This is a genomic window from Nocardia sp. NPDC055050, assembly GCF_053608345.1.
Genome location: NZ_JBSGVG010000008.1, coordinates 1 through 115,343 on the forward strand (window position 1 = coordinate 1; position 115,343 = coordinate 115,343).

Below are 115,343 nucleotides of genomic sequence, written 5' to 3' on the forward strand. Positions count from 1 at the left end.
CGGTTACCCACCGCGAAGCCGGGGCCGTCTCGAATTGGCTTCGCAGACTTGTTCAGAGTGCGTTGATCCGGGCCAGTGCTTCGAAAGCCAGATCGGCGGCCTGCCACAACGCCGTGATCTCGGTGCGGATGGCGGGCGCGAGAGCGGGGTCTTGCAGGGCGAGGCCGTTGGTGAAGATCACCGTGTTCGCGCCGAGGTCCGCGGCGATGAGCATCTGTTCGGTGGCGACGCCCGCGCCGAACAGCTGGTCCAATCCCTCACCGACGAAATAGAACCGCCACAGCGGGCCGAGGTCGGCGCCGTAGGCCGCTTTGGTGCGGTCGATGATCACGTCGCCGACCGAGGCGATGCCGGCCACGATCTTGAAGTAGTCCGGCGCGTTCTCCGGCCTGCTGCCCACGGCTGCCACCGAGTAGGTCAGGTCGACGGTGAGGTGTGCGTTGTAGCCGGCCATAGCGGTGCGGGCGCGCGACGCCCCGCAGTCGCGGGCGAGTGCGAAATAGTGTGCCCAGTGTGGTTCCGCGATGCCACCGGTGAATTCGGCATGCAGATTGTCGAGAAATCGGCGCAGCAGTTCCGAGCTGATCGCGTGCGCGTACTCGCGGTTCGCGAACGCGGCCGGGTCGCGCTGCATCGGCATCACCGCGGCGTATTCGACGCCGTCGAGCCCGATCGCGAACAGTCCGCGGAGGTCGCGATGCTCGACGAGAATCTCGGTGATCCGATGATGGCGGGCCACCGCGTCCTCGAGCCGGCCCAGGCTGTCGGCGCCGGAGATCGCCGACGTGTCCGACAACCGCGCGATCTCGTCGATGTCGTTTTGGGACAGGGTGGACCCACAGGCCGTGTCCCCGGCCGCGCCTGCGGCCGGGTTTGCGGGCAGAATCAGTGCCGCGACGGCGACACAGGCGGCTATTGCACTCGATACGCGCACGCCGCCGATTCCACCATCTCTCGGCGCGATTCGCGCATCGACGCGCGCGTCGTCGCACCCGATGGGCGTGTCGGCCCACCGTGCCGCGAGGGGCCCCTAGCCTGGACCGATGCCGGAGACGATTGCGATTTCAGGGGCCAGCGGACAAATCGGCGGCCGCGTTGCCCGTCTGCTCGCCCCCTCGGGCGCTCGCCTGCGACTGCTGGGACGCCACGTCGAGCACATCGCGCCGATCGACGGTGCCACCACGGCCACCATCGACTTCGGCGATCCGACCACCGTGGCGGCCGCGCTCGACGGCGTGCAGACCTTCTTCTTCGTCTCGGCCACCGAGAGCGCCGACCGCGCGGCTCAGCAGACGGCGGTGGTGAACGCCGCGAAAGACGTGGGCGTGCAACGGATCGTGTATCTGTCGTTCGTCGGGGCCGCGCCCGATGCCACGTTCACGTTCGGCCGTGACCACTGGTACACCGAACAGGCCATCCGCGCCTCCGGCCTCGCGTTCACTTTCCTGCGCGACAACCAGTACCAGGACATCATCCCGCATTTCGCCGACGGGGACGGGGTGATCGAAGGTCCGGCCGGAGACGGCGAAGTCGCTGCGGTCACCCGCGCCGATGTGGCGGATTGCGCTGTGGCGGTGCTCGGTTCGGACGCGCACGACGGCGCGACCTTCGACCTCACCGGCCCGCGAGCTTTCAGCCTGACCACCGCCACCGCCGACATGACCGAAGTCCTCGGCCGACGGTTCCGCTACGTCGAGCAGACCGTCGACGAGGCTTACGCCTCCCGCGCGAAGTACAACGCGCCGCAATGGGAGGTCGACGGCTGGGTCAGCACCTACACCGCGATCGCCCAGGGCGACCTCGCGCAGGTCACCGACGCGGTCCCGCACCTGACGGGCCACCCGGCCATCGACTTCCGCGATTTCCTCGCGACAGTGCCGAAGAACTCCTGAACTCTGGTGAGTCGCGCCGACCGGCTTACCCCGTGGTCTCCTCAGCAGCGGGCTCTGTCGCCGGCAACAGCGAGTACGCCAGGCAGACGAGCGCGAAGAACACGTAACCGAGTGCCACGCCGGGCGCGGCGGCCCATTCGACCGCGTGTGCGTGAATCAGTCCGATCCAGCTCAATCCAGCGCCGATGACCGCCGCCACTCCCGCCGCACGGAAACGTTTGTCGAGGATGAACGTCACGATTGCGCCGAGCACGAGACCGGCCAGTACCGCACCGGACCCGAACACCTTCAGCCCGTCATAGACCACGCCCGCTTGACCGAGCGCGTCCGAGCCGACCTTCGCCGCCGACGTCCCCGCCGCGGACAGCGCGTTGTCGATCTGCGTGACGGCCCACTCCGCCAGGTTGGGCAGCAGCGCGGCCACGACCGCCACCGCGTGGATCCGCGGCACCGCCTGGAATGCTTGCGCGCCGATCAGCAGGCCGATGTAGAGCAGGATCGGGACGATCGCCGGGATGGGCAGCAGGGTCGCGAGGATGCCGAAAAGCCCCAGCAGGCACATGATGCCGATGGTCAGGCCGCTGGCGAGGGAGTAGCCGGTGCGCCCGCCCGCGTCCTTCCATCCCGGGTGACCGATGTAGACGGCGGGCGGGAAGGGTGAGCCGAAGCCCGCGCCGATCACCGCGCCGAAACCGTCGGCCAGCAGCACGCTGCGCAGGTTGTAGTTGTCGCCCGCGGCGGCGGCGCTTTCCACGTTGCTCATGGCTTCGGTGAAGTTGTAGATGCCCAGCGGGATGGCGGTGGCCAGCAGCGGAGCGAGGTTGCCGAGTCCGTCGAAGAGCAGGCCCAAGCGCAGGTCGGGCAGCCCGAGGGCGATGTCGTGCGCGGCCTGGGCGACATCGGGTGCCGACATGTACCCGCCGATCCAGCCGATCGCCGTGCCGGCCAGCAGCGCGACCAGTCCGACCGGGATATTGCCCGGCAGCTTGATGTCGGTGAAGAAGCCGATCAGGATGATGGCCAGCACCGGCAGTCCGATCCAGGCCACCTCCCACATCTGCGCGGCGGGGCGCATGGCGATGAAGGTGATCGAGATGCCGGCCAGGGTGCCGAGCATCGCGGCACGCGGAGTGACCTTGCGGATGTAGGGGCCGACGAAGGCGCCGATCATCACGATCACGCCGATCATGAACGCCCAGGCCAGACCGGCCGCCCACGCCTGCAAGGGATCTCCGGTGGCCAGGTAGATCGGCAGCATCACCACGAACACGACGATGAACATGTGCGGAACACTCGGCCCGTACGGCAGTGCGGTGACGTCGGCGCGTCCTTCGCGGCGGGCCAGGCGCCGCGCCAGCACCATGTAGTACAGGTTGCCCAGCACGAGCGCGACGCCGAGGGCGGGCAGCACCGTCCCGAGGACATCGGTGCTGGGAATCTTCACCACCGCGATGGTGAGTGTGGTCAGGGTGAGGACGTTGACCAGGATGTTGAACGCCAGCCCGAAGAAGGCGTTCGTGTCTCCCCTGGTCCACCACGGAAGTGCCGGTGGCGCAGGCTGTTCCGGTGTGACTGTTGTTTTCGAGGTGTCGACGGACATGGTGGATCCTGTTCGCTAGGCCGTGACGGGGGCGGTGGTGCCGAGTGCGGCGATGACATCCGCGGAGCCGGCAACCCAGCCGAAGATCGCGCCCTGAGCCGCGATCATCGCCAGTCCGACGCGCTGGAATTCCGGGAAATAGGAGCCGACGCAGTCCTCGACCACGAGGCATTCGTAGCCGCGGTCATTGGCCTCGCGGACGGTCGTGTGGACGCAGACCTCGGTGGTGACCCCGGCGACGAGCAGGGTGGTGATCGAATGCTGTTGCAGCACAGAGGCCAGTTCGGTCGCGTAGAACGCGCCCTTGCCCGGCTTGTCGATGACGGTCTCGCCGTCGAGCGGCGCCAGTTCGTCGATGATGTCGTGGCCGTACTCACCGCGGATCAGGATGCGCCCGAATCGCCCCGGATCACCGATGCGCTGCGAGGGGTTGCCGCGCCGAAGTTTCGACGGTGGGCAATCGGACAGGTCCGGCAGGTGGCCCTCGCGGGTGTGGATCACCGTGATCCCCGCGGCCCTGGCCGAGGCGAGCACACCGGAGAGGGGTTCGATGACGGTGCGCAACAGCGTCACGTCGTTGCCGAGGCTTTCGCCGAAGCCACCGGGGAGCAGGAAGTCTCGCTGCATGTCGATGATGACGAGCGCGGTCGTGGTGGGATCGAAGGTGAACGGGCTCGGGGTGGCGGGGATTTCGGTCATCGTCGCTCCTGGAGGGGTACCGGGCCGAGGTGGTGGGGCAGTGCGGTGGTGCGCGGTTCGTCCAGCAGCCGTGCGGCGGCGGCGAGAACGAGGTCGTCGGCGAGTGCCGGGCCGAACACCATGAGCGAGACCGGCCTGCCGTCGCGGGTGGTGCCGGCCGGAACCGCGATCGCGGTCAGGTCGAGGAGATTGCCGAAATGGGTGTAGTGGCCGAGCACGGTGTTGGTCGCGATGGGGTCGGCCAGCACCTCGGGGACAGTGAAAGTGGTGCCGATGGTCGGCACCACTACCGCGTCGACCTCGTCCCATATCCGGGCGACCTCGGCGCGCAGTTCCTGCAACCGCTGCTGTGCGCGGAACACGTCCACGGCGCTGAATCGGCGTCCGCTGTCGAGGATTTCCCGGATCACGGGCAGGATCGAGTCGGGCCGATCGGTCAGGAACTCCTCGAATTCGACCAGACGTTCCGCGACCCACGGACCTTGGTAGAGCAGCGTGCCCGCGGCGAGGAACGGCGCGAGTGTCGTGTCGACACAGCTGAACCCCATACCCGGCAACCTGTCTCGCGCACCGAGGTGTGCCGCGCGCATGGCGTCGTCGCCGAAGAACTCGAGCTCCTGCGGCGCCGGTAGACCGAGCCGGATCGGGCCACCGGGGAATCGCCCTCCCCTGGCGCGGGTCCACGGATCGTCGTGATCGACCGCCATGATCACCTCGGCGACCAGGTCCAGGTCCTCGACAGTGGTCGCCATGAGGGTGAGGCAGTCCAGCGACTTACACGCGGGCACCAGCCCGACGGTGCTGATCAGGCCGCGCGACGGCTTCCAGCCGACGATGCCGTTGAGTGCGGCGGGCACGCGGCCCGAACCCGCCGTATCGGTGGCCACACAGAACGGCACCTGGCCGAGTGCCACCGCGAGCGCCGATCCAGAACTGGAACCACCGGAGATCAGATCGCCGCCGAAGACGCTGCGCGGCACCGGGTACGGGGTTCGGGTGCCGTTGAGGCCGGTGGCGAACTGGTCGAGATTGGTTTTGCCGACGAACAGCGCGCCCGCGTCGAGCAGGCGCTGCACGGCGGGTGCGGTGCGGGTGGCGAGGTAGGCGTAGTCGGGGCAGGCCAGCGTTGTCGGATAGCCGGCGACGTCGATACTGTCCTTCACCCCGAAGGGAACGCCGTACAGCGGCAGCGTGCGTGCGCCGGGAATGCGTTCGACAGCCGCTGCGGCAGCGAGCAATTCGTCACGGGGTACCGGGGTGATCCAGGTGCCGTCGTCGCCGCGCGCGGCGATCGCGTCGGCCACTCGCGCCGCGGTTCTGGTCGGGGAGCCGTTGCCGCCCTGGTGGTGGGCGAGGATTTCCGTGACCGTAGAGCCTGTCATGTTGTCGATTGTCGACAGAAAGTGTGACGACGGAAGGCTCGGTCTGTATCGGATGTGTTAGCAGATACCGAGTTTCAGGTATGTTTGCTCGCCGTGCCTGCGGAGCGCGGTCTCCGCCCGCAGCGGGTCGTTGGTCTCCAGCGCGGCGAGCAGTTCCTCATGTCGGCGCACACCTTCGCGACGGGCGCCCACCTCGGTTTCCTCACGGAGATTGCGCGCCATCGCGAGCTGTAGCTTCACCAGGATCTGCTCGTACACGAGGTCCAGTTGCCGATTGCCCGCCAGCGCGACGATTTCGGCGTGGAAGCGGCGGTGGGCGTCGTCGCGGGCGACCCAGTCCTTGCGCCGGTCCGCCGCGGTCAGTTCCGCGAGCGCCGCGCGCACCCGCCCCAGCCGCAGGTCCGCGCTCGGCAGGGCGACGGTCACCGCGTGCTGTTCCAGCGCTCGCCGCACCTCGAACAACTCGACGATGTCGCGCGCCGACCACACCACGACCCGATACCCACGCCGCGGCAGATGCTCGACGAGGCCCTGCTCCGCCAGGCGCCGCAGCGCCTCCCGCACCGGCGCCCGACTGATCCCGAGCCGCGCGCACAGGGCTTCCTCGCCTACTCGCTCCCCCGGCGCCAACGCGCCGCTGAGAACCTGCGCGCGCACGTGCTCAGCGGTCATCTCCACCAGACTCGCCGGGAGATCGGTCGAATTCGATGCGGCTGCCGTCATGAGTCGAGTCTACGAACAGCGACCGGGGTGGTGCCGACGCTGCTAGACCAGGCGCAGGCTGTCGATCATCTTCTTGGCCTGTTCGGCGGTGAGTTCGCCGGTGGTGCCGCGGTCGACGAGGATGGTCAGGACGAGGGTTGTATTCGCGGCGTTGCGAAAGCCGAAGGTGTAGACGGAGTAGGCATTCGCGGTGCAGCCCGGGATCTGCGGGGTCCACGGGCCCGAGGTCTCGACGAATTGGCCGCTGATTCCGCTCTGGGTCTTCAACGACGTCGGCGCGCTGATCCTTCCGCCGGTCGGGTCCGAATATCCCCCTGCCGCGGCTATTTTCGCGACACTCCTCGCCGCGGCCGCCACATCGGTCTCGGTGGTCGAGGTCACCGCCGCCATGGCGCGATACACCGAGCCGGGGCAATAGTTGGCGCCCTCGGTCGCCTGACCGCGACCGTCGATCGCGCCCGTCGCATTGGAGAACGACATGGTGTCGCTCTCGGAGTGGAGGGTCCACGCCGACGGCACGTCGTAGGCGACGTGATAGGAGGCGATGAGCACGCCCTTCGAGCCCGGCGCGAGCGGTGCGGTACTGGTGCCCGACAGTGGTCCTGATTTCGTCGTGGTGGTGGACGTGCTCGCCGAGGTGGTGGACTCGTCCGAGGAGCTGGCAGCGAACCCGACGGCGACGGCGACCCCGATCACCAGCACGACGACCACCGCGATCGCCGCGATGATCGCGCCCGAACCGCCATTGCGCCGCGGTGGAGGCGAATACTGCTGTGGCGCATAGCCATACGGCGGCTGCTGGGCGAACTGACCCGGTCCGAACTGGGACCCGTACGGCTGCTGACCGATTCCGGGCTGAGACGCATAAGACTGTCCGCCACCGGACTGCGCCGCATACGGGTTGTGACCCGCCCCGGGTTGCTGCCCATACGCCTGCTGTCCGCTCCCCGGCTGGGCCGCATACGGATCGTGGCCCGCCCCGGGTTGCTGTCCGTAGGCCTGCTGACCGCTCCCCGGATGGGCCGCATACGGATCGTGGCCCGCCCCGGGTTGCTGCCCGTAGGCCTGCTGCCCGGTCCACGGTTGTCCGACCACTGTCGGCGGCGCGAACGGGTGCTGCCCGCTCCCCGGCTGTCCCACTCCGGGCTGCTGCCACTGCTGCCCGGTCCCGTGTTGCTGCCCGTACGGCTGTTCGCCCGTCCCCGGTGGTGCGAATTGCTGTCCGAACACGGTGGGGGGCGCTATCGGATGCTGCCCGCTTCCAGGGTGATTCGCTCCCGGCTGCGGGGTGGCGGTGGGTTGCGGGCCGTCTTGCGGTCGGGGGGTCGACTGCTCGGCCGGGCTGCCGGGCGAGCGCAGGATGGTGGGGTCGGCGGGGGGTTGTGCGGCCGGGTCAGGGGTGGGGCCTGACATTCCGGGCGCCTCCCACCACCGATCACTGTCGTTTGCCACGGCCCGTCCTTCCTCGCCATCTGCCTCCACGACCATCGAGCGGGTCGCGTTCGGTCAGATCCCCTCTCAGAGTAATGGCGAACCATCGTCGCCGAGAACTCGAAATGGTGCGTTCGCGGGCAGCCCGGGTGCCACTGGAAGCCGAACGCGGAGTCAGTCCCCGAGGCCGCTGGAGGTGATTCGATCGGCGGCGTTCACCGTCGCCGCGCCGAGCTCACTCAAGGCAAGGGCGGACAACCGACTGTCAGGGCAGCTCACGACCGCGGCGACGACCGCACCGGCGCGGTCGCGGATCGGGGCGGACAGCGTGACGACGGCGTTCTCGGGGCCGAGTTCGTCGGGCAGGTAATCGATGGTGATCAGTTCGGTGATGACGGAACCGAGCTGGGCGCGCAGTGCGGCCGTGATCGGTGAATCACGCAGGCCCGCCAGCACTTCCAGCATCGGTGTCGAATCGTCGACCAGCCGTTCGACCGAGTAGCCGCGGGTGCGGATCTCGGCGAGCACGCGCGCGAGGCGGTCGCGGTGGTCCGGGTCGGCGGTGGCCAGCCAGGCCTGCTGGACGGGTTCGGGCGCCCAGGCGATGAATTCGCGGCAGACGGGGGGCGCGAGCGGCAGGCGCCTGCCCGGACGGATCCAACCGGCCGAGGGATGCCCGACGACCTCGGTGACCACAATGCTGTCCCCGGCGCGCTCGGCGAGGAACACCGGTACACCCACCTTCTCGGACAGGTCTCGCAGGTGCGGCACCGCGGTACGACGCAGCGGAAACGCCGCTTCGGCACGCCGGGCGACGGTCAGCAGCCGCAGCCCGATGCCGTAGCAGCCGTCGTCGTCGCGCACGGTCCAGCCATCGGCGGTGAGCTGGGTGAGTACGGCATGCGCGGTGGCGCGCGAGAGCCCCGCTTCGCGCACTATCCGAGCCAACGACAAACGGTCGGTGGCATGTCGTGACAGCAGCTCGAGCACCTTCACCACGCGCTGTGTCGGCGGCGACGCGGCGCCAGGAATCTCGGCATCACCCATCGAATCCGGGGTCACCTCTTGACCGGCGCGCTCGGCCCGGCTTATCGTCGGTGTCACAATACCGAACAATAGCGTCGAATATTCGACATCGCAACCCGTCGGGGAAAGTTCCCCGGCGAACCGCGCGAACGAAGTGGGTGAACAGTGCAGGCGGGGTACGAGTTATCGCATCTGGCGGCCTTGGAGGCCGAGTCGGTGCACATCTTCCGGGAGGTCGCGGCCACACTCGCGCGACCGGCCCTGCTTTTTTCCGGCGGCAAGGATTCCGCCGTGCTGCTGCACCTGGCGCGACGCGCGTTCTGGCCCGCGCCGCTGCCGTTTCCGCTGCTGCACGTGGACACCGGCCACAACTTCGACGAGGTGATCGAGTTCCGCGACCGCACCGGCGCGCGCCTCGAGATCGCCCGGGTCCAGGACGACATCGACGCGGGTCGCGCGGTGGAACGCCCCGGCGGCACCCGCAACCCGCTGCAGACCACCACGTTGCTGCGCGCGATCGGTGAGCACCGATTCGACGCGGCATTCGGCGGCGCACGCCGTGACGAGGAGAAGGCGCGCGCCAAGGAGCGAGTGTTCAGCTTCCGCAACAGCTTCGGCGAATGGGACCCGCGAGCACAGCGACCCGAGGTGTGGAACCTCTACAACGGCCGCCATCAGCCCGGCGAGCACATCCGGGTGTTCCCGCTGTCGAACTGGACCGAGCTCGACATCTGGGAGTACATCGACCGCGAGGCCGTCGAGCTGCCGTCGCTGTACTACGCGCACCGGCGTCAGGTCATCGAACGCGACGGCATGCTGTTGTCGGCCGGCCGATTCATCACACCGAAGGCCGGTGAGCGCACGTTCGAGGCGACCGTCCGATTCCGCACGGTCGGCGACGCCACCTGTACCGGTTGCGTCGAGAGCAGCGCCGACACCGCGGCGAAGGTGATCGCCGAGACCGCCGCCACCCGACTCACCGAACGCGGCGCCACCCGTGCCGACGACCGGATCTCCGAGACCGGCATGGAAGACCGCAAGCGAGAGGGCTATTTCTGATGCGTCGCAACCTGTTACGACTGGCGACCGCGGGCAGCGTCGACGACGGCAAATCCACCCTCATCGGTCGGCTGCTCTACGACTCCAAGTCCCTGTTCGACGATCAACTCGCCGCCATCGAACGAGTCAGCACCGAACGCGGCAGCGCGGCGGCCGATCTCGCGCTGGTCACCGATGGCCTGCGCGCCGAACGCGAGCAGGGCATCACCATCGACGTCGCCTATCGCTACGTGACGACACCACGCCGTAAGTTCGTCATCGCCGATACCCCCGGGCACGTGCAGTACACCCGCAACATGGTGACCGGCGCGTCCACCGCGGACCTCGCGCTGATCCTGGTCGACGCCCGCACCGGCGTTTCCGAACAGACCCGCAGACACGCGTTCCTCGCGACGCTGCTCGGCGTGCCGCACCTGGTGGTGTGCGTGAACAAGATGGACCTGGTCGACTGGTCGCAGGAGCGTTTCGAGGAGATCCGCACCGAGTTCGCCGCGTTCGCCGCCAAGTTGACGGTGGGCGATCTGAGCTTCGTGCCGGTGTCGGCGCTGCTCGGCGACAACGTGGTCGACGGCTCGGAGCACATGGACTGGTATCCGGGACCGCCGTTGCTGCGCCACCTCGAGGACGTGCACATCGCCTCGGACCGCAACCTCATCGATGCCCGGCTGCCGATCCAGTACGTCATCCGGGCGCAGGAAGGACTCGACCACCGCAGCTACGCGGGTACCATCGCGGGCGGCATCTTCAAACCCGGCGACGAAGTGGTGGTGCTGCCCGGCGGGCGGTCCTCCCACGTCAAGGAGATCTGGGGCCCGGGCGGCACGAAGGTCGACGAGGCGTTCACCGGCATGGCGGTCTCGCTGACGCTGGACGACGACATCGATGTCGGGCGCGGGGACCTGCTCGCCCGGCCGGGTAACCGTCCACACATCGGCACCGACCTGGACGCGATGGTGTGCTGGTTCTCCGAGAGTGCTCAGTTGCGCGAGGGTGCCCAGTACTTGGTGCGTACCGCGGCGCAGACCTCGTCCGCCGAGGTCACGGCCATCGACTACCGACTCGATGTGAACACCCTGCACCGGGTCGAGGACATCACCACGTTGTCGCTCAACGACATCGCGCGCATCCGGTTGCGCAGCCGTCGTCCGCTGCTGTCGGACCCGTATCGGGAGAATCGGCGCACGGGCAGCTTCATCCTGATCGATCCGGTGACCGATCAAACGGTCGCCGCGGGAATGGTGACCGGCCGCGAATCCGGGGCCGATTCCGCGAACGTCGGCACCGAACGCTCGGCCCCGGCCGTGGTCTGGCATCGGTCGGCAGTCAGTCGCGCCGAGCGCGGCCATGCGGGCGCGACGGTGTGGTTGACCGGCCTGTCCGGGTCGGGGAAGTCCACCCTGGCGGTCGAGCTCGAGCGACTGTTGGTCGCGGCAGGCCGGCCCGCCTACCTGCTCGACGGTGACAATCTGCGGCACGGTCTCAACGCCGGCCTCGGCTTCTCCCCCGCCGACCGGGACGAGAACGTCCGCCGGGTCGCCGAAGTCGCCGCGCTGTTCGCCGATTCGGGTGCAGTAGCGATCGTGTCGGTGATCAGCCCGTTCGCCGCACAGCGCACCGCTGCACGGACCGTCCACTCCGACCGCGAACTGCCGTTCCACGAAGTCTTCGTCGACACCCCGCTCGCGGAATGCGAGCGCCGCGACTCCAAGGGCCTCTACGCGAAGGCCCGTGCGGGCGAACTGCCCGGCTTCACCGGAATCGGCTCCCCCTACGAACGACCCGACCATGCTGACCTGGTCATCACTCCCGAGCTCGGCTCACCTGCCGAGATCGCCGCCCACATCCTCCGAGAGCTAGGAATCACAGACCGTTGACCCACTCCAGTACCGCCACCGAATCCGGTAGCAGCGCGCCACCGGAACCACTCACCGCGCCGTTCCTCGCCGCGGTGGCCCAGGCCGAAACACTCATCGCCGGGGCGGAATTCGTCCGCAGCGATCAGGACCTCGCCGAGGGCTACGACTATCTCGCCGCCAGCGTCGCTGCCTGCCTGCGCCTTTCGGGCGCCCACGGCACTTCGCATCCCTATTTCGTGTCCTCGACCGGCCCGTACGCCAAGATGGGCCTGGACAACCCGGACACCCTCTACTACCACGCGACCATCGAGCCGACCGCCGAGTACCTCGTGAGCGGGGTGCGCGGCAGCACCGTCGATCTGAGTTTCCAGGTACTCAAAGGCGACTACACCGCGACCGACGTCCCCGGTGGCGCCGACGCCTTCGACGACCGGCGCATTCCGATCGCCGCCGACGGCAGCTTCTCGCTGCGCTTCGGACCGCCGAAGGCCGACGCCGGGCCGGACTACTTCCCACTCGGGGAAGGCGCGTCCATGCTGGCCGTGCGCGAGGTCTACAGCGACTGGACCGAGCGCAAGGGCTCGATCCGGATCGAGCGGGTCGACACCATCGGCACCGCACCGGTCGAACCGGATCTGGCCCGTCTGCGCAAACGGTACGGCGCGGCGGCGAAGATGCTGCTCACCCGCGTGCACACCTGGTTCAACTTCCCGAAGTGGTTCTACCTCGATCTGCCGGTGAACACCCTCACCGCGCCCCGGCTGACGCCCGGTGGACTGAGCACCCAGTACTCCTCGGTGGGGCATTTCGATCTCGCCGACGATCAGGCGCTGGTGATCACCGTCCCGAAATCCGATGCGCCGTATCAGGGATTCCAGCTGGGCAGTCTCTGGTACATCTCCCTGGACTACGTCAACCACCAGACCAGCCTCAATCACACTCAGGCCCAGGTGGATTCGGACGGTCTGATCCGGATGGTGGTGAGCAAGCAGGATCCGGGCATCGCGAATTGGATCGAGACCACCGGCCGCACGCGCGGAATCCTGCAGTTCCGGTGGCAGCGCACCGATCGGCCGATGACCGAGGCCGACGGGCCGACGGTCGAGGTCGTACCGATCGACGCAGTCGCACAACACCTTCCGTATTTCGAACACAACCGGATCGATGCCGCCGGCTGGCGCGACCGGATCTCGGCCCGGCAGCGGGCTTTCGCCGAAAGGATGCTGGGATGAGCGGGGCACTGTTGGACGGCAAGGTCGTCGTCGTTTCCGGGGTGGGACCGGGTCTGGGCCGGTCGATCTGTCTGGAGGCGGCCGCGGCGGGGGCGACGGTCGTGCTCGCGGCGCGCACCGAATCCCGACTGCTCGAGGTAGCCGCCGAAATCGAGGCCGCGGGGGGCGCCACGCTGAGCGTGCCCACCGACATCACCGACGATGCGGCGGTCCAGAATCTCGTGGCGCGCACGGTCGACACCTTCGGCCGGGTCGACGCGCTCGTGAACAACGCGTTCTCGGTGCCGTCGATGAAGCCCCTCGACCGCACCGATTTCGACCACATCCGGTCGAGCCTGGATATGACGGTGCTCGGCGGCTTGCGGATGACGCAGGCGTTCGCGCCCGCGCTCGCCGAGGCCAAAGGCGCTGTGGTGATGATCAATTCGATGGTGGTGCGCCACTCGGAGCCGCGCTACGGCAGCTACAAACTCACCAAGGCCGCGCTGCTGGCCATGTCGCAGACCCTGGCCACCGAACTCGGCGACAAGGGCGTGCGGGTCAACAGCGTACTGCCCGGCTACATCTGGACCGATCAGCTGAAGTGGTATTTCGGTCAGGTCGCCGAGAAGTACGGCATCACCGTCGAGCAGGTCTACGAGCAGACCGCGTCGAAATCCGATCTGAAGCGGTTGCCCGAACCCGACGAGATCGCCCGTGCCGTGGTGTTTCTCGCCTCCGACTGGTCGTCGGCGATCACCGGTCAGACCCTCGACGTCAACTGCGGCGAATACCACAACTAGGAGCTTGTAGAAGATGACTGTGCGCACCGATGTCGGCACCGTGGCCGACCTGCACGCCTCAGCCACCAAACTCACCGGTCTCACCGATTTCGGGGCCGACGACTACACCGAGGCGTTGCAGGTTCTGCTCGACTCGTATCGCGACGAGGCCGGGCTCACCGAGCTCGGCTCCAAGATGTCGCGCTTCTTCCTGCGCGGCACGCTGGTCGCCCGCGCGCTGAGCGAAGCGGCGTGGGCGGCGAATCCCGGCTATGTCGACACCCCGGTCACGCGGCCGATTTTCGTCACGGGTCTCCCTCGCACCGGCACCACCGCGCTGCACCGGCTGCTGGCCGCCGATCCGGCCAACCAGGGGCTGGAGATGTGGCTGACCGACTTCCCGCAGCCGCGACCACCGCGCGAGACCTGGGGCGACAATCCCGCCTACCAGCAGATCGACGCGGGCTTGCGACAGCATCAGGTGCAGAACCCCGAGTTCATGGGCCTGCACTACATGAGCGCCTCCGACGTGGAGGAATGCTGGCAGCTACTGCGCCAGTCGGGCATGTCGCATTCCTACGAATGCCTCGCCTACGTGCCGGGCTACTCGCAATGGCTGTCCGGCCAGGACTGGACGCCCGCCTACGCCCGCCACCGCCGCAACCTGCAGCTGATCGGCATGAACGACACCCGCCGCTGGGTCCTCAAGAATCCCAGCCATCTCTTCTGCCTCGATGCCCTCCTGGCGACCTACCCCGACGCCATCGTCATCCAGACCCACCGCGACCCCGCCACCATCATCCCCTCGGTCTGCAGCCTCAACGAACACGCCACCCGAGGCTGGTCAACCACCTTCACCGGCGAAACCATCGGCCGCACCCAGCTCGACCTGTGGTCGCGCGGCCTCCACGAATTCACCGCCGCCCGCACCCGACACCCCGAAGCCACCTTCATCGACATCGACTTCGACGATCTCCGCACCGACCCCCTTGGCGTCGTCGACCGTGTGTACGCCCGTACCGGTGCCGCCCTCACGCCCGAAGCTCGAACCGCCATCACCGCCCTCGACAACGAAAGCCGCACCGGCGCCCGCAAACCCACCCACCACTATTCCCTCGCCGACTACGGCCTCACCGAGAACATGGTCGCCGAAAGTTTCGGTAGCTGATCTCGAACGGTCAGGCTACCGACGCTCGCCGGGCATCCCCGACCGGATGCCGGCGAGCGCTGCGATGTCGTGCTTGTCAGCGAGGCCGGCATCGACCCCGACCGGCCGCCACCTCGTGCGGCTTCATTCGTCGACGTCGACCCCGTACCGCCTGGCCAATTCGGCGAGATCGGTCTCGTACCCCTGGCCGACCGCGCGCAGCCGCCAATCTTCACCGCGCAGATACAGCTCGGCGAGCAGCAGGGTGCATTCCACGGTTGCAGCATCGAGCGTGGAACGTATCGCGGTGCTCGATTCCGTGCCTGCGGCGAACTCCAACTCGATGGCGCCGACGTCGCCGAAGGTGAGACCCGCACCGTCGAGCGAAGCGGCGAGGACGATGCGAGTGCAGTGCTCGGGCAGGTCATCGAGGACCAGGGTGATCGACTGCTCGTTCGGCCCGTCCTCGGAAAGCTTGGCGCCCTGCGATTCTGGCTGATTGTAGAAAACGAAGTCGTCGGAGTCGTCGACTCGCTCATCGCTGCCGAGCAGGAACGCGACGAGATCCACGGTCGGCGCACTGAGCTGGCTCCACGTTGCCCGCAGAGTCCACGTATTGCCGCCCTCGGCGATCGGCACGTCGATCACCTGACCTCGCGACAACACCGTCGGCTCCGCGGGCCGGATTTCGGCACGACCAGGTGCGGTCGATGCCGCAGGGATTGCCGCGGGCGCGATCGCACCCTGCTCGAGCAGGTCTGGTCCGTGGACCGCCAGTGCGAGTTCGTCGGCCTTTCGCGCGCGCCGGTCGGATTCCCCACCTGCGAGAAGGAGCAGATCTGTCACCGTCGCGGAGAGATTGACCGCGGCCGAACCACCGAGCTCGACGATCCGCGAGCGCGCCGCCGCAGCCTCGCCGTGGGTTCCGCCCAGCACCAATATCCGCCGACCGGCCAGCGGACCCGATATCGCCCGTGCGGGTGCCGTCGACCGACGTGGCGCCGCAGCCGCAGGTACCGCCGCTCCTTTCCGGTGCCCCGGTTCTACCGACTCGAGCAGTGCTACGAACCGAGCCTCATCGATCACCGGCGTTCCGAACTCGAACGCCTTGCGCGCCTTGCCCGTTTCCGCATGGGCATTGTTGGTGACCAACACACTGGTTCGGTTGCTCACCGTGCTCGTAACGTCGAGCCCCGCAGCCTCGGCACGGGCGACGAGCTCTTCCCGTTCGATCCGGGTCTCACCGGTCAGCGCTACCTTCATCCCCTGGCGCAGGGGGCCGGCCACCGCCAGCTTCCCTGGATAGGCGAAGTCACACGGCTGCTTCGGGCCGCGACGTTCGACCGGCCACCTGGACTGCGTCGGCCTGGCCGAATCAGGTGCGCAGTCGAGCAAAGGGGGTGCGATACCGAGATGGGCCGCGTCGGCGACCAACGCTCGAAGAACATTCGCGAGAACACGGGTGTCGTCGAGCGCATCGTGCGCCTTCTGTTGCGGCACACCGTAATACGTCGCCAGCGTGCCCAACCTGTAGTCGGGTGTCGGCAGCGCGATGCGGCGGGCGAGTGCCAACGTGCACAGTCGGCGCTGCACCGGCAGAGCTCCCCCGGCCCGGGCGAACTCCTGCAGCAGGAACCCATAGTCGAACAGCGCGTTGTGCGCCACCATCACCCGGCCGTCCAGCATGGCCGTCAGTTGGTCGCGCACCTGACCGAACTCGGGCGAGCCCTGCAGCACCTCGGCAGTGAGCCCGTGAATGTGCACGGGACCCGGATCACAACCCGGATCGATCAGGCTGTGGAACTCTCGCGTCACCCGGCCGGTGCCGTCCAGCGTCACCGCCGCGACGGACAGCACCCGGTGCTGGTGCGGCCGTAGCCCGGAGGTCTCGACATCCACCACGGTGAACGCACCGAACCCGGCTGTTTGCTGCTGCTCATCGACCTGCGTCATCCCCTGCATGAGCATCGCATCGTTCGCCGAGCCCGGAACGTTGCACTCGACGCTCAGTGACGCGCGAGTTGCGGTGCGAGACTTCGGCACCGAGTCGGGGCACCCGATCCGGGCCGACGACTGGGGTGACGGGCCGGGGGCACATAGCGCCGCCGAAGGATCACTCGCCGCCCATCGCGGTTCGGTAGAGGGTGGCGAGGGCGTCGTCGATGGGGTGTGGCTTCGGCTTTCCGTCGGGGCCGATCTCGTTCCACCGCACGAGGTTTGTCGCGACCGACATCTGGCGGGTGCCGTCGGCGCTGGTCAGAGACAGCGCTTGGGCACCGAAGACACTGCCGTCGTGGCCCCAGAATGTCTGTCCACCGGGAGTCCGCACCCGGTGCAGGCCGAGACCGTACTCGATCCGCGTACCGTCGAGTGCGATGACGGGCACCGTACGCTGCATCTGCGCCAACGACTCGCGGCTGACGATGTGCCCACCGAACAGCATGCGGTAGAAGCGATTCAGGTCCGCCATGGTCGAGACGAGTCCGGCGCCGGGCATCGCCCACGACATGTTGTAGACGCTGTAGTCGCGCGGCGGATCGATCATTCCGAACAGCCGCTCGTACATTCGCGGGTGCGCAACCGTCAGGGTCGGCCCGTCCGGAAACGCGGTGTGCTCGAGCCCGGCGCGTCCGATCACCTTCTCGGCGACATAGGTCTCGAACGCAGTTCCGGTCACCTGCTCCAGCAGTTCGCCCAGCAGGAAGTAGTTAGTGTTGGAGTACACGCCGGGGGTCGCTCCGGGCGCCCGGGTGGCGGGCGGCGCGCTGACGCCCATTCCGATCAACTCGACCGGGTCGAACTGGGTGAACTGATGCTTGTCCAAGCTCTCCGATGACAGCTGCGTCCCGCCGAAAAAGGCTGCGAGGGAAGGAAAGGAGTACGGCAGGTGCTCGGCCAGACCGCTGGTGTTGTTGAGCAGCATCCGAACCGTGATCTGCGCGCCACGCTCACCAGGGACCAAGTGCGGCAGGTAGTCACCGATCGGTGTGTCGAGCCCGATCCGCCCCTGCTCGACCTGCTGCATGATCGCGACCGCGATGAACGTCTTGGTGATGCTGCCTACTCGGTGGACCATGTCGGGGCCGATGGCTTCGCCGGAGGTGACGTCGGCGACCCCCGCCGTGCCACTCCACACCCGGTCGCCGTCACGTACCTCCATGTACACACCGGTCATTCCCGCGTCGCGGACCGCATCGAGCGCGGATTGCAGCGCAGCCGGATCGAGTCCGGAACCTGGTTGCGCAGTGTCTGTTTCGCCGGCCGCCGGCCGCATCGCGCATGCGCTGACGGTCAGGACGGCGACGCCTACCAGCATTGCCAGTGGGATCTTCACGATTTCTGTCCTCTCGTGGTCGGCCGCTGTGGTTCGAAGCGGCGCACCGATACCGTGGCAGGTGTGACCGATAGGGCGCTTTCGAAATCGTGTGGTCCGGCACGGTAGCCGGTGGTCTGGATCCGGCCGGGTCATGCCGGGTATCTCGGGCCCCGACCTCGGCGTCGACCGCAGGCGCCGCCCGCCTGATAGGCAAGGCGGCGCCGAGGTTCAATCGCCGGTCTGCGCCGAATCCAGGGCCGCGAGTAAGGCCACGCCGCGGGGTGAGATTCGATAGCCGGTGCCCAGGCTGATGGTCAGGCCGAGGTTCTTCAGCTTGCGTACGTTGAGTTTGAAGCGGTGCGGGTCACGCCCGAGTTCCTCGGCCAGGTCAGGGGCCCGGGTCGCGGGGCGGCGCTGGATGATTCGGAGCGTGTCGTGGGTCCACGGGCCCTCGGCATCGGTGCGGTCCATGCGGGCGAGGCGGGCGACCAAGGCCGCGGCATCGTCGATCCGGTCGTCGGCGGCCAGCGCGTCGCGCGGGTCTTCGTCAGTGAGACAGCGGATCCGGAGCAGATAGATCGGGTCCTGCGAGCCGCCGCGGAGATCGGCGATCACCTCGGCGGGTGCGTCGTATCCGGCGGCGCGCGCGTCCTCGATGCTGATCTGATCGGCGGTGACCGTCGACAGCTGGTCGACGGCGATGCGCCCCGCGCCGGTGCGGTAGACCTTGCCCTCGGTGGCCTGCCGGTGACGCCACCGGCGAAACAGCACCGTCACCGCCCCGCTGCGGATCCCGGCCCAGCGCTGCTTCTCGATCAGCATGCGACGGCCCGCTGCCGCGCAGCCCGGTCGGGGTGGATCGTGGTCGGTTCGTCCTCGATCATTCCGTCAGGCTATCGTGCGCAGCGCCGACGGAGTCACCCCCGCGGATGCCGTCGGTATGCCATTCACCGTCCGGGTAGGTGATGTAGAGCGGGCCCAGATTGCACGGGTTGAGGCAGCCGGTCGGCGTGATCAGGGCGCCGGGGTGGTCGCGGCGCAGAGTCCGGTGCAGCTCGCCCGCGCCGTACACGGTGCAGCGGGGGCCTCGGCAGACCAGGATGTGCGAGGTGTGGTCGGGGATTTCGGACCAGGCCGGGCTGCGGAAGGCCCGCGGGCTCGCCGTCACCGGTGCGCCGTCCTCGGACATCCTGGCACGCACCACATCGGCGAATCCGGCGGCGGTGTCGATGCCGTCGGTGATTCGCACGTCGAGTTCGCTCCCGCGCGTTTCCTTCCAGTTCGCCACCGCTCGCGCGATCCAGGTCTCGAGGTAGCGGTCACGTGGCACGGCGAGCGGGATCAATGTGACCGGCGATCGGTCGCGGGCGGCGGTATCCAGGGCGGTGTGGATGGTCGGCTCTTCCTGGTCGAGTAGCGCGTAACCGACCCCGCAGTCCTCGGCCAGAGCTCGGACGGACGGCAGGTCGACGCCCGACGGAGTCGGCCGGGCGATGAGGACATACCGGCGCGTCATGCGGTGCGCACCGTTCGCGGGGCCGGAATCACCAGCGGTGTGCCCGTCATCGGGTCCTCGATCACCGTGCAGTCGATGCCGAAGACTTCCGACACCAGCTCGGGGCGCACGACCTCGGCGGGTGAACCCTGAGCGACCACCCGGCCGTCCTGCACGGCGACGAGATGGTCGGCGTAGCGGGCGGCGAGGTTGAGGTCGTGCAGGACGACGATGATCGTGCGCGGCAACAGATTTCGCAGGACGTCGAGCACGTCGAGTTGGTGCGCCAGGTCGAGAAAGGTCGTCGGTTCGTCGAGCAGCATGACCTCGGGTTCCTGCGCCAGCGCGAGCGCGATCCACACCCGTTGCTTCTGACCGCCCGAGAGTTGATCCACCGATCGGTCGATCAACGCGAGAGTGTCGGTGGCCACCAGCGCTTTGCGCACGGCCTCGTCGTCCTGCGCCGACCACTGACGAAACCAGCGTTGGTGCGGATGACGGCCACGGCCGACGAGTTCGCCCACGGTGATGCTGTCGGGGGCAACGGGCTGTTGCGGCAACATGCCGAGCCGACGGGCGACGGTGCGCGCGGGCTGCGGTGCGATATCGGCGCCGTCGAGCAGAACCGCGCCCGCCGTGGGCGCGATCAGCCGGGCCAGTCCCCGCAGCAGGGTCGATTTTCCGCAGCCGTTGCGGCCGACGATGACAGTGATCGCACCGGTCGGGAAGTCGATGGTGGCGTCGGTGACGATCGCGGTGTCGCCGTAGCCGAGGGTGAGTCTCTCGGTGGTCAGGTGTGCGGTCATCCAGCATGTCCGATCCGGGTTGCACGGGCGAGGAGGTAGACGAGAACGGGAGCGCCGAGGATGGCGGTCACCACCCCGACAGGCAGTTCCGCCGGGAACAGCCGCCGGGCGGCCAGGTCGGCGGCGACCACCAGCAATGCCCCGGTGGCAGCCGCGGGCGCCAGGCCCGCACCGCGTTCGGCCAGCAGCCGTCGCGCGATCTGCGGCGCCACCAGGGCGACAAAACTGATCGGCCCGGCCGCGGCCGTCGCCAGGGTCGCGGCGGCGGCTGCGACGACGATGAGCGTGATGCGGTGTGGGCCGCGCCGCCCGGCCAGCGAATTCGCCAGTTCGTCGCCCATTTCCAGCAGCGGCAACGAGCGAGCGAGAACGATCAGCGGCGGCACGACCACCACCAGCGCCGCCGCGGCGAACCCGACGTGGGTCCACTCGCGGTTGGCCAAGCTGCCGGTGAGCCACATGGCGGCCGTGTGCGCCTGGTAGTTGTCGGCGATGGTCAAGATGAACGCGATAGCCGAGGACAGCATCGCTGTGACGCCGATACCGACGAGCACGAGTCGATAGCCGTCGAGTCCGTCCTTGGTGGCCACGGCCACGATCAGCGCCATGGCCACCCCGGCACCGATCATCGCGCCGCCGACCAGCCCCAGCCCGGCGCCACCGAGCAACACACTCACCACCAGCGCGCCGAGCGAGGCGCCCGCGTTGATCCCGATGATCTCGGGACTCACCAGCGGGTTGGTCGCGATTCGTTGCAGGATCGCCCCCGAGATCGCGAAGGCCGCGCCGACACACAGCCCGGTGAGCACGCGCGGCAACCGATCGGTCACCACCACGTCGTACTCGATGAGCGTGCCACCGCCACCGAGGACCCGCACCACGTCAGCGACCGTGAGCGGGTAGTAGCCGATCGTGAGTGACCACGCCGCCACCGCCAGCGCGGCCACCGTCACCAGCACGGTGACGATCGTGGACCGTGTCCCGACGCGAAAGACGATGCGCCGGTCCGGTGTTCGCAGCAGCAGCGTCCCGCTGGGCAGTACGCCGCGCTCGGTGCCCGTCACAGTGTGGCCACCTTTCGATTGCGCACGAGATAGAGAAAGAACGGCGAGCCCGCGAAGGCGGTGATGATGCCGACCTGGATTTCCTGTGGCCGCGCCAGCATCCGTCCGAGGATGTCGGCCACCAACAGCAGCGTCGGGCCCAGCAGCGCGCACCACAGCAGGATCCACCGGTAGTCGTGTCCGGCGAAGAATCGGGCGATGTGCGGGATCACCAGACCGATGAAGGCGATCGGTCCGGCGATGGCCACCGCCGAGCCCGCGAGCAGCACCACGCTCAACGCGCCGGTCGCGCGCGTCGCGACCAGCCGCGTGCCGAGCGTGCGCGCCATGTCGTCACCGATGGCGACAGCGTTCAGCGGCCGGGCCACCACTACCGCCAGCAACAGCCCGACAGCGATGAACGGTGCTGTCTGCCACACGGATTCGATGTCGGCGCGAGCCAGCGAGCCGACCACCCAGAAACGGAAGTTGTCGAACAGAGTGCGGTCCAGCAGGGTGATCGCCGTGGTGATCGACCCACACAACGCGGTGCAAGCAGCGCCCGCGAGCGCCAGTTTCACCGGTGTCGCGCCACCGAACCCCAACGATCCCAGCGTGTAGACGAACGCCGCGGCGACCGCGGCACCGAGGAAGCCGAACCAGATGAATCCGCCCGTCGCCGTGAGGCCGAACGCACCCATCGCGATCACGATCGCCAGGGACGCACCGGCGTTGACGCCGAGCAGGCCGGGCCCGGCCAGCGGGTTGCGGGTGAGCCCCTGCATCACTGCGCCCGCCAGCGCCAACGCGACACCGGCGAGGAGTCCCGCGACAGTTCTGGGCAGCCTGATGTAGCGCACGACCCGGTCGGTGTCGGTCCCCTGGAAATCGGTGAACGCGACCACGGCCTGGTCGAGGGTGAGCGGGTGCGAGCCGATCAGGATGGACGCGACGCAGACAGCCACCAGCGCGGCGCCGGCCACGATCGGACCGGCGCCGCGAGCGGTGCGCGTCACCGCCGGAACAGCTCGGGATGGATCAGGGTGGCGACCAGTTCGGTCGAGTGCGCGATCCGCACCCCTGCCGCCCGGTCGGCGAACAGGAACGGGTGCACAGTCGCGTTCCGCACGGCCGCCAGATTCGCGAATGCCGGGTTTCCGACGATCTTGTCGACCTGGGGCTGACCGTCGGCGCGCGTGTAGGTCGCCTTGCAGCACAGGCTGGTCAGGATGATGTCGGGGTCACGGGCGATGAGCTCTTCCGCGCCGACTGGCACGTTGCGTTTCGCGGTGAGATCGGCGAAGGCATTCACGCCACCGGCGGCCTCGATGATCTGGGTGATGAAATCGATGCCGCCTGCCACGGTGTAGGAGCCGTCGTCTTTGGGGGTGACGACCGCGACCCGCGGCTTCCCGGCGTTACCGACCTTGGCGCGGACTGCGTCGATGCGTGAACTCAGCTGCGTGACAACTTCTTCGGCGCGCTCGGAGGTGCCCCACAGGGCACCGAGGTCGCGCAGGTCGGCGTACACATTGTCGAAGCGGACGGTATCGGGGTCGATCGCCTCATCGGCGAGCCCGTCGGCACTCGGGCACAGCGGACTCAGCACCCAGGTGCGCACACCCAACTCGTGCAGGCTCGCCCTGGTGCCGACGCTGTTCTGCGCCGAGGACGCGAACACCCCGTTGAAACCCGACATGACGAAGTCGGGTCGCTGGGCGAGCAGTTCGTCGCGATTGGGCAGCTTCTCGACGTATGGCGAGCGTGCCTGCGCGCCGACGTACTCCGGAAGCACGGCGGAGTCCAGGAATGCCGTCCCCACCAGCCGATCGGTGACACCGAGCGCGTGCGCGATCTCGATCGACGGCTGATACGCCGCGTAGATCCGCTGCGGTGGGCCGTCGACGGCGACGTCGATCCCACAGTTCACGCGGGTGACAGCAGCTGCGCCGTCCGCGTCGGAGAGGGGTTGCACACCACAGCCGGTGACAACGATCGTGCAGGCGAGCAACGCGCCGGAACGTAGGCGCGCGAAAACAGAGCGGGTCAAGAGACGGCCTTCCAGGTCCTCGTGGAATGGGGTACTGCGTAGCCGTGGCCGGTCTCCTGGCTGACGGGATAGTGCGCGGTGAATCCACCTTCCCAGGGCAGAGCCCCAGTGGCTCCGGATGACAGATGTCGTCCGGATCGATTCACAACTCCCGATCACAGTGGCGAGGGCCGCACCGGTTCTACACCGGTTTCCCGAACACCACGGCTGGTGAACTGTAGCAACGTCGACTGCATCGAGGGGGCGGCGCCGCGGCGGGGTGCTCGCGCGCGGTCGCCGGATCCGATACACAGCCGACTCCCAGCCGGGTCCCACCGGGCTCGACGGTTGCGCCGCGAAGATTCAGCTATCGGCCGAGCACTTCGGCCGGCCGACGATCTCGGCGGTGAGATCGAAGATCAGGAGGAACGCTCATGAGAATGAAGTCGACAGTGGCCAAGACCGCGGTGGCGGGCACTCTCGCCCTCGGGGTGCTGGGTGCCACGGCGGGCGTGGCGAGCGCGGATCCGGGTGGGCACGACCAGCAGCGGCCCGGGCAGGGTCAGGAGCACCGGCCGCAGCAACAGCCGGAGCATCACAACGACGCGCCGCAGCACGGCTTCTGGTTCTTCGGCACCTGGGTTCCCCTGCCCTGAGCCTCACCGCGGACCCGGTGCTCCCCGGGTCCGCGGTGCTCGTCTGTGCGAGTTGCGCTGCAGGACTTCGCTGTCCAGCTCGCGAACCCCATCCGTGCCGACGCCGGTGACGAATGGACTGCAGGCGGGTCGGCACCGTATTTCCGGTACCATTCACTCCCCTGAAGCCGACCCGCCTGCTTGTCACCAGCGCCCATCCGGCTTTCGAGCCCTGGAAGAATCAGCCGTCGCGGTTCCGGTCGGCGCACCGATACTCTGGCAAGGGTGACCGACGGTGCGCCTGTGAAATCGTGTGGTCCGACCCGCTCACCGATGGCCTGGATCAGGCCGGGTTATGCCGGGTACATCGGACCCGAACTCGGTGTCGACCTACATTCCACCTCTGTCGCGGTGCTCAGCGTCGGGCTCGACGGGCCGTTCGCCCTCGAGACCGCCACCCACGGCGAAATACTCACTCGCAGCGCGTACAGCCCTGCCCGGGCGGTGCACCGGGTGAATACGCTCGGCAAATGGATCCTGCTCCTGTGGTCGCCCGCTTCGGCCATCGCAGGCCAGATGACGACCACCGAGGGGCCGTACGGATTCGCCCACCTGCGCGAGCGCGAACTGGTCGAACAATGCCGGCTACCTGATGCGGACCCCGGCCGAATCCTGGCGATCGCAGTCGGCGGTCCCCCGGCCGACATCGATCCGCGCATCGAACGCGTGGCGGCCGCGATCCGTCGGCATCCGGATCACGCGTTTCGGGCCGAACCGATCGCCGCGACCCTCGGTCTGTCGACATCGCACTTTCTCCGGTTGTTCGTCCAGCAGTACGGGACCACGTTCCGCCGCTATCAACAGTGGGCCCGCGTCATCCACGCGATGAGAGCTGTCGCCGCCGGCCACGACCTGACCCGATCCGCGACGGACGCGGGATTCGCCACACCCTCGCATTTCAGCGAGACCTTTCATCGCATGTTCGGGATGTCCGCCACGGCAGCCCTGCGCTCAGGGCTCCGATTCGACCTCGAAACCACGTCAGCACCTTGATGGTTACCCCGGTCAGCAATCCAGATCACCGCGATTAACCACGCTCAGGACCGGTCGGACAGGGCGGTGGCGGCTGGGTTGGTGGCATCGCGGATCACGCGCAAGCCGGTGATCAAGCCGTCGAGTTGAGTCGGGGTCAGCTGACCGGTGAGCCATTGCTCGAGGGCAGCGAGATAGTCCGGAAGGACCTCTTCGAGGCGGCGGATGCCCGCATCGGTCAAGGCCGCGTAGGCGCTGCGCCGATCAGCCGGGTCGAGTTGGCGTTCGACCAGACCCGCGGTGGCCAGCCGGTCGACCAGCCGGGTGACCCCACTGGTCGAGAGCTCGGTTTGCGTGGCCAGGTCCGACATCCGCAGGCGGCGGCCCGGGGAGCGACTCAGTCGCAGGAGGGCATTGAGGTCGAGACCCGACAGGCCGTGCGCTTTCCAGGTCGGCTCGAGTTTGGCGATGAGGCCGTTGTGCGCCTCGAAGAGCAGGCCGGAGATGGTGAAGCGGGGGTCGTCGAACAGCTCGCGCACGGACATAACGCCAGCATAGCTGATATTTGCCATGCGGATAGTTGACATGAGGAATACCTACGAGTAAAACTATGCGTAAGCATTATTCCGCACAGCAAATATCGGAGAGATCATGCAGAACAGCACGTGGGTAGCCGGTTTCCGGACCGGTGTCATCGACCCGAACGAGCAGATCAAGCTCGCCGAATCACGGGAGTTCAGCGACGAGACCGTGCGCCACGTCCTGCACATGGCAGGCGGCGGCGACGCGGTGCGCGTGCGGTTGACCAACCGCTACGGCGCCGCCCCGCTGCGGATCGGTGCCACCCGGCTCGCCCAGCGCAAGACCGGTTCGGCGATCGGCACGGATCGCGAGGTCACGTTCGGTGGCGCGGCGGACGTCACCATCGACGCGGGCGCCGACCTCGTGAGCGATCCGATCGATCTGGCGGTCGCCGCGGGCGAAGACCTGCTGCTCAGCCTGTACATCCCGGCGTCGACCGGCCTGGCCACCTTCTCCCACCAACCCGGTGAGATCGCCTACATCGTCACCGGCGACCACACTGCGGACGTGGAACTCACCGGTGCCCACGAGGTTCCGTTGCGCTTCTTCGTCACCGGGATCGACGTGCTCGTCACCGATCCGACGGCGGTCGCCGTCGCGTTCGGCGATTCCTGGTTCGAAGGCGTCGGCACCACGCTGAGCGCCAATCACCGCTCCGTCGACGTTCTCAACGCCCGCCTCACCACGGGATGGGTCGTCAACAACGGCATCGCGGGCAATCGTCTCACCGCCGAGGAGATCGGCGAATCCGGTGTACGCCGTTTCGACTCCGACGCGTTGCAGGTCCCCGGTGTCACCGACATCCTCATCAATTTCGGTATCAACGACCTCATCCTCGGCGCGATGGGCGGCCAGCCTTCCGCGACCACCGAGGAATTGATCGCCGGTTTCACCGACCTGGCCGCGCGCGCCCACGCCGCCGGACTGCGCATCCACGCCGCCACCATCGGCCCCTACGCAGGCTGCGTCTACCCCGGCATGCCGCTGCTGGAAACCCAGCCGACTCGCCACGCCGTCAACGAATGGCTGCGCACCACCGACGTTTTCGATTCGATCTTCGACGTCGATCGCGCCGTGGCCGACCCGCACCGTCGCGACTACATCCGCCCCGAGTTCGACAGCGGCGACGGCATGCACCTCAACGACGCGGGCGCTGCGGCAATGGCAGCCACCGTCGATCTCACCGCCCTCTTCCGCTGACATATCGATCGAGATCAGCACGCTCGCACCGTGTCCGCTTCGGTGCGAGCGTGCTGTTCGGCAAGAGCGCTCAGTGCTCGCGGTCGGTCAACCGCAGGGTCACCTCGATGGGTGGGACCCAGGGCTCGGGTAGTTCGTCCAGATCGGCCAGGGTGGTGTGCACGAAGGCCGCGATCCGATGGCGGGCCGCCGAACTCAGCCGTTCGACCCGGTCCGAGGTCAGCGGACTGTCCGCGAACTCGACCACGGGAACATCGCCGGCGTCCCCCGCGATCGTCTCCGACCTCTTCTCCGTGCGTCGCACCATCGCGTCCCCACCCTTCCGAACGGTCTCGGCGGTCGCTCGGGCACAAGCAACCAGCGCCGCCGACATTCATCAGCAAACATCTGGATTACAACATGACCAAGCGTCCACAACAAGCGTTCTTCTCGGCGAATGTTGCGTAGATCGTGACGCCGCACGCCGATCGACACCATGGTTTCAGCGCGTGTCACCAGCAAGCTATGTTCGGGCGAATCGGGCGTACCAAGCGAGCAGTGCGGGGTCGTCGACGGCGCTGGGATCCACGACGGTCGTGGGATCGGCGCCCTGGAGAAGCTTCTTGATGGGGACTTCCAGCTTCTTGCCGGTGCGGGTTCGGGGGATGCCGGGGGCGATGATGATGTCGTCCGGGACGTGGCGCGGGGAAGTCCGGGTGCGGATGATCGCGCGGATCCCGGCAGTCAGGTCGTCGGTCAGGGTGATGCCGTCGGCGAGCACGACGAACAGGGGCATCCAGTAGCCGCCGTCGGGTTGCTCCGCGCCGATGACCAGGGAGTCGGCGATTTCCGGGAGCTGTTCCACCGCTTGGTAGATGTCGGCGCTGCCCATGCGGATCCCGTGGCGGTTGAGAGTGGAGTCGGACCGGCCGTGCACGATCACGCTGCCGTGTTCGGTACGGGTGATCCAGTCGCCGTGGCGCCATACACCGGGAAAGGTGTCGAAATAGGCTGCGCGATACCGAGTTCCGTCCGGATCCTTCCAGAATCCGACGGGCATGGAGGGCATGGGCTCGGTGATGACGAGTTCGCCGACTTCGCCGTGCACCGGGTTGCCCTGTTCGTCCCAGGCTTCCAGGGCCACCCCCAGGTAGGGGGCGGACAGCTCTCCGGGCCGGACCGGGACGGTTCGCGCCCCGCCCGCGAAGGCCGAGACCACGTCGGTGCCGCCGCTGATCGACGCGACCGGAATGTGCGCACCGACGTTGTCGCACAACCAGATCGACGACGACGGAGGCAGCGCCGACCCGGTGACACCGATCAGGCGCAAGGCCGTCAGGTCGTGTTCACGCCGCGGCACCACACCTGCCTTCGCGCAGGTCAGCACATAGCCGGGACTGGTGCCGAGAACTGTCGCGCGTACTCGAGCGGCGATGTCCCACAGCGCATCCGGGGCCGGATAGCCAGGGCTACCCGCGTAGCAGACGATGGTCGCGCCGACCAGCAGGCCGGCGACCTGGAAGTTCCACATCATCCAGCTCGGGCTGGTGTACCAGAGAAAGGTGTCGTCGGCACCGATGTCCGACTGCAGCGCCATCGCTTTCAGGTGCTCGAGGAGCACCCCGCCGTGACCGTGGACGATGCCCTTGGGCAGACCTGTCGTGCCCGAGGAGTAGAGCACCCAGAGCGGATGGTCGAAACCCACCTCTGCCGTCGAGAGCGTGGATCGATCGCCACCGGCGGTGACATCCGCCCAGTTCAGCGTGCCGGACAGCCGCTCCTGCGACACCACGATCGTCGCCACCACCGTGGGCAGACCGGCGCGCAGTTCGGTGATCTCGTCGGATCGCCGGTGCTGCTTGCCTGCGTAGCGGTAACCCGTACACGTCACCAGCACCACCGGCTCGAGCTGCCCGAGCCGGTCCAGCGCCGCCTTCGCCGAGTAGTCCTGCCCGCACGCACTCCACACAGCGCCGATGCTCGCGGTCGCCAGGAAGGCGATCACCGCCTCGGGGATGTTGGGCAGGTACCCGGCGACCCGGTCCCCTGCCCGAACACCCAAGCCGCGCAGCGTCTGCGCGAACGCCGCCACCTGGTCGAGCAGATCGTCCCACGACAACTCGCTGACCGACCCGTCCTCCGCCACCGACACGATCGCGCGACGATCGGGGCGGGCCTGCCGGATCACCTGGTCGACATAGTTCAGCCGAACCTCGGGAAACCATCGCGCCCCTGGCATTTCCGAAGAGGCCAGCACCGGACCGGGGCGGTCGCCGAGTTCGAAGTAGTCCCATACCGAACCCCAGAATCCGTCCAGATCGTCGACCGACCACTGCCACAACGCGTGGTAGTCGGGCACCGCGACGGTGTGCCGCTCGGCCACGAACCGCGCGAAGTCGGTGATCCGAGCTCGGGCGATGTCGTTGTCGTCCGGCACCCACTGCGGTGCCGATGCCACTGCGGTCATCGGGCGCTCCACCCGCCGTCCATGACATAGGACGAGCCGGTGACCATGCCCGCGGTGTCGGAGGCGAGCCAACCGACCAGCGCCGCGACCTCGTGCGGCTCGATCAGCCGTTTGATCGCACTCTCGGTGAGCAGCACCTTCTCGAGCACCTCCTGCGCCGGGATCCCGTGCGCGGCGGCCTGCTCGGCGATCTGCTTGTCCACCAGCGGGGTTCGCACATATCCGGGGCTCACACAGTTGCTGGTGACCCCGTGCGGGCCGCCTTCGAGCGCGGTCACCTTCGACAGCCCTTCCAGTCCGTGTTTGGCCGTCACGTACGCGACCTTGAACTGGGAGGCGCGGATCCCGTGCACCGAGGAGATGTTCACGATCCGGCCGAAACCCCGTGCATACATGTGCGGGAGGGCAGCGCGGATGAGCAGGAACGGCGCTTCGACCATCAGGGTCTGCATGGCGCGGAACCGGTGGGGTGCGAAATCCTCGATGGGGCTCACGCTTTGCACGCCCGCGTTGTTGACGAGAATGTCGGTCTCGAGCCGCAATTCGGCCAGCGCCTCGACTCCGAGCAGATCGACGCTCCAAGCATGCCCGCCGATTTCGTGCGCCACCGCCTTCGCGGCGACTCCGTCGATGTCGGCGACGGTGACCTCGGCGCCGCGCGCGGCCAGCTCCCGCGCGCACGCGGCGCCGATACCGCTCGCCCCACCGGTGACCAGAGCTCTGCGTCCCATGAGATCGGTCATGCGGCAACACCTTTCGTGGCGGAGGCGTCGGCGAGGTCGACAGATTCGAGGTCGATGCCGCGGGTCTCCTTCGCGCACACCACCGCGATCACGGTGACCGCCGCCGCGAACGCCAGGTACCAGGCGATCGGGACCGACGAACCGAACTCGTCGAGCAGCTTGACCGCGATGATCGGCGCCAGCGAACCCGCCACGATCGAGGTGACCTGGTAGCCCAGCGACACACCGGAGTAGCGCATCCGGGTCGGGAACATCTCCGCCATGATCGCCGGCTGACCGGCGTACATGAATCCGTGGAACACCAGCCCGATGATGATGGCGGACAAGATGATCGCACTGTTGCCGCTGTCCATCATCGGGAAGGCGAAGAAGCCCCAGGTGGCCGCGGCGACCGCGCCGGCCAGGTAGACCGGGCGGCGCCCGACACGGTCACCGAGGCGACCAGCTACCGGAATCACCACCATGTGCACGGCGTGGGCGATGAGCAGCCACCACAGAATCGTCGTGGTGTCGGCGTGCACGTGAACCTTGAGATAGGTGATCGAGAACGTGACGACCAGGTAGTACATGATGTTCTCGCCGAAGCGCAGACCCATCGCGGTGAACACACCGCGCGGGTACTTGCGCAGCACCTCGAACGGGCTGAACGAGGCGGCCTTGGCCTGGTCCATCGACTGCTGCGCGGCCACGAAGATCGGGGCGTCGGTCACCTTGGTGCGCACGTAGTAGCCGACCAGCACGACCACCGCCGACAGCCAGAACGCCACGCGCCAGCCCCAGCTCAAAAACGCCGCGTCCGACAGGGTCGAGGTCAGCACCAGCAGCACGATCGTGGCGAGCAGATTGCCCGCGGGTACGCCGGCCTGCGGCCAGCTCGACCAGAAGCCGCGACTGCGACTCGGGCTGTGTTCGGCCACCAGCAGCACCGCGCCGCCCCATTCGCCGCCGATCGCGAAGCCCTGGACGAAGCGCAGGATCACCAACATCGCCGGTGCCCAATAGCCGATCTGGGCGAAGGTCGGCAGACAGCCCATCAGGAAGGTCGCCGCACCGACGAGCACCAAACTCACCTGCAACAACTGCTTGCGGCCGTATCGGTCACCGAAGTAGCCGAAGACGATGCCGCCGAGCGGGCGCGCCGCGAAACCGACGGCGTAGGTGATGAAGGCGGCCAGGATCGCGTCGAGGTCGCTGGTGTCCTTGGAGAAGAACACCTTGCTGAACACCAGGGTCGCGGCGGTGCCGTAGAGGAAGAATTCGTACCATTCGACGACGGTGCCCGCCATCGAGGCGGCCACGACCCGCCGCAGTCCGCTGGGGGCTTCATCCGGGTCGTCGCCGGTCGGTCGTATCGCGTTCCGCACGCTCATCGCACTACTCCTTCGATGTTCCAGGCCACATCACGCCGTCGATGTGATGTGGCCCACAAGCCGTGAGGAGAGTATTCGTGCAGATCCATCTCGGTGACAATGGCCAGTTTCGCAGCAGCAATCTGCGAAACTGCACATGTGAGTCATTCTTCGTCGACCTCGGGACGCAGGCCGAGCGCTGATGATTTGCTCGTGCTCCTCGCGGTCGGCCGGTCGGGGCGCTACATCACCGCCGCCGAAGAGCTCGGCATCAACCACACGACGATCTCGCGTCGCATCGCCGCCCTCGAACATGCCATGGGCGGACGGGTGCTGACCCGGGTCACCGGCGGCTGGGAGCTCACCGACCTGGGCCGGGAGGCACTGACAGCGGCCGAAGCCGTCGAGGCCGCCGTCCGATCCCTCGGCTCGAGCGCGGGCGAACGCACACTCGAAGGCGTGGTGCGGATTTCGGCCACCGACGGTTTCAGCGCCTACCTCGCGCCACCGTCCGCGGTGCGCGTGCAGCGCAGACATCCGGGCGTCACCGTCGACATCATCGCCGCGACCCGGCGAGCATCCACCCAGCGAACCGGCCTCGATATCGAAGTGGTGGTCGGTACACCGCAGGTCCACCGCGCCGAAGCGATCGAACTCGGCGACTACTGCCTTCGCCTCTACGCCTCCCGCGACTATCTCGCCGAACACGGCGTCCCGACCACCGTCGCCGAACTCACCCGCCACCCGCTGGTCTACTTCATCGAATCCATCCTCCAGGTCGACGACCTCGACCTGGCCCTCGCTTTCGCCCCCACCCTGCGCCGATCCGTCTCCTCGACCAATGTCTTCGTCCACGTGGAAGCCACCAGGGCCGCCGCGGGGATCGGGCTACTCCCCTGCTTCATGGCCGACCGCCACGCCGACCTCGTCCGGGTCCTGCCCGACGAGGTCCGCGTCCAGCTCACCTACTGGCTCGTCGCCCGGCGCGAAACCCTGCGGCGCCCCGAAGTCGCGGCGGTCGTCGAGGCACTGCGGGCTACGGTCCACGAACGCTGCGCGGAGCTACTCGGCGACCACGACGCCGAGTAGACACGTTGCTTCCGCAGGGGATCTCAGGCGGCTGCTTCTGGTGCGGGCTCCGGTGAAGGCAACGCGAAGCAGAGCGCCGCACTCACCACCAGCGCCGCGATGATCGTCAGGGCGCACGCCGTCAGGGCGCTGCGGTAGCCGTCACTGGCGGCGACCCCGAAGAAGATCGCGCTCAGGGACGCGACACCCACTGCGCCACCGAACTGCTGGCCGGTGGTCCAGATCCCCGACGCCGACCCCGCGTATCGCGTCGGCACCGTCGACAGGAACAAGGTCGTCAACGGCGGCTGGACCAGGTTGATGCCGACACCGACGACGAACAGCCCCGGCGCGAGCAGCCATGGATTCACATCGGTGGTCGCGGTCAGTGCCGCGCCCAGCACCGCCAAGGTGCCGACGGCGCCGAAAAGGGTACCGGCGACGACGGCGTAGCGGCCGAACTGCATGGTGAGCCGTCCCACCAGCGGGGCGACCGCCAGTCCGCCGACCGAGAACGCGACGGTCACGACGCCTGCGCGCAGCGCGGTGTAGCCCTGACCCTCTTGGAGCCAGAGAACGAACACGAGCAGGAATCCGCTGAAGGCGGCGAAGGCGACCAGCTGAACAACAAGGGCGACACTGCTGATGCGCGCGCGGAGCAGCTCCAGTGGCAAGAGCGCGCCGGCCCGGCCGACGGCATCGCGATTCTCGACGATGGCGACGAGCGCCACCGCGGCGATGCCCGCGACCAGCAACAGCCAGATCCACGGTGCCCAGTCATAGGTGCGGCCTTCCAACAGCGGGAACACGATGGCGACCAATCCGACGGTCAGGCCGACCGCGGCGAGCCATCGTGGCCGCAGCGCACCTTCGGCACGGTTCTCCGGGACCAGCCAGGCGCCGAGGCCGAGCAGAATGACGGCCGCCGGGACACTGACCCAGAAGATCGCGCGCCAACCGAGACCGGCGACGTCCGCGGTGACCAGGACGCCACCGAGCAGCAGCCCGCCGGCCTGCGCGAGTCCGGCGACCACACCGAATATGCCCAGGACAGTGGCGCGTTCGGGGCCGCGGAACAGCACGAACAGGCTGGACAGAACTTGCGGCGCCAGGATCGCCGCGGCCGCGCCTTGGGCAGCGCGACTGGCGATCAGTTCGGTGGGGCTGTTCGCGAGTGCCGACCAAGCTCCGGAGAGAGCGAACAGCGCCAAACCGACGAGGAAGACCCGTTTGCGGCCCCACAGGTCGCCCAGTCGGGCCGCGGTGATCAGCGCTGCCGCGAAAGCGAGCAGATAGGCCGTCGCGATCCAGCCGACCTGGGACGGAGTTCCCCCGAGGTCGGCCTGGATCGCCGGGAGGCCGACGTTGACGATGGTGACGTTGAGCAGGTCCAGGGTGAATCCCAGGACGAGCACGACCATCGCGGCCCAGCGCCGCGGGTACAGCGCTTCGGTCGCGTCGTCTCGGGTGGAAGTCGATGTGCTCATCAGGTGTAGCTCCCTGCGTGGCTAGGTGTCCGGTGTGTGGTCGTCGATGGCTCCGGCGCAGACGCCGTCAACGCTGTGTTCGGCGCCACGTGGTCCGACCCGTCGCCGACCAAACCGTGCCGGCGCAGGATCGCGTGCACTGTCGACACGGCCGGGACACGGGCCGATCCGGCTCGCAGCAGGTGCGTCCGGATTCTGCGTGCGCCCCACTGCGGGCGGTCCAGCCGGACCCGCACCACGACGGCCTCGATGTCGGCCGACGTGCGGGCGGGGAAACTCTTCGGGCGGCGCGACCGCGGCGCCAAGCCCGCCACGCCGTGTTCCCGGTAGCGCGCGAGATAGCTGTAGTAGCTCTTGCGCGAGATGTTGTATCGCCGGCACACCTCGGTCACCGTCAACCCGTTTCGGTCGGGTGCCTGCAGGATCTCCAGCCACGGCTCGGCCTCGAGACCGATCACCGCGCCGCGTTTGTTCGGCGGGCGGGTTCCGCCTCGGCGAACATGCTGGCGGGCAAGCGGATCGAGCCTGTCTCCGGGGGTTTGCATCATAGATATCTCCCGACGTGGAACAGAGCAATTGAACTTGCTGGTTCACTTTAATGTCCTCGCATACACCTCGCAACTCGGTATATAAGAATGAACCCGTCAGGCAACTCAGTCCGCAATTGCGCTATGGTTCATGGATGGCTGTAGCAACACCGCCGACCGGACAGTCGGCCTCGCGTGGACGGATCGACAAGCGGCAGGCGATCCTGGACGCGGCGTTCGTCGTCTTCGCTCGCCGCGGGTACGCGCAGGCGGGCGTGCAGGAGATCGCCGAGGTCGCCGGTGTCGCCAAACCGACCATCTACAACCACCTCAACGACAAGGAAACGCTGTTCCGGCACACGCTGGCCGCCGTGAGCGATGCGGTGCTGGCCGAGAATCTGGCGGTGGTCGAACGCTTGCGCAATCCTGGTGAGGATCTGCGCGCCACCCTGGAAGACGTGGCGTACCGACTGATCCGGTCCTGCTGTACCGAGCAGTCCCGGTCGCTGCGCTGGCTCACCTACGGTCAGGTCGCGCAGTTTCCCGACCTGATGGACGTCGTGGTGAGCCGGACCTCTGATCAGCTCGGCGACGCGCTCGCGGATCGGCTGGCGCGCTTGTCGCTGTCGGGCCACCTGCGCGCGAGCGATCCGGCGATCGCCGCCGAACAGTTCCTCGTGCTGATCACCGGCCCGATGGAGGGCCGCACCCGCCTGGGCACCCGCAAGGTCTCCACCGCCGAGATGCACGCGGTCGCCACCGCTGCCGTCGACACCTTCCTGCGCGCCTATGGGACACCGGAGAACTCGTGAGCCACCAACCTTTTCGATTCGGCCTCGTCACCGTTTCCCCCGCCGACCCGAAGGCATGGACCTCGACCGCGCGATGGGCCGAGGACACCGGGATCTCGGCGTTGCTGCTGCCCGACCTGCCCGCACCGGTGCCCGCGCCACTGACCGCGCTCGCCTACGCCGCCGCGGCGACGACCACGCTCGGGGTCGGAACGTGGGTGCTGGCCAACGACTTCCGCAATCCGTTCGTTCTCGCCCGCGAAGCCGCCACCCTGGACCTGGTGTCGGGCGGCCGCTTCCAGCTCGGGCTCGGCGCCGGCCAAACCGCCATCGGCTACGGCGAACTCGGGATCGCGGCCGAGTCCGACCGGATTCGGTTCGAGCGCCTCGCCGAGTCGGTGGGCATCGTCAACGCACTGTTTCGCGGTGAGCGGGTCGAGGCGACCGGCGCCCACTACGCGAACACCGGAACGACCCTGGTTCCCCCGCCGCCGCGGAAGGTGCCGCTGCTGCTCGCCGCGGGCGGGCGTCGGGCGACCGAACTCGCCGCGGCCGAAGCCGATACCGTCGCGTTCAGCACCTTCTCCCGCGATCAGCTCACCCGTCAGGTCGAGTGGCTCGAGAGTGCGGCGGGCCCACGGCTTTCCGACATCGAACGGGCACTGCGCTTCAGCACCCCGACGAGCACCATCGGTCCGCCGATCCCCGATGATGCCCCGAACCTGCTCACCGGATCGCCCGCGCAGGCGGCCGACCAGCTGCGCCGTCTTCGCGACGAGTTCGGGATCTCCTACATCGTTCTCGACGACGACGCGGCGCGCGAGCTGGCGCCCGTGGTGAGTCTGCTGTCAGGTACCTGAGCTCCCGTCGACGAGGTCGGTGCCGGGGATGGCGGCCAGCAGCTGACGGGTGTATTCGTGAACCGGATCGTCGAAAAGCTGCTCGGTGGTGCCGATCTCGACAATGCGACCCTGTCGCATGACAGCGACCCGATGGGCGATCTGGCGCACCACCGCCAGATCGTGCGAGATGAACAGGTAGGCCACGCCGGTGTCGGCTTGCAGCTCGGCGAACAGGTCGAGGATCTGCGCCTGCACCGAGACGTCCAGGGCCGAGACCGGTTCGTCGCAGACCACCAGTTCCGGCGACAGGGCCAGCGCCCTGGCGATCGCGACCCGCTGACGCTGTCCGCCGGACAGTTCCGCGGGCCTGCGTCCCAGCGTCGACGCGGGAAGCGCGACCCGGTCGAGCAGTTCGCGCGCCCGCGCCGCCCGCGAGGCGCGGTCACCGACGCCGAAGACCCGCAGCGGCTCGCTGATCACATCCTGGATCGAGAACCGCGGATCCAGTGACTCGTACGGATTCTGATAGATCACCTGGGCGCGGCGCCGCAGCTCCCGCAATCGCGCGCCTTTGCTGGCCGTCACGTCGTCGCCGTCGAACACGACGCGCCCCGACGTCGGTGGGGCAAGGCGCAGAATCATTCTGGCCGTGGTGGACTTGCCCGACCCCGACTCCCCCACCAGGGCCAGGGTCTCCCCGCGGTGCAGCGAGAAGCTCACACCGTCGACGGCACGGACGATCTTCGCGCGGATCTTCGCGCGTGGCAGCGGGAACTCCTTCACCAAGTTCTCGACCGCGAGCAACGGTTCGGCGCCCGGCCGACATGGCCGGGCCCGGACACCGGCACGTCCGGGCACGCTGCGCAACAGCTGCTGGGTGTACGGGTCGCGCGGGTTGTCGAGTATCTCGCGGGTCGGCCCGCTCTCCACGATCCGGCCCCGCGACATCACCGCGATCCGCTGGGCCCGGTCGGCGGCGACGCCGAGGTCATGGGTGACCAGAAGCACTGCGGTGCCGAGGGTTTCGGTCAGGCTCGTGATGTGGTCGAGGATGCGTCGCTGCACGGTGACATCCAGCGCGCTGGTCGGTTCGTCGGCGATGATCAGCGCCGGGTTCGCGGCGATGGCGATCGCGATGAGCGCCCGCTGGCGCATGCCACCGGAGAGTTCGTGCGGATACTGCTCGGCACGGGTCTTCGCGTCGGGCATCCCGGCTCGCTCGAGCAGGTCCACCACTGCCTCCGGCGCTGAGCGCCGGGTCGCCAGGCCGTGGATGAGCAGGACCTCGGCGACCTGTGTGCCGATGCGCTGCACCGGATTCAGCGAGACACCGGGGTCCTGCGGGATCAAGCCGATCTGCGCACCGCGAATCGCGCGCAGCTCCCTGTCTCCCGCTCTCGCCAGGTCCCTGTTGCCGAACTGGATCCGTCCCGCGTCGATGTGCCCCGCGGCCGGTAGCAACCCGGTGATGGCATGCGCGGTCGAGCTCTTGCCCGAGCCGGATTCTCCGACCAGCGCGACGATCTCGCCCGGCGCGATGTCCAGGTCGACCGCCCCTACCGCGCGCACCCGCCCGGTACTGGTGCGGTAGGAGATCGACAGGCCACGCACTTCCAGCAGATTCCCGGTCATCGTCGATTCGCCCACTCTCCATCGAGTGCCCGCGCGATCCGGTTGGTCGCGAGCACGACGAACGCCACCATGAGGCCCGACAGCGTCGAGATCCACCACGCGTTGGCGAGATAGTTCCGGCCGCTCGAGATGAGCGAGCCCCACTCCGGCGCCGGTGGCACCGCGCCGTAACCGAGAAAGCTCAGCGACGACACCGCCAGCACGGCGGTTCCGAGATCCAAGGTGGCCAGCACGACCACCGGACCGATCGCGTTCGGCAGGACGTGCCGGCCGAGCACCGTGTACCAGCGCGCCCCCGACGACCACGCGGCCTCGACGAAGACCGCCTGCCGTAATCGCAGCACCTCCGCGCGCATCACCCGGGCGAAGCCGGCCACGCTGGCCACACCCACCGCGATCGCCACCTTCACGGTGCCGTAGCCGAGCGCGGTCACCAGCGCCAACGACAGGAACAGCGACGGAATCGACAGCAGCACATCGGCGAAGCGCATCAGCACGTCGTCGACCCAGCGGCCGACGAACCCGGCGATCAGGCCCATCGCGCCCCCGACGACGAACGCGACAGCCACCGCGATGACCGTCGCCTGCAACGACAGCGCGGTGCCGTGCACGACGCGGGTGAACATGTCGCGGCCGAGTTCGTCGGTGCCGAACCAGTGCTGTCCGCTGGGCGGCGCGAAGATCTCCGACGGGACGCCGAGCAGCGGATCGCGGGCGGTGAACAGCGTCGGCCACACCGCGGCCAGCACCACCAGCACGAGCGTCACCACCGAGAGCACCAGACCCGGCCGGTACAGCAAAAACCGTGGCAGTCTGCGCCAGTCGAAACCCGTACGATACTCGTCGTCGAACTCGTCGACGACGGTTCGGAGGACGGCCGCCTCGGTCAGCACGGTGTCGGTCACGCGTAACTCCTCGGGCGCGCGACCACGATCCGTGGGTCGAGCACCGGGTAGATCAGGTCGACGATGAGGTTCACCACGACGAAGACGAACGCGCCGAACACCACAACGCCCTGCACGAGCGGAATGTCCTGCACGCTCACCGCGCCCGCCATGACCCGCCCGAGTCCGTTGCGCGAGAACACGGTCTCGATCACCACCGCGCTGGCCACCAGCTGTCCGACGAGCAGTCCGACGATGGTGAGCGCGGGCAGCGACGCACTGCGTAGTGCGTGCCGCAGATGGACCCGGATCCGGCTGGCGCCCTTGGCCCTTGCGGTTTGCACGAACGGCGCGTCCAGGGTGGTCAGCAGGCTCTTCGCCAGTACCTGCGCGATCAGCGCGCCGGTCGGGATGGCCAGCGTGATCGCGGGCAGTACCAACCCGGCCAGCCCGGCGTTGCCGAACGCGGGGAACAGCCGGATCCGAAACGACAGCAGCTGCACCAGCATCAGGCCCGCCCAGAAGGACGGAATCGAGATCGCCAGCGGCGGCAGCGACAGCAGCACCTGCCGCAGCCAGCGCCGCGAGGTGTAGGTGGCCGCCACGGCGAGCCCGCCGCCGAACAGCACGGCGAGCACCAGCGCCGCCGCCGTGAGCTGCAGCGTCGGCGGTAGCGCCGCGGCGATCGTGCCGGTCACCGACCGGCCCGTGGCCACCGAATCACCGAAGTCGCCGACCAGCGCCCGGCCCAGATAGTCGAGGTACTGCACCACGATGGGCTTGTCGAAGCCGTACTGTGCCCGCAGTGCGGCGAGCTCGGCCGGGTCCACCGGCGAGGAGTTCAGTCCGCCGCCCGCCATCGCCGACACCGGGTCGCCCGGCAGGAACTCGAGCACGAAGAACGACACGGTGTACGCCGCCCACAGCACCCCGACCGCCTGGGCGAGACGGCGTAACACGTACCGTCCCATGCCGGTTCAGCTCCGCCAGGTGTCGTGCAGCCGGGTCCGGCTCGACGACTCGAAGGTCAGGCCGTGCACGGTCGGTGCCGCCGCGAGCACGGTCTCGAGTTCCACCACCGGGATCACATACGCATTGCGCACGACCAGCTGCTGGGCCTGCTCCACGAGGGGTGCGCGCTTGGCCGGATCGGCCTCGGCCGCCTGGGCGGTGAGCAGCCCGTCGAGCTCGCTCGGCGGCAGCCGGTAGGCGTTGACCTGCTGGGTCGAGTACAGCGTGCGCAGGCAATCGGGATCGGCCCGGCTCAGGTCGCCGCCCCACAGTCCGTCGAAGTCACCGGAACCGAGCAGCGCCGGGAACTGGGTGACCTGCAACTCCTGCAGCTGCAACTCCACCCCGACCACCTTGAGCTGCTGCTGCACCAGTTCCAGCGCCGCGCGGGTGTTCTGGGAGTTGTTGAACCACACCACGGTCAAGCTCAGTCGGGTGTTGTCCTTGCGCCGGATACCGTCACCGCCCACCTGCCAGCCGACCGCGTCGAGCAGTGATTTCGACCGGGCGACATCGAGAGCGAGATCCGCCGACAGATCGGTGTAGCCGGGAGTCGTGTGCGAGAGGATGCCCGTAGCGGGCACGGTCCCGCTGGCGAAGACCGCCTCCACGATCTGACGCCGGTCGACCGCGGACTGGATCGCCTTGCGCACCTGCACATCCCGCAGGATCGGCCGAGAGTTGTTGAGGCCGAGGTTGAACACCGCGCCCGGGTGCGATCGCGTCAGCAAGGAAATGCCCGACGCCTTCAACCCCGCTTCGTCGGCACGGCCGAGACCGGTGGCGACATCGAGCTGGCCGGACTGCACACTGCCGGCGCGAACCCCCGATTCGGGGATGACGGTGAACTCGATGGAGTCGAGGTAGGCCTCGCCCTGCTTGGTCCACAACGGCGAGCCCCACCCGTAGCCGACCCGCTTGCTGATCGTGATCGACTGGTTGGGAACGTATTTCGACAGCACGAAGGGTCCGGAGCCGATCACGCCGTCGCTGCAGCGCTGCTGGGGCGTCTTCGCGGCATCGGCCGTCGAGATCAGGCCGAGCGCGGCGGTCGAGGTCGCCTGCAGGAACTGCGCGTTGGGCTGTTCGAAGGTGATCTTGGCGGTGTGCTCGTCGACGACCTCGGTGCCGACGTAGCCGGTGATATAGCCCTTGGACAGGATGGCGAGCGCTCCCAGCTTCGGGATCGCGTCGAAGTTCGCCTTCACCACCTGCGCGTTCAGCGGGGTGCCGTCGCTGAAGGTGACGTCGGGCCGCAGCCGGAAGGTGAACGACCTGGCGTCAGGGCTCACCTCCCAGCTCTGCGCCAGCCACGGCACCGGCTTGCCGGTGGTGGGATCCTGGTCGGTCAGCGAATCGACCGTCTCACGCAGCGAATACAGGGTGTCGCTGCTGCCCACCTGCTGCGGATCGACACAGCCCGCGTCGGAGGCGACCGAGAACTTCAGCGTGCCGCCGGATCTCGGTGGACCGGCATCGCCGCCTTGCTCACCACCGGCGCCACAGGCACCGGTGAACAGGGTGACCACCGCCGCCGATGCCACGGCACAGCGAATCGACTTCGAACGCACAACACTGCTCACGCAAGAATTCCTCTGTCTACTGCCCGGATTCACGTGGGACTCACGGCGGGCGACACGACGAAACATTTCACACCTTGAAATACCCGGTCAACAATTCGGATCACCTCGCTCGGAATACATCGTGGCACCGAATAGTGCGGTACGCCATCGGGCGGTATCGGGCACCGTGCTAGCTTCGCATCGTGTCGATTACCGAACGGCGCGCCGCGCGATGGGTTGTCGCCCGGCAGAGAAAGGACCGACGTGACCGCTGTACATGACAATCTGCTCGCCACGATCGAAGCGGAGCGGGCGATCTTCCGAACGTTCTACAAATTCTTCCGGATCGCCGACACACAGGAGAGCGAACGGTTCAGCGAGTGCTTCACCCCCGACGCGCTGATCGAGTACCGGATCATGCCCGGCCCGCCGGTGCTGTTCCACGGTCGTGACGAGTTCACCGATCACATGAGCCGGGTGCCCAAGTCGCAACGCTCCCTGGTCGCCCATGTCATCGGGCAGGCCACCATCGAGTGGAACGGCGACAAACCCCTGCTCACCGCCTATGCGACCGTGTGGCACTGGTTCTCCAGCACCGCCGCCACCGATGTGGGCCGACCGGCTGACTGGGTGGTCATCGGGCTGGTTCAGGACGAGTTCGAGCAGTACGAGGGTGAATGGCTCATCTCGCACCGGGATGTCCGGCATGTCGCGGGCCGGGTCGCCGCGGGCCACGGCCCGGGCTGAATATCACGGTTACCCACCGCCGGAGATCGGGCCGGACTCGGCGACGAGTCCAGCCCGATCTCGCGTACACAGAACTTCGCCCGCAATGGCTAGGCGAATTGTTCGGAGACATCGGTGACAATATGTTCCGGCGACTTGGGAAACAATTCACTCGCTCGATTTACGACGCCATGATCGAAATGTCACCGATGTCTCCATAACACTTGCGCGACCGTCCAGGCGATATTCGAACCCTGCGGGCGTGGCAGTCGAAACCTACGGTCGAACCGCAGGGTTTCCGACGCGATCTTGTGACCTCTGAATATCGCGTGCAATGGTGATTCCAGCCCGGCCGGAGAAACACGGTGGCCGCGGTTTTCCCGGAGTCCGCTCCGGTACGTGTACGGAACGAGAGGTGTCACAGCGATGTCAGAAGTCTTGGACCTGGTCGAACAGGTCGAGCAGCTCACCGAACGACTCGAGACGCTCGAGGCCGTCCGCGCGCTGAACACCTTGCGCCACGACCTACCCCGCTACATCAACGAGGGCCGATGGGACCAGGTCGGCGAACTGTTCAGTGCCGACGCCTATCTCGACTACCGCCATCTGGGCCAAGCCGACGGTCGAGCCGCCATCCAGGCGTACTTCGCCGGGCTGCCGCAGCTCATCGAGGACAACAGCCCGGCGGGTCAGGTGCTGGTCAAGCAGTTCCTGCACGGGCACGACGTGGAGATCCTCGGCGATCGCGCCACCGGCGTGTCGTTCTTCGAGGAGAAGGTCGTCTTCGACACCGAAAGCTCGTTCGTGGCAGGCAAGTTCACCGACGAGTACGTCCGTGAGGGCGGCCGGTGGCGGTTCGCGCGAATCGCCCTCGACCTGTACTGGGTCATCCCGTACTCGCGCGGCTGGCAGCAGTAGCCGACGTTCGACAACAGAGAGGCTCGTCATGCTCCAGAAGAACACGACCAAGCGCATCGGGTACTGGCTGCTGCACCTGCACCAGCAGTTCGACGTCGCCACCGGCGCGCTGCTGCACGAGCAGAAGCTCACCCGCCGGGACTGGCAGATCCTGCACGCCCTGCAGATCGGTCTGGGCAGCGTCGCCGAACTCGACGCGGCGTTCGAGCCGTTCCTGGTCTCCGACGGCGCCCAGACCTACCAACCGATCGTCGACGACTTCGTCGGCCGCGGCTGGGTCGAGATCTCCGGCACGACGCTGCGACTCACCGCCGCGGGCGAGACGGCGCACGAGCGCGCCGAAGCTCTGGTGAACGCCCATGCCGACGAATCGCTGCGTGGCATCACCGAGGAGGAATTCCTCGCCGCGAACGCGGTCCTGGCCAAGATCGCCGACAACATCGCCACCGAATGAGCTCGCGAGGAGCGTCATGACTTCCCTGTACGACCGACCGTTCCGCTTCGGTCTCTGCCTGTTCACCCCGTCCACCAGGGCCGAATGGATCGCCAAGGTACGCAAGGCCGAGGAACTGGGCTACGACGTCATCTCGGTGTCGGACCACCTCGGCATGCCCGCCCCGATCCCGACCCTGCTGCTGGCCGCCGAGGCGACCGAGCGGATCCGTATCGGCACGCTGGTGTTCAACACCGCCTTCTACCATCCGACGGTGCTGGCTCGCGACCTCGCCACGGTCGACCGGTACTCCGGCGGCCGGGTGGAACTCGGGCTGGGCGCCGGCTACGACCGCGCGCAGTTCGACGCGGCGGGCATCCCGTTTCCCACTGCGGGCGAACGAGTTTCCCAGCTGGAGCGCACGGTCGCCGAGTTCCGCAAACCCAAGTCCGAGCTCGACCAGTACGCACGGTTCGAACAGCCCGGCGGCCCGCCGATCCTGATCGCCGGTCGCGGGGCACGGGTCCTGCGGCTGGCGGCCGCCCACGCCGACATCATCGCCTTCACCGGCACCACCGAGGTCCGCGACGGTGACGGGCTGAAGCTGGGTGGCATCACCGAGGTCACCGACCGGATCGACTACGTGCGCGGGCTGCTCGGCGACCGGATCGACCAGGTGGAGTTCAACATTCCCATCCACAAAGTGCTGCCCAAGGGCGCGACCGACGGCGTGACCGATGTCTGGCAGAACCGGCTCGACCTCACGCCCGACGAGCTCGCCGAACTGCCGTCGCTGCTGTTCGGCACACCCGAGGAGAACGCCGACACCTTGCGCGAACGGCGCAAGACCCTCGGCCTGACCTACTACACCGTGCTCGAACCCGAGATGGAGGCCTTCGCCCCGATCATCCAGGCGCTCCGATAACAGGGCAGCACCACGTCTTTCGCACGCGGAGGAGACCGACATGACCGAACGAACCACGGTGGACACCGGTACCGGGTACGGCCGCAAGGCCCCGTCCTACGACGCACGCCTGACCGAGGTGGGCCCCGGCACACCGATGGGCGAGGCACTGCGGCGGTACTGGCACCCGATCGCCACCTCAGCCACCCTCACCGCCGAAGCACCCCATCGCACCCGCGTCCTCGGCGAGGATCTGGTCGTCTTCCGGGACGGAAGCGGCCGCGCGGGGGTGGTTTTCGAGCGTTGCGCGCACCGCGGTGCCAGTCTGTTCTTCGGCCGGATCGAGGACGACGGGCTGCGCTGTGGCTATCACGGCTGGAAATACGATGTGCAGGGGCGTTGCCTGGAGCAGGCCTGTGAACCCGATCGTGGCAAGCGCCGCGATGCCGCGCGTCAGCCGTGGTATCCGGTCGAGGAACGCTACGGGCTGGTGTTCGTCTACATGGGCCCGCCCGACCGCAAGCCCGTGCTGCCACGCTACGACGTGCTCGAGGACCTCGCCGAGGGTGAGCAGTACTTCGCCGAGTGGCCGTTCCCCGGACTGTCGGTCACCGGCGCCGAGCAGGATTTCCACTGGCTGCTGATCTACGAGAATACGATCGACCCGGTGCACATCAACTGGCTGCACTCCCAGCACAGCGGCTACCAGTTCCTCGGCACCGGCACCACCGGCTTCCCCGAGGACTTCTTCGACCCGTACACCTTGCCGGGCCGGGTCAGCTACGACCGCACCGATTTCGGGGCGAAGTACGGTGTCCGGTTCCTGGACAAGGAGCGCGACGGGGTGCGGACCGAGCGGGTCTGGGGCGCCGAGTTGCACCTGCCCAATGCCACGGTGCTGCCGGACTGGGTCGAGCTGACCCCGGATACCAAGGCCGACATGGTGATCTGGGCGGTCCCGATCGACGACACCCGCCATCGCGCGTTCTTCTCCATCCGAGCGAGCGATCCCGCACGCGTGCAACGGTTCCTGTTCGGCATCACCCAGGACGGCAAGAACTCCTGGGAGCTGACCGACCAGGAACGTCAGCGCTTCCCCGGCGACGGCGAGGTGATGACCTCGCAGGGTCCGGTCGCGCTGCATTCGGAGGAGACCTTGGCGACGACGGACCGGGGCGTGGTGCTGCTGCGCCGGTTGCTGCGGACGATGATCGACGATGTGGAGGCGGGCCGTGATCCGCAGGGGGTGAGTCTGATCGAGGAGCCGGTACGGCACACCCAGGCCGGTCTGTTCACCCTCGCCACGGCAGCCGCGGACGAGACCGTGGCAGCGGTGCCTGCGGCCGGTGTCTGACCGGGGCAGCCCCGTGACCTGGATCGATGCGGTGGTCCATGCCCGCACCCCGGCGACATCCGAGATCGCGGTGTTCGAACTCACCCCGGTCGACGGCACCGAGTTCCCCTCCTACACAGCGGGATCCCACGTCGACGTGCACCTGGGTTCGGGCCTGGTCCGCCAGTATTCACTGTGCGGACCGCCCGAGCCGGGCCGATACCGCCTGGCGGTGTTGAACGTCGCGAACTCGCGGGGCGGGTCGCGGGCGATGCACGCGCTCACAGTGGGCGAACCGGTGCGGATCTCTCCCCCGCGCAACCACTTTCCGCTCGCCGACACGAACAGCCATGTACTGATCGCGGGCGGCATCGGAATCACACCGCTGCTGGCCATGCTGACTCACCTCGAGCAGACCGAGGCCGACTACGTTCTGCACTACAGTGCTCGAACCCGCTCTCGCGCGGCCTTTCTCGACGAGCTGTCCGCGAATCCCCGCGTCCGGTTCCATTTCGACGACGAAGACCCGAGCCTACTGCTCGACATCACCCGCGATCTGGGCGATCCGAGACCGGACACCGCGGTCTACGTCTGCGGGCCGGACGGCTTCATGGACTACGTCGTAGGCAAAGCCGAAGCCCTCGGCTGGCCGCGCACAGCACTGCACACCGAACGATTCGGCACCGACCTCACCGCGCCGACCGAGTCACAAGAGGCCGGATTCACCGTCCGCCTGGCCTCCACCGGCGCCGAATACCTCGTCGGCGACAACCACAGCGTGCTGGATGTCCTGTTGGACAACGGTGTCGACGCGCCCTTCTCGTGCCAGCAGGGCATCTGCGGGGAATGCGTCGTGCGGGTACTCGCCGGCGAACCCGACCATCGCGACGACGTCCTCACCGACGCCGAACGCGCCGACGGCATGTTCACCACGTGCTCGTCACGATCCCACTCCCCCGTCCTCGAGGTGGACCTTTGAGAACAGTCCGCCGAAGGCGCGGGGCTCGAAAATGAGTGGCGTCAACCGGTTGGCGAGGGCAAGGTCGCCGGTGTGGTGAGCAGCGATGTGTGGGATGCCGCGCAGGCCGAACGATACGACCGCGATTCGGCCTTCATGTACACGCCCGAAGTACTCGATCCGACGGTGCGGTTCCTAGCGGACGCGGCAGACGGTGGTGCCGCGCTGGAATTCGCCATCGGCACCGGCCGCGTCGCGATTCCGCTGATCGAGCAGGGCGTCGAGGTGAGTGGAATAGAGCTCTCCGCGCACATGGTCGACCAGCTGCACCGCAAGCGCCCCGAGGTGCCGGTGATCATCGGCGACATGGCATCGAGCCGGGTGCCGGGCGAATTCTCCCTGGTGTACCTGGTGTGGAACAGCCTCGGGAATCTGCGAACCCAAGCCGAGCAGGTCGAGTGCTTCCGCAATGCCGCACGGCATCTCGCACCCGGCGGCAGATTCGTTGTCGAGCTGTGGGTTCCCGGCATCCGCCGGTTTCCGCCCGGCCAAGCGGCGGTGCCGTTCCATGTGGGCAGCCACCACACCGGGTTCGACACCTACGACCTGAGCACTCAGCAGGGCACATCGCATCACTACCGACACCGACCGGATGGCACGGTGACATACGGCGCCAGCCACTTTCGCTACGTCTGGCCCGCGGAGTGCGATCTGATGGCCCAGTTGGCCGGGTTGTCGCTGGAGCGACGGAGCGCGGATTGGCTCGGTACTCCGTTCGCCGACGACAGCGAGAATCATGTGTCGGTCTGGCGTAAGCCGCCGGACCTACACCGGGCCACGACGAGTCGACGGTGAGGTAGCCGACCGCCGACTCAGTGCCGCCCTGGTGCTTCGAGCCTGGAGCGGGCGATACCCGCCGCGCTTTCTCCCACGGCGAGCCACAGCGAAGCGATGTCCTCTACGAGGCTGCTCCGGTCGATGGGCGCGGTCCCGTCCGCCCAGGACAGGATCGCCTGGGCGGTTCCGCCGATGACGAAGGCCGGAGCACTCGCGGCGAGCGAGTCGTTTTCCAGTTCGACACCGTGCACGCTGCGGGCGTGGCCGATGAGAATCGCGGTGAGGCCCTTCATCGCCTCTGCTCGCCGAGCATGGGCAGTAGGACTGTCGGCCACGCCGCCGAGTAGGACCAGCGCCTTCCGCGGGTCGGTTCCCAACGCGGCGACCACCGCATCGACCGCGGCGCGCGCCTGGTCTGCGAGGGGCAGCTCGATCGAGTCCACGTAGGCGGCGACAGCGGCCTGACCCACTTCCACCGCTACCTCATCGATCACCTCGCTCGCCAGCGTGTCGAGATCGACGAAGCTTTCGTAGAAGTACCGCTTGTTGAGTTGCGCCTCGACGCAGAGCCCCGCGACGGTCGCGGACCGCCACCGATTCTCGGCCATCGCAGTCAGGGCCGCGTCGATCAACTGGGAGCGCCGCCGCCGGACGCGATCCGGTGCGGACTCTCCCCCGTAGCTGCGTTTGCCGGCTGAGGACACGCGCAGCATTCTCCCACCTCCGCCACAGCCGGTTCACCGTTGACATCCGTCGAGCAATTCTGGCACAGTTTCGTACCAGTTGATTCAGGTACCGCTACGTACCAGATTGGAAGTCGAGTGATGACCGCAGACCTGAAGGGTGTCGAGATGCCCGAGAAACACCTGCCGAACGCCACCGCGATGCTCGATGAGCTCCGTGCGCTGGCCGAGCACAGCCCGACTCGGGCGCGGACGGAGACGTGGTCCTACCTCCGTGCGCTGGGAAGCCGAGACGACCACGACGCGCTGTCACAGCTCTTCGGCGCGGGCGTCGAACCCCGCGATCTGGACGGCAAGCTCGAAGGCCAGATCGTCGGGAAGCTGTTCGGCATTCCCGAAGCCGCACTCGCCAACCAGCTCATGAAGGTCGACCCGACGTGGCGGGGTAAATCCTTCGATCTGGCGGCGGGCACGGGATCGAATCGCCTGTCCCCGATCGCGCTGCTGGCGATGCCCCTGGTCACCTTCGGCTACCTCGGACTCCGAATGGTCGGTGGCGAGGCCGAAGGGTTCCACTTCCACCATTCCGTCGACCGGGGTCTCATCGAGCCGCGAGTCACAGTGCGCGCCTTGGACTATGGCGTGCCACACCACAAGAACCCCGGCGTTCGCACCTTCCCGATCCGCAAGACGCGCGACGAGATCGTGGAACTGACGCCCGGCGTATACCTCGGCCGCGCACTGTTGTTCACTGGGGCCGAGGAGATCCGTCTCATCGCCTATTTCGCCCTGCGGCACCCCGTGGGCAGCCCGCTGTGATCGGGCTCGACGGCGCCAACGTCTGTGTGACCGGTGGCGCCCGCGGCATCGGACGCGCCACTGTCGCGGAACTGACCCGTCGCGGAGCCACGGTCTGGATCGGTGATCGCGACCTCGCCGCCGCCCAGGAAACCGCCGAGACACTCGGCGCCCACGCGCACCCTCTCGACGTCACCGACGAATCCAGCTTCCAGGAATTCCTTCGCGCAGCGTCGGAGCGAGGGCCCATCGATATGTTGGTCAACAACGCCGGAATCCAGCTCATGGGCCGTTTCGTCGATCACGACCTCGCCGCGCTACAGCGTGAGCTGGCGATCAACCTGGGAGCGGTGCTGACCGGAACGCACCTCGTCCTACCCGACATGATCCGACGCGGACGAGGACACATCGTGAACGTGTCCTCGATGGCGGGCAAGGTCACCACCCCGGGTATCGCGACCTACTGCGCGTCGAAATTCGGCGTGGTCGCCCTCTCCAGGGCCGTCCGAGCAGAACTCGCCGGAACCGGCGTCACCCTGACCACCGTCATGCCTGCCGCCACCCGAACAGAGCTGACCGCCGGGGTGTTGCTTCGCCTTCAACCCACCCTCACACCCGAAACCGTCGCCGCTGCCATCGTCGACAGCGCGGAACACGGCCGAGGCGAGGTGACCGTTCCCCGATACCTCGCCCCGATCGGCCTGCTCGAGGAAATCATCCCCGCGCAGATCATGTGGCACCTCAAACGATTCGTCGGTGGTGCCGATTACGGCGCTTTCGACCCGGTCGGACGACAGGCGTACCTAGAGCGGACCCGATCATCCTGAGAGCGCGCCACCGCTTGCGTCAACCCATGAACCAGTGACGTCTGGTGGGTCAGCGGCTAGCGCTGCTCTTCGGGTGTGGAGATCGCCGTCGAGCTGACGTCGGGGGCGATGCGGCGGGAGAATCCGGTCAGTACCTGGCCAGGTCCCAGTTCGACCAGTTCGTCGTAGCCGTCGGCAGCGGCCCGTTGGACGGTCTCCACCCAGCGGACCGGGGCCAGCAGTTGGCCGCGCAGCAGGGCGCGGATCTCGGTGGGGTCGGTGACGTAGTCGGCCGTGACCGCGCTGAGCACCGGAACGACCGGCGGGCCGAGGGTGTAGCGGTCGAGTTCGGCGCCGAATTCGGCGGCGATGTCGGCCATCAGGGGCGAATGAAAGGCTCCGGCGACCTTGAGCCGCACCACTTTCGCCGCGCCGGCGGACCGGGCCAGGTCCTCGAGGTCGGCTACGGCGGTGGCGGCGCCGGAGACCACGGTCTGGGTCGGCTGGTTGTAGTTGGCCACGCCGACGACGCCCGAGGTGACGCGGGCGCATAGCGCGTCGACCTGCTCGGCGGGTAGGCCGATGACGGCGCTCATCGCGCCGTCGTAGCGGCGGGAGACTTCGGCCATGAGCTCGCCCCGGCGGCGGACCAGTTGCAGGACGGTGTCCTCGTCGAACACTCCGGCGACGGCCAGGGCGGTGAACTCCCCCAGGCTGTGACCGGCGACCGCCGCGGGCGGCAGTCCCCGCTGTGTACGGACCGCGCTGAGGGCCAGGCTGGTGGCGACGATCGCGGGCTGGGCCACGTCGGTGGCGCGCAACTGCTCGGCGGTGCCGTCGACGCACAGCTGGGTCAGCGGGATGCCGAGAATGTCGTCGGCGCGGCGGAAGACCTCCTCCGCCACCGGGTAGTCGGTGATCCACGCGGCCATGCCGGGCCGCTGGGAGCCCTGCCCGGGGAACAGTGCCAGGGTCCTGGGACCTGTCGCCAGCTGGTCGGGCTGTTCTCGGATGAAGACGTCGACGGTCATGAGTGGTACCTCCTCGAGGTGGGTGTGGCTGTCATGGAACAGCTTTCGCGGGTGCGGGTGTCGCGGATGCGCGCAGTTCGCTACTCGCGGCGAGGACCGCGAGCAGCCCAGCAACCGCGATCACCGCCGCCGCGGGACGGTAGGCATCGAAGGCCACCGCCACTCCGATGGTGATCGGCAGCACGAACGCCGCGCCGAACTGGACACCGGTTTGATACAGCGGCACCGCGATCGGGCGGAATTCGGCGGGCACGGTAGCGGTCGACTGCATGTTCAGCGCGGCGAACGACAGGACGAACCCCGCTTCGATCAGCAGCAGCACCGGTAGTGCGTCGGTCCCGTAGTCGTGGATCTCGGGTCGGACGAACAGCAGCAGGTGCCCGGCCAGCGTCGCCACCGCGCCGGCGAGGATCAGCCGCGCGGTGCCGAACCGCTCCACGAACCGTCCCGCGAACGGAACCGACAGTGCCAGCGGCAGACTCGCGGGTAGCAGTCCGACGGCGATCTGCCACGGCGCCCAACCGAGCGACTCGTGCAGTTGCACCGCGATCACCACCAGCAGCGCGAGGTAGCCGCCGTTGAGGGCTCCTGCTCCGAGAGCGGAGCGCAGTAAGGAACCATTGCGCAACAACGATTTCGACAGCTGCGGCGGGGCGGCCACCGGTGAGTCAGGGATCACCCGCCACGCGGCGACGAGCAGGGCGAGCGCGATCGGTGCGGGGAACACGAACAGCAGGTGCCAGTTCAGCGCGGTGAGCCATCCCGACAGCAGGAGACCGGTGGTGAATCCGGCCGCGCCGAAGACCGCGTACACCGAGATCGCGCGGCGCTGCTGGGCACCGGCGGGGAACTCCGCGGCGATCACCGCCAGCCCGGCGGGTGCGGTCAGCGCGGCGGCGGCGCCCTTCACCACGCGGGTCGCGACGAGCAGGGCCAGGTCGTCGGTGAGCCCGCCGATCACCGAGGCGACAGCGAACAGCGCCATGGCGACGAGATAGACCTGCCTGCGCCCGAACCGGGCGGCCAACGCGGGCCCGGCGAGCAGCAGCGTGGCGAACCCCGCCGCGAAACCGCTGAGCAGCCATTGGGTTTGCCCGATCGACCGATTCAGTTCGGTGGTGAGCACGCCGAGTGCGGGCACCAGGATGGAGCCTTCGATGGCGTCGAGGATCATGTTGCCCGACAGCACCAGCAGCAGTATCCAGCGGCGCCGATCCCAGGTCGGCGCCGCTGGTCGCACGTCAGCCATGGCCGTTGCGCGCCGAGATCGGGCCGCCGGTGGTGACCTGGAACTGCTTGTCCAGCAACGGTGGCAGCTGTTCACTCACCAGCTCGATGTGGCGGGTGACCAGGTCGTCGGGCATGCCGGCGATGCTGGCCCAGAAGATCAGGTGCCGCACCGGCAGACCGGCCACCCGTTCGTGGATCCGCACGGCAGCCTGTTCGGGGGTGAGGATCTCGAGCAGACCGAAGGATCCGTCCTCGGGGCGTTGGCGCAGCTGATCGAGTTCGAGGGCGGGCGGCACCGGCGCGTCGGTGCCCTCCACCGACAGCTGCCGGTAGGAGTTCATCTGGTGCGCGAGGTGCGGTGCGACCCGAGCCCAGGCGGCCTCGGGGTCATCGGCCAGCAGGATCGGCAGCAGATCCGAGACCCGCGCGGACTCGGGATCGTGACCGCCCTCGATGAGTCCCTCGCGGTACAGCGGGAACAGCTGGTGCGAGATGTGCAGGAATCCGATGCCGAGGCGCCCGGCGAGGCGGGCGCCGCGCGGACCGTAGAACCCGCCCCACAGCGGCACGGGATCCTGGATCGGCCCCGGCGTGATCCCGCCGGTGGCCCACAACCGCTGGATCTCGGCGATGTTGTCGCCGGTACGAGCGAACCGGCGGCTGAAATCGGTGTCGAAGAGCTGATATTCGGGCAGGCGATAGCCGGCGCCGAGACCGAGTTCGAGACGGCCGCCGCTGATCAGATCGACCAGTGCCGCCTCCTCGGCCAGCTGGGCCGGCTTGCGCAGGGCGGGCAGTACTACGGCGGTGCCGATGCGCACCCGCTTGGTTCTGGCGGCCGCCGCGGCGGCGAAGGTGAGCGGTTGCGGGAGATAGCCGTCCTCGAACAGGTGGTGCTCGGTGAACCAGACTCCGCCCGCGCCGCGCAGGTCGGCCTCCTCGCAGAACTCGAGGGTGCGGGCGTAGTGGTCGGCCCACGGGCGCTGCCACTGTGCGGGGTTGCGCAGGTCGAAGAGCAGTCCGACGTCCATGGTGGCTCCGTTCGTCAGCGGGTGGATCCGGTCCACGCGCGGGGGTCGGTGAAGGCGGGGCGGCGTTCCAGACGCCGCCAGCGAGCGACGGGCCTGGTCGGGGTCGGCGCCGCGGCGGCGGCCCGTCGCCGGGCGAGCAGCAGCACGAGCAGCGCGCCGAGTTCGTCCGGGTCGGCGCTGCCCTTCTCGACGCGAAGGAAGGGCACCGGGTCCTCGGCGCTCATTGCGGCGGATTCCCGTGCTTGCGGCGGGGCAGATCGGTGTCCTTGCCCGCCAGCATGGCGAAGGCGCGGATCAGCACGCCACGGGTGTCGCGCGGATCGATCACGTCGTCGATGAGTCCGCGCTCGGCCGCGTAGTAGGGGTGCACGAGTTCCTCGCGGTACTCGGCGATCTTGCGGTCCCTGGTGGCCGCGGGATCCTCCGACGCGGCGATCTCGCGCCGGAACACCACGTCGGCCGCGGCCTCGGCGCCCATGACGGCGATCTCGTTGGTCGGCCAGGCCAGCGCGAGATCGGTGCCGATCGACAGCGAGTCCATCACGATGTAGGCGCCGCCGTAGGACTTGCGCAGTACCAACGAGATTCGCGGCACCGTCGCGTTGCAGTAGGCGTAGAGCAGTTTCGCGCCGCGCCGGATGATGCCCGCGTGTTCCTGTCCGACGCCGGGCAGGAACCCCGGCACGTCGACCAGGGTCAGCAACGGAATGTTGAAGGCGTCGCAGAACTGGACGAACCGCGCGCCCTTCTCACTCGCGTCGATGTCGAGCACCCCGGCCAGGCTCATCGGTTGGCTGGCCACCACCCCGACCACATGGCCGTCGAGCCGGGCCAGCGCGCACACCAGGTTGGTCGCCCAGGTGGCCTGTACTTCGAAATAGTCGCCGTCGTCGACGATTTCGGCCAGCACCTCGCGAATGTCGTAGGGGCGGTTGCCGTCCAGCGGCACCAGGTCGGTCAGTGCCGTGGTCTGCCGGTCGGCGGGGTCGGCGGTGAACGCCACCGGCGGCAGCTCCCGATTGTTGGCGGGCAGCATCGACAGCAGCGCGCGAACATCGGACAGGCACGACTGCTCGTCGTCGTAGACGAAATGGGCCACCCCCGAGACCGAGGCGTGGATGTCGGCGCCGCCGAGTTCGTCGTGGGTCACCACCTCGCCGGTCACGGTGCGCACCACATCGGGACCGGTGATGAACATCTGCGCGATATCGCGCACCACGAAGACGAAGTCGGTGAGCGCGGGCGAGTACGCCGCCCCGCCGGCGCACGGCCCGAGCATCACGCTGATCTGCGGGATGACGCCCGAGGCCCTGGTGTTGCGGCGGAAGATCCCGCCGTAGCCCGCCAGCGCCGTCACGCCCTCCTGGATGCGGGCGCCCGCACCGTCGTTGAGCGAGACCAGTGGAGCACCCGCCGTGACGGCCATGTCCATGATCTTGTGGATCTTCTGGGCGTGTGCCTCGCCGAGTGCGCCGCCGAAGATCCGGAAGTCGCTGGCGTAGACGAAGACCGTGCGCGTGTCGACGGTTCCCCACCCGGTGATCACGCCGTCGGTGTGGGGTCTGCGCGCCTCCAGTCCGAAGCCGGTGGCCCGGTGTCTGCGCAGCGGCTCCACCTCGACGAACGAACCGGGGTCGAGGAGCAGGTCGATACGTTCGCGGGCAGTGAGTTTGCCCTTGGCGTGCTGGCGTTCGGTGGCCGCCGGGTCGGGGCCGAGACGTGCGGCGCGCTTGAGCGCGTCGAGTTCGTCGAGCCGTTGGGTGTACCCGGTGGGTTCTTGCACTGTCGTCATCGGATCTCCTGATGTGGTCGGCGGCGGCCGTGCTGTCAGCCGAGTAGCGTCCCGCCGGTGGCGTCGATGAACGCGCCGGTGATCCAGCGGGCTTCGTCGGTGGCGAGGAAGGTGACGACATCGGCCACGTCGACCGCCTCGCCGACGCGCTTGAACGCCGAGAACTGCGCCATCTGCTCGACTGCCTCCGGGATGTCGAACACGGCGCTGCCGTTGTTGGTGATGCCGGGCGCGACGCTGTTGACGGTGATCCCGCGCGGTGCCAGGTGTCGGGCGAAGTGCAGCGTGATCTGTTCCACCGCACCCTTTGTCATCGAGTAGGCCACCTGGTCGGGGCTGGCGAATCGGGTGAGTCCGGAGGAGATGTTGATGATGCGCCCGCCTTCGGGCAGCAGGCCGAGAGCGCGCTGCACGATGAAGAACGGCGCGCGCACATTGACCGCGAACAGCCGGTCGAAGTCCTCGGGTGTCACGTCCTCGGGGGCGACGCCGGCCGGGGTGGTGACACCGGCGTTGTTGACCAGGATGTCGAGCGTGGTCTGCCCCGTCCGTTCCTTGAGTCCCTGTTCGAGACCGAGGAACAGCTCGTGCACGCCGCCTGTCGTGCCGAGCTCGGCACGCACGGGAAACGCACGGCCGCCGTCGTTCTCGATGACCTCGACGGTCTCGCGGGCGGCGGCCTCGTTGTCCGCGTAGTGCACGGCCACCAGCGCGCCCTTGGCGGCGAGCTGGCGGGCGGTCGCGCGGCCGATGCCGCGGCTGGATCCGGTGACCAGGGCGGTCTTGTTCGTCAGGCTCATCGGTGTCTCCTTGGAATCGGGTGGTGCGGGCGCCGGGTCGCCGGGACCGGGCAGGCCGCTGATCATGCGGGCGAGATGGGATCGGACATCGCCGAGCCGCAGGAGCTCGGCGAACAGCTGCCTGGCGGGTTCGACCTCCGGTCCGCCCAGCAGCAGCAAGGTCTGGGCGCGGATATTGGTCAGGGTGCGCGCGCCGACGGCGTGGCGGGTGCGGTGATAGCCGTCGAGTTCGGCCTCGCCTGCGGTGCCGGTGATCGCGGCGATCAGCCGGCCCGACAGGTCGGCCGCGTCCTGCAGGCCGAGATTGAGGGCTTGGCCGCCCACCGGCATCTGCCGATGGGCCGCGTCACCGGCGAGCAGGACCCGGCCGCGCCGGTACCGGGTGACCTGTTGGCTGGTGTCGTCGAACGCGTTGCGCCACAACGGTGTTCCGTGTCCGATCGACTCGCCGGTCACCCGTTCCCAGGCGTCGGCGATCTCGGCGAACTCCGGTTCCCCGCCCCCGGCGCGGGGTGCGGCGCCGTAGACGTGCACCATCACCCTGGTGCTGCCGTCGGGCCAGCGCGAGGACACCGCGAGCCCGTGCGGGAGTCGTTCGAATCGACGGGCCGGGATATCTATTCCGGCCACGTCGGCTCGCAGCATCTCCCGCCCGGCCTCGAGACCCGCCAGTTCGAAGCCGGCCAGCTCACGCACGGTGCCGCGTTCCCCATCGCAGCCGACGAGGTAGGCGCCCCGGTGGGTGTGCCGTTCGCCGTCGGGGGTGACGGTGTCGATCAGCACAGCGCCCGCCCGCGCGGTCAGGGTGGTGACTCGGTGCCCACGCCGAAGCACCGCGCCCGCCTCGAGTGCTCGTTCCCCCAGCACCGCCTCCAGCCGGACCTGCGGGCACTTCCACTGGCCCGAGAACCGGTGGGCCGGATCGGCTTCGGTCAGATCCAGGCGCAGTCCGCCGAAGTGTCCCGGTCCGCCGTCGGGCAGCGGCCCGAGCCGATCGAGCCCGCCCCGCTCGGCGAGCACGTCCATGGTGCGGGCGTGCAGGGTGGAGGCCCGCGATTCGGTGGTGGGGGTGATCCGCTGTTCCACCACCGTCACGCGGACGCCCGCACCGGCCAGATCGCCCGCGAGCAGCAACCCGACCGGCCCCGCGCCGACGATCAGGACGTCGGTGTCATCGACGAGCTTCGGCATAGTTCTTGGCGTGGTTCAGCGTGGCCCGGCTGTTGCCCCCGAGCGCCTCGCGCAGGAAGGTCCGCGCCTCGGGCACCCCGGCGTCGGGGCCGAGGATCTCGGTGATCCGCGACGCCTCGATGATCACCGTGTGCTGCGAGGACGCGGTGGTCGTGCCGTCGGGGTTGGTCCGGAACTCCCAGTAGCCGGTGTGCAGGGCCATCAGAGCGGGCAGGGTGGTCTGCTTGTAGGCGATCCGGTGCTGCGGGAAGCAGACCCGGACCGACTCGGTGGTGTGACTCGAGCCGTCCTTGGTCAGGGTGTCCATCCGCAGTACCTGTACACCGGGGGTGTTCTCGGTCAGCTGCACCGAGGCCACGTGCGGCAGCCGCTCGGTCCACAGGTTCGCCTCGTTGACGAAGTCGTAGACATCGCCCGCCGCACCGGCGATCTCGACCGAGTCGACGAACGACAGGGTCAGATCGGCGGTGCGCACCACCGACTCCACCGCGGCCTTGAGACCGGGCAGTTCCGCACGGCTGTTGTCGTCGACCGCCTTCTCGATCCACGCCAGCCCGTCCGGATCGTCGTCGATGGCTCGGTAGGAGTGCAGCAGCCGCAGCTCGGTCCCGCCGTCCTCGCGCGGTTCGATGATCCAGGTGCCGCTCATCTGGGCCACCGGGGGCGCGGACACCTCCTGCCAGAAGGTGATCCGCAGTTGCTCGGGCTCGAGCACGCGGCGCGAGATCCAGGTCTTGGGTTCACCGTTGGCGGTCGCCCAGATCTGGATGCGTTCCTCGTTGCCCTCGTGTTCGAGGCGGGTCACATACACCGAGGGTGGGAACAGCCGGGGCCAGTTCTCCACTTCGGCCAGAAGGCGGTACACCTCGGTCGGCGGGGCCGCCACGGTGATCGTGTGCTCGACCTCGCGGGTGGTCTGCGTCGTCATGGGAGTCTCCTGGTGCTCGTCGGCCGGAATCAGAAGTTGCCGAGTCCGCCGCAGACGTTGAGCGCCTGCGCGGTGATGGAGGCGGCCAGATCGGACGCCAGGTAGCCGACCAGGCCGGCCACCTCTTCGGGGGTGGAGTAACGGCCGAGCGGGATCTTGGCCTGGAACTTGGTGAGGATCGCGTCCTCGGTGGTGTCGTAGGCCGCGGCGTAGCCGGACCGAACACGTTGCGCCATCGGCGTTTCCACGTAGCCGGGGCACACGGCGTTGACCGTGATCCCGGTCGGGGCCAGCTCGTTGCCGAGCGCCTTGGTGAACCCGACGACGCCGTGCTTGGACGCCGAGTACGGCGCCCCGAGCACCACGCCCTGCTTGCCCGCCGTCGAGGCGATGTTGATGATGCGGCCGCGCTGTTTTTCTCGCATGCCGCCGGTGGTGAGTACCTCGCGGCTGGCCAGGAACACGCTGTTGAGGTTGGTCGCGATCACGTCGGACCACAGTTCCTCGGTGAGGTCGGCGGTGACGCCGCCGCCGGAGCGGCCCGCGTTGTTGACCAACACGTCCACCGGGCCGTACCGGTCGACCGCGGCCCGTACGAACGCCGAGATGTCCTCGGCCGCACGGACATCGGCGGTGGTGCCGTCCACGTCGAAGCCCTCGCCCCGCAATTGCGCGACGGTGTCGGCGACGGCTTCCTTGTTGCGTGCGCACAGGAACACCCGGTGTCCCTGCCCCGCCAGTTGACGGACCGAGGCGAGGCCGATGCCGCTGGTGGCGCCGGTGACCAGAGCCACCTTGTCGTCGTTGGTCATATCTGTTCTCCTGTCGGGCAATCGGTGTCGCGCTCAGCTGGGCTGGGGCGCTTCGAGCAGCTGTTCGTTGACCAGGTCGACCAGCGCGCGCGGCGTGGTCACGGCGACGACGGCGTCGTCGTCGAGGGTGACGCCGAATTCGCGTTTGATCCGGCCGGTGGTCTCGAGCAGCGCCAGCGACTCGTAGCCGAGGTCTTCGAACTCGATGTCGGCGAATTCGCCGTCGAGGCCGGGGCTGTCGCCGCTGCCTTCTCGTAGGATGCGGCGCAGATCGTCGAGTGTGAACGATGTCGACACGGGCTTTCCTTTCCTCAGGGGCGAAGGTGTTCGGGGCCGCGCACGACCATGGCGGAGTTGAACCCACCCGCACCGCGGGCGAGCACGAGCGCGGTCCGCACGGGTGCGGGCCTGACCTCGGTGACCAGGTCGAGCTGGTAGTCCGCGGCAAGATCGGTGCCGATGGTCGGCGGGATCACCCCGTCGCGGATGGACAGGAAGGCGGCGGCCAGGTCCAGCGGTGCCGCGCCCGAATAGAGCCGTCCGGTCATGGTTTTCGGTGCTGTTACCGGCACGCCACGCGCACCGAACACCGCGACCAGGGCGTCGACCTCGATCCGGTCGAGTTCGGCGATGCCTGCGGCATCGGCGAAGACGACGTCGATCTCGGCGGGAGTCACCCCCGCGTCGCCGAGGGCGAGTTCGATCGCCCTGCGCAGCCCCGGCTCGCCCGGACCGTCGGGGCGCGGGTCGACGGTGGCCGCGTGCCCGGCGATCTCGCCGTATATCTGGGGCGCATCGCGTTGTCTGGCGTGCTCGGCGTCCTCGAGGACCAGCAGCGCGCCGCCCTCACCCGGGACGTAGCCGTCCGCCTGCGCGTCGAACGGCAGGTAGGCGCGGTCCGGGTCGGTGACGGTGCTCAGTCCGCCGCCCGCCAGCTGTGCCACCCACCCCCAGGGGCAGATCGAGGCGTCGATCGCGCCCGTCACCACCAGCGTGGTGCCGCGCCGAATCTGTCTGCGCGCCTGGGCGACCGCGTCCAGCCCACCGGCCTGGTCGCTGACCACCACGCTGCTCGGACCGCGCAGCCCGTTGCGGATGGAGATCTGTCCGCTGTTGACCGCGTAGAACCAGGCGAAGGACTGATAGGCGCTCACGTACTCGCCGCCCTTGCTCCACAGTGCGCGCAGTTCGTTCTGCCCGAACTCGAAGCCACCCGAACTGCTGGCGGTGATCACGCCCGCGGCGTAATCGGGCAGCTCGTCGGGTCGCACGCCGGCGTCGGCGAAGGCCCAGTCCGCGCTCACCAGAGCCAGCCGCGTCATCCGGTCGGTCTGCGGCAACAGCCGGCCCGGCAGGTGCTCCTCGGCCTCGAATCCGGTGATCTCCCCGGCCAATTGCGCGGGATAGGACGCGGGGTCGAACCGGGTGACCCGGCGGATCCCGGTGCGCCCGGCCAGCGTGGTGCGCCAGTACTCTTCCAACCCGAGACCGGTCGGCGCGGCGACGCCGAGCCCGGTCACCACCGCGGCGCTCATCGTCGGCTCCGGAAAGGATCGGCGAGCACGACCGCGCTCTGGAACCCACCGAACCCGCTGCCCACCGACAGCACCACGTCGACCTTGTGGTCGCGCGCGGTCAACGGCACATAGTCCAGATCGCATTCGGGGTCGGGATTGTGCAGGTTGGCCGTGGGCGGCACCACGTTGTTGACCAACGCCAGCACCGACGCCGCGATCTCGATAGACCCGATCGCGCCGAGCGAATGCCCGACCATCGACTTGATCGAGCTCATCGGCGTGCGGTAGGCGTGATCGCCGAGAACGCGCTTGACCGCGGCGGTCTCGTGCCGGTCGTTCTGTTTGGTGCCGGAACCGTGCGCGTTGATGTAGTCGATCTCGGTGCCGTCGATCCGCGCCTGGCCGAGTGCGGTGCGGATCGCCTCGGCCATCTCCTTGCCGTCCGGGCGCAGACCGGTCATGTGGAAGGCATTGGAACGGGTGGCGTGTCCGGCCAGCTCGGCGTAGATCGTCGCGCCGCGTTTGCGCGCGCTCTCCAGTTCCTCGAGCACGAACACCGCCGCGCCCTCGCCGAGGACGAAGCCGTTGCGGCTGGCGTCGAAGGGCCGCGAGGCGTGCGCGGGATCGTCGTTGCGCGGGGTGGTGGCCTTGATCGCGTCGAAGCAGGCCACCGTGATCGGGCTGATCGGGGCGTCGGTAGCGCCCGCGATCATCACGTCCGCGCCACCTTCGCGCAGCACTTCCGCGGCGTAGCCGACCGCGTCCAGACCGGAAGTGCACCCGGTGGACACCACGGTCGACGGTCCTTGCGCGCCGACCGCCCAAGCTACTTCGGTCGCGAACGAACTCGGGACGAAGTAGTTGTAGAGGTGCGGCACCGCGTAGTTGTGATCGACCAGTTCCAGCCGCCCACCATCACTGACGGTGCGGTACTCCTCATCGAGGCCCATCGTGGCGCCCACCGCGCTGCCGATGGTGACACCGGTCCGGAACGGGTCGATATTGTCGAACTCGAGCCCGCTGTCGGCGACCGCCTCGCGGGCACTGACCACCGCCAGCTGCGCCGCCCGGTCCATCCGCCGGATCTCCTGCGGGGTCAGGCCGTGTAATTCGGGGTCGAAGTCGATCTCGGCGGCCACCTGGGACCGGAACGGCGCCGGATCGAACAGCGAGATCCGTCCGGTCGCGGTGCGGCCGTTGGAGATCAGGTCCCAGAAGCTCTTCGTTCCCACCCCGCCGGGGGCGGACACCCCGACGCCGGTGATCACCACGCGACGTTCGGGCGCGCTCATCGCGCGTTCCAGTCGTAGAAGCGGTGCGCCATCGCGTCCGCCGGTGAGCGCCAGGTCTTCGGGTCGTAGGCCTCGATGAACGGCTTGAGATCCTGGCTGATCCGCACGAAGCGGTCGTCGGTCTTGGCGTCCTCGATCCGTTCGCCGCCGTTGTCCTCGTCGAAGTCCTGCAGGTGGAAGTACAGGCCGCGGTAGTGGAAGAGCTGGCGGCGGCGCGTGCCCATCCGGTGTGGCAGCTCGGTGGTGTCGAATTCCCGGAACAGTCCGGCGACATCGCCCGCGGACGCGAGGTCCATGCGGGCCACGATCAGTGTGCTGAACATTGACTTCCCCTTCTCTCGGATGTTCATCGGGCCGGCCCGAACCAGCGGTCCAGGACGGTCGGCAGGGCGTTGTGCGTGCCGGGGGCGACCCAGGCCACATGGCCGTCGGGCCGCACCAGCAGCGCGGTGGTGCGCGCGTCGGCGTCGATCGGTTCGGTCGCGGTCGCGGTGACCACGTCGATGCGGTCGGTCCACGGCTGGGCCCGGTGGCGCAGCGCCGGGTTGTCGGTGAGGTCGAGCAGAACGCCCCGGCCCGGCCGCAGCAGGGCGGCGGTGTCGGTGGCGTGCGCGCCGCGCGCGAGCCGGCGCCGTGGCAGCCGGGCGCCCAGCAGCGGGTGGGACCCGCCGCCCACGTCGTAGCGGATGTCGAGTCCGGTGACCCTGGCCGCGAGGTGCCGTTCCACCTCCGGATAGGCGACGAGTTCGCGCAGCACCTCACGCAGTGGCCCGACCTCCTCGCCACCGAGGATGAACAGGCTCTGCGCCTTGGTGTTGGCCAGCAGCCGCTGCCCGACCGGGTGACGTTCCCCGTGGTAGGTGTCGAGCAGGGTGGCCGGTGCCCTGCCGCGGCTCACCGCGGCGAGCTTCCAGCCGAGGTTCACCGCGTCCTGGATGCCGGTGTTCATGCCCTGCCCGCCCGCGGGCAGATGGACGTGCGCCGCGTCGCCCGCGAGCAGCACCCGCCCCCGCCGGTACTCGGTGACCAGACGCGCGGCGTCACCGAAGGCGCTCACCCAGACCGGTTCCGCGTGCGAGATGTCGACATCGGTCAGCCGCTTCCAGACGTCGGCGACCTCGGCGAAATCCGGTGGGCCGGTGCGACGCCGGGGTGCGGCGCCGCGTTCGCCGACGATGATCCGATAGGCGCCCCCGGGCAGCGGGGCGCTCATCACCATGCCGCCGGATACCTGCTGGCCGATCATCCGCGGCGCGATCTCCACCCCGCGGACATCGGCGAGCAGCAGTTCGGTGGTGGCCGGGGTGCCGGGGAAGTCGAACCCGGCGGCCTTGCGCACCACACTGCGGCCACCGTCGGCGCCGACGAGATAGCCGGCGCGCAACGGCGCGTGCTCCGCGAAGTGCACGGTGACGCCGTCGGCGTCGCTGTCGAGCCCGACCACTTCGTGTCCGCGCCGGATGTCGGCGCCCAGCTCACGCGCCCAGCCCTCCAACACCGCTTCGGTCGTCGACTGGGGCACCACGCGTGGCGCTTCCAGCGGTGCGCCGAGGACCGTGAGGTCGAGCGGAATCCCGCCGAAATGCCCCGCCGAACCGGTCTCCACCGCACCGAAGCGGCCGAGCAGTCCACGCTGGTCGAGCACTTCGGTGGTGCGCAGGGTCAACCCGATGCCACGCGATTCCCCGGTGCGAGCGGGCAGCCGGTCGACGACGATCACGTCGACGCCCGCCAGCCGCAGTTCCCCGGCCAGTGTCAGCCCGGTCGGTCCCGCGCCTGCCACGATGACGGCAGCGTCCATGGTTACCTCCTGAATTCCGTTCATGCCGCATGACTTCCGGAGTCGTCGAGGCGGCACACTGTGGTGCCGGAGCTCACCGTCGTGCCGACGGTGGCGGTCAGTTCGCGCACGATGCCCGCCCGGTGCGCGGTGAGCGGCTGTTCCATCTTCATGGCCTCGAGAACGGCGACGAGGTCGCCGGAATCGACCCATTGCCCTTCCGTCACAGCGATTTTCACGACGGTTCCCTGCATCGGCGCGACCAGCGCGTCGGAGGCGGAAGCGCCGCGTCCACCGCGTGCGGTGCGAGCGCTACGGCGTGGCGACGCGATGCCGATGCGGTCGGGGGCGGGCAGCGAGACCTCGAGCCGTCGGCCGCTGATCTCCACGACCATCGTTTCCCGCTCGGGTTCGACTGTCGTCTCCCCCGCGATGTCCTGCGCGGCGATGCGATTGTCGAAGTCGGTCTCGATCCAGCGGGTGTGCACCGTGAACGGCACGCCGGTGAAGGCCGGGTCGTCGAGCACCGCGCGGTGGAACGGCAGCGTCGTCGCGACGCCGTCCACGGTGAGCTCGGCGAGCACCCGGCGCGACCGCGCCAGCGCTTGATCGCGATCGGCGCCGGTGACGATCACTTTGGCCAGCAACGAGTCCCAGGCCGGGCCGATCACCGATCCCTGCTCCACGCCGGTGTCGACCCGCACCCCCGGACCCGAGGGCGCGGCGAACTTCGTCACCGTGCCCGGCGCGGGGAGGAAGCCACGCCCCGGGTCCTCGGCGTTGATGCGGAATTCCAGCGCGTGCCCGCGCGCGGGCGGGTCGTCGTAGCCGAGGGGTTCACCGCGGGCGATCCGGAACATCTCCCGGACCAGGTCGATCCCGGTCACTTCCTCGCTCACGGGATGTTCGACCTGCAGCCGGGTGTTCACCTCCAGGAACGACAGCGTCCCGTCTCGCCCGATCAGGAATTCGCAGGTGCCCGCGCCCACGTACCCCGCCTGGGACAGGATCGCCTTCGACGCCCGGTACAGCTCGTCGCGTTGGGCGTCGGTGAGAAACGGTGCGGGCGCCTCCTCCACCAGCTTCTGGTGGCGGCGCTGCAACGAGCAGTCCCTCGTCGACACCACCACCACATGACCGAAGACATCGGCGAGGCACTGGGTTTCCACGTGTCGCGGCTGCTCGAGGTAGCGCTCCACGAAGCACTCCCCGCGCCCGAAGGCGGCGGTAGCCTCGCGCACGGCCGCGTCGAACAGCTCGGCGATCTCGGCGCGCTCGCGCACCACCCGTAACCCGCGACCTCCGCCACCGTGGGCGGCTTTGATCGCGATCGGCAGTCCGTGCCGGTCGGCGAAGTCGACCGCCTCGGCAGCGCCGGCTATGGGGTCCCGCGTGCCCGGCACGAGCGGCGCGCCGACCGCCTCGGCGATGCGCCGGGCCGACACCTTGTCGCCGAGCGCACGGATTGCCGCGGGCGGCGGGCCGATCCAGGTGAGACCGGCGTCGAGCACCGCCTGCGCGAAATCGGCGTCTTCGGAAAGGAATCCGTAGCCGGGGTGAACCGCGTCCGCACCGGCGGCGGCTGCCGCGCGCAGCAGTTTCGCGGCGTCGAGGTAACTCGTCGCCGGCGTGTCCCCGCCCAGCGCGTACGCCTCGTCGGCCAGCCGCACATGGGGTGCGTCCCGATCGGGTTCGGCGTAGACCGCGACCGCGGCCAATCCTTCGTCGCGGCACGCACGCACGACGCGGACCGCGATCTCGCCCCGATTGGCGATGAGTACCTTGCGCATGGTCGCTGCTCCCTGTCGCTTCGTCACGGTCACAGGTAGACGGTGTTGGGCGGCAGGCCGACCAGCGAACGGCCGTACAGCTCGATGTTCACGCTGGGCGTGATCATCGCGTGCAGCGAGGTCGCGTGGATATCACGCTGCAACCGCGCGATCGGCACGTCGCGCTGGATCGAGGAACCGCCACTGGCCTGGGCCAGGATCTCCACCGCCTGCTTGGCCTGGTGGGCCACCCAGCCGATCTGCACCCGCGACCAGACCCGTTCCTGTTCGGTCCACGCCTCGTTCGCCGCGGCCTTCGCATCGATCACGTCGGCGTAGGTCCGCGCCCGCGCCTCGGCGTCCTCGATCAGCAGGGCCGCCTCGCCGACCTGCAAATGGGTGACCGGGGCGTCGAGCTGGCTGGCGTAATCGGTGTAGGTGATGGGCCGACCGGGCAGCCGTTCGACGAACGCCGCCAGCGCCGCCCGCGCCGCACCGACCAGCTGACCGGTCTGGATCGCGGTGACCGGCACCAGCACCGGCGCCGCGTACTGCGGCTTGAGCACGTTCACCGCAGACTTGGACCGATTCTGGTAGAAGTCCTCGCCGGTGATCACCCGGTACTCGGGCACGAACACGTTCTCGGCGATTGTCGAGACGCTGCCGGAGCCTTCCAGCCCGGAGGTGTACCAGTCGTCGACGATGCGCAGATCAGCCGTGGGCACCAGGGCGAAGATCGGCACCGGCTCGGCGCCGGGCTCGGTCGGCAGCGCCACGGTGACCTTCCAGTGTGCGTGCAGCACACCGCTGTTGAAGCGCCACGTGCCGTTCAGTACCCACCCGCCGTCGACCTTCGTCGCGGTACCGGTGGGCGCGGTGGTGCCCGAGATCCGTACGTTCGGTGTCGCGAAGACCTCGTCGAGTGCGGCGTCGGGCCACAGCGCCGACATCCAGGTGAGCGAGGCGTAGATCGACAGGCAGAAGGCCACCGAGGTGTTGCCACGGGCGACCTCGGCGAGCACGTCCACGAAATCCCGGGTGTTGGATTCGTAGCCGCCGTACTGCGCGGGAACCTGCATGTTCAGCAGCGAGGATTCCTCGATCGCGTCGATGACATCGTCGGGCAGGCGGCGGTTCTCGTCGATCCAGCGAGCCCGCGAACGCAATAGCGGCGCCAGCTTGGTGGCACGCTCGACGAGTTCCTCACGGGACGGGTTGGTAGACATGGTCGATTCCTCTCGCCGAATATCGTGAATACCGAAGCGGTATCGAAGAAGTTCGAGAATTATTCGGCGACAACGCTGCTCACCGATCACCGAAAATCTCGCACAGAATTCGGCGACGATTCAAGGGCTGCGGAACGACTCTACGGTCGACCCGTAGGTTCTCCCCGGGGAAACCACAGGATCATCACCAGGGCAACGCCTTCGGAACCGAGGCACACGCACAAAAGACGGCAGTCGTGTGGAACACGACTGCCGTCCGAGTAATTCGACTACCGGAAACTACCTCACGCGCACTCCCGCGCATTCATTACCCCGGCCAGTTGACGCCGACCCGCGATACCGAGTTTCCGGTACACATTGGACAGGTGGAACTCGACGGTGCGCACCGTCAGGAACAACTGCTCGGCGATTTCCTTGTTGCTGAGCCCCCGCACCGCGAGGCCGGCGATCTTGCGCTCCTGTCTGGTCAAGCCGGTCTCGCGATGCTGCGTATCCAAGGCGCCGAGGACCGAGCCCGCGCGCTGCAGTACAGGGCCGCTACCGGCAGCGGCCGCGAGCTCGGTGGCCGCCGTGACAGCCCACCGCGACCGCTCCACATCACCCTCGACCGCGTGCAACTGCCCCAGATCACACAGTGCGCCCATCAGCTCGTAGCGTGCTTCAGCGAGTTCGAGCAGCTCTACGGCACGTTCGAGCGCGCCCACCGACCGACTGTCGCGCCGCGCCATGCCGACCGCGTGCAGGGCCCGTCCCACCGCCCCCGGTGAACCCCAGCGCCGGGCTGCGGCCAGCTCGTCGTCGGCCAGTGCCGCCGCGAGATCGCAGCGGCCGAGCGCGGCCGCCACCAGCGCGGCGCGGGAACGCCACGGAACGATCGCCGGATTGGCCACATTCAGTGCGGTCAACACCTTTCCGCAGGCCAGGTAGTCCGCCAGGCTGCGCTCGAGGTCGCCTTCGGCGCGATGCAGCGCACCTCGGGCGGCGAGCACGTGCGCGTGGTCGGGCATCGCGTCCACCGCGCTCATCCGGTCCTCGAACAGACACCGGGCACTGCTCAGATCGCCGACCTGAACCAGCGCCTCGACGAGCCAGGCCAGCGCCATGCCACGCAGTGCGGGTGACACACCGCGACGCAGCAGCGGTTCCATCGCCGCGATCGCCGCGGCGGGGCGACCGGACTGCGCGTCGATCCTGGCGCGAATGAGCGTCAGCGCTTCGAAGAGGCGGAACGAGATCTCGCCGCGTCCGTCGGACAGCAGCCGGGTGCAGTACGCCGCGGCCTCGGCACATCGGTCCGCGTAGACCAGGGCCAGCAGAGCCAGCCACAGACATCCCGGGTCGGGCTCGTCGGATTCGGCATCGAGCACGACTTCCGACCGCCGGACGATGGTCTCCCGGTCCAGAACTCCGCAGTGCACGAAAAGCATGTTCTGCACGCCGCCGCACAGGGTGTCGGCATCGCCGAAACGGAGGCGGGCCTCGGCGCGACCGACGCCGGACAGATAGTCGACCTTGTCGGTGAGCCGGGAGTCTCGGCGTTCACACCACGTCGATTCCGCGTGACCACATCGCACCGGCTCGACGCACCCCGAGTTTCGAGGTGTTTTGATCGACAACACCTTCTGACGTTCCGACATAACATTCATTACGCTCGGGGCCGACAGGCCTTCCGAACGGGACACAGGATGATCGGTCATGAAGTCTCCCTGGTGCAGCAAGCCGAGCTTCCACGACCATGCCGTCGAAGGCCGCGAAAATCCCCCCGGTTGTCAAAGTACCAGCGACACAGCGCAATTCTGAGTGATGTTCAACATATGAATACGTTGATCTTATCTCTTGCAGATCACATCGTGAATTATCGACTCGCACACGCTATTACCCGAACAAGATCGAGCATTGCCATGACACCGAATGTGATGGTAATCGTACGCGCAATGGGATGGATGCCACCGAGAGGCCTTGGCGCAGACCTCGAACCGGGGCACGCCCACGGCCCGGCGCGACTGGAGCCGGGCGAGTAGCCTCCTCGTCTCGTCGAACAGTCTCGATGTTCAACGGTAACGGGATAGTTCATCTATGTCATCTCGAAAGACCAGGCAACTGTATCCACGAGTTCAACTCGATGGCCCGAGAGGACACGGGTTTCACTCACGCAGATCGGTGGTCTGGTGCGAGCCCGGCGGTGCTCGCTAGATTCGGAATCCAGTGCCCACCAGTGCAATCGGAGGTCCACATGGGGCAGACCGTCCATGACACGGTGTCCGTCTCCTGGCTCCGTGACCACCGGGGCGAGCCCGACCTGCTGGTCGTGGACGCGAGCACCGACTTCACTGTGCTCGACGACGCGACATTCACCCTGGAGTCGGGGCGCACCTCGTACGCGGCAGCCCATGTCCCGGGCGCGGTGTTCGCCGACCTACTCACCGACTTCGCCGATCCGGCGTCCGATCAACCGTGCACCGCACCGGAATCGGAGCGCTTCGCCGCGGCCGCCGGCGCGATCGGCATCGGCGACGGGGTACGCGTCGTCGTCTACGACCAGCACGACGGAATCTGGGCCACTCGCTTCTGGTGGCAGTTGCGTTTGGAGGGTTTCGACGACGTCGCGGTCCTCGACGGCGGCCTTCCCGCATGGCGGGCGGCGGGCGCCGAGGTTTCGGGCTCCCCGGTGACACCCACACCGGCCACCTTCACCGCCCGCCGCCGCCCTGGCCTCATCCGATCCACCGACGAGGTCGAGGCGGCGACAGCCGATGACAAGTTCCTGCTCGTGGGCGTCCTGGACGCCGCGACCTATCGTGGCGAGACAGACGTTTTCGCCCGACCCGGCCACATCCCTGGAAGCATCAACCTGCCGATCGACCAGATCCGCGACCCGGAGACCGGCGCACTACGCCCCCTCGAGGAACTGCGGGCCTTGTTCGCTGCCGCGGGTCTGCTCGATCCAGCGATCACACCCGTGACCTACTGCGGCGGAGGCGTCGCGGCAACCGGGGTCGCCCACGCGTTGGCACTGGTCGGGCGCGACGATGTCGCTGTCTACGACGGATCCCTGACCGCATGGACCGCCGACCCCGCGCTACCTCTGGTCGTCGGCGAGCAGCCTGGTTGACCCAACAGCTCCGGTCGGCACCCCGTGTGCCGGAACATGGAGGCATGGACAACGGAGCACAGAATTCGACGGGAAAGCTGGTCATGGTGCGCCATGGCGAGTCGCACGGCAATGTCGGCAAGCGGCTCGAAACTCGTATTCCCGGCCCATCTCTCACCGAACGCGGCACCGCGCAGGCCGCACGATTCGGAGCTGCCGTCGCCGGTTCGCCGCGACTGTTCTGCTCGGCCGCGCTGCGGGCCCGCCAGACCGCCGAGCAGATCGAGTCGGTCATCGGAGGTCCGGTGATTGTGCTGGACGGTGTGCACGAGGTGCAGGCCGGCAACTTCGAGGGAGTCGACACCGACGTCGCGCACCAGGCATTCCACCAGACCTATCAACGGTGGCACAGTGGGGAACTCGACCTGGCGGTTCCCGGCGGCGAAGCGGGCACCGACGTGCTCGACCGGTTCCTGCCGGTGCTCGAGGACCTGCGCACGCGGTACCTGACGCCGGGTGCGGGCACTGATGTGGTGCTGGTCAGTCACGGTATGGCGATGCGGCTGGCGGCCGGCGCGATCGGCGGTGTGCCCACGGCGTTCGCCGCGAGCACACGCCTCGACTTCACCCAGACGATCGAGCTGACGCCGCGCTACGGTCCGGCAGCGCAGTTCCTCGGCTGGGGATGTACGCGGTGGGGACACCACGTCCCACCGTTCGGCGACATCGCTACGTAGCTCAGACGCTGTCCCCCAGCAGGTTCAGCGCCCGGAAGTCGGCGAGATACTTGCCGATGAGGGCGCGATCGAGATGCGGGACGGCCAGGCCGACGGCGCGCAGTGCTTCCTGAAACTGCTTGGTGGGCAGTGCTGTTCGTGGCTCGGCGGGTTGCCGATAGGCCGGCAGCAGCGGGAGCACCGAGCGACGGCGGAGCGGTTCGGGCAAACGGGTCAGTGCCGCTTCGAACCGGCCGAACCACTCCGGGTAGCTGTCGATCCGCCGCACGGGCAGCCCTGCCTCGATCAGCCAGTCCACCAGCCGGTCCAGCGAAACGCCGTCGTCGTGGGGATTGGCGACATGGAAGACCCGGTGATCCGGTCGGGGATCACCCCCGAGCGCCGTGATCGCCGCGGCGGTGAAGTCGACCGGAAGCCCGTCGTAGTGATCGTGGACAGGCCCGCCGCGGACGAACGACCGCGGCGCGACCCCGGTGGCACCCAGGCTCACCAGCAGCCGGGTGAAGGCATCCGCGACATTGAGCTGACCGGTATAGCGGCGGTGTGCCAGGGCCATGTTCGAGCGGAACACCGTCACCGGGAGTCCGCAGCGGTCATGGGCTGTGCGCAGCAGTATCTCCCCCGCCCACTTTCCTGCCTCGTAGCCATTGGCGTAGCTGTCGTCGATGCGGCGACCGGGTGCGGCGACCCGGATGTCAGCGTCCTCGTCGAGTGCCGAGGAGTCGGCGACCGCGATCGTGGACAGGAAGTCGACCGACTTGACGCGGGTGGTCGACGCCAGCCGGATGATCTCGGCGGTCCCCACCACATTCGCGTCGAACAGATGCCGGTACGGGAGAACATGATTGACGTGCGCTGCTGCATGCACGACATGGTCGACCCGCGCAGCCAGCCGCTCCCACTCCGAACGGCCCACGCCGAGAGCGGGTTGCGCGATATCGCCGACAACGATCTCGAGATGCCGGGCCGCCAGCGCCCGGAACTCCGCACGCAGATCGGCGTCGCTGTCGAAGACGTCGTCGAGCCTGCATCGCGCCGCCGCCGGGTCCGCACCACGCACCAGACAGATCAGCGTGCCACCGATATCGGCCAGCCGGCGCAGCCATTCCAGACACAGGAAGCGCCCGATATAGCCGGTCGCACCGGTCAGCAGGACGGTGCCGGCGACCTCGGCGACCCAAGGTAGCGTGTGCGCCCGCGCGACGGTCGCGGGGTCGAGGAACGCCTCCAGCGTCAAGTCCTCGGCACGCACCTGGACGGTGTCGTCCCCGTGGACGGCAGCGAAGCTCGGGCGCGCGAACTCCGGCTGTCGTTGTCGCCGAACGTATTCCGCGATCGCGGCGAAGTCCGTGCCCGGACCGGTGAGCAGCCCGGCGGGCAACTCCACGTCGAGCAGTTCGCTCAGCAGGCTCGAATACGTCACGACAGCCAGCGAATCACCGCCCAGATCGGTGAAACTCGCGCCGACGGGCAGATCCTTCTCGGCACCGCCGACGACCGCCCTGGCAGCCCGCACGACGACATCGAGCAACGGAAGCTCGGCCGCGCGCGCCCGCAGTTCACGCAGTTCGGCCGCCCGGTCGTCGGCGTGATCACGATAGATCCCCTCCAACCTCGCCTCGTAGCGCTCCCGCACCTTCGGGCGAAGCAGCTTACCCAGGCCGGACAGCAGACCGTTGTCGGCGGTGAAAGGTGCTGTTTCGACGAGGAAGTCGCGCGGGATCTCGTGGGCGGCCAGCCCCGTCTCCGACGCAACCTCGCGCAGGGCCGCCGTGAGCGCCGAGTCCAGTGACCCGGCGGCCAGTGCTTCGTCGGTCGGCACGATCACCGCGAGCAGGTAGGCGCGCTCGCTGGAGCCGTAGACGAAGATCTGCCGGATCAGCGGGCTGGTCCCATAGACGGCCTCCAGCCGGGCTACCGTCACGAACTCGCCGTTGGACAGCTTGAGCACGTTGTTGCGCCGGTCGAGATAGACGAGGTGGTCGGGTGCGATCTCGGTCATGACATCGCCGGTGCGGTAGTAGCCCTCGGCGTCGAAGATCGCCGCGGACAGCTCGGGCCGGCGGTAGTAACCCGGGATCGCGGTGGATACGCGCACCAGCAGTTCACCGCGCGGATGTGGTCGGTCGGTGGTGAAGTAGCCCAGCTCGGGCACGTCGAGCAGCTTGTAGTCGGTCACCGGCGGACGCTGGATGCGATGGTCGAGCAGGATGTCGAGTGCTTCGGTGGCGCCGTACCCGTCGTGCAGTGCGAAGCCGAGCAGTGCCTCGGCGAACAGTTTCGCGTCGGCGGCCATCGGGGCGCTACCGAAGATGGCGTACACCGCGCGTCCGCCGAGCACCTCGCGGCGCAGGGTGTCGAGGGCGGCCTCGCGCGCGAGGTCCGGGTCCGCGCCCGCTGCTCGGCGCCGGTCCACGTCGTCCCGGAACCGGTGCAGCAGCAGCTCACAGACCCTCGGCGCGAAAGCGATCTCCGTGGGCCGCACCAGCGCGAGGTCGTCGAGCAGAGTCGAACGATCGGGACGCCCCGTGAAATAGGTGGTGCCGCCACGACCGAACGTGCCGTAGAGCGAAAGCCGCGCCGCCACATGGCTCATCGGCATATACGCCAGGGTGAGGGCGGGCACCGGACTGGCGTTGAGCCACATCCTGGTGACCAGCCGCTGGGTGTAGATCGCGCCTTTGGGCGTTCCGGTGCTGCCCGAGGTGTAGATGAGCAGGCTCATCGAGTCGGCGTCATCGGCGAACAACGGAGCCGGCGGCTCGGCACGGCCGTCGCTGACGATCTCGTCGAGCGTGCGCACGGCGACAAGGGGCAGTCGGCGTCGAGCGTCGGCGAGAATGCGGGCGTGCTCGTCGTCTCCGAGGTTCACATCGAAGATGATCAGAGCCCGTGGAAACCGCTGTGCCGGAATACTTCCCACTGCCCGGTCGAGGAACTCCACTCCTACCGCGAGGACGCGCGGCGCGGTCTCGGTCAGGATCGTTGTCAGTTCGCCACCGGATGCGTTGGCCTGCAGCGGAACTGCCACCGCGCCCAGATGCACGCACGCGAGATCGAGCGTCGCGTAGTCGCCACCGGTGACCCCGAGGATCGCCACGAAGTCACCGGGTCGCAACCCGAAGCCCCACCAGGACGCCGCGACCGCGCCGACGCGATCCCACAGCTCACGATAGGTGATGGTGTGGAACTCCGGCCGCAATCGTGTTGTTCGACAGCCTGTCTCACTGTCGACAACGAGTTCGGTGACCCGCTGCCCGACGGCGGGCCGATCACCGTAGCCGGTCATCACCGTCTCGGCGAGATGAGCCAACGGCAGTGCGGGTTGTCGAAGCTTCGCCGAGAGTTCTGGGTCGCGCAGCGCGGCCCTGGCCTGCGAGTCGCCCTCGCACAGGATCTCGATCCGGCGTTCCAGCGGAATGCCCGCACTGCCCATGGTCTCAGCCCCTGCCCACGAACGGCATCGTCGTCGGGAAGACGCCGAGAAATTGGATATTCGTGTCCAGCGGCATCGAGGCCATCAGCACCAGCGCCTCGGTGAACCGCTCGGCCGGGATGGTCTGTTCGACCGCCAGTGTGCCGTCGGCCTGCCGCGCCGCGGGTTGCCCACTGCCGTCGGGCGGCGTCACATTGCCGACATCTATTTGCCCGCAGGCGATTCCGTGCGCGCGCCCGTCCAGTGACAGCGCCCGGGTCAGGCCGAGCAGCGCGTGTTTGGCCGTCGTGTAGGCGATGGCATTGGGTCTGGGCGCGTGCGCGGACGGCGCGCCCATATTGATGATCCGGCCACCACCGGGCGACTGGGCACGCATCACGCGGAAGGCCTGCTGCGCGCACAGGAACGCCCCGGTGACGAGAGTGTCGAGTGCGCGATTCCAGTCCTCGACTCGGATGTCCTCGATGGGACAGCGCGGTACCGCCGCCCCGGCGTTGTTGAACAGCAGATCCAGGCGGCCGAAATACCGCTGTACTCCGGTGAACAGGTCGGCGACCGCGGTGGGATCGGTGATGTCGGCGGGTGCCACCAGGACTCGGCTCGCGGGGACGTTCGCGAGGTCGGCGGTCTCCTTCAGCAGCATTTCGCGACGGCCGGTCAGCGCCACCGCCCAGCCCTGCTCGAGCAGCGCGAGGGCCGCCGCGCGGCCCAGCCCACTACCCCCACCGGTGACCAGGGCGATGCGATCTTCGGTGCTCATCGGTTCTCCTTGTCCACCCACAGCCGCAGCACGCGGCGCGCTTTCGGTCCCGGTTGGTCGATGTAGGGCGATCGACCGTGTAGTGCCCGGCTGTTGCGGATGATCAGCAGATCGCCCGCGGCCAGCATCAGATCGAAGCCGACGCCGGGGCGGTGCAGCACCTCGTCGAGTACGTCGAGCGCGGCGAGCCGGGGTGCGTCGGCGGGGTCGTCCGCATTCAGCGAGGCACGCACGGTTCGGGTCTGGTAGTAGCAGCCGATGGTGCCGTCGGGCTGGGTGAACAGGATGGGCGACACCACGATCTGCGGTCCGGCACGGCCGGTGCGGTCGTAGGTCCAGTCACCACGCAGCAGCGAAAGGGTCTCGCGGTCTTCGGCTTCCAGGATGTCGTTGACCCGGCGGGCGCCGGCGAGCCGAGTGAATCCCTGCCCGTCCGCCGCCGGTTGCAGACACACCAGGACCAGCAGATCGCAGGTGTCGCAATGGAATCCGAGTGCGGTGGCGCCGTCTCCCTCGCGATCTCGCAGGACCTGGCGCAGGTCGCCCGCGCCGTTCTGCGGAACGACCACGCCGATCCCGTCGAGCACGAACAGCAGCGTGCGGGTGATGTCGTCTTCCGAGGCGGCGGGATCGACGAAGTCGGCGACGTGGGCGAACCCCACCCGTTCGACAGCGCCGTCGACGAAGGCGTGCACGGCGGTCCGCACCTTGCCCGCGTCGTCGTCGGTCGCGGCGAGGGTGTCGCGGTCGTCGCCGGGCAGTCGCAGCGACCACACCGCGGGGTCGCGAGCGATCTCGGCTGCGTCCCAGCTGATCTCAACGGATTTCGACATGGTTGGTCCCGTTCCTTTCTGCGCCGTCACCGGTCGCGAGGCCGACGGCCTTCGACCACAGCGCGACCGCGGTGTCGATCTGGTCGGCCGTCACCACCAGCGCCGGGATCATCCGGACGACATTTCCGTAGGGTCCACAGGTCAGCAGCAACAGCCCCAGCGCCGCAGCGGCCTGCTGCGCGCGTTTGGCGGTGTCGGGATCCGGTGTGCCCTCGGGCGTGCAGAACTCGATGCCGATCATCAGGCCGAGCCCACGGACGTCCGCGATACCGGGAACGGCCAGCGCGTCGGGGCGAATCGCGGCGAGCAGTCGTTCACCCTGGACCGCGGCGTTCTCGACCAGCTGCTCGTCCCGGATCACCGCCAAGGTCGCCAGGGCGGCCGCGCAGGCCACGGCATTGCCGCCATAGGTTCCGCCCTGCGAGGACGGCCAGGCCCGGCGCATCAGCTCGGTGGACGCGGCGATGGCCGAGAGCGGGAACCCGCTCGCCAAACCCTTGGCGGTGACCAGGATGTCGGCGCGCGCATCCGGTTCGTGCTGATGCGCCCAGAATTTCCCGGTGCGGCCGAACCCGGTCTGCACCTCGTCGAGGATCAGCAGCATGCCGTGGCGATCGGCCCGTTCACGCAGTCCGGCGAGGAATCCCGGCGGTGCGGGCACATAACCCCCCTCGCCGAGCACGGGTTCGACGAGCAACGCGGCGGTCTCGGCGGGCGCGGTCACGGTGGCCAGAACATGATCGAGACCGTGCAGCGCGTGGTCGACGGCGGCCTCCTCGCTCAGGCCGAGCCGGAACGCCGCCGGGAACGGTGCCACCGCCACACCGGGCATCAGCGGCCCGATACCGGCCCGATATCGGGTCGAGGCGGTGGTCAGGGCGGCCGCCCCCATCGTGCGGCCGTGGAAGGACCCGTCGAACACGACGACGTTGGGTCTGCCCGTGGCGTGCCGGGCCAGGCGTACCGCGGCCTCGATCGCCTCACTGCCGGAGTTGCTGTAGAACAGCGAATCCAGACCGGGCGGCAGCACCGCGCCGAGCTGCGCGGTCAGTTCGAGCAGCGGCTCGTGCAGGACCGTCGTGTACTGGCCGTGGATCAAGCGAGCGACCTGCTGTTGCGCGGCCTCCACGACGCGGGGATGGCAGTGGCCGGTGCTGGTCACCCCGACACCGGCGGTGAAATCGAGATACTGCTCGCCTGCCGCGTCGAACAGATACATTCCCACACCGCGGCATGCGGTGACGGGAGTGGCCTGGGCGAGAACCGGGGAAAGCTCGGACATTCGACCTCCTATCGATGGGATGTGGGTCAGGCGGTGCGGTCGGCGGTCGCGACGGCCGGGAAGTACCCGGCCTCGGCCCCCCACGCCAGCGCGGTCGACCACCATCGCGGGGTGGGCGCGGCGAAATGGATGCCGAGTCGGTTGAGCGCGGCGACGGTCCAGGAACTATCGATCCGCACATTGCGGTCCGCGTCGTGGTGCGACCACGCCATGGCCTGCCGCACCGCGGCCGAATGCGACCGCTCGACCCGGGCGAGTGCGGCCGTGAACGCGGTGTCGTCGGTGAGCACGACCGGGTAGCCGGCCGCGGCGCTCCAGGCCACGAGCTCGTCGTGGGCCACCAGATGCGGGGTTTCGACGTGATAGACCCCGGGCGCGCAGGCGGGTCGGCCTGCCAGTGTGGCGATCGCCGCGGCGACGGTGTCGACATAGGAGAACCCGAAACTCACCGCGGGCCGACGTGGCGCGGCACCGGCGAGCAGGTAGCCGCGGATCATCTGGTAGACGCGGTTGTCCCCGATATTGCGTTGGAACGCCCCGGTCCGGCTGTCGGCCGCGATGTGCCCGCTGCGATGGATATAGCACTGCCGACCCTGGGCAGCCCACCGTCGCACGGTCAGTTCGGCCCCGAATTTGGCCCGTTCGTAGGGCGTTCGGAAGTACTGGCCGATCCGCAGGTCGGCTTCGCTGAATCGTCGCGCGGTGCCTTCGACACCGCCGGCGACGCCGAGGGTCGACAGGTGGTGGAACCGGGCGTCGGGTGCGTGCGCGTCGATCCAGGCAAGGAGTCCGGACACCGCGGCGTGGTTGGTTCGTTCGAGTTCGGCGGGTGCGGCGACCAGTCGGGTGTCTGCCGCGGCGTGGATGATCACCTGTGCCCGGCCCGCCGCGCGGGTCGCGTCGACCGACATCCCGAGGTCGGTCCGGGTGATGTCACCGGCGAGCACCCGGATACCCCGCACGTGGCGCAGCCGCTGCCGGGCCTCGATGTCGCGCTCCCCGCGCACCAGACACGTCACCTGCGCGTTGCGTGCGAGCAGCGCCGAGAGCAGATGCCCGCCCAGGTAGCCGGTCGCGCCGGTGACCAGCACTCGGGGCGCCTCCTCGACCACCCGCACCCCGGCCCGCGGTGCGCGCGCGCCCGCGAGCAGAACCTGCCCCGACGTCGACAGTGCCGATGTCGTGGCGGGGGCCGCGACCGTGCCCGCGTACTCGGCGACGGCACCGGCGAAACGGGTCATGATCTGGCGCGCCCGGTCGTCGGAGTCCGGGGACCCCGGGTGTACCAGGTCGGTGACGAGGCGGCCCTCGACGATGCGAGCTGTGAGCTTGAGCCGGTAGAGCAGGTCGCAGTGGGGATTGCGCGCGGTACCCGCCTGTTCCGGCGCGACCGACCAATCCAGGGTCTGCTTGTCCGGCAATTCGAACGTGCCGAGAAAATTGAACCCGATGTCGGGGCGCGCACCCACGGTGTCCATCGGCTGCTCGGGCGTGCCCGCGAGGAGGCGCTCGATCTCCGCGGCGGAGTGGGTGGGCTCCGACGGCGAACGTCGTTCCAGCAGTATCCATTTGGCGGCGGTGAACCAGCCGACCGTATCGAGGTACTCACCGCCGCCGTCACCGGCGTCACGGCCGTGGGTCTCCACCTCGACCGCGAGCGACTGCTCCTCACCGCGCTGCACCACCGCGGCGAATGCCGACAGCAGCAGGGCTTCGAGCCCTTGCGCACCGCCGTACTCGCGAACGAGCGCGGCCGTCGCGGTCCGGTCCAACGTCCACACCAGGCTCGCCGGTCGTGGCGCCGGCCCGATCGTGCGAGCCGGGCGCCGCACCACCGCGGCCACGGAGCCGCCACGATCGGCCGCCCAACGGTAGTAGTCACCGGTACCCGGCAGGTCGAACCGCTTGCCGTGCAATGCCGTTCGATACGCGTAGGCGAGATCGTCGAGCAGGATGTGCCAGGAGAACCCGTCGACGGCCAGGTGGTGGACCACGATGGCGAGGCGATCGTCGTGGTCGTCACCGCCGTCGAACAGGTGCACGCGCAGGAGCCGCCCCGCCGCCGGATCCAGGCCGAGGTGCAAGTCGGTGCAGGTACCCTCGACGAACTCCGCGATCCCCGCGGCCGATCGCGGCAGCCGGGAGAACGAGACCGTCGCCACCTCGTCGACGTCGCGACAGGCGCCCGGTCCGGTGGGCCCGATCTCGGTACGCAGCACAGCATGTCGCTCGGCAAGATCGGTCACTGCGCGCGACAGGACACCGGCGTCTACAGCGTGACCGCAGCGCAGCACCACCGACTGATTCCACTGCCGGTGATCACCGACCGGCTGTGCGAACATCCACCGCTGGGCAGGCCCGAGCCGGCGACCGGGCTGCTGTCCCCCGCCGGCCTTCGACGCGCCGGCGTCGATCGGTCGTGCGACCGCCGCCAGCCGCCGCGGAGTCGCATGCTGGTAGAAGTCGTCGAAAGTCACGCGCTGACCACGCCGGTAGAGGTAGGCGATCGTGCGCATGGCCAGAATCGAATCGCCACCGAGGTCGATGATGTCGGCCTCGGGATCGACCGACTGCACTCCCAGCGCACCTGCCCACAATGCGGCGATGCTGTGTGCGAGGCCGCCCGCCGGATCGTCGCCTCGACGAGTCGAGCCGGCGGCACCGCCCGCACGGGAGTCGAGCAGTGCGGTCACCATCACGCCGACGCGGGGGCGATCCAGCTTGCCCGTGGACCCCAGCGGCAGTTCCGGCAGCACGAAGATCGGCTGTGGCACCGCGTAACCCGGCAGCACTTCGTGCAAGTAGGCACGCAGTGCTGCCAGTGTCGCGGCATCGTCGGTGCGCGGCGTCAGCCGAACAGCCGCACGGAGCCGAGCGCCCACGGCCGTCGACTGGACGACCACGGCTGCCCGCTCGACGCCGGGCACGCACTCGGCGGCTCGTTCGACCTCGGCGGGATCGACCCGGAACCCCCGAACTTTCACCTGACGGTCGACGCGGCGCACGAACACGAGTGCTCCGTCCGCGCGCCGCCGACAGATGTCGCCGGTGCGGTAGACCCGGTCGTCGTCGCGCGGTACGAACTTTCTCGCGGTGTCGCCCGGTGACCCGAAATAGCCCGCGGTGACCCCCCTTCCGCCGATGTACAGCTCACCCTCCGATCCGTCGGGGACCGGATCGCCCCGGTCGTCGAGCAAGCGCAGCGTCGTTGTCGCGCCGATGGCCGTTCCGATGGGAACGACCTCCTCCTCGGGCAGTTCGGCCGCCGTGGTCGCAACGAAGCACGTCGCGCCGACGGTCGTCTCGGTGGGACCGTAGTGATTGACCACCCGGTGCGCGATACCGCGGGTGAGCAAGCTCGCGGCGAAGGCGCGGGAGAGCGGTTCGCCGCCGAGCAGCACCGCATCCAAAGGCTCACAGTCCGCGTCCTGTTCGAGTGCGCCCAGGTGAGACGGCGTCGTCTTCAGTACCGAGATACCCGCCCGGCGCACCGCGGGCCAGAAGGCCGCTGGGTCGCGGGTGTCGCGATCGGCGACGACGTGCACCGAACCAGCGCTGGCCAGTGCGAGCAACCACGCCGTGTGGCCGAGATCGGCCGCCAATGTCGTGACATGTCCGACGCACGGCGCGTTGCCCGCATCGAAACCCAGCCGTTCGCACAGTGCCCGCGCATAGTGAGTCGCGTTGCCGTGCGTGACCGCGACCGCCTTCGGCTCGCCCGAGGACCCGGACGTGAACGAGAGATAGGCGAGGTCACCGGCATCGACGTGGCACGCACCGCCCCGTCCGTCGCTCTCGATCGCCTCGACCGGATCGATGACGACCGATCCGTAGTCGGTGACCGTCGCCGACACCGCACAGCGTGCCCCGACAGCGCCGAGTCGGCGACGTAATTGACCTGCACTCCACGAGGATTCGACCGGAACCGCGACCGCGCCGCGGCACCACACCCCGAACATCAGCGCGCATTGCCGGGCGTCTCGTTCGCCGAGAACAGCGACACGATCGCCCCGGCCGACCCCCGACGCACACAGTCGATCCGCGGCCACCTCGGCTATTCGCTCGACCTCGCGATAGGTGAACACGCGGTCGGCATCGGCCAGTGCGGGTCGCTGTGGGTGTTCGCGCGCGTTACGCCGCAACAGCTCGATCAGCGTGTCCGCGTTCATCGCCGCACACCTTCGCCGCGCAGCTCACCGGCCACGACACCGTCGATCAGATCCCCCTCGGGCAGCCTGCCCGCGAGTTCCCACGCGATCATGCGGTGCAGCCCGTCGAGGTGGAACAGTCCTTCCTCGGCCCGCAGATCGGCATAGTCGCTGTGCCCGGCCGGAGCGGCGCTGAGAAACACGGTGGTGAACGGCGCTTCGGTCAGGGCGGTGATCAGCCCCGTGCACACCGGGTTGGCGGCGGCCAGATCGGCCCGTTCGGTGCGCAGTCGCGCGGCCGCCTGTTCGACCGTCAGCCCGGTGCGCGGCACCAGTTCCCGCTCGCCGCCCTCGCTCAGATGCCAGGGCAGGGTCACCGCGGCCAGATCAGCCCGCGACAACAGCACCCGGGTCCAGGTGCCCGACAATTCGTCACCCCGGCGAAGATTGTCCTCTCCTTCGCGAAACCGCACACCCTCTTCCGCCCCGTGCGCGCAATGCTCATCCCGGTAGATCGCCAATACCTCGGCGAGATCGCTGTCTCCGACGATTCTCATGATCGGGCGCCCCTATCCTTGTGCGATATCGTCTCGGAAATGCTTGTCGGCGAACAGCTCCGGCGAAAGCCCGGTGCCGAGGCCCAGCTCACGCGCACGTGCCAACATATGGCGCCAATACGGTTTCACCGGCCGCCAGCGCGCCGCGCCGGTCTGGCAATAGGACGCGTCGACGAAGTAGCGATGCCGGTCCGACGTCGTCGTCGACAGTCGTCGCGCGTGCAGTAACGCCGAATGCAAGAGCACCGTCGAACCCGGTGGTAGCGAATCGATCACCACTTCACCATCGAGATGGTCGGTGCCGACATGCGCCATCGCCGACTTTTCGCGCGACTGATGATGCGAACCCGGCAGAATCACCAGCGCGGCCATGGTGTCATCGAGTCCGGTGAGGTAATGCAGCGTGTGCACCATCGCCAGGGTGGAATCGGCCAGATCGTTGGGTTCGTAGTCGTGGTGCCACGATTTCGCCGCGATCGTCGCGTCATGGCGGTCACTGTGCAGATGGTGGTAGACGAAATCGGGTCCGAGCAGCTGGGACAGGATCGCCATCAGCGGCCGATACGTCAGGATTTCCCCGTGCGCGGGCAATTCCAGCTCCATCACCGGCGGTATTCCGTAGGTCGCGGGATCACGGCAACTGTCGATGGACCGCGCACGTAATCCCTGGTCCACCCAGCGGTCCACTTCCGGCAACAGCCGTGCGCGCAGTTCGCCCGGAATCAGTCCCGGCACGATCAGATAGCCCGATTCGGCGAATTGTCTCGCCGCGAGAATTCCGGTGTGATCATCATCGAGAACAGGCCGCATCAGCCCGCCCCTCCCTTCGACAACAAGCGATTACACGGTGGGAACCAGGGACGCTTGCGCGTCCCGCAGCCAATTCAGGGTGCGTTCGATGCCATTCGGCAGGGCGGTGGTCGCCTCGAGGATTCGCTCGGCGCGGGCGCGGGCGACATCGAGGCAGCTGCGGCGCACTTCACCGTCGCGAGCGGCGGCATAATGCGGCAGCCACGCGGTCGGTTGCAGGCCGGCGGCGGTGCGAATCGCATCGACCAGTCCGTTGACGGTGATCTCGACCCCGGTGCCCACGTTGTATTCACCGAAACTGTGCTGACCACATTGCGCGGCAGCGATATTGGCTTCGACCACGTCGTCGACGTAGACGAAATCCCGGGTCTGCATTCCGTCGCCGTAGATGATCGGCGGACGACGATCCAGCGCGGCCGCGCAGAAACGCAGCACGACACCGGCATCACCGTCGAGTGATTGCCGCGGACCGTAGACATTGCTGTATCGCAGGGCCACGACATCGATATTCGTGGTGTCGGCGAACCAGCGCCCGTATCGTTCGCCCGCCCATTTCGCCAACCCATAGGCCGACGGTGGATCGGGCGCGGTCGCCTCGGGTGTCGGGTAGTGCGCGGACTCGCCGTAGATCGCACCGCCGGTCGAACTCAACACCACGCGCCGCACCCCGGCAGCCACTGCGGCGGCCAGCACACTGACCACACCGACCACGTTCTGCTCGGCGTCTGTCACCGGATCCGCGATCGAATAATGGACGCTGACCTGCGCGGCGAGATGGAACACCACATCCGGATGAAACCGCTGCATGATCTCGCGGACGGTATCCGCCGATCGGACGTCCGCACTGACCAAGTTCGCGCCGCGGTGCAACGCCGACTCGAGATTTCGAACATTGCCGTGGCTGAGGTCGTCCACCACGAGCACTTCGGCGCCGCGTGCCACGAGCGCATCCGTCACATGCGAACCGACAAATCCGGCACCTCCGGTCACCAACGCACGCATCACTCAGGCCCCCTGAGAAGAAGTGGTCGAGAACCATCACGAGTGGATGGCTCGAGTTGTGAACGATGTTGTCCTACACGATATTTCGGAACATCTGCCGAACCCGACGGTCCAGTCACCGTAACACGCTGTTATCCAATGATGTTGCAACTCAACAGGTTTCAATATTGCGTTCGCAGTGCGAGTCGTGATGTGACGCCGGGTCGAGTATCGGACACAGCCGAGGAGGTGCCGGCGGCGAGGTGCCCGGCCGGCGGATGCGCTGCGGAATCAGGGATCACCTGGCGCGGGCGCCCCGAACGGGACATAAGCGACTCAGCTCTCGTTCCCGTCTTACTCTGCGCCACACTGTGTTTGGATCGAGACAATCGCATTACGCACTGCAGGTGGGTAATCGGTCGATCAACGGCAGGAGCGATCTCATGCGCGGCACCGTCATCCACGCCCCCGGCGACATCCGCGTCGAACAGCTGCCCGACCCCCGGATCGAGGCGCCGACCGATGCGATCATCCGCACCGTCGCGACCTGCGTGTGCGGGACGGACCTTTGGGTCTACCGCGGCATCGAGGCCGTCCACGAACCGCAACCGATGGGCCACGAGTACATCGGTGTCATCGAAGAGGTCGGCACAGAGGTGCGCACGCTCCGGCCCGGCCAGTTCGTCGTCGGCTCGTTCGCCACCTCCGACAACACCTGCCCGAACTGCCGCCACGGCTACCAATCCCGCTGCGTGCACCGCGCATTCCTGAGCACCTGCCAGGCCGAATACATCCGTATCCCGAATGCCGCGGGCACCCTCGTCGCGCTCGACGAGACCCCCGATCGCCGTCACCTCCCCAGCCTGCTCGCCCTCTCCGATGTGATGGGCACCGGCTGGTACGCCGCCATCGCCGCCGAAGTACACCCAGGGGCGACCGCAGCTGTGGTCGGCGACGGCGCGGTCGGGCTGTGCGCCGTGCTCGCCGCACGGGAACTGGGCGCCGAACGGATCATCGCGATGAGCAGGCATCCCGCACGACAAAAGCTCGCACTGGCGTTCGGCGCCACCGATATCGTCACCGAACGCGGCACGGAGGGCGTCGCGGTAATGCTGGAGCTCACCGGCGGCATCGGCGCGGACTCGGTGATGGAATGCGTCGGCACCGGCGAGTCGGTGACCCAGGCTCTGCGCTCGACCCGCGCGGGCGGGAATCTGGGCGTCGTCGGTATCCCCCATGCTGTCGAACTCGACAGTGCCGAGATCCTCGCGTCCGCGGTGGGTGTGCGCGGCGGTGCGGCCCCCGTGCGCCGGTTCCTTCCCGATCTCATCGACCGCGTCCGCACCGACCGCATCGACCCCGGCCGAGTCTTCGACCTCGTGCTCCCCCTGGACCGGATCGCCGAGGGCTACCGCGCGATGAACGAACGCCGAGCCGTCAAAGCCCTACTACTACCGTAGTTTTAGGCGCGTCGGATCCCGCACGACCTGCAGCTCACCGCCGCGGCCAGGGTCGCCATAGTGAGTCCCGGCAACGCCGCGACAGGCTCCAGCGCGTAGTCGCGCGCTGCCTTTCGGCGACCGATATTGCCGTGGGGCGCGGGAAGCATCCCCGCGCCCCACAGGTCGCCGTTGCTTGAGCGCCCTCGAATCAGTGGCCTTTGCCGAATCTGCTACCCGCGTGCGGCGTTCGCGGTCGTGATGAACTCGATCTGCGCGGGTGAGGGTCCGCAGAACTCGCTCTCGATCCGGTCGGACTCCTCGGCCTGCATCCGATACATGCTCTCGCGCAGGCCTTCGTCGCCGCCGTGGAAGCCCTCCAAGAGCCTCATCCACCGAGCCGCCATTTCCTGCGCCTCGGGTGAGGTCGGGTCCGTGCCCGCCGCGATCGCCGCGTCGACCTGGGGGATCAGCACGGCCCAGTCCGCTTCGGCTTGCTGAATGCGCTGTTCACCGAGTTCCTCCCGGCGCAGCGCGAGCTGGGTCAACTGCTCTTCGGTGAAGTATTGCTTGATGGTGTCGTCGACCATGACGGTCCTCCTGATCAATTCCAGGAAGTGATCCGTGGATGCGTCCGACCGGCTTTGCACCGTGGCGGTCAGTGCCGCGACCAAGGCATGCAGATCCCGGGTCGCGGCCAGTTGCGCGGCCAGATAGTCGCGGTGAGCGGCCAGTACCTGCGTCATCGCCACGGAGCCCTCGAGCAGATCCGCGATCTGGTCGAGCCCCAGGCCCAGTTGCCGCAGAGCCAGCACTTGATACAGCCGCTCGACATCGCTCGCGGTGTAGAGCCGGTGGCCGGTGCCGGAGCGTTGCGCCGGGTGCACCAACCCGATCCGGTCGTAGTGATGCAACGTCCGCACCGTCAGTCCGGCCTCGGCCGCGAGCTCACCGACTTTCCACACACGCTCGGTTCCGCGCTGGTCCATCCGCTTCATCCCACTTCCACCGGCGCCCTGTGCGCCGGTGTCGTCGACGGTAGAACCTGACCTTACGTCAGGTGCAAGCCCGAATACGCCCGCCGAATCCAGAGTTCAGCACATCGCTAGACCCGATCCAGGGCCTTCCACGGCTGCGGCGGAAGTTCAGCAACGATACTGTCGCCGGGGTGGACCTCGCCACCGGTGACGACCACGCCCATGATTCCGGCCTTGCGCACAAGGGTGCCTGCCGCATCGTGGTGGACCAGCTGCTTCAACAGCCCGTCTTGGAACCTGTCGATCTGGACGCACGGGTTGCGTAGGCCGGTAATCTCCACGACCGCGGCGGAACCGATCCGCAGCAGCGCCCCCACCGGAAGTGCGAGTAGATCCAGGCCGCTGGTGGTGATGTTCTCGCCGAGATCGCCGGGGAATACGGCGAATCCGTGTTCGGCGACCTCGGTGAACAGTTCCTCGTGCATGAGGTGAACCTGCCGCAGGTTCGGCTGGGTCGGGTCCTGCGCGACCCGAGAGCGGTGTTTGACCGTTGTTCCGGCGTGGACATCGCCCTCCACACCGAGTCCTGTCAGGAGCCGAATGCTCGGTCTGGTCGGCTTGCTGAACGAGTACTCACCGTTGCTGTTCACCGCGATCACTGTGCCGCTCATCGTGTTTCGTGCCCCTCGTCGTTCGAAACGTCACGGCGAGCGTAACCCGGCACAACGCTGTCTCTCCGGCGTTTTTCGACTCAGCGAGGGGTCGGGCACTGGCCTTCGTAGCGGCTCAAGCCGAGACCGTTGGCCTTCTTGCTTCGGCCTACGGGACCGTTCTTGGCGGAGCGGACCCAGGTGCCGTCGGTGTCGAGGACGGGCATGCGTTCGCTGAAGGCTCGGCTGTAGTGGATGGTGCCGTCGACGGTGAGGATGCCGTCGCGCACGTCGATATGGGCGACGGTGGCCCAGAAGGAGCTCTTGCCGTTGCCGATGATGACGGTGATCTGGTCGGCATCCTTGTCGGGGAGGCCGTCGGGGCCGGGACGGCCGTAGCGGACGCGCACGCGCGGGTTGCCGAATTTGTCGATGGCGCCCGCACCGTTGTCCACGGATTGGTAGACGTTGAGCAGCAGATCACCGTTCTCGGTGGGGCGGACGGTGACCTGTTCGGTGGCGGGGAGGTTGTCGGCCCCGGGGCCGCGGGTGTCGCCCTGGTGATGGATGAACGGCCACTGCGTGATGTCGCCCTGGTGGCCCTTCTCCCCGCTGAGGACCACGTAGTCGCCGGTGATCTCGTTGCGGCAGAAGAAGTACACGTCCAGGTCGCCCGTGCCGAACTCGGTGACACGACCGTTCGCGTCGTATTTCGCACCGCGGCCGTCCCACTCGAGACCGACGGTCAGGACGTAGCCCGGATCGCCCTTGCGCAGGTCGATCGTGGCGCGGCGATCCGGCGACTCCTTGGTCAGCACGACATCGACTTTGCGCAGATCGACCGAGGGCGCCGGGGGTGCAACACTCTGGGGTGCAGGCGCTTCGGCCACGTGCGAGGAGACGTCGGCCGGTTCTTCGTCGACGACGATGCCGTGATCGGTCGCGAACGCCGCCAGCCCCGCGCTGTATCCCTGACCGATCGCGTCGAGACGCCACCCACTCCCCCGCCGATACAGCGCGACGGCTTGCAACACCGTCTCCGAATCCAGCCCCGGCGGCACGAAACTCACCGATTGACTGGAACCGACGGCACAGACCCGTAGCCCGGCGACCGCACCGAACCGAATCCCCTGCGCCTCGGTGCTCCCGGTGATCACCACCCGATGGATCTCGGCGGGCACTGCCGAGAGATCGACCGCGACAACAGCATCGGATTCCAGCCGAACGCCCGACGCCGCCGGATTATTGAAGAACACGAAGTCGGCATCGGAACGCACCTTGCCGTCGACGGTCAACAGCACCGCCGCGATGTCCACCGCCCCGGCCGGGCTGTCGAGATCCAGGCGCACCGTGTACCGCCCGTCGACGAGATCGGTCTTGGACCCTTTGGACACCTCGACCATCGTTGCCGCACTCCCACTCATGATTTCTGCCCCTCCACTGGTCGGCTGAGCCCCACGGTACCCGCCGGGCCTGCCATCGGGTCTGCGTTCAGTGACCGGCACGGACCTGTAGGTATGTCCAAGCACGGGCGGAAAACCGTTGGGCTCGGTCACAGATCGAGACGCAGCGGTAGCGGGAGTGGTGAGTGTGTCGTTGACTGACTGGATGGACGTCCGTGAACTGATCGACCGCAAGGCGGGTCGTCGGGTCTCGGTGGTGGTGCCCGCGCTGGATGACGAGGACACCGTCGCCGGGGTGGTCGCTTCGGTGACGCCGCTGCTCGGTGGGCTGGTCGACGAGTTGATCGTGCTCGATGCCGGGTCCGCTGATCGGACCATCGCGCGGGCGCGCGCCGCCGGGGCCGAGGTCTTCACGCGGGAGGAGGCGTTGCCGGGGGTGGCGGTGCGGCCGGGCAAGGGCGAGGTGCTGTGGCGGTCGATGGCGGTGTGTACCGGTGACCTGATTGTTTTCCTGGACGCGGACCTCGTCGACCCCGATCCGATGTCCGCGCCCACCCTGCTCGCACCGTTGCTCGCAGACCCCAACATCGCGCTGGTGAAGGGCTTCTATCGCAGGCCGACGACCGATGATGCCGACGGCGGTGGCCGGGTCACACAGCTCGTGGCGCGTCCGCTGCTCACCGCGCTCGCACCCGCGCTGGCCGAGATCATCCAGCCGCTCGGCGGCGAATGTGGGGCCACGCGTGCGTTTCTCGGGCAGATCTCCATCGCCGGCGGGTACGGCGCGGAGATCGGGATCCTGCTCGATTGCTGGCAGCGGCGCGGTGTGTCTGCCATCGCCCAGGTCGACCTCGGGATCCGCGTGCATCGTCATCGGCCGACGCACGAACTGGCGGTGATGAGCCGCCAGGTCGTGGCGACTCTGCTCGACCGACTCGGCATCCGGGATTCCGGGATCGGCCTGGTGCAGTTCCTGCCCGGGGAAACCGGGTGGCGGCGAACACCTTCCGAGGTCAGCCTGGCGGACCGGCCACCGATGTCGCGCCGCATCGCCGAGTGCCGCGACATCGCCTGACACACGAGAACGCCGGCCCCGCGAGGGACCGGCGTTCACGCCTCACACAGCGACGAGACCGAAGTCGAGCTTCACCAGTTGGTCGGCGCAATCGAAGTACCGGTCGTCATGGGTGATCACGATGACCGTCTTACCGCGGCGCTTCAGATCGGTGAGGATCTCGTGGTAGAACACATCGCGGAACCGCGGCTCCTGATCGGCGGCCCATTCGTCGAAGACATAGATCTGGCGGTCTTCGAGCAGGGCGGTGAGCAGGGCCAACCGCTTGCGCTGCCCCTGCGACAGGTCGACGGTCGACAATCGCCCGTCCTGCACCGTCACCTTGTGCGCGATCTGCAACTCGTCGAGATAACGCTGGACTTCGGCGTCGATACCGGGGCGGTCGAAACCCAGGTAATCCTCGAACAGATGGAAATCGGTGAACACCGCCGACGAATTCTGCCGGTACCACTCGATGTTGTCGTGGTCGATCCTCTCCCCGTTGAGCGACAACGACCCCGAGCGTGGCACATACAGACCGGTGATGAGCTTGGCCAGCGTCGACTTCCCGCTGCCGTTGCCACCGACGATGAACGTGATCTGGCCCGGTTCGAAAACCAGGTCGATCGGGCCGAGACGGAAACCGGCGTCCTCGGACTCGTCGCGCCCGGGCGGCGGAGCCAGCGGGCGCACATCCACGCCACCGTGGTCGACCCAGTTCTTGCCGTTGACATCCACCTGACCGCCACCCGGATGCGCGCCGGGGTGAGCGGGATGCGGATGCGGCGGCCTGCCGTCGCCCTCGCGCGGCGGCATCCCCGGACGCGGTGGATGCCCACCCGGCCCGTGCGATCCCGGCGGCGGTGGCACCTGCGAGGGCGCCTCCGAACGATAGATGTAGCTGACGTTGGTCAGTTCCAGCTTGGCCTCCCCTGCCGCTGGACGCTCCGAATACGGCAGCGACTCCTCGTCGTGCAGCGTGGTCATCGACAGGTTCATCGCCCGGATCTTGGCCAGCGCCACATCACCACGCAGCAGATCGGGGATGCGGTGCATGAAGTTCTGCATCGGCATCGCCAGGAACGTGGTGACCAGCACGTAGCCGACCATCGTCTCGCGCGGCAGATCCAGTGCGGCCGCGATGACGAACAGGATCAGCGCCATCGTGCCCAGCTGCAACGCCTGGCCGAAGCCTTGGGCGTAGGAGAACTTCGAGCCCGCGTCGGTGTTCTGATCGCGCAGCGTGCCCGCCGAACCGAGCAGGTGCCGGTCCATGAAGTCACGGCGACGACCACGGTGCAGCTTCAGTTCCTTGATGCCGAGGGTGACGGCCTGGAACGATCGCAGCAACGCGTCCTCGTTCTCCCGAGCTTCCCGGTAGATACCGCGGACGCGCTTGAGAACCAGTTCGACACAAGCGATGCCGACCAATGTGCCGCCGACCGTGACCGCGAAAATCGGTCCCGAAACCACGGCGAGGAACACGAAGCAGCCGACGATGGTCGCCACATCCACGCAGATCGAGGGAATGGCGGTGACGGCCTGCGACAGCGAACGCACGTCCTCGGTGAGCGTCGCCATCAGGCGATGCATGCCGAGCCGTTCGAGGTGTTCCAGTGGGGCGGAGACGATTCCGGAGCTCAGGTCGCTGCGCAACCGGTAGATCGCGTCCTGGGAGAGCCGGATCAGCAGAACCTGCGACAGCACACCGCTGACGAGGATCACCAGACCCGTGCCACCGAAGCGCAGCAGCAGGTTGTCCGGCTGCGGGCGCGGCGAGACGACCGCGTTGATCAGCGTCACCAGGTAGGTGTTGGCGGCGCCGCAGATCAGGCCCGCGGCGACGACGGCCGCGATCCTGGCCGGCGACAGCGCGGCGAGAAAACGGAGCAGATGCATAACCTTCGGCTCTCAGCTTCGGATGACATCGAACACGATGCCCTCGAGGGTGACACCGGGTGCGAACGAGAACGCCACACCGGTAGAGATCGGTGCCGCTGTCTGTGCGTCGCGGATCATCCGCTCCAGCACGAAGATCAGCGAGACACTGAGCATGTTGCCGTGCTCGGCGAGCACCGCCCAGCTCGGCGCCGCCAGCTCGGCGGGAATGCCGAGCGAATGCGCCGACTCCTCGATGATGCGGGGGCCACCGGGGTGGATCGCCCACAACTCGATATCGGACTTGCCGAGTCCGTTGCGCGCCAGCACTTCCGACACCACCGGGTCGACACCGCGGTAGATGTAGTCGGGCAGGCTGGTCGCCAGTTCGCAGGTGATGCCCGCGTCCTTCACGCCGAGCACGATGCCGTCCTCGGCGTCGTCGAACAGGTGGCTGAAGCTGTCGCGGATCACGACGCTGCCTGCCGCGAGCGGCTTGTGCACCTGGTTGGCGCCGATCACCACCGCCCCGCAGCCGTCACCGAACAGGCTGTGGGTGATCACGTCGTTGACGTCATCGTCGAAAACGGCGTTGACCGAACTCAATTCGATGCACAGCACCATCGCCTTCTTGTCCGGATGGGCCCGGACATAGTCGACGGCGGCGCGGATGCCGTTCATGGCCGCGGCGCAACCCATGAAATTGATGACCATCCGGCCGACCTTCGGCGACAGACCCAGCTGCTTGACCACCGCGACGTCGACGCCGGGAGCGATGAAGCCGGTGCTGGTCACGAAGATCAACTGGCCGATATCCTCGGCCGGGTCGTCCAGCCCCGCGACGGCGCGCTGGGCGACGTCGACGGCGAGCGGCACGGCGTGTTCGAAGAACAGGTTCATCCGCTCCCGGATGGTGCCGGGCTGGCGGCTGAACTCGAGGAACTCGGGGTCGAGTGGGTCGATGGCGAGGTGGCGGGTGTCGATCCTGGTCTTGGCGTAGATCCGCGGAATGCGCTGGCGCTGAGCGGGATCGGAGAACAGTTCGGCGACCCGGCCCGCGTTCACGGACTGCTCGACGACCAGCGAGGGCGAACCGGTGGCGACCGCTTCGATCACGCCGACGGTCGTCGGCGGCGTGGGTGGTAGCAGGTCGTGCCCGCGCTCGACGTCGGGCGTGCGGAGCAGGTCAAAGGAAACAGACACGGGCACAAATCCTTTCGAGACAGATCAGAGGTGGCAACGGGCCGGGTCAGACGGTTCCGATGCCGGAGAAGCCCTGCGCGGTGTAGACGACACAGGTCTTCAGCGCTGATGGTGCGCAGTGTTCGCGCACGAAACCCCACCGGTTCTCCTCGGCCTCACGGGAGGGCGCGAGCAGATAGGTCCGGCACAGCTTGGGGAAACGATCTCCGAAGAAGCTCTTGGCGGGCAGCCACTCCACACCGAACTTCGCGGCCTCCTCACGCACCACGTTCTCCGACGCGATGTTGGCGAAACCACTGCGCTGGAACGGAAGTACGTGATGAGCACGGTGCGAGCTCAAGCCCGCCGAGAGGAAGCAGTCGACGTACTTGTTACCGACCACGGTCAGGTCGTAGGCCTGCTCGAGCTGGTTCACCGCCCAGTCCTCGGTCTCGGTGTGCAGTTCCTCGGTCGGGATCTCGAAGTCGTGGCTGGCCACCACCATGAAGGTGCTGATCCACAGCGTGATCACGAACTGCAGGCCCCAGGCGAGCAGGTCGCCCGCGATGGCGAAGGCCACGAACTCGGCCACCAGCAGGAACCGCATCCCGAACGAGCCGATGAAGTGCGGCAGCGCGCCACGCCAGCTGCCGTACATGTCCTTGATGCCCACCTTGCGGGTGAGCCGGCAGACATCGAGGAGGCGAATGATCATGCCCGTCAGCAGATGTCCGAACTTGTGCACGGTGTGCACCGGCACCCGGTACAGGCGCGGGATCTGCATCATCATCGTGAAGACGTTCTTCTTGATGTCGACTTCACTCTGGGTGTGCGGGTGGTGCAGTAGCGCGTGCCCGTCGGCGGTGACGAAAGACAGTGCGACATAGTTCATGTCGAAGGCGTTGACCGCGTACTTGTTCAAGCCCTTCTGCGCGCGGTGGATCGCGTAGTGACCGAACCCGGCCAGTGAGCTGCGCAGCAGCACCATCGCGATCACGAAGGCGGGCAACGGCATCCAGCTCGTGTCGTAGAGGCGCAGCGCCTGCACGGCGATGTAGGCGAAGATCAGCACGCCGACGACGATGTTGAACGCGCGGTCCATCCGCTGCAGCCGGGCCGCCAGCTCCGGTTCCTTGAGCCGGGCCTTCACCTGGTGCAGCAGATCGGACTTGTTGTCGAACTTGTACTTCGGGGTGTCGTCCCAGCTGTTGAAGCCGTCCTTGAACAGGAAGTCGGGGGCGTTGTTCTTCGGATGGATGTCCTCGGGTGTGGCATCGCGACCGAGACTGTAACGCTCGATCATCCGCGCGATTTTTTCCGGATCACGGTGGTAGGAACCGATGATCGAGGTGATATCGCGATTTTTCGTGCGGCCGATGAAGAATTCACCGCCTGGATGCTTGGAGATCCAGTCACTCAGGTCGTAGGCTCTGCCGTTATAAACCCATACGTTGTTGACGGGAGGCCGACCCCCCGGGCCGGGCGGTGGCGGGAGCTCGCGCTCCGCTTCATCAGGTCGATCATCGATCGTCATTAGTTCTTCCTCCGTGTCCGATCGGCGTCCGATGCGTGTTGCCTGCCGACCAGCGTCCCGACACGTATAGTCCTTGTGGCGCCTTGCATCTCGCTGAACATTCTCTTATTGGATGCGTACTCGTGCGTTCGTGATTCGTTTACCGCAGGCGACACCCAGACGACACACCGGCCCGGGGCTGCGGAGGGCACTGCGTGCCAGGCTCCGCTGACCCCGGACCGGTGTGGGTTGATCCGGTATTACCGGCGAATATCAGCCGGCGGGCTTGATGATGTTGACGGGCTTGGCCCAGTTCGACAGGCCGACGGTGACCTCACCCTGATCCTTCTTCACCACGGCGCGAACAAGATTCGGGCCGTCGCCGGTGGACGCGGCGTCCGAGGGCTTGGTCGAATCGGAGGCGGGCGGGGCGGTGTCCTGGATCCACACGGTGATCGGCATGGTGCCCGCGTTCTGACCGATGCGCGGCACGATCGGGTCGATCACAGCGGCGTCGATGGTGCCGGAGACCTTGACGGTGTTGATGCCGTCGATCACCTCACGGCCCTCGGTCTTCGCGTTCTGGATATTGGCGATCACATTCGCGATGCCCTTGTCCTTGTCCAGGATGACGCCCGGATCGTAGACCTTCTCCGCCGGGCCCGACGGCACGTAGCGGCCACCGGCCTGGGTGTACAGGACCTTGTCCACCACAAGGAACTTCGCCTCGGTGAACGAGGCTTCGGGGGTGAGCTTGACCTTCGCGTCACCCATCGCCGCGCCCGAGCCCTGGGTCTCGTTGGTGACATCGGCCGACACGGTTTCCACCGGCAGGTCGGGCAGGTTCTTGACGTTGATCTTCAGGTGCACGTTGTGCAGGGTCTGCGTGGTCTTCGCCGACTCCTTCACGATCTGTGCGCCCTCGGGCAGCTGGCCGGTGGGCGCCGGGCCCGCCGTGGTGGCCGAATCGTCTTTGGTGCAGCCGGATACGAGGGCCGCGCAGACCGCCGCCGCCGCGACGACCGAAGTGATGCCGGAACGTCGCGCGAAGCGCCGACGCGAGGTGGGGTTCGGTGTCATGTGGATCAAGTTTCATCCCCTGGAGATGGTCGCATATCGGTATAGGGCAGCCGAAGACCATCGTTCATCTCGTGCTCCCCCGTCGGCGATAGTACCTGAGGAATTCAGTTTGCGAGTTGTGTCTTCGCGCTATCGATTTCGGATATCTGAGTCCCGGCGTGATCCGCCATCACCCCAGGTCAGCCGACCGGTGGAATCGCCGCCGATGATCGTCGCCGGGCCGCCGCCGCTCGTCGTCCGACATCGCCAGCAGCTCGGAGAGCTTCGCGGCCTCGGCGTCGTCGACCGGGGTGAAGATCTGGATCCACTCGCCGTCGGTGGCGGGCAGACTCATGATCGTCAGATGCATCGCGAGGTCACCCACGGCGAGATGCTGGATCACCTTGACCAGGTTCACCGGCACCGCCACGTCGTTGCGAGCCCACATTCGGGCGAACTCGGCGCTGGACGTACACAGCTCGTCGATCAACTCCTGCCAGGCCGGATCGTCGAGGTGACGGACCGACGCACCGCGCAGGTAGGCAACCATGCGACGCAGATCATCGATGTTGTGCCGATAGGGATTGCAGCACTCCGGTGTCAGGAACACCGTGCGCAGCACATTGGCGTCGGGGCGGGCGAGGCCGGGAAACAACACGCGATAGGCGTCATTGTGCGCCAGGACGTCGTATCGGGAATCGAGAAGCACCGCGGGCAAGGGTGCGAGCTGGTCCAGGATCATCGGCAGACCGGGCGGCATCGCCGACTCCGCCGCCGCAGCGGGCACCGACGGCACATCCGCGAGGCGATAGAGATGCACTTTCTCGGCGTGATCCAGGCCGAGGGTGCGCGCCACCGCGTCGAGCACCTGAACACTGGCGTTGATCGGTCTGCCCTGCTCCAGCCACGTGTACCAGGTGACGCCGATTCCCGACAGCTGCGCGACTTCTTCGCGCCGCAGACCCGGCGTTCGCCGCCGCGGGCCCGGTGGCAGACCCACATCCGCGGGGGTGATCTTGGCGCGACGGGACTTCAGGAACGCACCGAGCTGGGCTCGGCGCTCGATGCTCACCGAGCGCAGGTCGACCGCTTCACTCATCCCATCATCGTGGTCCATGCCGATCCTGGTATCCAGGTGGTGCTGGTACCCGGATCAGCTTGCGCTGCGTCGAATTCAGTGCGTGCGCAAATGCCGGTCCCGGCCGGTTCGAGCGCCGGATCACCGCTGCGCGATCAGTAGATTGTGGTCAACTCGACGCGCTCAGGAGGTTCCGCTGTGGCGGTACACACGCTCACCCTCGCCGTGGCCACGGCCGACGGCAAGGCCGATTCCTTCCTCGCCTACCCCGACGACAACGCGCCCCACCCCGCGGTGCTGGTGTTCTCCGACGCGTTCGGGCTGCGGCCGGTGGTGCGCCGTGACGCCGAACGCCTCGCCGCCCACGGCTTCACGGTGCTCGTTCCGAATCTGTTCTACCGCCACGGTTGCGCACCGGTGGTCGACCTTCCCGATGTCATCGGGGCCGACCGTCGCGGTGAGATCTTCGGTGTCCTGCGCCCGCTGCTGACCGCGTTGACACCCGAGCTCGTCGTCGCCGACGCCGCCGCGTATCTGTCGTGGCTGGCGGATTCCCCGCTGACCACGGGCAATCCGGTGGGCCTGTCCGGCTATTGCATGGGCGTGCGCCACGCACTACACACCGCCGCCGCCTACCCCGACCGAGTGGCCGCGGTGGCCGGCTTTCACGGCGGCCGGCTGGCCACCGAAGACTCCACCAGCCCGCACGCCGTAGTCGATCGAATCACCGCCGAGGTGTATCTCGCGCACGCCGACGCCGACCCCGGCCTCCCGCCGGAACAGATCGAACAGCTCGACGCCGCCTTCAGCGCCGCAGGCACCATCTTCCGCACCGAGGTGTATCCCGGTGCCGGCCACGGCTTCACCCAATCCGACACCGATGTCTATGACGCCGGGGCCGATGCCCGGCACTGGACCGAACTGACCGGCTTGTTCACCCGCGTTCTGCGCTGAACCTGCTCGGTAGGGCGGCCCGCGGGTTCGGCGACATCGGTGGCCAGCGGGCCCACGAACAGCCACCGGCTGTGATCAGCAATCCGGGCTCGTCGCTCGCGCAGCGACCATGTCGGTGAAGGCGGTGGCGACGAGGGCGACGGAGTGATCGGTGTCCGCGCTCAGTGCCCGCAGGGTCGCCAGCGCGCGGGTGCCGGGCAGCTCCACCAGCGCTTGGACGAGCCGGATGCGGATGCCGGCGTCGTCTTCGTGTGCGGTCAGCGCGGCGGTCAGCGCGCCCAGTATTCGATCCGCGGATTCCGGGTCCTGCGACAGCGCGCCGAGCACTTCGCCGGCGTCGACATCGTTGGTGCCCGCGATCACCATGGCCACCAGGATCGGTTCGGCCGCTCTGATCCCGCGACTGCCGGCGGCCAGGGCGGCGGGGGCACGGACGGTCGGGTTCGGGTCGTCGAGTGCGGCGGTGAGCAGCGCGGTCGCGGCGTCGCCCGGGATTTCCGCCACGGCCAGCACCGCCCGGCGCCGGACCTCGGCATCGGCGGCGGCCAGCCCGGGCGCGAGCCCGACCAGTCCGTCCTCGCCTGCCCGCGACAGCGCCCAGCGCAGGGCGCCTGCCATGTTGGGTTCGGCCTCGGTGAGCACGGCCGCGGCCAGCATCTCGGTCGGCACCGGCACGTTGTCGGCCGGGTTCAGCACTGCCTGCAGGCGGCGGTGGGGGTCGGTCGAGCCGAGTGTGCGCATGAGTTCGACGATGCGTAGCGCGTCGTGCCAGTCACCGGGCTCGGCGTTTTCGACGGCGCGCAGACGTTCGAGTAGTTCGCGCTCGCGCGCCAGCCGTTCCTCGGTGCGTGCGATCAGCTCGCTCACCAAGGTCTGCGGCGTGAACGATTTGTCTGCGAGTACGCGAGCGATCTCGCGCAGCGACAGCCCGAGGGAGCGCAGGCTCTCCACGTGGAAGATGCCACGGATGTCGGCGTCGGAGTACTGGCGGTAGCCGCCGACGGTGCGCCCGGTGGGCCGCACCAGTCCGAGCGAGTCGTAGTGGCGCAGCATTCGGGTGCTGACTCCCGAACGCCGCGCCACCTCGCCGATCAGCACGGTGCGCCGTCGAGCGCCGCGACTCTTTTCGCCGCGTCGATGTCGGGATCGAAGGCCGCGTCCGGGTCGCGCAGCAGCCGCTCGGTGGCCTGTGCGTGACCTCGCACGTGCGGGTCGGTACTGCCGGCCGCCCGGTGGAGCACCGTGGTGATCGCCTCACCCAGGGTGGCCAGCGCCCGGCTCAGGCTGCGCCGAACATCTCGATCACCGCGTCCGAATTGGGTGGCTAGTTCGGTGGCCAGCGCCGCGCGCTCGGCATCGGGCACGAGAACGACCGCGGCTCGCCACGCGCTGCGGGCCACGTCGTCGTCGGGATCGCGCAGCAGCGCGGGGGTGATCGCCGGCCAGACTGCCGGATCGCCGATCTTGGACAGGGTGTGCAGCGCTTGGCTGCGGGCCTGGGCACCCCCGGATTCCAGCTCGGCGCGCAGCCGCGGCACGGTCAGCTCGCCGGGGAGCCTGGTCAGTGCCCAGGTGAGCATGTCGCGGACGAAGAAGTCCGGCTCCACGGCGCAGCGGTCGATCAGGACTCCGAGCAGCGCCGGGCGTGGCTGTGTGCCCGCGGCCAGGGCAGCCCGCAGCCGGATCGACGCAGTCTCCGCACTCAGTGCGGCAAGCAGCCGCGGGTCTACCGAGTGTGCTGGTGTCGAGTTCATGGGAACCACCTCCTGCCTCCAGTGAAGACGTTGTCACTGTGTCAGGGTCAAGCGCTCGATCGTGTCATGATGCTCAGCCGTGTCGCGGGGCCCCGATCCGTTGGATTCGACCGCCGAACGTGACTCGGTGGACGAATTGATCCTCGGCGCCCTCGCTCAGGTGTGACTGTGCGACGAAAGTGCTGTGCCGACAAGGTTTTCCAGTGCCGCGCGGGCGTTGGCGACGGCGATGCGGGCGGCGATGACGGGCGAGAGCAGTGCGCGGGGTTTGTCGACGAGTCCCATCACCCGGTACAGGGTTGTCGCGACCGCGGTGTCACGCTCGGCGGCGATCAGCACCGGCTCGAGCGCCGCCACGGCGGCTCGGACCGGCAACGAGACACCGGCACTGACGTGTGGCATGGCGCCGTCGGCGATCACGGTGAGTTGCCAGGCGTTGTCGATTTCCGGCGTGACCGCCGTGTAGAACCTGGTGGCAAGATTCTTTCCACCCCGCGCGAGGCACTCACGCAGCACGGCCATCTGGATCGCGGCGACAGTCATGCCCTGCCCGTAGACGGGGCTGAAGCTGCACAGGCTGTCACCGACCGCGAGCAGTCCCTCGGGAAAGCGATCGAGCCGCTCGTAGCGTCGGCGCAGGTTGGCCTTGTAGCGGAAGGTCGAGATATCGCCGATGATTTCACCGTTCTTGATGGCATCGAGCACGTCGGGCGGGGCGATGGCTGCGGCGAAGTCGAGGAATCCTTCCTGGTCCCTGGGCGGCTCCTCGCCGTCGTGGCCGATCAGCGTCAGGATGTGCCGGTTGCCCTCGACGGCGAACAGGGCGAGGGCACGCGGGGGTAAATCGCGTACCCCGATCGTGACCAGCTTGTCGTGAGGCAATGCGTTCGGCGGCAGCTGGATGAAGGCGCTGCGGTAGATGATGTCGATCGCGGTGCCTTCTTCGGCTGGGCGGTCGTAGCCGAGCTTGTCGAGCCATGAGGGGACGACGCCGGCTCGACCCATCGATGCCACGACCAGGTCCGCGTCGATGGTTTCACGCGCCCCGTCCGAACGGTCCACGATCGCGACCCCGGATATCCGCGTTCCATCGGTGCTGACAACGAGCGACCCGGCATCACACCTGTCGCGAATGGTGACGTTGGGCAGCGCCGCGACCCGCGTGCGAAGGTGCTGCTCGAGGTGTGGGCGACTTGCTTGAAAGGCCCTGTGTCCGGTCGATACTCGCTTGAGGGTCCGACCGGCCATGGTGAAGCGGACTTCGCGGAGCGCGTCGCATTCGACCACACCGCTTGTTCGCATGTCCTGCCCGAACCCTGGGAACAATTCCTCGAGGATGTCCTTGCCCCGCGGCAGCAGCCCGTGCACGTGGCGCCCCTGCGGGACTCCCTTTCGCGCCTCGGAGTCCGGGAGCAGGGCATCCCGCTCGATCACCGTCACCATCGAGTAGGCCTCGCTGAGCACCCGAGCGGCCAATAGCCCGCCGATGCCCGCGCCCAACACGACCGCGTGATCGCCGATTCTCCGCATGCCATACCTCCGAACGTCGTTGTTCCGAGTCCTGTTCATGGATCGAGTCAGGGATCCATGACTGAGACTGAATGCCAATATAGTCTCAGTGCTGACATGACCACAACCGGGCGTGCCATCCCGGATCGGGAACAGGGAGAATGACCGGCATGACCAACGCGACGCAGTCGTCCTGCTTGCTTGTGGACACAGCCTTGGCGATGATGGCCGAGACCGGCCTGGATGATCTGACGCTGACCGCGGTCGCTCGCCGGGCGGGCGTCTCACGCGCGACCGCCTACCGTGAGTTCGGAGACAAGAACGGTCTCATCGCGGCCGTCAGCAAAATCGAAGTTGCCCGCATGATGAGCGCCGCCTACCTGGAGATAGACATCTTCACGCCGGTACGGCAGCTGGCGAAAGAGGCCGTGGTCTTTGCGATCCCCTACCTGCGCCGACACCCGGTGATCTCCCGACTGCGCGACCAGGAACCAGGATGGCTGCTCAATGTCGCGATCGAGCACGAGGGGTCGAAGCTCAACCTGATCGAAACCGTCGGCGCCTTCGTCGCACCACTGCTGGCGGCCCGCGACGACAGCGCAGCACTGGTGGTCACACCGGCACAGGCGGCGGAGATCGCCGTCCGCACCGTGCTCTCGCATGTGCTGATCCAGCGCAGCAGCCTCACCGACGAACAGGTCGGCGACACGGTAGCCCGCGCTATCAGCCGCTAGCAGATCCGAGGACTGCAACGGATCATGCTATCCGTATCAGTGAGCGCCGGATCCGTGTACGTCGTCGGCCATGCCGATTCCGGTCTCAACATGGTGCTGGTACCGGACAGCGACAGGCCCCGTCCTCGGTGAGATTCACCCGTTACGGGGGATACGGACCCATCGACGGCAGCTCTACCGTCGAAACCATGACCACCACCTCACAGGTCGTCATCAGTGAGCAGGCCGCCGACGACATCGGCTCGCGCGGCGCCGACTTCTCGCACACGCGTCCCGACTCATGTCCGAACTGCTGTTGGCAGAACTGAAATCGAAGGGATAACCATGTCGCGCAGGCGCACTCACGTTCCTCAGGTCTCCCCGGCATACACCGGGCGGCTGTCGATGGCGCCGGTACCCGCGCTGCGGATGCCCGAGGAATCGATGGATCCTGACGTCGCCTATCGATTCATCCACGACGAACTGATGCTCGACGGGAGCAGCAGGCTGAATCTGGCGACCTTCGTCTCGACGTGGATGGATCCACAGGCCGAGAAGCTGATGGCGGAGACGTTCGACAAGAACATGATCGACAAGGATGAATACCCCGCGACCGCGGCGATCGAGCAACGGTGTGTGTGCATGGTCGCCGACCTGTTCCATGCGGAGGGCCTGCGCGACGACGACCCGTCCAGTGCCACCGGGGTATCGACGATCGGATCCAGCGAGGCGGTGATGCTGGCCGGGCTGGCGATGAAGTGGCTGTGGCGCGAGAAGGTCGGCGACGGGTGGAAAGGCCGCACACCGAACATGGTGATGGGGTCCAACGTGCAGGTGGTGTGGGAGAAGTTCTGCCGCTATTTCGACGTCGAGCCGCGGTATCTGCCGATGGAGAAGGGCCGCTACGTCATTACACCCGAGCAGGTGCTGGCCAACGTCGACGAGGACACCATCGGCGTGGTGGCCATCTTGGGCACGACATTCACCGGCGAACTCGAACCGATCAACGACATCTGCGCGGCGCTCGACAAGCTCGCTGCCGACACAGGACTGGACATCCCCGTGCACGTCGACGCGGCCAGCGGCGGCTTTGTGGTGCCCTTCCTGCATCCCGATCTGGTGTGGGATTTCCGGCTGCCGCGCGTGGTGTCGATCAACGTCAGTGGCCACAAATACGGGCTGACGTATCCCGGCATCGGGTTCGTGGTGTGGCGCGGCCCCGAGTACCTGCCCGACGACCTGATTTTCCGGGTCAACTACCTGGGCGGCGACATGCCCACTTTCACCCTGAACTTCTCCCGACCCGGCAATCAGGTCATCGGCCAGTACTACAACTTCCTCAGGCTCGGCCGATTCGGCTACAGCCTGGTCATGCAATCCCTCTCGCAAACCGCGCGCTGGCTCGGCGACCAGCTGCGCGCGAGCGGACACTTCGAGGTGATCACCGACGGCTCGGCGATCCCGGTGATCAGCTTCCGGCTGTCGGGCGACCCTGAATACACCGAGTTCGACGTCTCGCACGCGCTGCGCTCCTACGGCTGGCAGGTGCCCGCGTACACCATGCCGGACAACGCTACCGATATCGCGGTGCTGCGCGTCGTGGTGCGGGAGGGGTTCTCGGCGGACATGGCCAGGGCGTTGAGCGAGGACATCACCGCCGCGCTCGGGCACCTCGACACGCTCAAACCCAACGGATACTTCGACCGGCTGAAGCCGTTCGCCCACTAACCCGGCCGCGAATCACCCCGGTGCGCTCACGTCGCGTGGAGATACACCGGAACACTGGCGTGCCCGTTGGAGATGAAACTCGGCACCGGCGTCAGTTCGGTCCGGCTCGTGGCCAGGCTCATCCGAGGGAACCGATCGAACAGTGCAGGCAACGCAACAGCCGCTTCGAGACGGGCCAGTGACGCGCCGATGCAGTGGTGTGCGCCGTGGCCGAAGGCGAGGTGCTGATCGCGGGTGGCACGGGTGGGATCGAACTCGGCGGTGCTGGCGCCGTGCACTTTCGGGTCGCGGCCTGCGCCTGCGTAGGAGGCCAAGATGGCCTCGCCCTTGCCGATTCGGTACTTCCCGGCGATGTCGATGTCCTCGACCGCGTATCGGAGGGGCAGGTGTGCCACCGGTGCCTGGAAGCGCAGCGTCTCCTCGACCACGTCTGCCCACGACACCTGCCCTGCGGCCACCGCGGCGCGCTGCTCAGGATGGGTGAGCAGGGCGACGATCGCTTGGTCGAGCAGATTGACCGTGGTCTCGTGACCGGCATTGATGATCAGCATCAGGGTGTCGGCGAGTTCCTTCTCCGACAGCGCGGAGTCGTCCTCGTCGCGCGTGGCGATCAGCGCGCTGGTGACATCGTCACCAGGATGCGCACGACGGTAGGCGACGAGTTCGCCGACCAGTCCATACATTTCGAGGTAGTTGGCCTGCGCCTGCTCGGCGGTGAACGAGCCGTCGAAGAAGCCGTCCACGCACTTGTGCAGCGCAGGCCCCAGCCCTTCGGGCACACCGACCAGTTCGGTGATGACCCGGATCGGAACCGGATAGGCGAAGCCGCTTCGCAGATCGACCGGTGCGCCGGCCGGGGTGGCTGCCAGCGCGTCGAGCAGGTTCTCGGTGATCTCGGCGATCCGCGGACGCAGCGCGGTACTGCGGCGATGACTGAAAGCTGGGGACACCAGTCGGCGCAGCCTGCGGTGATCGGCGCCGTAGGCGGTGAACATGTTGTCGACCGCTACCCACGGCAGCAACGGCCACGCCTCGGTGATCTCGCCGTTGATGAACGACATCCAGTGCTGTCTGGGGTCCTTCGACACCCGAGGATCGGCGAGCAGACTCCGCAGCACTGCCTGATCGGTGACCGACCAGGCGGGCACGCCACCGGGCAGTTCGACCAGCGCCACCGGGCCACGTTGCTGAATGCGTGCCGACTCACCTTGGATGTCGGCACCGGTCGTATCCAGCACGATCGGTTCCATGAAAATCTCCTCCACCAGGGTCTACGCCCGTAATCGACAGCGCCGCAGCCAGTTTCACCCGACCGATTACGAACTTACCCCTCGGCTGAGCGGTCCAGGGGACGAATAGGGGCACCAACGGCGGACGTTGATCGGTAGCCTCGTCATCGCGCGGGACCGGCTGAGGGCGCGGCGGACCCAGAAGCCGTGAGCCGATACACGATGATGTGACGGCCGTTTCCCGTCAGGGCGATGATCCACCGGTAGCGTTGGCAAGTGGCCAACCATGAGGAGACGCGGCGATGCCGAAAATTGTACTGTTCGGGGCAACCGGCTACACGGGACGCCTGACGGCCGAAGCCCTCACCGCACGCGGCGCATCGCCCGTGCTGGCGGGACGCAACCGGGCCGCCCTCGAGAAGCTCGGCGCCGAACTCGGCGGCTGCCGGACCGCCGTTGCCGACGCCACCGACCCCGCGTCGGTCCGGGCCCTGCTCGGTCGCGGCGATGTTCTGGTGACAACGGTCGGGCCGTTCCTGCGCCATGGGGGCCCCGCACTGGCCGCGACGATCGCCGCGGGCGCGCATTACATCGACTCCACCGGCGAAGGGCCTTTCATCCGCACCGTGTTCGAGCACGACGAGCAGGCCCGTGCCGCCGGCGCGGGGCTGCTCACCGCGTTCGGGTTCGACTACGTACCGGGCAATCTCGCGGCCGGGCTCGCCTTGCGCGAGGCTCCCGCCGCGGTGCGTGCCGAAGTCGGCTACTTCATGAAAAGTCCCGGTACCAGCGGTGGTACCCGCGCGTCCATGGCGGGGATGCTGTTCGAACCCGGCTTCGCGCTGCGCTCCGGACAGGTGGTCACCGAACGCACCGGCGCGCGTCTGCGTTCCTTCGATGTCGCCGGAGAGAGCCGGACGGGGGCATCGATTCCCGCGTCGGAGCATTTCGCGCTGACTCGCTCGCACCCACACTTGCGAGAAGTCGATGTGTTCCTCGGCTTGCCGCCGCTCGCGGCACAGACGCTGCGCGTCGGCTCACGACTGACCTCGGTCGTCGCACAGGTGCCTGCGCTGAAGCGCGGATTCGACGAGGCTTTGGCCCGAACGGTCAAGGGGTCGACCGGTGGCCCCGACGCCGAAGCTCGCCGCCGCACCCGCACCTGGGTGGTCGCCGAAGCTCAGGACGCGGCCGGCACGACGTTGGCCACCGTCACCCTGAAGGGCGGCGATCCCTACGATTTCACCGCGGCGATTCTGGCCTGGGCCGCCGACACCGCACTGGGCGGCGGCCTCCTCGGCTCCGGCGCGCTCGGCCCGGTCGACGCGTTCGGCCTGGACGCGCTGTATACCGCCGCCCGCGACGCAGGCTGGTCGCCGCACCCGGGCCCCTCCATCGAGCCGAAGGCACCCTGACACCGGCCGCCACCGCGTCGCGGCGCTAGGCCGCGTGGGTGAGTCGCGCGGCCGCCGCGCCGACGGTCGGTCCGGCGCTGACCAGTGTCCCCATGAACCGATCCTGTTCTCGCGCACCGCGATTCGCCGCACGGTCGAGTCCGCCGGGCAACAGCCGGGTGACCGAGCGCGCGACATTGACGGGGATTCGGATCGCCGGGTACCACGGAACGATCGCCGTCGGCAGCCCGAGCGCACGCATCGTGTGGCGGCCGAGGAAGGTCCCCGTCACCGACAGATGCTGGGCATAGGCAAGACGGCGCCTGATCGTGGGCAGCCGGTCATAGTTCCACGACAACGGGTCTCGTGACATCGGTACCGCGAGTTGAGGAGTCGACTCGTCGGGGTCGGCCAAGGCAGAGAGCGTGTGCACCAGGACGCGCACACCGTCACGGAAGGAGTGCGGCAGCCACTGTTCCTCGACACCGAGCAGCCAGCCGACGTAGCGGACCAGGTGCGCGACAGCGTCGGTTTCGGCGGGGGTGAGCAACAGACCCAGGCCCATCCCACCGATCGCCGGTGCGATGAAGGCGCCGACGAGCGTTGCCGCCATGTCCGTCTGGTTGATGGGCAGACCCCAGTCCTCGGTCCGCCAGTCCGGCATGGCGGCCACGTGCCTGCGGACGAAGGCGTGGATGAGTCGCACCCGGATCGTGGATCGGTATCCCAGACCCAGCGGGGACAATCCGTCCTCGGACAGGACATCCATCGCCCACTGCATCGTCTCGGCCCACCGCTGATTGGAGCCCTTTTCCAGCGCTCCTGTGCGCAACAGGGTCTTGTTGAAGCCGGAGAACTGGTAGCCGCCGAGCATGGCGACATCGCGCGCGATGTACATGCCGTCGGAACCGCTGGTGAGCAGGACCTTGGCCCCGCGCACGAGCGTGTCGTGATCGACCCACGCCGGAACAGTCTCGACCGCGGTGAAGAACTCGCGCAGCGGATCCGGCGCCTGCGGTACCGCAGCGATGCCGTCGGTGAGCGCTCGATCGAACAGCGGACGCATCTGCTTCGAGCCCGCGGCGACCATCCAGTCCACCAGCCGATCCATCGCGTCGTCACCGACGAGCAGGCCCTCGCCGAGATGTTGCCATTGCGTCGAGTCGGGGCTGTGAACCCCTAGCATCGCCGCGAAGCCGCCGACGAGGGGCGGGACGCGGTGGGGACGATCTGGATGACGGGCGGGAACGGTGGTCATCGACACTCCTCGTTGAGCGCTCCATTATGGATAACGACTGATATCCAAAATAGGTCGACTGCTAAAGTCCTGTCAATGGCGCGTGCAGAGGTGGTCCGGTCCTACCGTGGAATCAGCGCGGCGACTCGACGTGACGAACGCCGCGACAAACTCCTCGCCGCAGGTCGCCAGATCTGGGGCGAGGCCGGCCCGAGCGAAGTCACCGTGCGCCGCGTGTGCGCCGCGTCGGGGTTGACCCCGCGCTACTTCTACGAACAATTCGCCACCCGAGACGCACTGGTCCTCGCCGTCGCCGAGCAGGTGCAACAGGAGCTGTTCACCACCCTCGTCGACGCGAGCCAGGCCGAGCCGGGCACCTTGAAACGCAAACTCCTGCGGGCACTGACGACCTATCTCGACACGATCGCCGACGACCCCAGCATCCACCGCATCATGACCAGCGATACCCACAGCGTGGCAGGGCTCGAAGAGTTGCGCTCCCGTGCCGTCGGGATCGTCACCGACCTCGTGATGCAGTACAGCGCGGAATTCCTCGACGCTCCCGCGAATCCGGAGATCCGGCGCCAGGAAGCACTTTTCGTCGTCGGCGGGATCAACCAGCTGGTGGCGACCTGGCTGGGCGACCCCCATCGGCCGACCACCGAAGTAGCCGCCCTCTGCACCGAACTCGCACTGGCCGTGGTGAACCGAGCACCCTGACAGTCGGTGCAGTCGAATCAGTAGTTCGACCGCACCGCACGGGTCGGCAACGACGGTCGTTTCTGGCCGAGTGGGCGGCGCCGACGCCGGTGAATCACTCCCTTCCGTGCGGTACTGCCCGATCCCGGGCGCGCGTGGCGGGTGCGCTGGTCTACCGGTTGTGCCCGCCCACGCTGGTATCGAGCGCGCCGAGTTGGAGTTGGGTGGCTAGGACCTGGAGCGCTGCGGGGTCGTGCGGTGGCACCCGTTCCATCGCGCTGAAAGCCAGGTGGTCGGCGATCAACATGGTGCGCACCTCGGCGTCGGTGAGCTCGCCGGTCAGGACACCTTCGGGCAGGGTCTGCACCATAGCGAAGGTGGTGTCGACGATCAGTGGCACCAGCGAAGTCGGCATCGACAGCGGGTCGCCCACAACGAGCGCCTCGGTCGCTGTGTTCGTCGCGTCGGTGAACTCCGGTGAGACGTCGAGCATTCGGTGGACCGCCACGTCGACACTTCGCCGCACCCGATCCAGCATCGTGGTCCAGCGCCTCGACGAGGACGCCGCAAGCAGCGCGGCGCCGACCTTGCGCCGAAAGGGCGGGGGCGCGTCGACGGCCCCGCACAGGAAAGCCGTCGTGGTGATGGTCATGTGCGCCATCGCCACCCGCGCACCGAAACTCGGGGTGGCGGGACCGAGCCTGGCCAGGAGGGCGAAACCGCCCAGTGCCGGCACGAGGAGCTGGAGCATGACCTTCCGCTTCAGTTCCTCGCGGTCGGCGACGCCGTAGATCTGTAGCTCGTTGTCACGCAGGTCGTTGGCGGACTGAGCGATGATGGCGAGACAGCCGGCCAGTTCGCGCAGATCCGCCTCGGGCACAACGGCTTCGGAGGCGAGTTCACACGCGTAATAGGTGACCCGGCCGAGCACACCTTCGCTGTAGGCGACCCGCGACAGCGGCGAGTCGATATTGCGGGCCATCACCACCGCGACATCGATGACCACCGCGCCGACACGCTTGCGCCCGGCCGGCGACAGCGCTCCGAGCAGAGCTCGGATGTCGCCGATACGCTCGGCCAGGAGCCGGTCGACCGCTTCGCTGTCGCGGGCTTCGGTGCTGACCGAAGGCAATGCAGCGGGCTTGGTGTCGGTGTTGCCGGTGAGGTAGTCCGCAGCGTCCAGAACGGACCAGCTCGCGATCGTGCGATCGCTGAGATCCTCGAAGGCGTCCAGAACTCGGCAGGCCAGCAGGGCGGCGGTGGCCTCTGCCTGCAGGTGGGTGGGCAAGAAGCTCACCGCGATACCCAGGTTACGACCGGCTGGGATCAGTGCCAGCCGGGCCAGCTCCTCGGGTGAGGAGGCGGCCCGCATCGCGGCCAGATCCGGTGCGCGGCGCAGGTGTCGAAATCCATGGGCGAGTGATCCGATTCTGGTCTGCCTCATCGGGTGATCACTTCCTGTAGCAGTGCATGGAGGTCGTCGCGAGCAGGCGATGGCGGGAAGATGTCCAGTGCGGCGCTCGCCTTCTGTGTGGCGTCGAGGGCAACCGCCCGCGCGGCGTCGGTGGCCCCGCTGTCGATCAGGTCGCTCTGCAGGATCGTGCTCGGGGTGTCCGCGGACAGCCACATCTCCCGCGCGCCGGCGCGCATGTCGAGCCATTCGATCACCGGCCAGGTCGGAACCCGTCGTTCCAGGTCACCCCCTGCGTCCTTGCCCAGCCCGGGACCGCCCTCGACGTCGCGGACATCGTCCATGATCTGGAACGCGAGTGCGAGCTCATCGGCGTATGTCATCAGCGCTCGCAGGCGATCGTGATCGGCACCGCCTGCGGTGCCGCCGTAGGAGCACGACAATCGGAACAAGGTGCCGGTCTTGGCGCCCGCGACGAGTCGGTAATGGCGGCGCAGCGCGGTGGCATCGACCGCGGGCGGCAGCATCTCGATGAGCTGACCGAAGGACAGGTCCGACAGCCCGTCGGAATACGTCACACCGGGCACCTCCCCCAGGCAAGCAGACATTCCCGGGTTGTCGGCAAGTACCTCGGCGATCACCTGCACTGCGGCACCTGCCATGTGGAAGCCCGCTCGGGCCGCGATGCGCACGCCGAATGCGGCGGGCACCGACGTCGCGCCGCGGCGCAGCAACGAGCCGTCACAGATATCGTCGTGCACCAGCGAGGACTCGTGCAGCATCTCCATCGCGCAGGCCAGATCGAGGGCGGCGCGACTGGGTTCGGACCCGACGGGCGCAAGCAGGCCTGCGCTCGCGAGAACCAGACGTGCGCGCACACGCTTGCCAGGAGCGGCGAGGACATGCCTGCCGATGTCGTCGAAATCCCCACCGCTGATGAGGATTTCGTACAGGCGCGCGTTGACCAGCGTGAGAAGTTCGTGCTGAGTCCCACTCGGATGTCTGAGCATCAACGCGACCGGTTCGCCCTGGTGCTGCGGGTTACCTGCCGGACGAGCGTCGTTACGGCGGACTTCGGGTAGCGCGGGATTGTCCATAACGCTGAATTCCTTTGGTGCGGCCATGTGGCGGTGAGATCCCCTGATGGTTCACGGGGGCTGACACGATTCAGACGGAGCCGTCCTGCCACAGCTACTGTTCTGCCGCAGCGACAGACAGATAGGTAGCGTCGTGGCACGTAGGCATACGGTGAGCTGGTATTGCGCTGAAACAGTGAGGTTCGGACGTCACGATCCGTGGACGGTCACCTCGACGGGACCGGGACGATGTGGGTACGGTCGGCAAACACCTGCACTCGGACCGTTCACGAAAACGCCATTGTCCGGCGATCGGTCGTCGAAGGGAGCGACGTCGCTCTGCCGGCAATTCTACGGCGTGGATCACGTTGCCGCACAGGAGATTCGGCGCTTCGTGAGACTCCACGGCGCGGATCTCCGATATTGTGGGTTCCCGCCCAGTTTCCCGGCCACGACCGGACCGAGTCCTCGTCCCAGAGGACACCCTCGACGTCCCACACTCACGCGGACCCTTGGATGCTGACGCGAATAGCGTTGTGCCACAGTGACTTATCCGGTCCGGGTCGCACCGGCCGCGGTCAGGGGTCAACGGCGAGGATGCGCGGGACGGTGCCGACGATTCAGCACGCTTCCCGCGCGAGTCGGTTTCCCTGGGTTTCGCCGCCGTCGGTCGATCGAGTCACCGAGATCATCGAAGTGTCGCACCACTGCGGGTAGCTCAGTCACCGACATGGACGTGTGCGGCCCACCTGGTCGGCACGGCCGGATAGGCGTTGCGCATGGTGCGCAACGCCTCGGTGAGCGCGGTGGCCGCCTCGGCCGTGTCGGGCGCCCGGGTGCCGTGCGCGGTGAGCGCCGCGTAGACCGCCTCGGCGGTCTGGGAGCTGTCCGCGGTGTGCCACAGCGTGCCGATGACACCGCGGAAGCCCGCGAGGTGGAAAGCCGACGCCAAGTTCAGCGGCTCGTCGAGCAGAGCCGGGTCCGGGCTCGCGGTGTCGCAGGCGGACAGGAACGCCAGCTGTGCCCGCGTGGTGCGCAGGTCGTGCACGAACGAGGGCACGAACATCCCGTCGCTGAGCACCAGTCCCCCCTGGTCGGGATGCTTTGCCGAGCTGACCGCCCGGCCGTGGCAGGCGAAATGGGCGATCGCGTGCTCGTGCAGCCCCTGCTTGATGGCATCGAAGTCGGCGGCGGCGTCGATGAGCACAGTAGAGCCGGGCAGCAGTCCCGCCACCGCCTCAGCCTCGGCGCGGGCGCTCGGCAGCACCGATACGCCGTTACGCTCGCCGACACCGACGATGAGCGCGGTGTGACGGGCATGGCGCGGCCGGGGTGTGCTCAACGTGTCGGCGAGCGCGGTCAGCGACGGTGTGTACGAGGAGACCGCCCGGTCGAACACAGTCTGCCCCGCGTGCTCGCGATGTCTGCCCGCCGCGTGCAAGGGCAACTGGGCCATGATTCCGATCGGGCACCACCACAGCCGCGGCGTCGTGACCTTCTCCAGCACCGGCCGGGCCGTGGTGGTCCACAGCCATTCCAGCACCGCGTGCACCTCCAGCTGGGCCTGCTCACGCCGGTCGAACGAGCACGCCGGGTCCTTCACATCGGCCAGTGCTGCTCGCAACCGCCGGACCTGGGCGCGGGCGGTGGTCTCGGTGATCTGCGGCAGCGACACAGCCTCGACGGGCTCCCGACAGTCGGCGGGAACCACGAGCGCGCTGCCCTGAGCGCTGACGATCACCACGGTGTGCCCGGCCGTGCGCGTGCGCAGGACTTCGAGATTCGGCGGCACCAGCAGATCCTCGAACCCCGGCAACGTCCGCGCTCGCGCGAGCAGCCGGTCCCGCCGCATCGAGAGCTGCCGGATCTGTTCGACGGCCTGTGGTCGCGGGTCCCAGTCCCGGGAGGAGATCCGGCCGTTGAACTCCACTTCGATGTGAAACGTCAGGTCGGCGTATCCGTCGGCCGCAGCCAGCTCGCGCTCGACCTCGCTGAGCTCCTCGGCCAGCGACGGTTGCGTCTCGCCGAGTCGTGCCCAGCCGCGCCGGATACCCCACGCGTCGCCGAACAGCACGCCGCGGCACCGTTCGACCAATTCCAGAGCTCGGTCGAGCTGGCCCGACCGCACACCGGCATCCACCACCCGGTCGGCGAGGCCGTGCAGCTGCCGCGCCGCCTCCACCCTGCGGACCCAGGACAACGCTCGGCTGACCGTGGCGGGGATGGCGGTGATCACCCGTTCCTGCGCGTCCAGCCATGTTGCCGGGTTCGCCTCGGCGAACATCGCGGCCTGGGCCTGTTCGCAGATCATCCGATGCTGCGTGCTGGTGGCCGGGTGGCCGGAAACTGACCGGTAATAGGTGATCGCGAGTTCGCGCAACCGGTCGGCTCCCGGCCCGCCGAAGGTGGCGAGCGCACGAGCCGAGCGCGCGAGCGCGAACGCACGCAACGGCCACCAATGGTGGTCTCCAGGGGTCTGTCCGACGGCCTTCTCCGCGAGCGCGAGCGAGTCCTCCAGCGCGCCGAGATCACCGCACTGCCGGTACCGGTGATACAACACGTCGGCGATGGTGCTCTCGATGCGCGGCACGTCGGGGTGATCGGGACCCACGAGCGCGAGCGCGGCCCGGTAGGCGCGTTCGGCCTCGTGAAACGGTTCCGCATGCGTGACATCGGTGCTGACCGCCCGGGCCTGCACGGCACCGGCATAGTTGTAGAGCATGCCGACCCGGCGCACATCGTCTGTCGCCATGGTGGACACCGCCGATGCCGCCGCGTCGACCGCTGTGGTGAACATGGCGTGATCACCGGCCTCGGCCACCTCCTCGGCCGCCCTGGACAGGGACGACCAGCGCAGCGGGAGGTTCGGGTCATCGGGTGGGGTCAGCGCGAGGGCCTGCTCCGCGACGGTGACAGCCTCGCGGCCCGCCGCGGGGCTGGAGCCGACTCGGCATTGCGTGATCAGCGCGGACGCGAGTGCGGAGAGCCGGAGTGCGCGCTGGTCATCGTCGGCGGCCGGTAAGTTCAGCGCGGCGCGGGCGGCGTCGACCGCCAGCTTCGCTTCGTCGCGAGAGCCGGTCGCCATCGCGACGGTGCTCGCGCAGTGGGCGAGTGCTTTCAGCAGCTGCGCCCGCAGCGCGTGGCTCGGTGTGGTGGCGAGCAGCGCTTCGGTCACCGCGTCGTAGGCGAGCGTGATCGCCTCGGTGTCGCCGCCGATATCCCAGAGGTCGTTGTGCGCGTAGTAGAGATCCAGCAGCGCGGCAGGCCGCTCGGCGTGGTCCAGCGGCAGTCCGACGGCCAGCACCCACGCCTGGTCACGTCGCCGCACCAGCACATCGCCGGTGACCGGCTGCCGCCGCAGGCTCGCGACCAGGTCGTACTGCGCCTGCAGAGCGCGCGGATCGCGATGGCAGGTCAGCAGGAATCGCGCGATATCGGAACCGATCTCCCTGCTCACCTCTTGCTCGAGCTGCGCGAGCGCGGGCACCCGCGCTGTGTCGCCGTAGTCGCGCTTCAACGCGTCGGCGAGATCACGACATGCGACCAGCGCACCGGCCAGGTGGATGGGCGCTGCACCGTCGGTGTAGAGATCGAACTCGTACTGGGCGAGCTCGAGCACGACGTCGCGCCACACCGGGCGTTCCCGCAACGCCAGTTGGGCCGCGGCCCGGTAGTCGGCGACGATCTTGCCCGGCGACAGGCCCGCGTTGTCCTGCGCTCGGGCGCGATCGACCAGCCTGCGGGCGCGTTGCGGATCGTCGCGAGGTGTGTGCGCGATCGTCCAGTTCAGCCCGTTGACGACGGTCTCGCGGTAGGTGTCGGTACCGTCGTGCTCGTCGAGCAGGAGCAGCAATGTGGCGTGATCGGCGGTGAGCGCGGCTTTCATCCGCTCGTCGTCCAGTGCGTTCATCACCGTCGTACAGGCGTTCGCGAACAGCACCAGCGAGTCACGGTCCTGGTAGACCTGGAACTGCTCGCGTGCCTGGTTCAACGCCCGGTATTGCGGCATGGCGACGACGCTCGCGACCGCGAGATCACCTGATGTGCCCGCGATGGCGGCCGCGATCTCCCGGTCGACCAGCCCGGCGAACCCGCTCTGCGCCTGGAACCGGTGCCAGTGCGCTCGGGCCAGGTGCGGCAACAGATTCGCGGGGCACTGCTGCGGTGGCGGCAGGCCCGCGGCCAGCAGTGCACCGATGTCACCGGTGTCGGCGAAGTTCTCGACCACCGACCGAATGTCGTCGTACACGCGCAGCCCCCGATCCCGTTCGGTCCACGGTAGCGTGACCCGAATCACCAAGCAGGAGGTTCGAATTCGGCATGACATCAACGAGCGGTCCCCGAGTCGAGGTTCTCTGCGAGCAGGCCGGAGCGGCGCTGGCCGAACGCGCTTCCCGCTACGGCGTCGCGGACGTACTGGCCAGAATCGTCACGGCGGCACAGCAGGGCGAGGTGCCCGAAGCTGACCTCGACCTGCTCGACAGTGCCTTCGCCCAACACGGCATCGACAACCTGACGCGGGCGCACCGCGGCTTCGAGCCGTGGAAGGGACCGCGCGACATCGTCGTCACGGCATGGGTGTGCCCGACGAGTGCGTGCACCAGGGCGAGGATCGACGAAGGTGCGCGGTGCGAGCTCACCGGGCAACCGTTGCGCAGGATCGAGCTGTGAACGCGTTCCTCACCGAGCTCGGCAAGAACCTTGCTACCCGCTGGGCTGCCGCGCTCGCGCTGCCCGCCGCGGTGTTCGTGGCCGTGGTGGTCGTGGCGGTCGCGCTCGGACCCTCGCACGCGCTCGACTTCAAGCTGTTGTGGACCCGGGTGACGACGGTGTCGACCGGTCCCGCGCTGGTGTGGGCCGCCGCGGCGTTCCTCGCCGCGACCGCGATGGTGGGGTTGGCGGTTACCGCGCTCGGCGGCATCGTGATCGCCGCGTGGGCAGCCACCGGCACCGGTGCAGGCAGACCGTTCGTCGCGCTGCGCCACCGCCGTTGGCGGCGTGCGACGGACAAGGCGGACGCCGCGGTCAAGGCGGTGCTGGCCGACCGATCGGACCGCCGGGCCAAGAGCACTGCGCAGCGAGCTGTGCTGCGGCGCAACGTGATCTCCGAGATCGAACCGGCATGCCCCACGTGGGCAGGCGACCGACTGCGGAGCGTGGACGAGCGCGTCAGCCGCGGCACGGGACTCGACCTGACCACGACGTGGCCGCGATTGTGGCTGGTGCTGCCCGACGCGGCGCGCACCGAGGTGACGACGGTCCAGGAACGGTGTGGCTCCGCCGCCCGCACCCCGGTGTGGGGCTTGGCCTATCTGGCAGTCGGTGTGTACTGGTGGCCGGCGCTCGTGCCGGGAGTGTGGGCATTGCTGGTGTCGCGCCGTCGGATCCGCCGTGCGGTGGGGGTATACGCGGACCTCGTGGAAGCCTCGATCGACCTGTACGCCCGAGACGTCGCCAACCAGCTCGGGTTCGAACTGACGGGCAGGTTGACACCGGCGATCGGCGAGCAACTGACCGAGATGCTGCGGAAACAGCCCGGGTAGCTGTGTGGCCATTTCTCGCGCGATCCGACCGGCCGGCGTCAGCCGTCGGAGCGCGGACCGGCCGTAGCGGCCAGAGCCGTGGCGAGGTCCCGGTGGATCGAAATCCACTCGGTCATCCCGGCGAGGTCGATCACGCGCGCGATGCTGGTAGGGGCCAGCCCGCCGGCGAGATGCATCCCGATGCCGCGGCGGTCCAGCTGCTGCGCCAGGTCGGCGACGACCATGATGGCACGGACCGACAGAAACGTGATCTCGGCCAGATCGACGACGAGATGACCACCACCGGCGGACGCGGGGACAGCCGACTCGAGCAGGCCCCGCCAGCGCGGGAGGGTGTAGGCGTCGATCTCCCCACGAGCATGGAGCACGATGACCTGTCCTGCGGATTCCGCGACGGCACCCAAGCGGCGGCAGAGATCGGCAGCCGGGTCGCCGGCTGCGGGCGAGCGGGTTTCGTCGGGACGATTGTTCAACGGACTCAATTCTTCAGCACCGGAGAGCAGTGCGCTGCCAACTGTCCTGTGTGCTCAAGATCGGGCCGGCAATCCTATTCCAGCACGCGGCCAGGCAACAGCCTTGCCCCGTCGCTGCCCTGGCGCCCAGTTGTTCGCTATCGGTCCTGATTCGCAGTAACCGGCCTTCGCATTTCGTCCCTGCGGACGGGCGCCGCAGGGACGACACGCGGTGCACCGAGGGCGAGACAACGGGTGCGTCGCCTGTTGCCGAGCCGGTAAAATGGCGCCGGGAAACCATACGGGCGCGGTCGTCCGGCGCCCGCCTACACCGGCGTGCCCTTCATCGCGTGTCCACGGAGGGAGCGTCGTGCAGAGTCTGAATTTCGAGAGCGACGACCTCGCCGCGACCGAGGAGTTCCTCAACAACGCCTACACCCGGGTGCAGATCGGCAACCACGGCCCGCACCAGGTGCGTTCCAGGATTCGTCGCGAGGTGCTCGGTTCGATCAACTTCGACCAGCTCGAGATGGGTTTCGACATGGCCTACGACGCCGACCCGCTCGGCCGGGTCTGCCTGGTCACCGTGCACAGCGGTCGGATCGAGGAGAACTATCACGGTAGCGGTACCGACACCTTCACGCCCGGGCAGACAGGTCTGCTCACCCCCCACGACCTGCCCTACTCGGGGGT

At 68.0% G+C, this 115,343-nt stretch carries 101 protein-coding genes and 1 riboswitch (1 of these 102 running past the window's edge); of the genes, 33 read left to right on the forward strand and 68 right to left on the reverse strand.

Annotated features, from left to right (window positions below; all coding sequences use genetic code 11):
- Positions 1 to 52: 52 nt before the first annotated feature.
- Positions 53 to 934, reverse strand: a complete 882-nt coding sequence (locus tag ACWGCN_RS10325) for a DUF5995 family protein (protein WP_387445081.1) — start codon at positions 932 to 934, stop codon at positions 53 to 55.
- 109 nt (positions 935 to 1,043) lie between these two features.
- Between ACWGCN_RS10325 and ACWGCN_RS10330 the strand changes: the two genes are divergently transcribed.
- Positions 1,044 to 1,892, forward strand: a complete 849-nt coding sequence (locus ACWGCN_RS10330; protein WP_452459743.1) for an SDR family oxidoreductase — start codon at positions 1,044 to 1,046, stop codon at positions 1,890 to 1,892.
- A gap of 25 nt (positions 1,893 to 1,917) precedes the next feature.
- Here the strand turns inward: ACWGCN_RS10330 and ACWGCN_RS10335 are convergent, their stop codons facing one another.
- The 6 genes from ACWGCN_RS10335 to ACWGCN_RS10360 all read right to left on the reverse strand — a co-directional run bounded on the left by ACWGCN_RS10335 (position 1,918) and on the right by ACWGCN_RS10360 (position 8,831).
- Positions 1,918 to 3,492 carry a regulator gene (locus tag ACWGCN_RS10335; protein WP_387445083.1) on the reverse strand — a complete coding sequence of 525 codons (1,575 nt, stop codon included), beginning with the start codon at positions 3,490 to 3,492 and terminating at the stop codon, positions 1,918 to 1,920.
- A 15-nt stretch (positions 3,493 to 3,507) separates the two neighbouring features.
- A complete protein-coding gene (locus ACWGCN_RS10340) occupies positions 3,508 to 4,191 on the reverse strand; it encodes a cysteine hydrolase family protein (RefSeq protein ID WP_452459742.1) in 684 nt (227 codons plus the stop codon).
- Positions 4,188 to 5,573 carry an allophanate hydrolase gene (locus tag ACWGCN_RS10345; RefSeq protein ID WP_452459741.1) on the reverse strand — a complete coding sequence of 462 codons (1,386 nt, stop codon included), beginning with the start codon at positions 5,571 to 5,573 and terminating at the stop codon, positions 4,188 to 4,190. Before ACWGCN_RS10345 ends, ACWGCN_RS10340 begins: the two co-directional genes overlap by 4 nt.
- Positions 5,574 to 5,630: 57 nt before the next feature.
- Positions 5,631 to 6,296 carry a GntR family transcriptional regulator gene (locus tag ACWGCN_RS10350; RefSeq protein ID WP_387445086.1) on the reverse strand — a complete coding sequence of 222 codons (666 nt, stop codon included), beginning with the start codon at positions 6,294 to 6,296 and terminating at the stop codon, positions 5,631 to 5,633.
- A 42-nt stretch (positions 6,297 to 6,338) separates the two neighbouring features.
- The gene (locus ACWGCN_RS10355; RefSeq protein ID WP_452459740.1) at positions 6,339 to 7,748 is read right to left on the reverse strand and encodes a hypothetical protein; all 1,410 of its coding nucleotides are present in this window, start codon (positions 7,746 to 7,748) and stop codon (positions 6,339 to 6,341) included.
- A gap of 153 nt (positions 7,749 to 7,901) precedes the next feature.
- Positions 7,902 to 8,831 (reverse strand): IclR family transcriptional regulator, encoded by a 930-nt coding sequence (locus tag ACWGCN_RS10360; RefSeq protein ID WP_452459739.1) that lies wholly within the window; start codon positions 8,829 to 8,831, stop codon positions 7,902 to 7,904.
- Positions 8,832 to 8,918: 87 nt separating this feature from the next.
- Between ACWGCN_RS10360 and cysD the strand changes: the two genes are divergently transcribed.
- From cysD to ACWGCN_RS10385, 5 genes are read left to right on the forward strand one after another with little or no spacing between them, the layout of a single operon-like run.
- Entirely contained in the window at positions 8,919 to 9,812 is an 894-nt protein-coding gene (gene cysD / locus ACWGCN_RS10365) for a sulfate adenylyltransferase subunit CysD (protein WP_452459738.1), read from the forward strand.
- Positions 9,812 to 11,686: an adenylyl-sulfate kinase gene (cysC, locus tag ACWGCN_RS10370; RefSeq protein WP_452459737.1), complete on the forward strand. Its 1,875-nt coding sequence runs from the start codon at positions 9,812 to 9,814 to the stop codon at positions 11,684 to 11,686. The genes cysD and cysC overlap by 1 nt, the downstream gene beginning before the upstream one ends.
- On the forward strand, positions 11,683 to 12,900 hold the full coding sequence (locus tag ACWGCN_RS10375) for a hypothetical protein (protein ID WP_378994972.1): 1,218 nt from the start codon (positions 11,683 to 11,685) through the stop codon (positions 12,898 to 12,900). Before cysC ends, ACWGCN_RS10375 begins: the two co-directional genes overlap by 4 nt.
- The gene (locus ACWGCN_RS10380; protein WP_387445090.1) at positions 12,897 to 13,682 is read left to right on the forward strand and encodes an SDR family oxidoreductase; all 786 of its coding nucleotides are present in this window, start codon (positions 12,897 to 12,899) and stop codon (positions 13,680 to 13,682) included. Before ACWGCN_RS10375 ends, ACWGCN_RS10380 begins: the two co-directional genes overlap by 4 nt.
- A 13-nt stretch (positions 13,683 to 13,695) precedes the next feature.
- The gene (locus ACWGCN_RS10385) at positions 13,696 to 14,829 is read left to right on the forward strand and encodes a sulfotransferase family protein (protein ID WP_378994968.1); all 1,134 of its coding nucleotides are present in this window, start codon (positions 13,696 to 13,698) and stop codon (positions 14,827 to 14,829) included.
- A 123-nt stretch (positions 14,830 to 14,952) separates the two neighbouring features.
- Here the strand turns inward: ACWGCN_RS10385 and ACWGCN_RS10390 are convergent, their stop codons facing one another.
- The 8 genes from ACWGCN_RS10390 to ACWGCN_RS10425 form a co-directional block, all read right to left on the reverse strand.
- The gene (locus ACWGCN_RS10390) at positions 14,953 to 16,761 is read right to left on the reverse strand and encodes an exonuclease domain-containing protein (protein WP_452459736.1); all 1,809 of its coding nucleotides are present in this window, start codon (positions 16,759 to 16,761) and stop codon (positions 14,953 to 14,955) included.
- A 160-nt stretch (positions 16,762 to 16,921) separates the two neighbouring features.
- Entirely contained in the window at positions 16,922 to 18,142 is a 1,221-nt protein-coding gene (locus ACWGCN_RS10395; RefSeq protein ID WP_452459735.1) for a serine hydrolase domain-containing protein, read from the reverse strand.
- Between the two features lie 210 nt (positions 18,143 to 18,352).
- Positions 18,353 to 18,946 carry a hypothetical protein gene (locus tag ACWGCN_RS10400; protein ID WP_452459734.1) on the reverse strand — a complete coding sequence of 198 codons (594 nt, stop codon included), beginning with the start codon at positions 18,944 to 18,946 and terminating at the stop codon, positions 18,353 to 18,355.
- 58 nt (positions 18,947 to 19,004) lie between these two features.
- Entirely contained in the window at positions 19,005 to 19,640 is a 636-nt protein-coding gene (locus ACWGCN_RS10405; protein ID WP_452459733.1) for a (2Fe-2S) ferredoxin domain-containing protein, read from the reverse strand.
- Positions 19,637 to 20,425 carry an ABC transporter ATP-binding protein gene (locus ACWGCN_RS10410; protein ID WP_452459732.1) on the reverse strand — a complete coding sequence of 263 codons (789 nt, stop codon included), beginning with the start codon at positions 20,423 to 20,425 and terminating at the stop codon, positions 19,637 to 19,639. The genes ACWGCN_RS10405 and ACWGCN_RS10410 overlap by 4 nt, the downstream gene beginning before the upstream one ends.
- Positions 20,422 to 21,489 carry a FecCD family ABC transporter permease gene (locus ACWGCN_RS10415; RefSeq protein ID WP_452459731.1) on the reverse strand — a complete coding sequence of 356 codons (1,068 nt, stop codon included), beginning with the start codon at positions 21,487 to 21,489 and terminating at the stop codon, positions 20,422 to 20,424. Before ACWGCN_RS10415 ends, ACWGCN_RS10410 begins: the two co-directional genes overlap by 4 nt.
- Positions 21,486 to 22,484, reverse strand: a complete 999-nt coding sequence (locus tag ACWGCN_RS10420; protein WP_378994952.1) for a FecCD family ABC transporter permease — start codon at positions 22,482 to 22,484, stop codon at positions 21,486 to 21,488. Before ACWGCN_RS10420 ends, ACWGCN_RS10415 begins: the two co-directional genes overlap by 4 nt.
- On the reverse strand, positions 22,481 to 23,518 hold the full coding sequence (locus ACWGCN_RS10425) for an ABC transporter substrate-binding protein (RefSeq protein WP_452459730.1): 1,038 nt from the start codon (positions 23,516 to 23,518) through the stop codon (positions 22,481 to 22,483). The genes ACWGCN_RS10420 and ACWGCN_RS10425 overlap by 4 nt, the downstream gene beginning before the upstream one ends.
- A 29-nt stretch (positions 23,519 to 23,547) precedes the next feature.
- Positions 23,548 to 23,753: riboswitch (cobalamin riboswitch) on the reverse strand.
- 184 nt (positions 23,754 to 23,937) lie between these two features.
- Here ACWGCN_RS10425 and ACWGCN_RS10430 point away from each other — a divergent pair.
- On the forward strand, positions 23,938 to 24,153 hold the full coding sequence (locus ACWGCN_RS10430) for a hypothetical protein (protein WP_379317884.1): 216 nt from the start codon (positions 23,938 to 23,940) through the stop codon (positions 24,151 to 24,153).
- Between the two features lie 264 nt (positions 24,154 to 24,417).
- Complete coding sequence (locus tag ACWGCN_RS10435) at positions 24,418 to 25,185, forward strand: helix-turn-helix domain-containing protein (RefSeq protein WP_452460423.1); 768 nt, start codon at positions 24,418 to 24,420, stop codon at positions 25,183 to 25,185.
- A gap of 44 nt (positions 25,186 to 25,229) precedes the next feature.
- Here the strand turns inward: ACWGCN_RS10435 and ACWGCN_RS10440 are convergent, their stop codons facing one another.
- Positions 25,230 to 25,709, reverse strand: coding sequence for a MarR family winged helix-turn-helix transcriptional regulator (locus tag ACWGCN_RS10440; protein ID WP_378994944.1), 480 nt, complete (start codon positions 25,707 to 25,709; stop codon positions 25,230 to 25,232).
- Positions 25,710 to 25,815: 106 nt separating this feature from the next.
- On the opposite strand from ACWGCN_RS10440, the gene ACWGCN_RS10445 reads away from it, so the two are divergent.
- Positions 25,816 to 26,946, forward strand: coding sequence for a GDSL-type esterase/lipase family protein (locus ACWGCN_RS10445; protein WP_452460424.1), 1,131 nt, complete (start codon positions 25,816 to 25,818; stop codon positions 26,944 to 26,946).
- A gap of 70 nt (positions 26,947 to 27,016) precedes the next feature.
- Here ACWGCN_RS10445 and ACWGCN_RS10450 read toward each other — a convergent pair whose 3' ends face one another.
- The 4 genes from ACWGCN_RS10450 to ACWGCN_RS10465 form a co-directional block, all read right to left on the reverse strand.
- On the reverse strand, positions 27,017 to 27,253 hold the full coding sequence (locus ACWGCN_RS10450; RefSeq protein ID WP_452460425.1) for a hypothetical protein: 237 nt from the start codon (positions 27,251 to 27,253) through the stop codon (positions 27,017 to 27,019).
- Positions 27,254 to 27,448: 195 nt separating this feature from the next.
- Complete coding sequence (locus ACWGCN_RS10455) at positions 27,449 to 29,392, reverse strand: acetoacetate--CoA ligase (RefSeq protein ID WP_452460426.1); 1,944 nt, start codon at positions 29,390 to 29,392, stop codon at positions 27,449 to 27,451.
- Positions 29,389 to 30,135 (reverse strand): 3-hydroxybutyrate dehydrogenase, encoded by a 747-nt coding sequence (locus ACWGCN_RS10460; RefSeq protein WP_452460427.1) that lies wholly within the window; start codon positions 30,133 to 30,135, stop codon positions 29,389 to 29,391. The genes ACWGCN_RS10455 and ACWGCN_RS10460 overlap by 4 nt, the downstream gene beginning before the upstream one ends.
- Positions 30,132 to 31,505 (reverse strand): MFS transporter, encoded by a 1,374-nt coding sequence (locus tag ACWGCN_RS10465; RefSeq protein ID WP_452529005.1) that lies wholly within the window; start codon positions 31,503 to 31,505, stop codon positions 30,132 to 30,134. Before ACWGCN_RS10465 ends, ACWGCN_RS10460 begins: the two co-directional genes overlap by 4 nt.
- Positions 31,506 to 31,604: 99 nt before the next feature.
- Here ACWGCN_RS10465 and ACWGCN_RS10470 point away from each other — a divergent pair, with 99 nt between their 5' ends.
- Positions 31,605 to 32,573, forward strand: a complete 969-nt coding sequence (locus tag ACWGCN_RS10470; protein WP_452457587.1) for a LysR family transcriptional regulator — start codon at positions 31,605 to 31,607, stop codon at positions 32,571 to 32,573.
- A 23-nt stretch (positions 32,574 to 32,596) separates the two neighbouring features.
- On the opposite strand, the gene ACWGCN_RS10475 is transcribed toward ACWGCN_RS10470, so the two are convergent.
- Both ACWGCN_RS10475 and ACWGCN_RS10480 read right to left on the reverse strand, forming a co-directional pair.
- Complete coding sequence (locus tag ACWGCN_RS10475) at positions 32,597 to 34,039, reverse strand: MFS transporter (protein WP_452457588.1); 1,443 nt, start codon at positions 34,037 to 34,039, stop codon at positions 32,597 to 32,599.
- On the reverse strand, positions 34,039 to 34,587 hold the full coding sequence (locus ACWGCN_RS10480; RefSeq protein WP_452457589.1) for a helix-turn-helix domain-containing protein: 549 nt from the start codon (positions 34,585 to 34,587) through the stop codon (positions 34,039 to 34,041). The genes ACWGCN_RS10475 and ACWGCN_RS10480 overlap by 1 nt, the downstream gene beginning before the upstream one ends.
- A 134-nt stretch (positions 34,588 to 34,721) precedes the next feature.
- On the opposite strand from ACWGCN_RS10480, the gene ACWGCN_RS10485 reads away from it, so the two are divergent.
- Positions 34,722 to 35,378: a TetR/AcrR family transcriptional regulator gene (locus ACWGCN_RS10485; protein WP_378994926.1), complete on the forward strand. Its 657-nt coding sequence runs from the start codon at positions 34,722 to 34,724 to the stop codon at positions 35,376 to 35,378.
- Positions 35,375 to 36,217, forward strand: a complete 843-nt coding sequence (locus tag ACWGCN_RS10490) for an LLM class flavin-dependent oxidoreductase (protein WP_449962620.1) — start codon at positions 35,375 to 35,377, stop codon at positions 36,215 to 36,217. Before ACWGCN_RS10485 ends, ACWGCN_RS10490 begins: the two co-directional genes overlap by 4 nt.
- On the opposite strand, the gene ACWGCN_RS10495 is transcribed toward ACWGCN_RS10490, so the two are convergent.
- The 4 genes from ACWGCN_RS10495 to ACWGCN_RS10510 all read right to left on the reverse strand — a co-directional run bounded on the left by ACWGCN_RS10495 (position 36,206) and on the right by ACWGCN_RS10510 (position 41,309).
- Complete coding sequence (locus ACWGCN_RS10495; RefSeq protein ID WP_452457590.1) at positions 36,206 to 37,831, reverse strand: dipeptide ABC transporter ATP-binding protein; 1,626 nt, start codon at positions 37,829 to 37,831, stop codon at positions 36,206 to 36,208. The genes ACWGCN_RS10490 and ACWGCN_RS10495 overlap by 12 nt on opposite strands.
- Entirely contained in the window at positions 37,828 to 38,643 is an 816-nt protein-coding gene (locus ACWGCN_RS10500; RefSeq protein WP_452457641.1) for an ABC transporter permease, read from the reverse strand. Before ACWGCN_RS10500 ends, ACWGCN_RS10495 begins: the two co-directional genes overlap by 4 nt.
- Positions 38,644 to 38,732: 89 nt before the next feature.
- The gene (locus ACWGCN_RS10505; RefSeq protein ID WP_357372660.1) at positions 38,733 to 39,686 is read right to left on the reverse strand and encodes an ABC transporter permease; all 954 of its coding nucleotides are present in this window, start codon (positions 39,684 to 39,686) and stop codon (positions 38,733 to 38,735) included.
- A 6-nt stretch (positions 39,687 to 39,692) separates the two neighbouring features.
- Positions 39,693 to 41,309: an ABC transporter substrate-binding protein gene (locus tag ACWGCN_RS10510; protein ID WP_452457591.1), complete on the reverse strand. Its 1,617-nt coding sequence runs from the start codon at positions 41,307 to 41,309 to the stop codon at positions 39,693 to 39,695.
- Positions 41,310 to 41,552: 243 nt separating this feature from the next.
- Here ACWGCN_RS10510 and ACWGCN_RS10515 point away from each other — a divergent pair, with 243 nt between their 5' ends.
- From ACWGCN_RS10515 to ACWGCN_RS10545, 7 genes are all read left to right on the forward strand, one after another.
- A complete protein-coding gene (locus ACWGCN_RS10515; protein WP_301907190.1) occupies positions 41,553 to 42,035 on the forward strand; it encodes a nuclear transport factor 2 family protein in 483 nt (160 codons plus the stop codon).
- Between the two features lie 405 nt (positions 42,036 to 42,440).
- The gene (locus ACWGCN_RS10520) at positions 42,441 to 42,932 is read left to right on the forward strand and encodes a nuclear transport factor 2 family protein (RefSeq protein WP_301907189.1); all 492 of its coding nucleotides are present in this window, start codon (positions 42,441 to 42,443) and stop codon (positions 42,930 to 42,932) included.
- Positions 42,933 to 42,960: 28 nt separating this feature from the next.
- A complete protein-coding gene (locus ACWGCN_RS10525; protein ID WP_452457592.1) occupies positions 42,961 to 43,386 on the forward strand; it encodes a MarR family winged helix-turn-helix transcriptional regulator in 426 nt (141 codons plus the stop codon).
- Between the two features lie 16 nt (positions 43,387 to 43,402).
- Positions 43,403 to 44,290 (forward strand): TIGR03621 family F420-dependent LLM class oxidoreductase, encoded by an 888-nt coding sequence (locus ACWGCN_RS10530; protein ID WP_328662537.1) that lies wholly within the window; start codon positions 43,403 to 43,405, stop codon positions 44,288 to 44,290.
- 40 nt (positions 44,291 to 44,330) lie between these two features.
- Positions 44,331 to 45,623, forward strand: a complete 1,293-nt coding sequence (locus tag ACWGCN_RS10535; RefSeq protein WP_449962634.1) for a Rieske 2Fe-2S domain-containing protein — start codon at positions 44,331 to 44,333, stop codon at positions 45,621 to 45,623.
- Between the two features lie 13 nt (positions 45,624 to 45,636).
- Positions 45,637 to 46,581: a PDR/VanB family oxidoreductase gene (locus tag ACWGCN_RS10540; RefSeq protein ID WP_452457593.1), complete on the forward strand. Its 945-nt coding sequence runs from the start codon at positions 45,637 to 45,639 to the stop codon at positions 46,579 to 46,581.
- A 75-nt stretch (positions 46,582 to 46,656) separates the two neighbouring features.
- On the forward strand, positions 46,657 to 47,415 hold the full coding sequence (locus ACWGCN_RS10545) for a class I SAM-dependent methyltransferase (RefSeq protein ID WP_452457594.1): 759 nt from the start codon (positions 46,657 to 46,659) through the stop codon (positions 47,413 to 47,415).
- 17 nt (positions 47,416 to 47,432) lie between these two features.
- Here the strand turns inward: ACWGCN_RS10545 and ACWGCN_RS10550 are convergent, their stop codons facing one another.
- Positions 47,433 to 48,110 carry a TetR/AcrR family transcriptional regulator gene (locus ACWGCN_RS10550; RefSeq protein ID WP_301907183.1) on the reverse strand — a complete coding sequence of 226 codons (678 nt, stop codon included), beginning with the start codon at positions 48,108 to 48,110 and terminating at the stop codon, positions 47,433 to 47,435.
- A 111-nt stretch (positions 48,111 to 48,221) separates the two neighbouring features.
- Here ACWGCN_RS10550 and ACWGCN_RS10555 point away from each other — a divergent pair, with 111 nt between their 5' ends.
- Both ACWGCN_RS10555 and ACWGCN_RS10560 read left to right on the forward strand, forming a co-directional pair.
- Entirely contained in the window at positions 48,222 to 48,899 is a 678-nt protein-coding gene (locus ACWGCN_RS10555; protein ID WP_452457595.1) for a hypothetical protein, read from the forward strand.
- Positions 48,896 to 49,705, forward strand: coding sequence for an SDR family oxidoreductase (locus ACWGCN_RS10560; protein WP_452457596.1), 810 nt, complete (start codon positions 48,896 to 48,898; stop codon positions 49,703 to 49,705). Before ACWGCN_RS10555 ends, ACWGCN_RS10560 begins: the two co-directional genes overlap by 4 nt.
- A 56-nt stretch (positions 49,706 to 49,761) precedes the next feature.
- On the opposite strand, the gene fabD is transcribed toward ACWGCN_RS10560, so the two are convergent.
- From fabD to ACWGCN_RS10640, 16 genes are all read right to left on the reverse strand, one after another.
- The gene (gene fabD / locus ACWGCN_RS10565) at positions 49,762 to 50,715 is read right to left on the reverse strand and encodes an ACP S-malonyltransferase (protein ID WP_452457597.1); all 954 of its coding nucleotides are present in this window, start codon (positions 50,713 to 50,715) and stop codon (positions 49,762 to 49,764) included.
- Positions 50,716 to 50,746: 31 nt separating this feature from the next.
- Positions 50,747 to 51,964, reverse strand: coding sequence for an MFS transporter (locus tag ACWGCN_RS10570; RefSeq protein WP_452457598.1), 1,218 nt, complete (start codon positions 51,962 to 51,964; stop codon positions 50,747 to 50,749).
- On the reverse strand, positions 51,957 to 52,976 hold the full coding sequence (locus tag ACWGCN_RS10575) for an LLM class flavin-dependent oxidoreductase (protein ID WP_378707787.1): 1,020 nt from the start codon (positions 52,974 to 52,976) through the stop codon (positions 51,957 to 51,959). Before ACWGCN_RS10575 ends, ACWGCN_RS10570 begins: the two co-directional genes overlap by 8 nt.
- 14 nt (positions 52,977 to 52,990) lie before the next feature.
- Complete coding sequence (locus ACWGCN_RS10580) at positions 52,991 to 53,200, reverse strand: acyl-CoA carboxylase epsilon subunit (RefSeq protein WP_328662528.1); 210 nt, start codon at positions 53,198 to 53,200, stop codon at positions 52,991 to 52,993.
- Positions 53,197 to 54,768, reverse strand: a complete 1,572-nt coding sequence (locus tag ACWGCN_RS10585; protein ID WP_452457599.1) for an acyl-CoA carboxylase subunit beta — start codon at positions 54,766 to 54,768, stop codon at positions 53,197 to 53,199. Before ACWGCN_RS10585 ends, ACWGCN_RS10580 begins: the two co-directional genes overlap by 4 nt.
- A gap of 35 nt (positions 54,769 to 54,803) precedes the next feature.
- A complete protein-coding gene (locus ACWGCN_RS10590) occupies positions 54,804 to 56,759 on the reverse strand; it encodes an SDR family oxidoreductase (protein ID WP_452457600.1) in 1,956 nt (651 codons plus the stop codon).
- Complete coding sequence (locus ACWGCN_RS10595) at positions 56,740 to 57,687, reverse strand: aromatase/cyclase (RefSeq protein ID WP_452457601.1); 948 nt, start codon at positions 57,685 to 57,687, stop codon at positions 56,740 to 56,742. Before ACWGCN_RS10595 ends, ACWGCN_RS10590 begins: the two co-directional genes overlap by 20 nt.
- A gap of 29 nt (positions 57,688 to 57,716) precedes the next feature.
- Positions 57,717 to 58,499: a 3-oxoacyl-ACP reductase FabG gene (gene fabG, locus ACWGCN_RS10600; RefSeq protein WP_056819521.1), complete on the reverse strand. Its 783-nt coding sequence runs from the start codon at positions 58,497 to 58,499 to the stop codon at positions 57,717 to 57,719.
- 33 nt (positions 58,500 to 58,532) lie between these two features.
- Positions 58,533 to 58,796 (reverse strand): acyl carrier protein, encoded by a 264-nt coding sequence (locus ACWGCN_RS10605; RefSeq protein ID WP_056819520.1) that lies wholly within the window; start codon positions 58,794 to 58,796, stop codon positions 58,533 to 58,535.
- Between the two features lie 14 nt (positions 58,797 to 58,810).
- Entirely contained in the window at positions 58,811 to 60,034 is a 1,224-nt protein-coding gene (locus ACWGCN_RS10610) for a ketosynthase chain-length factor (RefSeq protein ID WP_449962699.1), read from the reverse strand.
- The gene (locus tag ACWGCN_RS10615) at positions 60,031 to 61,308 is read right to left on the reverse strand and encodes a beta-ketoacyl-[acyl-carrier-protein] synthase family protein (RefSeq protein ID WP_452457602.1); all 1,278 of its coding nucleotides are present in this window, start codon (positions 61,306 to 61,308) and stop codon (positions 60,031 to 60,033) included. The genes ACWGCN_RS10610 and ACWGCN_RS10615 overlap by 4 nt, the downstream gene beginning before the upstream one ends.
- On the reverse strand, positions 61,305 to 61,631 hold the full coding sequence (locus ACWGCN_RS10620) for a TcmI family type II polyketide cyclase (protein WP_067445797.1): 327 nt from the start codon (positions 61,629 to 61,631) through the stop codon (positions 61,305 to 61,307). The genes ACWGCN_RS10615 and ACWGCN_RS10620 overlap by 4 nt, the downstream gene beginning before the upstream one ends.
- A gap of 23 nt (positions 61,632 to 61,654) precedes the next feature.
- On the reverse strand, positions 61,655 to 63,109 hold the full coding sequence (locus tag ACWGCN_RS10625; protein WP_452457603.1) for an FAD-dependent monooxygenase: 1,455 nt from the start codon (positions 63,107 to 63,109) through the stop codon (positions 61,655 to 61,657).
- A 20-nt stretch (positions 63,110 to 63,129) separates the two neighbouring features.
- The gene (locus ACWGCN_RS10630) at positions 63,130 to 64,878 is read right to left on the reverse strand and encodes an acetyl/propionyl/methylcrotonyl-CoA carboxylase subunit alpha (RefSeq protein ID WP_452457604.1); all 1,749 of its coding nucleotides are present in this window, start codon (positions 64,876 to 64,878) and stop codon (positions 63,130 to 63,132) included.
- 29 nt (positions 64,879 to 64,907) lie between these two features.
- Positions 64,908 to 66,083 carry an acyl-CoA dehydrogenase family protein gene (locus tag ACWGCN_RS10635; protein ID WP_452457605.1) on the reverse strand — a complete coding sequence of 392 codons (1,176 nt, stop codon included), beginning with the start codon at positions 66,081 to 66,083 and terminating at the stop codon, positions 64,908 to 64,910.
- A gap of 284 nt (positions 66,084 to 66,367) precedes the next feature.
- On the reverse strand, positions 66,368 to 67,657 hold the full coding sequence (locus ACWGCN_RS10640) for a helix-turn-helix transcriptional regulator (RefSeq protein ID WP_452457606.1): 1,290 nt from the start codon (positions 67,655 to 67,657) through the stop codon (positions 66,368 to 66,370).
- A gap of 659 nt (positions 67,658 to 68,316) precedes the next feature.
- Between ACWGCN_RS10640 and ACWGCN_RS10645 the strand changes: the two genes are divergently transcribed.
- Positions 68,317 to 69,195 carry a sulfurtransferase gene (locus ACWGCN_RS10645; RefSeq protein WP_452457607.1) on the forward strand — a complete coding sequence of 293 codons (879 nt, stop codon included), beginning with the start codon at positions 68,317 to 68,319 and terminating at the stop codon, positions 69,193 to 69,195.
- Between the two features lie 44 nt (positions 69,196 to 69,239).
- Positions 69,240 to 69,911, forward strand: a complete 672-nt coding sequence (locus tag ACWGCN_RS10650; RefSeq protein WP_452457608.1) for a histidine phosphatase family protein — start codon at positions 69,240 to 69,242, stop codon at positions 69,909 to 69,911.
- Between the two features lies 1 nt (position 69,912).
- Here the strand turns inward: ACWGCN_RS10650 and car are convergent, their stop codons facing one another.
- The 8 genes from car to ACWGCN_RS10690 are packed head-to-tail and all read right to left on the reverse strand — an operon-like array spanning position 69,913 to position 82,739.
- Positions 69,913 to 73,347 (reverse strand): carboxylic acid reductase, encoded by a 3,435-nt coding sequence (gene car / locus ACWGCN_RS10655; protein ID WP_452457609.1) that lies wholly within the window; start codon positions 73,345 to 73,347, stop codon positions 69,913 to 69,915.
- A gap of 4 nt (positions 73,348 to 73,351) precedes the next feature.
- On the reverse strand, positions 73,352 to 74,107 hold the full coding sequence (locus ACWGCN_RS10660) for an SDR family oxidoreductase (RefSeq protein ID WP_379315800.1): 756 nt from the start codon (positions 74,105 to 74,107) through the stop codon (positions 73,352 to 73,354).
- Positions 74,104 to 74,940, reverse strand: coding sequence for a TauD/TfdA family dioxygenase (locus tag ACWGCN_RS10665; protein ID WP_378994803.1), 837 nt, complete (start codon positions 74,938 to 74,940; stop codon positions 74,104 to 74,106). The genes ACWGCN_RS10660 and ACWGCN_RS10665 overlap by 4 nt, the downstream gene beginning before the upstream one ends.
- On the reverse strand, positions 74,924 to 76,222 hold the full coding sequence (locus ACWGCN_RS10670) for an aspartate aminotransferase family protein (protein WP_452457610.1): 1,299 nt from the start codon (positions 76,220 to 76,222) through the stop codon (positions 74,924 to 74,926). The genes ACWGCN_RS10665 and ACWGCN_RS10670 overlap by 17 nt, the downstream gene beginning before the upstream one ends.
- Positions 76,223 to 76,248: 26 nt before the next feature.
- Complete coding sequence (locus ACWGCN_RS10675; protein ID WP_452457611.1) at positions 76,249 to 80,391, reverse strand: AMP-binding protein; 4,143 nt, start codon at positions 80,389 to 80,391, stop codon at positions 76,249 to 76,251.
- Complete coding sequence (locus tag ACWGCN_RS10680) at positions 80,388 to 80,927, reverse strand: DUF6309 family protein (protein ID WP_452457612.1); 540 nt, start codon at positions 80,925 to 80,927, stop codon at positions 80,388 to 80,390. The genes ACWGCN_RS10675 and ACWGCN_RS10680 overlap by 4 nt, the downstream gene beginning before the upstream one ends.
- A gap of 12 nt (positions 80,928 to 80,939) precedes the next feature.
- A complete protein-coding gene (locus ACWGCN_RS10685; protein ID WP_449962736.1) occupies positions 80,940 to 81,737 on the reverse strand; it encodes a phytanoyl-CoA dioxygenase family protein in 798 nt (265 codons plus the stop codon).
- Between the two features lie 30 nt (positions 81,738 to 81,767).
- The gene (locus tag ACWGCN_RS10690; protein WP_452451552.1) at positions 81,768 to 82,739 is read right to left on the reverse strand and encodes an NAD-dependent epimerase/dehydratase family protein; all 972 of its coding nucleotides are present in this window, start codon (positions 82,737 to 82,739) and stop codon (positions 81,768 to 81,770) included.
- 422 nt (positions 82,740 to 83,161) lie between these two features.
- Here ACWGCN_RS10690 and ACWGCN_RS10695 point away from each other — a divergent pair, with 422 nt between their 5' ends.
- The gene (locus ACWGCN_RS10695) at positions 83,162 to 84,178 is read left to right on the forward strand and encodes a zinc-dependent alcohol dehydrogenase family protein (protein WP_452457613.1); all 1,017 of its coding nucleotides are present in this window, start codon (positions 83,162 to 83,164) and stop codon (positions 84,176 to 84,178) included.
- A gap of 212 nt (positions 84,179 to 84,390) precedes the next feature.
- Here the strand turns inward: ACWGCN_RS10695 and ACWGCN_RS10700 are convergent, their stop codons facing one another.
- From ACWGCN_RS10700 to ACWGCN_RS10710, 3 genes are all read right to left on the reverse strand, one after another.
- Complete coding sequence (locus ACWGCN_RS10700; protein ID WP_452529008.1) at positions 84,391 to 85,146, reverse strand: MerR family transcriptional regulator; 756 nt, start codon at positions 85,144 to 85,146, stop codon at positions 84,391 to 84,393.
- Between the two features lie 116 nt (positions 85,147 to 85,262).
- Complete coding sequence (locus tag ACWGCN_RS10705; protein WP_387445146.1) at positions 85,263 to 85,805, reverse strand: MOSC domain-containing protein; 543 nt, start codon at positions 85,803 to 85,805, stop codon at positions 85,263 to 85,265.
- Positions 85,806 to 85,885: 80 nt separating this feature from the next.
- Positions 85,886 to 87,208 carry a TerD family protein gene (locus tag ACWGCN_RS10710; RefSeq protein WP_387445148.1) on the reverse strand — a complete coding sequence of 441 codons (1,323 nt, stop codon included), beginning with the start codon at positions 87,206 to 87,208 and terminating at the stop codon, positions 85,886 to 85,888.
- Between the two features lie 157 nt (positions 87,209 to 87,365).
- On the opposite strand from ACWGCN_RS10710, the gene ACWGCN_RS10715 reads away from it, so the two are divergent.
- Positions 87,366 to 88,262, forward strand: a complete 897-nt coding sequence (locus tag ACWGCN_RS10715; RefSeq protein WP_452457614.1) for a glucosyl-3-phosphoglycerate synthase — start codon at positions 87,366 to 87,368, stop codon at positions 88,260 to 88,262.
- A 42-nt stretch (positions 88,263 to 88,304) separates the two neighbouring features.
- Here the strand turns inward: ACWGCN_RS10715 and ACWGCN_RS10720 are convergent, their stop codons facing one another.
- The 5 genes from ACWGCN_RS10720 to ACWGCN_RS10740 form a co-directional block, all read right to left on the reverse strand.
- Complete coding sequence (locus tag ACWGCN_RS10720) at positions 88,305 to 90,140, reverse strand: ATP-binding cassette domain-containing protein (protein ID WP_387445150.1); 1,836 nt, start codon at positions 90,138 to 90,140, stop codon at positions 88,305 to 88,307.
- 12 nt (positions 90,141 to 90,152) lie between these two features.
- On the reverse strand, positions 90,153 to 91,322 hold the full coding sequence (locus tag ACWGCN_RS10725; RefSeq protein WP_452451539.1) for a type III polyketide synthase: 1,170 nt from the start codon (positions 91,320 to 91,322) through the stop codon (positions 90,153 to 90,155).
- Between the two features lie 46 nt (positions 91,323 to 91,368).
- Complete coding sequence (locus ACWGCN_RS10730) at positions 91,369 to 92,835, reverse strand: fatty acid desaturase (RefSeq protein ID WP_378995943.1); 1,467 nt, start codon at positions 92,833 to 92,835, stop codon at positions 91,369 to 91,371.
- Between the two features lie 252 nt (positions 92,836 to 93,087).
- Positions 93,088 to 93,894, reverse strand: coding sequence for an LppX_LprAFG lipoprotein (locus tag ACWGCN_RS10735; protein WP_378995946.1), 807 nt, complete (start codon positions 93,892 to 93,894; stop codon positions 93,088 to 93,090).
- 169 nt (positions 93,895 to 94,063) lie between these two features.
- Positions 94,064 to 94,972: a helix-turn-helix transcriptional regulator gene (locus ACWGCN_RS10740; RefSeq protein ID WP_452457615.1), complete on the reverse strand. Its 909-nt coding sequence runs from the start codon at positions 94,970 to 94,972 to the stop codon at positions 94,064 to 94,066.
- Positions 94,973 to 95,149: 177 nt separating this feature from the next.
- Here ACWGCN_RS10740 and ACWGCN_RS10745 point away from each other — a divergent pair, with 177 nt between their 5' ends.
- Positions 95,150 to 95,905 (forward strand): dienelactone hydrolase family protein, encoded by a 756-nt coding sequence (locus tag ACWGCN_RS10745; RefSeq protein WP_449962768.1) that lies wholly within the window; start codon positions 95,150 to 95,152, stop codon positions 95,903 to 95,905.
- Between the two features lie 75 nt (positions 95,906 to 95,980).
- On the opposite strand, the gene ACWGCN_RS10750 is transcribed toward ACWGCN_RS10745, so the two are convergent.
- From ACWGCN_RS10750 to ACWGCN_RS10760, 3 genes are all read right to left on the reverse strand, one after another.
- Positions 95,981 to 97,003, reverse strand: coding sequence for a MerR family transcriptional regulator (locus ACWGCN_RS10750; RefSeq protein ID WP_452457616.1), 1,023 nt, complete (start codon positions 97,001 to 97,003; stop codon positions 95,981 to 95,983).
- Positions 96,997 to 97,659, reverse strand: a complete 663-nt coding sequence (locus ACWGCN_RS10755; RefSeq protein ID WP_452457617.1) for a HEAT repeat domain-containing protein — start codon at positions 97,657 to 97,659, stop codon at positions 96,997 to 96,999. The genes ACWGCN_RS10750 and ACWGCN_RS10755 overlap by 7 nt, the downstream gene beginning before the upstream one ends.
- A 156-nt stretch (positions 97,660 to 97,815) precedes the next feature.
- Positions 97,816 to 99,189, reverse strand: a complete 1,374-nt coding sequence (locus ACWGCN_RS10760; protein WP_452457618.1) for an FAD-dependent oxidoreductase — start codon at positions 99,187 to 99,189, stop codon at positions 97,816 to 97,818.
- A gap of 140 nt (positions 99,190 to 99,329) precedes the next feature.
- Between ACWGCN_RS10760 and ACWGCN_RS10765 the strand changes: the two genes are divergently transcribed.
- A complete protein-coding gene (locus ACWGCN_RS10765; RefSeq protein WP_452457619.1) occupies positions 99,330 to 99,902 on the forward strand; it encodes a TetR/AcrR family transcriptional regulator in 573 nt (190 codons plus the stop codon).
- Positions 99,903 to 100,226: 324 nt separating this feature from the next.
- On the forward strand, positions 100,227 to 101,609 hold the full coding sequence (locus tag ACWGCN_RS10770; RefSeq protein ID WP_452457620.1) for a glutamate decarboxylase: 1,383 nt from the start codon (positions 100,227 to 100,229) through the stop codon (positions 101,607 to 101,609).
- A gap of 26 nt (positions 101,610 to 101,635) precedes the next feature.
- Here ACWGCN_RS10770 and ACWGCN_RS10775 read toward each other — a convergent pair whose 3' ends face one another.
- Positions 101,636 to 102,859, reverse strand: a complete 1,224-nt coding sequence (locus ACWGCN_RS10775) for a cytochrome P450 family protein (protein ID WP_452457621.1) — start codon at positions 102,857 to 102,859, stop codon at positions 101,636 to 101,638.
- A gap of 281 nt (positions 102,860 to 103,140) precedes the next feature.
- Between ACWGCN_RS10775 and ACWGCN_RS10780 the strand changes: the two genes are divergently transcribed.
- Positions 103,141 to 104,253, forward strand: coding sequence for a saccharopine dehydrogenase family protein (locus ACWGCN_RS10780; protein WP_452457622.1), 1,113 nt, complete (start codon positions 103,141 to 103,143; stop codon positions 104,251 to 104,253).
- 25 nt (positions 104,254 to 104,278) lie between these two features.
- Here ACWGCN_RS10780 and ACWGCN_RS10785 read toward each other — a convergent pair whose 3' ends face one another.
- A complete protein-coding gene (locus ACWGCN_RS10785; RefSeq protein WP_387445167.1) occupies positions 104,279 to 105,490 on the reverse strand; it encodes an oxygenase MpaB family protein in 1,212 nt (403 codons plus the stop codon).
- 75 nt (positions 105,491 to 105,565) lie between these two features.
- On the opposite strand from ACWGCN_RS10785, the gene ACWGCN_RS10790 reads away from it, so the two are divergent.
- A complete protein-coding gene (locus ACWGCN_RS10790) occupies positions 105,566 to 106,189 on the forward strand; it encodes a TetR/AcrR family transcriptional regulator (RefSeq protein ID WP_379313990.1) in 624 nt (207 codons plus the stop codon).
- Between the two features lie 151 nt (positions 106,190 to 106,340).
- Here the strand turns inward: ACWGCN_RS10790 and ACWGCN_RS10795 are convergent, their stop codons facing one another.
- The 3 genes from ACWGCN_RS10795 to ACWGCN_RS10805 form a co-directional block, all read right to left on the reverse strand.
- On the reverse strand, positions 106,341 to 107,612 hold the full coding sequence (locus ACWGCN_RS10795; protein WP_452457623.1) for a hypothetical protein: 1,272 nt from the start codon (positions 107,610 to 107,612) through the stop codon (positions 106,341 to 106,343).
- Entirely contained in the window at positions 107,609 to 108,676 is a 1,068-nt protein-coding gene (locus ACWGCN_RS10800) for a polyprenyl synthetase family protein (protein WP_452457624.1), read from the reverse strand. Before ACWGCN_RS10800 ends, ACWGCN_RS10795 begins: the two co-directional genes overlap by 4 nt.
- Positions 108,677 to 109,373: 697 nt before the next feature.
- Positions 109,374 to 112,904: a CHAT domain-containing protein gene (locus tag ACWGCN_RS10805; RefSeq protein WP_452457625.1), complete on the reverse strand. Its 3,531-nt coding sequence runs from the start codon at positions 112,902 to 112,904 to the stop codon at positions 109,374 to 109,376.
- Positions 112,905 to 112,975: 71 nt separating this feature from the next.
- On the opposite strand from ACWGCN_RS10805, the gene ACWGCN_RS10810 reads away from it, so the two are divergent.
- Positions 112,976 to 113,326 (forward strand): hypothetical protein, encoded by a 351-nt coding sequence (locus ACWGCN_RS10810; protein WP_452457626.1) that lies wholly within the window; start codon positions 112,976 to 112,978, stop codon positions 113,324 to 113,326.
- Positions 113,323 to 114,198 (forward strand): hypothetical protein, encoded by an 876-nt coding sequence (locus tag ACWGCN_RS10815; RefSeq protein WP_452457627.1) that lies wholly within the window; start codon positions 113,323 to 113,325, stop codon positions 114,196 to 114,198. Before ACWGCN_RS10810 ends, ACWGCN_RS10815 begins: the two co-directional genes overlap by 4 nt.
- 38 nt (positions 114,199 to 114,236) lie before the next feature.
- Here the strand turns inward: ACWGCN_RS10815 and ACWGCN_RS10820 are convergent, their stop codons facing one another.
- The gene (locus ACWGCN_RS10820) at positions 114,237 to 114,671 is read right to left on the reverse strand and encodes an STAS domain-containing protein (protein WP_452451513.1); all 435 of its coding nucleotides are present in this window, start codon (positions 114,669 to 114,671) and stop codon (positions 114,237 to 114,239) included.
- A gap of 349 nt (positions 114,672 to 115,020) precedes the next feature.
- On the opposite strand from ACWGCN_RS10820, the gene ACWGCN_RS10825 reads away from it, so the two are divergent.
- Positions 115,021 to 115,343, forward strand: partial view of an AraC family transcriptional regulator gene (locus ACWGCN_RS10825; RefSeq protein ID WP_379313848.1) — the beginning only. Its footprint extends 622 nt past the window's final position; only the first 323 of its 945 coding nucleotides appear in the window; it begins with the start codon at positions 115,021 to 115,023; its stop codon lies beyond the right edge, outside the window.

Coding starts and splice junctions, on each gene's coding strand:
- ACWGCN_RS10755 (WP_452457617.1), bottom strand. CDS start 97,659: ATGAACTCGACACCAGCACACTCGGTAGACCCGCGGCTGCTTGCCGCA.
- ACWGCN_RS10615 (WP_452457602.1), bottom strand. CDS start 61,308: ATGAGCGCGCCCGAACGTCGCGTGGTGATCACCGGCGTCGGGGTGTCC.
- ACWGCN_RS10800 (WP_452457624.1), bottom strand. CDS start 108,676: ATGGACAATCCCGCGCTACCCGAAGTCCGCCGTAACGACGCTCGTCCG.
- ACWGCN_RS10345 (WP_452459741.1), bottom strand. CDS start 5,573: ATGACAGGCTCTACGGTCACGGAAATCCTCGCCCACCACCAGGGCGGC.
- ACWGCN_RS10740 (WP_452457615.1), bottom strand. CDS start 94,972: ATGAGTGAAGCGGTCGACCTGCGCTCGGTGAGCATCGAGCGCCGAGCC.
- ACWGCN_RS10665 (WP_378994803.1), bottom strand. CDS start 74,940: ATGTCGAAATCCGTTGAGATCAGCTGGGACGCAGCCGAGATCGCTCGC.
- ACWGCN_RS10690 (WP_452451552.1), bottom strand. CDS start 82,739: ATGCGTGCGTTGGTGACCGGAGGTGCCGGATTTGTCGGTTCGCATGTG.
- ACWGCN_RS10340 (WP_452459742.1), bottom strand. CDS start 4,191: ATGACCGAAATCCCCGCCACCCCGAGCCCGTTCACCTTCGATCCCACC.
- ACWGCN_RS10705 (WP_387445146.1), bottom strand. CDS start 85,805: ATGAGCGGCACAGTGATCGCGGTGAACAGCAACGGTGAGTACTCGTTC.
- ACWGCN_RS10440 (WP_378994944.1), bottom strand. CDS start 25,709: ATGTCCGTGCGCGAGCTGTTCGACGACCCCCGCTTCACCATCTCCGGC.
- ACWGCN_RS10710 (WP_387445148.1), bottom strand. CDS start 87,208: ATGAGTGGGAGTGCGGCAACGATGGTCGAGGTGTCCAAAGGGTCCAAG.
- ACWGCN_RS10795 (WP_452457623.1), bottom strand. CDS start 107,612: ATGAGGCAGACCAGAATCGGATCACTCGCCCATGGATTTCGACACCTG.
- ACWGCN_RS10485 (WP_378994926.1), top strand. CDS start 34,722: ATGGCTGTAGCAACACCGCCGACCGGACAGTCGGCCTCGCGTGGACGG.
- ACWGCN_RS10330 (WP_452459743.1), top strand. CDS start 1,044: ATGCCGGAGACGATTGCGATTTCAGGGGCCAGCGGACAAATCGGCGGC.
- ACWGCN_RS10450 (WP_452460425.1), bottom strand. CDS start 27,253: ATGGTGCGACGCACGGAGAAGAGGTCGGAGACGATCGCGGGGGACGCC.
- ACWGCN_RS10495 (WP_452457590.1), bottom strand. CDS start 37,831: ATGACCGGGAATCTGCTGGAAGTGCGTGGCCTGTCGATCTCCTACCGC.
- ACWGCN_RS10480 (WP_452457589.1), bottom strand. CDS start 34,587: ATGATGCAAACCCCCGGAGACAGGCTCGATCCGCTTGCCCGCCAGCAT.
- ACWGCN_RS10410 (WP_452459732.1), bottom strand. CDS start 20,425: ATGACCGCACACCTGACCACCGAGAGACTCACCCTCGGCTACGGCGAC.
- ACWGCN_RS10555 (WP_452457595.1), top strand. CDS start 48,222: ATGACCGCAGACCTGAAGGGTGTCGAGATGCCCGAGAAACACCTGCCG.
- ACWGCN_RS10475 (WP_452457588.1), bottom strand. CDS start 34,039: ATGAGCACATCGACTTCCACCCGAGACGACGCGACCGAAGCGCTGTAC.
- ACWGCN_RS10645 (WP_452457607.1), top strand. CDS start 68,317: ATGGGGCAGACCGTCCATGACACGGTGTCCGTCTCCTGGCTCCGTGAC.
- ACWGCN_RS10785 (WP_387445167.1), bottom strand. CDS start 105,490: ATGACCACCGTTCCCGCCCGTCATCCAGATCGTCCCCACCGCGTCCCG.
- ACWGCN_RS10695 (WP_452457613.1), top strand. CDS start 83,162: ATGCGCGGCACCGTCATCCACGCCCCCGGCGACATCCGCGTCGAACAG.
- ACWGCN_RS10460 (WP_452460427.1), bottom strand. CDS start 30,135: ATGACCGATCTCATGGGACGCAGAGCTCTGGTCACCGGTGGGGCGAGC.
- ACWGCN_RS10700 (WP_452529008.1), bottom strand. CDS start 85,146: ATGGACCAGCGCGGAACCGAGCGTGTGTGGAAAGTCGGTGAGCTCGCG.
- ACWGCN_RS10660 (WP_379315800.1), bottom strand. CDS start 74,107: ATGAGCACCGAAGATCGCATCGCCCTGGTCACCGGTGGGGGTAGTGGG.
- ACWGCN_RS10770 (WP_452457620.1), top strand. CDS start 100,227: ATGTCGCGCAGGCGCACTCACGTTCCTCAGGTCTCCCCGGCATACACC.
- fabG (WP_056819521.1), bottom strand. CDS start 58,499: ATGACCAACGACGACAAGGTGGCTCTGGTCACCGGCGCCACCAGCGGC.
- ACWGCN_RS10430 (WP_379317884.1), top strand. CDS start 23,938: ATGAAGTCGACAGTGGCCAAGACCGCGGTGGCGGGCACTCTCGCCCTC.
- car (WP_452457609.1), bottom strand. CDS start 73,347: ATGGGCAGTGCGGGCATTCCGCTGGAACGCCGGATCGAGATCCTGTGC.
- ACWGCN_RS10685 (WP_449962736.1), bottom strand. CDS start 81,737: ATGCGGCCTGTTCTCGATGATGATCACACCGGAATTCTCGCGGCGAGA.
- ACWGCN_RS10585 (WP_452457599.1), bottom strand. CDS start 54,768: ATGACGACAGTGCAAGAACCCACCGGGTACACCCAACGGCTCGACGAA.
- ACWGCN_RS10610 (WP_449962699.1), bottom strand. CDS start 60,034: ATGAGCGCCGCGGTGGTGACCGGGCTCGGCGTCGCCGCGCCGACCGGT.
- ACWGCN_RS10775 (WP_452457621.1), bottom strand. CDS start 102,859: ATGGAACCGATCGTGCTGGATACGACCGGTGCCGACATCCAAGGTGAG.
- ACWGCN_RS10630 (WP_452457604.1), bottom strand. CDS start 64,878: ATGCGCAAGGTACTCATCGCCAATCGGGGCGAGATCGCGGTCCGCGTC.
- ACWGCN_RS10580 (WP_328662528.1), bottom strand. CDS start 53,200: ATGAGCGCCGAGGACCCGGTGCCCTTCCTTCGCGTCGAGAAGGGCAGC.
- ACWGCN_RS10535 (WP_449962634.1), top strand. CDS start 44,331: ATGACCGAACGAACCACGGTGGACACCGGTACCGGGTACGGCCGCAAG.
- fabD (WP_452457597.1), bottom strand. CDS start 50,715: ATGACCGTCGACGTCTTCATCCGAGAACAGCCCGACCAGCTGGCGACA.
- ACWGCN_RS10350 (WP_387445086.1), bottom strand. CDS start 6,296: ATGACGGCAGCCGCATCGAATTCGACCGATCTCCCGGCGAGTCTGGTG.
- ACWGCN_RS10400 (WP_452459734.1), bottom strand. CDS start 18,946: ATGCTGATCGAGAAGCAGCGCTGGGCCGGGATCCGCAGCGGGGCGGTG.
- ACWGCN_RS10575 (WP_378707787.1), bottom strand. CDS start 52,976: ATGGACGTCGGACTGCTCTTCGACCTGCGCAACCCCGCACAGTGGCAG.
- ACWGCN_RS10445 (WP_452460424.1), top strand. CDS start 25,816: ATGCAGAACAGCACGTGGGTAGCCGGTTTCCGGACCGGTGTCATCGAC.
- ACWGCN_RS10525 (WP_452457592.1), top strand. CDS start 42,961: ATGCTCCAGAAGAACACGACCAAGCGCATCGGGTACTGGCTGCTGCAC.
- ACWGCN_RS10390 (WP_452459736.1), bottom strand. CDS start 16,761: ATGACGCAGGTCGATGAGCAGCAGCAAACAGCCGGGTTCGGTGCGTTC.
- ACWGCN_RS10505 (WP_357372660.1), bottom strand. CDS start 39,686: ATGGGACGGTACGTGTTACGCCGTCTCGCCCAGGCGGTCGGGGTGCTG.
- ACWGCN_RS10680 (WP_452457612.1), bottom strand. CDS start 80,927: ATGAGAATCGTCGGAGACAGCGATCTCGCCGAGGTATTGGCGATCTAC.
- ACWGCN_RS10635 (WP_452457605.1), bottom strand. CDS start 66,083: ATGTCTACCAACCCGTCCCGTGAGGAACTCGTCGAGCGTGCCACCAAG.
- ACWGCN_RS10675 (WP_452457611.1), bottom strand. CDS start 80,391: ATGAACGCGGACACGCTGATCGAGCTGTTGCGGCGTAACGCGCGCGAA.
- ACWGCN_RS10520 (WP_301907189.1), top strand. CDS start 42,441: ATGTCAGAAGTCTTGGACCTGGTCGAACAGGTCGAGCAGCTCACCGAA.
- ACWGCN_RS10380 (WP_387445090.1), top strand. CDS start 12,897: ATGAGCGGGGCACTGTTGGACGGCAAGGTCGTCGTCGTTTCCGGGGTG.
- ACWGCN_RS10760 (WP_452457618.1), bottom strand. CDS start 99,189: ATGCGGAGAATCGGCGATCACGCGGTCGTGTTGGGCGCGGGCATCGGC.
- ACWGCN_RS10670 (WP_452457610.1), bottom strand. CDS start 76,222: ATGTCCGAGCTTTCCCCGGTTCTCGCCCAGGCCACTCCCGTCACCGCA.
- ACWGCN_RS10810 (WP_452457626.1), top strand. CDS start 112,976: ATGACATCAACGAGCGGTCCCCGAGTCGAGGTTCTCTGCGAGCAGGCC.
- ACWGCN_RS10385 (WP_378994968.1), top strand. CDS start 13,696: ATGACTGTGCGCACCGATGTCGGCACCGTGGCCGACCTGCACGCCTCA.
- ACWGCN_RS10650 (WP_452457608.1), top strand. CDS start 69,240: ATGGACAACGGAGCACAGAATTCGACGGGAAAGCTGGTCATGGTGCGC.
- ACWGCN_RS10790 (WP_379313990.1), top strand. CDS start 105,566: ATGGCGCGTGCAGAGGTGGTCCGGTCCTACCGTGGAATCAGCGCGGCG.
- ACWGCN_RS10335 (WP_387445083.1), bottom strand. CDS start 3,492: ATGTCCGTCGACACCTCGAAAACAACAGTCACACCGGAACAGCCTGCG.
- ACWGCN_RS10465 (WP_452529005.1), bottom strand. CDS start 31,505: ATGAGCGTGCGGAACGCGATACGACCGACCGGCGACGACCCGGATGAA.
- ACWGCN_RS10455 (WP_452460426.1), bottom strand. CDS start 29,392: ATGACCGCAGTGGCATCGGCACCGCAGTGGGTGCCGGACGACAACGAC.
- ACWGCN_RS10550 (WP_301907183.1), bottom strand. CDS start 48,110: ATGCTGCGCGTGTCCTCAGCCGGCAAACGCAGCTACGGGGGAGAGTCC.
- ACWGCN_RS10625 (WP_452457603.1), bottom strand. CDS start 63,109: ATGGACGCTGCCGTCATCGTGGCAGGCGCGGGACCGACCGGGCTGACA.
- ACWGCN_RS10720 (WP_387445150.1), bottom strand. CDS start 90,140: ATGCATCTGCTCCGTTTTCTCGCCGCGCTGTCGCCGGCCAGGATCGCG.
- ACWGCN_RS10595 (WP_452457601.1), bottom strand. CDS start 57,687: ATGACGACGCAGACCACCCGCGAGGTCGAGCACACGATCACCGTGGCG.
- ACWGCN_RS10570 (WP_452457598.1), bottom strand. CDS start 51,964: ATGGCTGACGTGCGACCAGCGGCGCCGACCTGGGATCGGCGCCGCTGG.
- ACWGCN_RS10730 (WP_378995943.1), bottom strand. CDS start 92,835: ATGACGATCGATGATCGACCTGATGAAGCGGAGCGCGAGCTCCCGCCA.
- ACWGCN_RS10620 (WP_067445797.1), bottom strand. CDS start 61,631: ATGTTCAGCACACTGATCGTGGCCCGCATGGACCTCGCGTCCGCGGGC.
- ACWGCN_RS10470 (WP_452457587.1), top strand. CDS start 31,605: ATGGCCAGTTTCGCAGCAGCAATCTGCGAAACTGCACATGTGAGTCAT.
- ACWGCN_RS10530 (WP_328662537.1), top strand. CDS start 43,403: ATGACTTCCCTGTACGACCGACCGTTCCGCTTCGGTCTCTGCCTGTTC.
- cysC (WP_452459737.1), top strand. CDS start 9,812: ATGCGTCGCAACCTGTTACGACTGGCGACCGCGGGCAGCGTCGACGAC.
- ACWGCN_RS10735 (WP_378995946.1), bottom strand. CDS start 93,894: ATGACACCGAACCCCACCTCGCGTCGGCGCTTCGCGCGACGTTCCGGC.
- ACWGCN_RS10780 (WP_452457622.1), top strand. CDS start 103,141: ATGCCGAAAATTGTACTGTTCGGGGCAACCGGCTACACGGGACGCCTG.
- ACWGCN_RS10765 (WP_452457619.1), top strand. CDS start 99,330: ATGACCGGCATGACCAACGCGACGCAGTCGTCCTGCTTGCTTGTGGAC.
- ACWGCN_RS10590 (WP_452457600.1), bottom strand. CDS start 56,759: ATGCCGAAGCTCGTCGATGACACCGACGTCCTGATCGTCGGCGCGGGG.
- ACWGCN_RS10405 (WP_452459733.1), bottom strand. CDS start 19,640: ATGACGCGCCGGTATGTCCTCATCGCCCGGCCGACTCCGTCGGGCGTC.